Source organism: Salinarimonas soli, assembly GCF_008386575.1.
Taxonomy (GTDB): Bacteria; Pseudomonadota; Alphaproteobacteria; order Rhizobiales; family Beijerinckiaceae; genus Salinarimonas_A; species Salinarimonas_A soli.
The window spans coordinates 55,336-142,509 of sequence record NZ_VUOA01000033.1; the positions used below are offsets into that span (position 1 = coordinate 55,336).

Genomic DNA, 87,174 nt, shown 5'->3' on the forward strand with positions numbered 1-87,174 from the left:
CCGCCAGATCCCCCGCCTTGGCGATGACGGGCCCGGAGGTCGAGCGGAAGTTCACGCCGAGCTCGCGGGCGACGATCTGGGCGAGCGTGGTCTTGCCTAGCCCCGGGGGCCCGACGAAGAGCACATGGTCGAGGGCATCGCCGCGGGTCTTGGCCGCGTCGATGAACACCTGGAGATTGGCCCGCGCCGCGCGTTGGCCGGTAAACTCGGACAGCGCGAGGGGCCGGATCGACGATTCGAGATCGTCCATACGCTTCTCCGGGGTGACGAGGCGGTTGGCTTGGGTCATCGGGAATCCAGGTCGGTCGGGCCCGCGCGCAGCAGGCCCGAGGGCTGTACCACATATGGGGATTGGATGCGTGTTTCGCTTTTGTTCAGGGCGAAATATCGCATGAGCGCGGGGGCTTTGCGTTTATGATATTGTCTCGAAAGCCAATGCGAGGTTGCGCATGATCGCCGTCCGCCAGCCCGGCTTCGAGTATATGAGCCTGGACGATTTCGAGGAGGCGCTCGCCGACAAGCCGTCGGACGAGCGCTGGGAGCTGATCGGCGGGCGAGTCGTCAGGATGATGGTCGGCGCGCGCTGGGAGCACGCTCGCATCGTCAACAACCTGTCGCGTCACGTCGGCAACGCTCTCGACGCCGCTGGGTCGTCCTGCCAGGTGTTCACCGAGACGTTCTACCTGAAGAGCCGGCCTCTCGAGGCCGCGATGCTGCCCGACGTGATGGTGGTGTGCGGCAGCCTGGAGCCCGGAGCCACCTCGGCGAGCGATCCGGCCGTATTGGTCGAGGTCATGTCGGTGGGAAGCGAGGCGCGCGACCGTTACGAGAAGTGGCACGTCTACCGCCAGCTTCCCTCGCTGCGCCACTACGTCCTCGTCACCCGCGATAGGCCGCTCGTCGAGGTGTTCGACCGTGCCGGCGAGGTCTGGACGAACCGGGAGCTGGAGGGCCTCGACGCCGCTCTCGACCTACCAGCAATCGGCGTCTCCCTCCCCTTGCGTGACATCTACGCCCGGGTCTTCGGCTGAGAGGCTGAGCCGGGGTAAACGATCTGCCCCCTCATGCTAAGGCGCGAGCCGCTGGGGAGCCTCGGAGCACGCAGCATGGTCGTGAGCCGGAGGGGTCCCCCTGGAGCGCCCTCCGAGGCTCGCTCCGCTCGCGCCTCAGGACGAGGTGGGAGGGGCGAAGAGGCTCAGGACGAAGGTGGGGCTTGGGCTGCAAAGCTCAACCCGCAAGCCCCCGCCAGACCAGGACGGCGCCGCCGGCGAGGATGGCGATCTCCAGCATCGCGGTGTGGATCCGCACCGGCAGGCGGTGGAGCAGGGCCTTGGCCACGAAGGCGCCGGGCACCGTGGCGCAGCCGACGAGTAGCGCGAAGATCAGGAGCGGCGCCGGGAGCGCCTGGTTGAAGCCGAAGGTGGCGGCCTTGACCGTGCCGATGAGGATCGAGATCGCGGCGTCCGTCGCCACCACCGCAGGGCCTGCGAGCCCCGCCGCCATGAGGAACGACACCAGGATCACCCCGGCCCCCGAGGTGCCGCCCGTCACGAAGCCGTAGGCCGCCCCCGCCGGGACGAGCTGGCCCGCGGTGAGGGTGAAGCCCCGCTTCTGCAGGATGCGGCGCAGGGGCACGAGGGCGATCAGGGCCGAGCCGATTACGAGGGCGGCGCCCCGGGCGTCGAGCCCCGCGAAGAGCGTGGCGCCGAGCGCGGTGGGCAGGAGGGCCGCGGGCACGATCCGCGCCACGGCGCCCCAGGCCACGTACGTCCGCAGGGCGAGGAAGCGGCTCACATTGGTGAAGAGCGCGGTCACCGAGATCACCGGCACCACGTTTTCGGGGCCGATGATCGGAGCGAGCACCAGGGGCAGGAGGAGGCCCGTGCCGTAGCCCGCGAGCCCGCCGATGATGGAAGCGCCGAACGCGGTGGCGGCGACGAGCGCGATCTGCGCGAGGGTGAGGTCGGCGAGCGCGAAAGCCATCGCCGACCGCCTCCTACCGCGCCAGCTCGCGCAGCCCTAAGCGGATCAGGGTCTTCGCCTCCGCGTCCTCGCCCGCGCTCTTCATGGCGGCCGCCACCGCCGCGGAGGCCTGCACCTGCGGGTAGCCGAGATTGACCAAAGCCGAGACCGCGTCCGCCACGGGCCGGGGCGCGGAGCGGTCCTCCATGGCGTCGGTGAGGCGGATCAGCGCCGGGTCGACGCCCGCGAAGGCCGGCGCCTTGTCCTTCAGCTCGGCGCAGATGCGCGCCGCGAGCTTGGGCCCCACGCCGGGGCCGCGCGCGATGGAGCCCTTGTCGCCCGTCGCGATGGCGCTCGCGAGCTGCCCCGGCTCCAGCACGGAGAGGATGCCGAGCGCCACCTTGGAGCCCACGCCCTGCACGCCCTGGAGCAGGCGGAACCACTCGCGCTCGGCGTCCGTGCGAAAGCCGTAGAGGCGGATCATGTCCTCGCGCACATGGGTGTCGATGGACAGGACCGCCGCCTCGCCCACGGGGGGCAGCTTCTGGAGGGTCCGGGCCGAGCAGTGCACCACGTAGCCGACGCCGTGCACGTCGAGGATGACGTGGTCCTCCGAATAGGAGTCCACCACGCCCTTGAGCTTACCGATCATGGGATTGCATCACCTGAGGTCGGCCCTTCATGTAGGAATTCAAGCCCGCATCAGGGATGCGCCAAGAGAGCGCGCCTTGCGCTGATGGGCATGCGCGATGGCGATGGCGAGCGCGTCCGCCGCGTCCGCCGTCTTGGCGTCGGATTTCGGCAGCAGGATGCGCACCATGGCCTGGACCTGCGCCTTCTCGGCGTGGCCCACCCCCACCACGGTCTTCTTGACCTGGTTGGCGCCGTACTCGGCCACGGGCAGCCCCGCGAGCGCGGGCACGATGAGCGCCATGGCGCGGGCGTGGCCGAGCTTCAGGGTCGCCTGCGCGTCCTTGTTGACGAAGGTCTCCTCCACGGCGACCTCGTCGGGCTCCCATTCCTCGACCACCCGCCCGATGGCCTCGAAGAGCTGCTTCAAGCGCAGCGCGAGCTCCAGGTCGCCGTCCGACTGGACGACGCCGCAGCCCAGATAGCCGAGCCGCGTGCCCTCCAGCGTGATCATGCCCCAGCCGGTCTTGCGCAGGCCGGGGTCGAGTCCGAGGATGCGGATGCGATTCACGCGAGGGCGCCGGGGTTCGGGGTCGGGACAGGGCGAGTGGTCGCGCGGGGCGGGCGCGTTGTCAATCAGGGCTCCCACGAGCGGGGGCTGCGGGGCAGGTCGCCGAGGGGATCGAGGGCCGCGACCCGCGCACCGAGTGCCGTGTTCCAGCGCCAGAGGACGAGATTCGCGCCCGCCGCGCGCGTTGAGGGGACCCGTACCCCGATCGCGCCGGCCTCGATCAGGCGGCCCGCGAGATCCCAGGTCGGAGGGCGTCCCCGCTCGATCAGGGCGATCTGCTTCCAGGGTGCGGCGAGATCGGCGGGCGTCGTGCCAAGTGCCGCGAGCGTCGCCGGATCCGTCAGGTCGAGGATGCCGCCGGCCTCGACATCGTAGGCGCACAGCATACCGGGGCGGATCCCAAGATCCTGCTCGTATTCCGCCACGGCCATCGTGAACGCCTCCGACATGTAGAGGGCAGGCGTACCGGGCGCGTTGTAGCGCCCGCCATGGCGTGCCGCCCCCTCCCCGCTCAGGGGCTGATGCGACCAGCGTGGGGCGAGCATGCGCCAGAAGCGACCGGCGACGTGGATGGGCGCGGCGCCAGGGATCAACCGTAGACGCCGTCGCGCAGCATCGCGAGATGGGCGAGGACGGCTGCGCCATTGCCGGCTTCGACAAGCTCCGCGGCGGTGCGGCCGTCGAAGCCCGACAAGGGCTGATGCCGGAACCAGACCACGGCCCGGCCCGTGTCGCCGCCCAAGAGGTCGGCAGCCGTGGAGACGATTCGGGCGATCTCGCCCAAACCCTCCTGGACGACCGCAGAATCAGGCTTTTGCGCCAGGGTGTTGCGGTGCACCTTGGCGAGGCGCGCCACCTCCGCCTGGGTGACGCGCAGGCGATCGGCGATCCGCTGGGGCGAGATCATGCGCCGGCGGCTATCGGTCACCTCGGCCAGGAACTCGCTCAACATGGGCGCCTCTTGTGCGTGACATGCACAAGGTGAGCACTTCTCAAGCCCGGATCAAGCCCCGAGCTTCGCGGCGAGCGCGTCGGAGACCTCGAAATTGGCGTAGACGTTCTGGACGTCGTCGTGCTCCTCGAGATTTTCCATGAGGCGCACGAGCTTCTCGCCGGCCTCGTCGTCCACGTCGACGGTGGTCTGGGCCTTCCAGACGAGGGACGTCTTGCGCGGGTCGCCGAAGCGGGCCTCAAGCGCGCGGGCGACCTCGGCGAGGCTGTCGGCGGCGCAATAGACCTCGTGCCCGTCCTCGGTGGAGACCACGTCGTCGGCGCCCGCCTCGATGGCGGCCTCCAGCATGGTGTCGGCGTCGGCCTTGGCGGCGTCGAACGCCACGAGGCCGATGCGGTCGAACATGAAGGACACGGCGCCCGTCTCGGCGAGGTTGCCGCCGGACTTCGTGAAGAGCGAGCGGATGTCGGAGGCCGTGCGGTTGCGGTTGTCGGTCATCGCCTCGACGATGAGCGCCGCGCCCGCCGGGCCGTAGCCCTCGTAGCGGATCTCGTCGTAGCTCTCCGCATCGCCGCCCTGGCTCTTCTTGATCGCCCGCTCGATGTTGTCCTTGGGCATGTTCTCGGCGCGCGCGGCGAGGATCGCGGCGCGCAGGCGCGGGTTCATGTTGGGATCGGGCAAGCCCATCTTGGCTGAGACCGTGATCTCGCGGGCGAGCTTGGAGAACAGCTTGGAGCGCTGCGCGTCCACCCGCCCCTTGCGGTGCATGATGTTCTTGAACTGCGAATGTCCGGCCATGGCGTGTTCCGTCGGTCGTTGGGCATCGGGCCGTGCGCTCGCGGCGGCGAGGCAGGCGTCCGGGCTTAGCGGAAATGTCGCCCCGCTTATAAGGCCGGGCGCAGCGTTCGCAAAGGTTGAAGCCGGGCGCGCCGCCCTACTCCCACCAGTCCGGCCCCGCCTCCTGGAGATGCGGCCCGATCCGCACCGGCGCCGCCCGGACTGCAAGGCCCCGACCGTCCGTCTCCACCGCGATGCCGCACAGGGTCCCCTCACCCGTTGCCGCCTCGAGCCGGGCGCCGGGCGTCTTCTGGAGGAAGCGGCGCACGGGCTCGTCGCGGTGCATGCCGAGCACGGACTCGTAGTCGCCGCACATGCCGGCGTCGGAGAGATAGGCGGTGCCGCCGGGCAGGATGCGGGCGTCGGCGGTGGGGACGTGGGTGTGGGTGCCAACCACGAGGCTCGCGCGGCCGTCGAGGTGGTAGCCCATGGCCTGCTTCTCGCTCGTCGCCTCCGCGTGCACGTCAACGATCACGGCATCCGCCACCTGGCCTAAGGGGCAGGCGTCGAGCTCGCGGTCGGCGGCGGCGAAGGGGTCGTCGAGGGCATCCATGTAGAGGCGGCCCATGACGTTGACCACGAGGACGCGGGCGCCGCCGCGCGCCTCCACGAGCATGGCGCCCCGACCCGGCGTGCCCGGGGGATAGTTGGCGGGGCGGACGAGGCGGGTCTGGCGGGTGATGAAGACGAGGGCCTCGCGCTGGTCGAAGCTGTGGTTGCCGAGCGTCACGGCATCGGCGCCCGCCGCGAGGATCTCGTCGCAGATCGCCTCCGTGATGCCAAAACCGCCCGCCGCGTTCTCGCCGTTGACCACCACGCAATCGAGGAGCCAGCGCTCGCGCAGGGCCGGCAGGCGCTCCATGACGGCCTGGCGCCCCGGCCGTCCCACCACGTCGCCAAGAAAGAGAAGTCGCATCGGCCTAGATTCCCGTCCGGATGATCTCGCGCTCCGTGACCACCCAGTCCAGGCGGCGGTCGTGGGGTTCGAGCGGGATCTCCGCCATCTCCTGTACGCCGAAGGCAAGGCCGATGGCGAGCACGGGATGCACGTCGGAGAGGGCCGCGATGGAGCGGTCGAAATGGCCCTTGCCGTAGCCGAGGCGCCCGCCCCGCCGGTCGAAGGCGGCGAGCGGCACGAGGAGCGCGGCGGGCGAGCAGGCAGGAGCGTCGGGCAGGGGCTCGCCGACGCCGAAAGCCCCCTTGATGAGGGCGTCACCCGGGCGCCACAGGCGCCAGCTCAAATCGGGATGGTGGATGCGCGCGAGGGCGACCGGCGTCCCGTGTCCCGCCAGCGCCTCGATGAGGGGGCGGGTGTCGACCTCGGAGCGGACCGGCCAATAGGCGCCGACGGGCCCGGCCCCCAGGAGGTCGCGGCGGGAGAGCACGCGATCCGCGATTGCCCGCGAGGCGTCGGCGCGCACATCAGGGGCAAGCGCGTCGCGGCGGGCGAGGGCCTCGCGGCGAAGGGCGCTCTTGGCGGCGGCCGTGGAGGGATCGGTCATGGGAGGAGACGAGTGCGGAGCCGCGAAAGGCGTCGGAGTAGCGATCCCGGGAACCTACAACGTAGGTGGGCGCCGTGTGTCCTGGTCCACGGACCAGGTCAGGTACAGCTCCCGTTGGGATCGATAAGGCCCCGGGGAATATGAACTCCTAACGCACCCCACAGCCCCGCCCACCCAATGTAGGAGGCGCGGCGCGATTCCGGAAGAGGGCGCGCGGGCGAAATCCCGCTCCCGCAGAATCCCGCGAATAGGCCCGAATTTCGTGGATCGTTTAAACGTCAAATTGAGACGATCCCCCTATGGACAGGTTCATGGAGGCACGTTTCATGCTCATGTCCCGGTTCGCAGGCGCTCGCGACGGCAGCGTCGCGGTCATCTTCGCGCTCGCCATGCTCCCGCTCCTCGCGATGGTGGGATCGGCGGTGGACTACAGCCGCGCCTCCCGCGAGCGCGCCCTCATGCAATCCGCCCTCGACATGGCGCTCCTCGCCGGCGCGGGCTCCAGCGACCAGGTGGGGACCGCTACCAAGGCCTATGCGAGCGAGCGGAGCGGCGACAAGGCTCGCTTCTGGGTGGATGACGGTGGGGTGCTGCGGGGCACGGCCGACGCCACCGTCAAGACCGCGGTCATGCAGGCCGTCGGCATCGCGACGATGCCCGTCTCGGTCAGGGGCGGCGCGAGCGTCGGGGCGGGGCGCCTGGGCAATGTCTGCCTGCTCGTTCTCGTGCCCACCGGCACGGGCCTGACGATGAACTCGTCCTCCACGATCGACATGCCCAATTGCGAGGTCCACGTGCGGTCGACCGCGAGCCAGGGAGCCGTGATCGTGAACTCGAGCTCGTCCCTCGTCACGAGCCGCCTGTGCGTCGCCGGGCAGATCACCCTCAACAGCTCGCCCTCGCGCCAGAGCTACAAGCCGGGCTGCCAGCCCGTGAGCGATCCCTTCGCGGGCAAGCTGCCTGTTCTTCCCGCCGCGGCCACCTGCACCCACACGGACCTCGCCCTCAACGGGGGCTCGAACCCGACCATCCCCGCCAACAGCGTCATCTGCGGCAACCTGAACTTCAACGGCTCGGGCACCGTCACCTTCGCGCCGGGCCTCCACCGGATCCGCGGCACGGTGAACATCAACAGCAGCATCGACGTCGTGGCGAACGGCGTGACGTTCTACCTGGAGACGTCGAGCAGCCTGCTGCAGATGAACTCCTCGACCAAGATGGCGCTGACGCCGCCGACCTCGGGCACCTATGCCGGGATCGCGATGTTCGAGCCGCCGGGGATCGCCACGGCCTCGAACCTCAACCTGAACTCCGCCTCGGACATGCAGACGAACGGCCTCTACTACCTGCCGAGCCGCAACGTGACCCTGAACTCGTCGTCGAGCGTCCAGGCCCGCCGGCTCACCATGGTGGCGCGCACGGCCATCGTGAACTCCTCGTCCACCTGGAAGGTCGACCTCGCCGACGATCCCACCCGCCGCATCAGCGTGGGCGGCGCGATGGCCCTGGTGGAGTGATCGACGCCGGCCCGATCGCCATTGACGCGAGCGCGCGCCCCGCTAGCCTCGCGCCATGATCTCGAACCATGCCTTCGGCGAGCGCGTCATGCGCCTCGTCGACGATCTTGCCCGCCACACGGACGGCCCCGGCCTCACGCGGCTCTACCTCTCCCCCGCCCACCGGGCGACGGCGGAGGTCGTGCGGGGCCTGATGGAGGGCGCCGGCCTGCGGGCCCATATCGACGCGGTGGGCAACGTGGTGGGCCGCCATGGCCCGGAGACCGGGCCCGTCCTCCTCATCGGCTCGCATATCGACAGCGTCGTGGACGCGGGCCGCTTCGACGGGCCGCTCGGGGTTGTGGCGGGGCTCGTGGCCCTGGAGGCGCTGGCGCGCGAAGGCGCCGACCTGCCCTTCGCCGTGGAGCTCCTCGCCTTCGGCGACGAGGAGAACGTGCGCTTTCCCACCAATCTCTCCACCTCATACGCGGTGGCGGGCCGCTACGATCCCGCCTGGCTCGAGGGCCGCGACGCGGACGGCGTGTCGGTTCGCGATGCGCTCCAGGCGTTCGGGGCGGATCCCGCGGGCGTCGCGGGGCTCGGGCGCGATCCCCGGGACGTGGTGGGCTATCTCGAGGTGCATATCGAGCAGGGGCCGGTGCTGGAGGCAGAGAACCGCCCCGTGGGCGTGGTCTCCGGCATCGTGGGGATCACGCGCCTGCGCTGCCACGTGGTGGGCGAGGCGGGGCATGCCGGCACGGTGCCGATGGCCATGCGCCGCGACGCGCTCGCCGCCGCCGCCGAGATGATCGGCGCGGTGGAGCGCATCGGCGCCCGGCGCACCGACACGGTCGCCACTGTTGGCGTCGCCCGCCCCCAGCCCGGCGCCGTCAACGTCATCGCGGCCCGGGTCGACTTCACGGTGGACGCGCGCGCCCCCGACGACGCGGTGCGCGCCGCCATGATGACGGATCTCGAGGCCGAGTGCCGGGCCATCGCCGAGCGGCGCGGGGTCGGCTTCGGCATCGAGCCCACGATGGAATCGCCCGCGACCCCCATGGATCCGGGCCTCACGGCCGCCCTAGAATCCGCCATGGCGGCGAGCGGCCTGGCGCCCCGGCGCCTCGTCTCGGGCGCGGGTCACGACGCGGTCGCGATGGCGGCGCTCGGCCCCACGGCGATGCTGTTCGTGCGCTGCCTCGGCGGCGTCAGCCACAACCCGGCCGAGTCGATCACGGCGGAGGACGCCGACGTCGCGGTGCGGGTGCTCCTGGAGGCGATCAAGGCGATCGGACGGGCTCGTCAGCCGAGCTGAAGCCACCAGAAGCCCGCGCCGCCGATCACCACGAGGGCCGCTCCCACCCCGTTGACGAAGCGCAGCAGGCGCCGGAACGCGGCGGATTCTCCTGAGCGCGCCAGGCGCTCCTCGGCGGTGGCGGGATCGCGCAGGGACATGGCGTAGAGCCCCGGCGTGTGGCCCGAGCCCGACGGCCCGTCCTCCTCGATGCCCACCCGCAGGCTGATCACGAGCGTGAGGAGGCCAAGGAGCAGGATCCCGAAGAAGCCGAGCCAGGCGAAGGCGGACACGGCGGCGAGCGCCGCGCTCCCGGCCGAGAGGGCGATGAACAGGGTCTCGGAGCGGAGCAGGGCATAAATCCGGGAGCGCATGCGCGAGCGTACCACAGGAGACGCCGGATCGCCCGGCCCGGAGACCGCTCCATGCTCGACCGTCGCACGTTCCTCGCCGGGCCGGCCCTCGCCGCCTTCGGCAACATGGCCCGCGCCGCGGACGAGGCCTGGGCGGCGCTGGCCCGCGGCGGCCACGCGGCGCTCATGCGCCACGCCCAGACGGTGCCGGGCACGGGCGATCCGCCGGGCTTCCGCCTGGAGGATTGCAGCACGCAGCGCAACCTCAGCGAGGCGGGACGGGCGGCGGCGGCCCGCCTCGGCGGAGCCTATCGCGAGCGGGGCGTGCGGGTCGCCCGGGTTCTCTCCAGCCAATGGTGCCGCTGCCTCGACACGGGCACCGCCCTGGGGCTCGCGCGCGTCGAGGCCGCGCCCGAGGCGCTGAACTCGTTCTTCGACGCCCGGGGCGAGGCGCAGCGGTCGACGGCGGCGCTGCGCGCGCTCCTGAGCGCCCTGCCGGCCGAGGGCACGGTCGCCGTGCTCGTGACCCATCAGGTGAACATCACGGCGCTGACGGGGATCTTTCCCGCCATGGGCGAGACCCTGGTCCTACGCCTCGATGCGGCCCAGGGCTTTCCCGTCGCCGGGCGGATCGCGGGGGGTTGATGGGGCTTTCCTCTCCCCTAGGGAGTGGGATGCACGAAGCGCCAGGGGTGAGGGGGTACCACGCCAATCCAGACATTCCCCTCATCCTGAGGAGCCCGCAGAGCGGGCGTCTCAAAGCACGCAGGACGCTTCCACAGCCGTCCGGAGACCCTGGAGCGCCCTTCGAGGCCCCGCGTTGCGGGGCGCCCCAGGACGAGGGTGGAGGCGGGGCAATCGCCGTCTTTCGCGCCTGCCTGCCAGGACGAGGGTACAGGGCGAGCGGAGCCGCTATTCCGCCGCGAGGGCGACGTCGTCGAGAACCCAGTCGCCGTCCGCCTCGCGGAAATAGCGGTCGATCGCGCCCTCCAGCTCCGGCAGGAGCAGGCCGCGCTCGCTGGACAGGGTGGTGTCGCGGACGGGCCCCTCGCCCGTGACGCGGACGAGATCCGGATCGAACCCCGCCGCCACCGTGACATGGCGGGCAAGCTCGGCCCAGGACATCGAGCCCCGGTTGGCGAGATGCCAGACCCCTTGGCCGCCGTCGATGAGGAGATCGAGGGCGCCGTGGACGAGGTCGGGGACGTAGGTGGGCGAGACCACGTCCTGGCCCGCCTCGAAGGCGCGCCCCGCGTTCACCGCGTTGAGCACCGCCCAGACGAAGTTGTGCCGGTCCCACGGGCCGAAGAACGCGCTCGTGCGGGCGACGAGCGCTCCCGGATGGGCCTCCAGGACCCGCCGCTCGGCCTCGGCTTTCGTGGCGCCGTAGACGCCGGCGGGCGCCGCGGGGTCGCTCTCGACATAAGCCGCACCCTTCCGTCCGTCGAAGACGAGGTCGCTGGAGAAGGTGAGGTAGGGGATCCCGAGCCCCGCGCAGGCCTCGGCGAGGACCGCCGCTCCGTCCGCGTTCTCGCGCCGGCAGCGCTCGGGCTCGCGCTCCGCGTCCGCGACGCGCACGTAGCCCGCCGTGTTCACCACCGCCCAGGGACGGTGGCGCTCCAGGGCCGCGCGCACGCTCGCGCGGTCGGCGATGTCGAGCTCGGCTCGGCTCGTCACCACGTGGTCGAGGCCGCGATGGTCGCACACCCGCGCCATGGCCCGGCCCAGCGTCCCCGTGGCGCCCGTGACGAGCACGCGGCGGGGCACCGCGACGCGCACGCCCGACCCCGCGGCCCGGCCCTTGGGCCGGTAGAAGCGCTCGTCGCGCCACCACCAGCCCGCCCGGTCGAGGACGGGATGGTCGTAGGCGCCCGTCTTGGCGAGGGACTCGGCGGCGTGGGCGAGCGCCGTGCGCCGGGGCGCGGGCCCGCGCACGTCGAAGGGCCCCGCCTCGTAATGGCCGCGCCGCTGGGTGAGCAGGCTCGACCAGTCCATGGTGCCGAACAGGGTCCAGATCGTGACGCCGCGCATGTCGACGCCCTCGTCGCGCACCGTGTGGGCCGCGTTCCAGACCTCGACGAGCCAGCGCAATTGCTCGTCGCGCGAGCAGCCGTGATGCACCTCCGTGATGGCGATCGGGCGGCCGTAGCGCGCCCAGGTCTCGCGAAGGCGCGCCGCGAAGCCGATCTCGCTCTCGGGCAGATGGACCCGCACGGCCTCGGCGTCGGCGTAGCGGTGCCGGCCGTTCCCGCCCCGATGGTGCTCGGGATAGCGGTCGAGCCGCTGGTCGAGATAGCGGTCGCTCGTCAGGTAATGGTTGATGCCGAAGATGTCGGGCGCCCCGTCGCCGTCGCGCAGCAGGGCGAGGTCCGCCTCCGGCACGCCGGCGTCGAGGAAGGTCCGCCAGAAGCGGTGCCCGGGCCCGACCCGACCGCACAGGAGATCGAAGGTGAGCCAGCGGCGCTCGTTCTCGTACTCGGCCTGGTAGGCGAGCGTCGGCGTCGAGAAGATCTTGCCGAGGTCGTCGGTCTGGACGAGCTGGGCCGTCGGGTTGACCCGGCGGATCGCCCGCATGGCGAGAAGCGTGGCCTTGCACTCGACGACGAGCGCCCGCAGGAACGTGGCCTCGTCGTGCCCGTGCGGATACCAGTGCCCGTAGAGCCCCGAGAAGCGCGCCGTGGTGAGGGGCTCGTTCACGGGGGTCCACAGGTCGACCCAGGGGTAGCGTTCCGCGACGCGAGCCGCATAGGCCGCGAACAGGTCGGGGAAGGCGGGATCGACGAGGCTCGTGTAGCGCGGTCCCGAGCCGTGGTGGACCAGGCCCGCGATGGGCCTGATCCCGAGCGCGCGCAGCTGCGCGAACCGCTCGTCGTGCCAGCGGAAGTCGCACCGCTCGGGATGGTCGGGCGCCACGCTCTCCCATAGGACGGGATAGCGCAGCGTCCGGATGCCTAAGCCCGCCACCAGGTCCAGGTCGCCGGGCCGGTCGCGGTGACCGGTCTCGGCGAGCTGGTCGCGATAGTCGTCGCCGACGCGCGCGATGGTGCATTCGAGCCCGCCCCAGAGCTCGATCGGTTGTCGGTCCGCCATGCTTCTGTCAGCCTCCGTTGGTGCGCCCGCCTCCCCTCAGGAGGCGATCGCCGCGCTCGACGCCACCACTGAGACCTTGTCGGTCTCGGCGCCCGAGGGCAGGGCCTCCTGGATCCGCCGGAAGGTCGCGAGCGCCTGGCCCACGATCTGGTCCATGTTGTAGTAGCGGTAGGTGGCGAGGCGCCCGACGAACCACACGTCCGGCGTGGCGTTCGCGAGCTTCTCGTAGCGCTTGAACAGTTCCTGGTTCTCGGGCTTGGGCACCGGGTAGTAGGGGTCGCCTTCGGCCGCCGGATACTCGTAGGTGATCGTCGTGCGCGGGTGGTCCTGGCCCGTGAGGTGCTTGTATTCCGAGATGCGGGTGTAATCCTGCGTCATGGGATAGTTCACGGTGCCGACCGGCTGGAACCAGGCCTGGTCGAGCGTGACGTGCTTGAACTGCAGCGAGCGGTAGGGCAGCCGGCCGAAGCGGAAGTCGAAGAACTCGTCGATGGGCCCGCTATAGATCGTGCGCCGGTGCGGGATGAGGTGCTTCACGTCCTGGTAGTCGGTCTGGAGCATCACGTGGATGTTGGGATGCTGCAGCATCTTCTGGAACATGCGCGTATAGCCGTGCTTCGGCATGAACTGGAACTCGTCGGTGAAGTAGCGGTCGTCCCGGTTGGTTCGGGTCGGCACGCGGGCGGTCACCGACTTGTCGAGCTCGGAGGGGTCGAGGCCCCATTGCTTGCGGGTGTAGCCCCGGAAGAACTTCTCGTAGAGCTCGCGGCCCACCTTCGAGACCACCACGTCCTCGGAGGTCTTGATCTCGTCCACGGTCTCGGCGCGCTGCGCGAACCAGCCCTCGAGCTCCTCGGAGGTGAGCTTGAGGTTGTAGAGCTTGTTCACCGTGTCGAGGTTGATCGGGATCGGCACGTGCTGGCCGTCGATCTCGCCCAGCACCCGGTGCTCGTAGAAGCGCCAGTCCGTGAACTGGGAGAGGTGGTCGAAGATCTGCTTGGAGTTGGTGTGGAAGATGTGGGGGCCGTAGCGGTGCATGAGCACGCCGGCCTCGTCGTACATGTCGTAGGCGTTGCCCGCGATGTGATCGCGCCGGTCGATGACCAGAACCTTCTCGTTACGCTGCGTCGCGATGCGCTCGGCGAGCACGCTGCCGGCGAACCCGGCGCCGACGATCAACCAGTCATACATAGATTTCACTCCGCAGGGGTGGCAGCGTAGGCAGGCGCGACGGTGCCGGCGCGGGCGCGCTGGCGGGCCGGGGGCTCGTCGCCGAGCACCTTGGCGATCTCGCCGTCCATGGCGGCCCAGGTCTTGTCCCAGGAACCGGCCGCGAGGTGCCGGTCGACGCGGGCGAGCCAGGCCTCCCGCTCCTCGGGGCTCCTCGCCATGAGGCCCTCGACCTTGGGCACCACCTCCAGGGGGGTCATGGCGATCTCGACGAAGCCCCGCTCGCCGTAGGGGCGCACCACGTCGGTGATAGGGGTCGACACCACCGGCAGGCCCGCCGCGAGGAACTCGGGCGTCTTGGTGGGGGAGATGAACCGGGTCGCCTCGTTGATGGCGAAGGGCATGAAGCCCACGTCCCAGGCGCCGAGATAGCGGGGCAGGTCCTTGTAGTCCCGGCCGCCGAGCCAATGGATGTTGGGGCGCTGCGGCAGGCCGGCGGGATCGATCTTCACCACGGGGCCGATCATCACGAAGTGCCAGTCGGGGCGCAGGTCGGCGCACTGGCCGACGAGCTCCACGTCCATGCGCTCGTCGATGACGCCGAAGAAGCCCAGGCGCGGATGCGGGATGTCGCGCAGCTCCGCGGGCTCCTCCGTCTGGCCCCGCGCCTTGGCGAAGTGGGCGGCCTCGATGGACGAGGGCAGGCCGTGCACGTTGCGGTGGCGCGAGCGCTTGGCCTCGTAGAGGCTCATGCCGCCCGTGAACACCACGTCGACCCGCTGGAACAGGCTCTCCTCGAGGGCGAGGAGCTCAGGCGACGCGCCCTTGAAGGCGGCGAGCTCGTCCATGTTGTCGTAGACGCAGGCGTCGCAATCGAGCTCGCTCGTGAAGGCGAGCGCCATGGGGGTGTAGTACCAGAAGACCCGGGGCGAGCCGGTCTCGCCCTCCAGCAGGCGCCCGACGAGGTCGCGCTGGGCGAGGATCGTCTCCTCGTGGGACAGGCCGTGCGGCAGGATCGGCGCCGCGATCGTCACGCCGCCAGGGCGCTCCGAGACCTCCATGTGCGGGGTCGCCCCGTCCCGGAAATAGGGCTCCTCCACCACCAGGACGCGGTAGGTCTGGGCGGCCCGGCTCAGCAGGTGCTGCGGCCGCTGCCACACGAAGTCCCAGCGCAGATGGGAGAAGCAGACGAGGAGGGGTCGTTTGGAGTCGATGCGGAGGGAGTCGGAGGCAGTCGAGGCGGTAAAGCGCTTCGGCATCGCGAAGGGTCCCCTGTGAACGGGCACAGTCGATCGATCGGATCGAAAAAATCCGCGCGGGCGACGGGAGGCTTGATGGTGGATCAGCCTGGATGGTGGAGACCTCAGGCGAGATCACAGCGTTAACGCGACCTTTGCGATACGGTTCCCTTTCGGGCGGGTGACTTGCCTGCCCAGGCAGGGCGTTTCACGTCTCCTTACGGCAACTGACGCGGCTCTCGGGCGGAACCTGCGGCGATTGCGCTCGGTTGTCGGGTATGAGCGCCGCTCCCCTGGACATACCGCCGTCCCCTCTGGGGGGCCACGCCGATTTCGACCTGCCACCGGTTCTCGTGACCGAGGGGGGCGAGCGGCGCGCCGTGGGCATCGAGGTGGAGTTCGCGGGCCTGAGCGCCGAGGGCGCCGCGGCGGTGATCCAGAACGCGCTCGGCGGCGCCATCGAGCAGACGGACCCGAACGCCTTCCGGATCATCGGCACGTCGCTCGGCGACCTCGAGGTCGAGATCGACAGCCGGATCCTCCATCCGAGCAAGACCCGGCACAACGTCATCGCGGAAGTGGGCTCGCGGGTCGCCTCCTGGCTCGGCTCGGCGACGAGCCACGTCATCCCCTGCGAGCTCGTCACGGGGCCCCTGCCTATGGACCGGGTGCACGAGTTCGACCGGGCCGTGGACGCCCTGCGCACGGCCGGCGCCCGGGGCACCCAGGACGGCGCGCTCTACGCCTTCGGCCTCCATTTCAACCCGCAGGCGGCGGGTGCCTCCATCGACGCGATCCTCCCCGTCCTGCGCGCCTTCGTCCTCCTCAACACCTGGCTTCGCCGGCAGGTGGCCCCGGACGCCACCCGCTCGCTCCTCGGCTTCGCCGATCCGTTCCCGGCCGACTACGTGCGCCGCGTCGCAGATCCCGCCTACAGGCCGGACCTCGCGGCCTTCATCGACGATTACCTCGCCGCGAACCCCACCCGGAACCGCGACCTCGACCTCCTGCCCCTTCTCACCCATCTCGACGAGGCGCGGGTGCGGGCCGTGCTGCCCAACGAGAAGATCGGCAGCCGCCCCACCTTCCATTACCGCCTGCCCGACGCGCGGGTGAGCGATCCGGGCTGGAGCATCGCGCCCGAGTGGAACCGCTGGGTGGCCGTGGAGCGCGTCGCGGCCGACGCCGAGCGCCTGGATCGTCTCGGCACCGCCTATCTCGGCTTTCCCGGCGACGACAAGAGCTGGGCCGACCGCGCCGAGCGGCTCGCCTTCGCCTAGGGCGGCCGGCGCGCAATCCCGGGAGGGCCATCACCGATGAGCAATTCGAGCGCGGGGAGCCACCTTCGAGATCGTCGTGATCGCCTGAGGCGGGCCGTCCCGCCGGAGCGCATCCGGGGGAGGCCCGCATGACCCGCCCGCTCATCGGCGTCACCACGTCGCGCCGGGGCGGCTGGCGCGCCTATCTCATGCACCGGCTCGCGCTGGCGCGGGCAGGCGCCCGGGCCGTGCGGCTCGTGGCGGGGGAGGCTGCGCCCCGCGAGCCCCTCGACGGGCTGATCATCGGCGGGGGCGACGACATCGGGGCGGAGCTCTATGGCGGCAGCGTCCTCCCCGACGTGCGGGTCGATCCCGAGCGCGACGCGCTGGAGCTGCGGGTCCTGCGCGAGGCCCTGCCCCAGGGCGTGCCGGTGCTCGGCATCTGCCGCGGGGCGCAGATGATCAATGTGGCGCTCGGGGGCAACCTGCACACCGACATCTACGAGGTCTACGTCAAGGCGCCGCATATGCGCACGGTGCTCGCCAAGAAGGTCGTCGCGGTGGAGCCCGGCAGCCGTCTCGACCGTATCCTGCGCTGCAACCCCTGCCGGGTGAACGCCCTCCACCACCAATCCGTGGATCGCCTGGGCGAGGGCCTGCGGGTCGTGGCCCGGGACGAGGCGGGGGTGGTGCAGGCGATCGAGACCACGGCGGACCGCTTCATCATCGGCGTGCAATGGCACCCCGAGCTCCTCGTCCTGCGCCGCCCGCACCAGCGCCTCTTCGGCGCCCTGGTCGAGGCCGCCCGCGGCCCGCGCGCCACGCGCCTCGAGGAGGCGATGCCAGCGCCGCTCGCGGCGGGCTCGTGAGGGATCCCGAGAGGCCTAGCCCAAAACAGGCCCCCCCTCGTCCTGAGGCGCCCACCGCAGGTGGGCCTCGAAGGGCGCTCCAGAGTTCTCCTTCCGGCTGTGGAAGCGTGCTGCGTGCTTCGAGGCTCCGCTACGCTGCGCACCTCAGCATGAGGGGGATGGCGATGGTGGGACGGCCGTTGCGGGCCTGACCCTTCACGCCGCCGCGAAGTTGGAGCGCTGGGCCCAGCCCGTCATGCGCCGCTCCACGATCACCGTGATCGCGTACATGACGACGCCGAGGACGGCGAGCGCGATGAGGGCGGCGAAGAGGAGGGGGACGTTGAAGTCGGCGGAGGCGCGGGCCATGAGGTTGCCCACGCCCACATTCGAGGCGTTGTACTCGCCGATCACCGAGCCGACGTAAGCCAGCGTGATCGCCACCTTCAGCGAGCCGAAGAAGTAGGGCATCGAGCGCGGGATGCCGACCTTCACGATGATGTCGCGCTTGGAGGCGCCGAGCGCCCGCAGCACGTCCTCGGCCTCCGGCTCGATGGTGGCGAGCCCCGTCGCGACGTTCACGACGATGGGGAAGAACGAGATCATGAAGGCGGTGAGCACGGGCGCCTGCCAGCCCACCCCGAACCAGATCACGAGGATCGGCACCACCGCCACCTTCGGCACGGCGTTGAAGCCGACCAGCAGCGGATAGGTGCCCGCGTTGACGAAGCGCGAGGCGCCGAGCGCCATGCCGAGCAGCAGCCCGAACCCGACCGCGAGGCCGAAGCCCGCAAGCGTCATCCACAGCGTGTGGAAGGAGTGGTAGCCGATCTGCGTCCGGTACTGCCAAAGCGCCTCCAGGATCGCGGAGGGGGGCGGCAGGACGTAGGACGAGATCTTGAACGCCCGGCAGCCGATCTCCCAGAGGAGGAAGAAGCCGATGGTGAAGAGCCAGGGGGCGAGCGCGAGGCTGCGGTCGCGGCGGCGGCGGGACATGGGGGCTCCTGGGGTCAGGCCGCGACGCGGGCGTGGGCGATGTGGGCGCGCAATTCGTGCACGATGTCCATGAAAGGCTGGGTGTAGGTGACCTCAAGGTCCCGGGGCCGGGGGAGGTCCACCTCCCGCTCGGCGATGATGCGGCCGGGCCTGGAGCTCATGCAGAAGATCCGATCGGCGAGGAACACCGCCTCGCGCAGGTCGTGCGTCACGAGGACGACGGTGAATCTCTGCGCCGCGTGCAGGTCACGGATCACGCACCACAACTCCTCGCGGGTGAAGGCGTCGAGCGCGCCGAAGGGCTCGTCGAGCATCAGGAGCTTGGGCTCGTGGATCAGCGCCCGGCACAGGCTCGCGCGCTGCTGCATGCCCCCCGAGAGCTGCCACGGATATTTCGAGCCCTGGCCCTTGAGGCCCACCTGCTCCAGCAGCGCCTCGGCCTTGGCCACGTACTCGGCCCGGTTGGAGCGCAGGCGCGAGCGGTGCGGCTGCACCACCTCGAGGGGCAGGAGCAGGTTCTGGAGCGTGGTGCGCCAGGGCAGCATGGTGGGGTTCTGGAACGCCATGCCGGCGATCTTCACCGGCGCTCCCACCTCGCGCCCATCGACGATGACGGTGCCCTTGGCGGGAAATTGCAGCCCGGTGGCGAGCTTCATGAGGGTGGACTTGCCGCAACCCGACGGGCCGACGACGGCGGCGAACTCGCCCTCCATCACCTTGATGTTGAGGTCCTGCACGGCCGGCGCGCCGTCCTCGGCGCCCGCATAGACGTGGGTGACGTCGTGAATGTCGACGAAGGCGGGCACGGGTGGGCTCCGGTGTTTTGGTCACCTCTCCCCGCATGGCGGGGAGAGGGGGGCGTCACTGAACCTTCCGCTCCGCCGCGGGCGGCAGGAAGGCGTCGGTGAAGATGTCCTCGGTCTTCGGGCGGTTCTTGTAGGTGAAGGTGAGCCCGATCTGGTCGATCGCCCGCTCGAAGCGCGCCTTGTCGATGCCGCCGAAGCCGTTCTCCTTGACCCACGGGGTGACCACGTTCTGGTCGAGGGTCATCTTGAGGCGCTCCAGCTCCACGTCGCGCCGCGCCACGTCGTTGCGCTTGATCACGAGGTCGGTCGCGGCGGCCGGGTTCGCCACCACGTCGCGCACGCCCTTGACCAGCGCGCGCAGGAAGCCGCGCACCGCCTCGGGCTTCTCGGCCATGAACTTCGGGTTGACCATCACGACGTTGCCGTAGAGCTCGACGCCGTAGTCGCTCATGAGCATGACGACGATGTCGTTCTCGGGCACGTTGCGGGACTTCACGTTGATGTAGGACGAGTTGGCGAAGCCGAAGACCGCGTCCACCTCGCCCTGGGCCAGCATGGGCTCGCGAACGGGGAAGCCCACGTTCTCGAAGCGCATGTTCCATTCCTTCTCGTCGATCTTGTTGACCGCCTTGAAGATGGGCCACTGGGCATAGGCCGCGTCCGCCGCGGGGGCGCCGAACTTCTTGCCGCGCAGCGACGAGACCTCGCTCGAGATGCCGCGGCTCTTGCGCCCGACGATGGAAAAGGGCGGGCGGTCGTAGATCATCGCGATCGCCTTCACGTCGACGGTCGGGTTCTCGTCGCGGAAGCGCACCAGCGAGTTCACGTCGCCGAAGCCCATGTCGTAGGTGCCCGACGCCACGCGCGGGATCGCCTCGCGCGAGCCGTTGCCGGTGTCGATGGTGACGTCGAGGCCCTCCCCCTTGAAGTAGCCCTTCTCCAGCGCCATCAGGAACAGTGCCGAGGGGCCCTCGAAGCGCCAGTCGAGGGTGAAGCGGATCGGCGTCTGCGCGCTCGCGCCCACGGACCACAGCGACGCCGCCGCACCCGCGCCGAGCGCCAGCGCTCCCATCATCACGCGGCGGGTCAGACCCGCGCCACGCCCCTTCGCTCCCACCATCTCACCACTCCACCCTTATTTGGATTGTCGGTTCGCGCCCGAGCCGCCGGGCGCGCTGCCGGCGTCGTCTGGCAAGGTCCATGCCGTTCCAGGGAAAGCAAGCCGGAAGGGGGCGGCGCCGTCAAGCGGCGCGCTCGGTTTTTGGGCAAGTGGGCAAGCTTTCGGCATGTTCACCACCCGTCAACCTTGACGGACGACAGGCCTACCGCGCTCCCCTTGACGGCATCCGCAGAACTCCTACATCGAGCTCATCGGTTACCGGGCCCCTCTGGCGGAGCGCACAGCGCCCGTGATGTCGGAAACCGTCGCACCTTCGCGCAACCATCAGGTCCGGTATGATGATCGAACTGTTTGAAGCCGCTTGGCTCGGCAAGCCCCTGTGGATGTGGGCCGCTTTCCTCGGCCTCGTCGTCGTCCTCCTCGCCTTCGACCTCGGCGTCCTGCACCGGGACGACAAGGAGCTCGGCGTCTCCGAGAGCCTCTGGCTGTCAGCCTTCTACATCGCCATCGCGATGGCGTTCGGCGGCTATATCTGGTGGTCCTTCGAGACCGGGCGGCTCGTGACCGAGGACGGCATGCATGCCGGCATCGCGTTCTTCACGGGCTACTTCATCGAGAAGTCGCTCTCGATCGACAACGTCTTCGTGATCTCGCTGATCTTCACCTATTTCGCGATCCCGCGGAAATACCAGTACCGGGCCCTCGTCTGGGGCATCCTGGCGGTGATCGTGCTGCGCGGCCTCATGATCGCGGTGGGCGCGGCCCTCGTGCAGGAATATGCCTGGATCCTCTACTTCTTCGGCGCCTTCCTCATCGCGACGGGCATCAAGATGCTCATCGTGCCCGAGAGCGACCCGGACGTGTCGAAGAACCCTGTCGTGCGCTTCATGCGCCGGCACATGCGGGTGACGGACAAGCTCCACGACCAGCACTTCTTCGTGCGCGAGCCCGATCCGGCCACCGGCAAGCTCGTCCTGTGGGCGACCCCGCTCTTCCTCGCCCTCGTGATCATCAACATCGCCGACCTCATCTTCGCGGTCGACTCGGTGCCGGCGATCTTCGCCATCACGACAGACACCTTCGTGGTCTACACGGCGAACATCATGGCGATCCTCGGCCTGCGCGCGCTCTATTTCGCCCTCGCCGCCATGGTGCACCGGTTCCACTACCTGAAATACGCGCTCGCTATCGTGCTCATGTTCATCGGGGCGAAGATCTTCTGGAACCAGCTCGTCGGCAAGTTCCCGCCGGAGCTCTCGCTCGGGATCACGCTGGCCCTCATTGCCGGCGGCGTCGTCTACTCTCTGTGGAAGACCCGCCACGAGAACCACGCGGCCAAGCCCGCGGAGTGAGGCGCCGCCTCGCTCGCCAGCCATCCCCGAGCATCCAAGGCGCCCCCGAGACCCGGGGGCGCCTTTCGTCATGGGACATCAAGCCGTCAGCGCGCCGCGACGACCGCGATCTCGACCTTGTACTGGGGCGCGGCGAGCTTCGCCTCCACGGTGGCGCGGGCGGGGGCGCAGCCCGGGGCGACCCAGGCGTCCCACACGCCGTTCATCTCGGGGAAGGTGGAGATGTCGGTGAGCCAGATATTGGCCGAGATGAGCCGGGTCTTGTCCGTGCCGGCTTGCGCCAGCAGCCCGTCGATGAGCTCCAGGATCTCCCGCGTCTGCTCCCCGACGGACGCCCCCGCCGTGGCTCTCGCCACCTGCCCCGCCGTGAACACGAGAGGCCCATGCGCCACCGCCATGCTCATGCGGGGGCCGGGCTCGATGCGCTGGATGTCGGTGTCGCTCATTTTGATCCTCTGGAAGAGCCTCGCGGCTTTTTGCGGCAGTTCCAGCACGGCTGCAAGGGAGTTGACGCGGTCGAGTGGCACTTCCTTTTGGAAGCCGCGGGCAACCTGCGGATGGTGAGTCCTCTTCCCGCCTGGCTTGCAGTCGCAGGCGAGACCGTCGCATGACAGGAGGCGGGGCATTCGTGGGACCTCGAACGTCGTTGATGCCGTATCTGCATTTGGAAGGAACTGAACCCATGCTTGCTCGGTTAAGCTCAACGGCTGCTAGAGCGTACGAGGGAGTTCTATGGTGGGCGCGAGACGGGTACTTCTTATATTCATAATGTTTGTTGGCCCATCGATAGCTGCCAATAGCCAGGGAGGTGTAGGCATCGGCACAGTCGCCGCCATCGACAACGTTCCGAATCAAAAAGTCTCTACAAAAGAAGTTGTTGAAGGGTCGAGCGTACCTGCACACTGGCGCCTGTACGATAGCCCGGACTATGTAAACGCCGCATACCCCGCAGCCAAAAATTTTCGATTTGCAAAAGTAAACTCGCAGATCGCCGTAGTTGATCAGCGCGGTCAGATCATTGCGATACTGAGTCGCGGCAATTTTGTAGATTGGGCATCAACAAACATTCTAGGCAAGTGAATGCGGTGAGCAAAGAAATTTGCGGTGTCGATGATATCCATATCATTCTCGTACATGGAACCTTCTCTACATCGGCTGTGTGGGCTGCCGAAGAAAGTAAGTTTCGGAAGGTACTAAGCGCTACATTGAAAGAGTCTAAGTGTAATTACAAGTTCCATGTAGTTGATTGGGACGGCAATAACGTTGTCACTTCTCGTCGACTGGCCTCTTTGGCCATCCAAAGCGTCATCTCGTCTCTCCCGCCGTCAGCGAAATTCCTCCTCATAGGACACAGCCACGGCGGAAGTGCGATTTCGTATCTCCTCAAGACGAGAGCCGATCTCGGCGAGCGGCTCGCTGGCGTCGTCTATATGTCAACACCATTCATCGCGTTAAGGCTGCGGAGACGAGTTCCAGACACTTTGATTGCAACAAGTTTTCTCTGGGGACTCGGAGTATATGTAGCAATAGGCGTTTTCTTCGGCTGGTTGGAATGGCAGCTGTCTATTCCGGCCAATTTCCCATATCTCGTTCCGATTAACTTATTTGCATCGATACTGATCGGACTTTATATTATACAATTCTTACTAAAGAGGCGAAGACTAATTGTTCGAGCTGACAGCCTATATATGAAGCGATTGAACATGACAGCTCAAGAGCAAGATACATGCGATTTACCCTTCATGGAACAATCTATTTTCATAAGAACGACTGGCGATGAAGCATCAGCAGCACTGTCGTTTATTCAATTTCTGTCATTAATTGCACTTAAAATTGGCGATATCACAGATGGAGTTATCAGTTCATCCGTAAGATATCTAGAGAAATTTGTAGCATACTGGCCTACATTCTTCCTGTTGGTAGGCAGCCTTGCAACCATACAAATCTGGATAATTTACTATGCAAGAATATGCCTGAGCTACGGTGAATTTCTATCACCAGGCGATGCATTCAGCGGATATCACATAAATTTTATTTTTATCAATAACGCCTTCACTCAAGGCTCTTCAGATATTTTAGCATTTCCAGGAATAACAATTGGCGCTTTATTTATTCTTATTTCCATTCTGATGTTTTTCACAATTTTGATAAGAGGGTCTATATCTACGATTACATTGTTTGCATTTGGAGTAACTTATTTTCGTTACGCCTCGCTCTTGGACTTAGCCGTTGAGCCAGCCCCCTACGGCGCCAGCAACCTGCATCATGTGCAGTGGCCTACTCAGGGCGAGGAAGAAGCGCCTTTGAATCACAGCAACGTATATTCAAATCAGTCTGCGGTTGAATTAATCGGCCACTGGATTCTTGATCGGACGAGTAATTTGAGCTCCTGAAAAGGCCGCACCACGTAGGTCGCTAGAGTAGACCTCGCATAAAAAAGGCGCGGCTCCCGGGAGCCGCGCCTCGCAGTCGGGCGTCCGATGAGACGGACGCTTACTCGCCCGCCTCGCGGCGCGAGGGACGGCGGCCGCGGTCGCCACGGTCGCCGCCGCGATCACCGCGATCGCCCCGGTCCGGACGGGGGCCGCGGTCCTCGCGCTCCTCGGGCTCGCCACGCTCGGCGCGCTCGGCCTTGAGCTTCTCGGTGATGTCCTCGCCGGTCGCCTGGTCGACGACCTTCATGGAGAGCCGCACCTTGCCGCGGTCGTCCATGCCGAGGAACTTCACCTTCACCTTGTCGCCTTCCTTGACGACGTCGGTCACCTTGGCGACGCGCTGGGGCGCGAGCTCGGAGATGTGGACGAGGCCGTCCTTGGGGCCGAAGAAGTTGATGAAGGCGCCGAAGTCCATGGTCTTCACCACGGTGCCGTCATAGATCATGCCGGCCTCGGGCTCCGCCACGATGGAGCGGATCCAGTTATAGGCCGCCTTGATCGCCTTGCCGTCGGCGGACGCGATCTTGATCGTGCCGTCGTCCTGGATGTCGATCTTGGCGCCGGTCTTCTCCACGATCTCGCGGATGACCTTGCCGCCCGTCCCGATGACCTCGCGGATCTTGTCGGTGGGGATCTTCATCGTCTCGATGCGGGGCGCGTGCTCGCCCAGCTCGGCGCGCGGCGCGGTGAGCGCCTTGTTCATCTCGTCCAGGATGTGGGCGCGACCGCCCTTCGCCTGGTCGAGAGCGACCCGCATGATCTCCTCGGTGATGCCGGCGATCTTGATGTCCATCTGGAGGGAGGTGATGCCCTCCTCCGTGCCGGCCACCTTGAAGTCCATGTCGCCCAGGTGATCCTCGTCGCCGAGGATGTCGGAGAGCACGGCGAAGCGCTCACCCTCGAGGATGAGGCCCATGGCGATGCCGGCCACCGGACGGCGAAGCGGCACGCCCGCGTCCATCAGCGCGAGCGATCCGCCGCACACCGAGGCCATCGACGACGAGCCGTTCGACTCCGTGATCTCGGAGACGACGCGGATCGTGTAGGGGAACTCGTGGGCGGGCGGCAGCATCGGGTGGATGGCGCGCCAGGCGAGCTTGCCGTGGCCGATCTCGCGGCGGCCGGGCGAGCCCATGCGGCCCGTCTCGCCCACCGAATAGGGCGGGAAGTTGTAGTGCAGCAGGAAGGACTCCTTGCGGGTGCCCTCCAGCTGGTCGATGAACTGCTCGTCCTCGCCGGTGCCGAGCGTGGTCACGACCAGCGCCTGCGTCTCGCCGCGGGTGAACAGCGCCGAGCCGTGGGTGCGCGGCAGGATGCCGACCTCCGCCACGATGGGGCGCACGGTCTTGAGGTCGCGCCCGTCGATGCGCGAGCCCGTGTCGAGGATGTTCCAGCGGACCACCTTGGACTGGGCCTCCTTGAAGGCGGCCTTCACCTTCTCGGCGGGGAAGCGGGCCTCGCCCTCGGCGGGAACCAGCGCCTCCATGACGCGCGCCTTCACGGCGTCGACGGCGGCGTAGCGCTCCTGCTTCACGGTCTTCTTGTAGGCCTCGCGCAGGTCGCTCTCGCAGATCTCGAGCACGGCCTTCTCGACGTCCGACATGTCGGCGGCGGCGAAGTCGCGAGGCTCCTTGGCGGCCTTCTCGGCGAGGCGGATGATCGCCTCGATGATGGGCTGGAAGTGCTTGTGGCCGAACATCACGGCCCCGAGCATCACGTCCTCGGGCAGCTCCTTGGCCTCGGACTCCACCATCAGGACCGCGTCCTGGGTGCCGGCGACGACGAGGTCGAGGGACGAGCCCTCCATCTCGGCGAGCGGCGGGTTGAGCATGTACTGGCCGTTGACGTAGCCCACGCGCGCCGCGCCCACGGGGCCCATGAAGGGCACGCCCGAGAGGGTGAGCGCCGCGGAGGCCGCGACCATGGCGACGATGTCGGGATCGTTCTCGAGATCGTGGCTCAGCACGGTCACGACCACCTGGGTGTCGTTGCGCCAGCCGTCGATGAAGAGGGGGCGGATCGGACGGTCGATGAGGCGGGAGACGAGCGTCTCCTTCTCGGTCGGACGGCCCTCGCGCTTGAAGTAGCCGCCGGGGATGCGGCCGGCCGCGTAGGTGCGCTCCTGGTAGTTCACCGTGAGCGGCAGGAAGTCGATGCCGGGCTTGGGCTCCTTGGCGCCCACCACGGTGGCGAGCACCGTGGTCTCGCCGTAGGTCGCCACCACGGCGCCGTCGGCCTGGCGGGCCATCTTGCCCGTCTCGAGCACGAGCTTGCGGCCGGCCCAGATCAGCTCTTCGCGTTGCGTATCGAACATAGACGTCTCTCTCATGGGTTCAGGCGGGGCCCGATGCCATAGGCAAGACGGCAAGGGGCTCGGGCCGGGACCGTACGATCCCGTGCGCTCGAGCCCCTTGCGATCCTGCCATGGTCATCGCGCCGTCCGCCTGTGGTCGGGCCGGCCGGCGGATCCGGCAGGTCCCGGACCGCCGCGGATCCGTGATCCCCGGCGGCCGATGCGGACCCGTCGCGATCCGACGGGTCCGGTCGTGGGACGCGCCCCAGGGCGCGCCCGGCGAGATCAGCGGCGGATGCCCAGCCGCTCGATCAGGGTGCGGTAGCGCTGCTCGTCCTTGCCCTTGACGTAGTCGAGGAGCGAACGACGCTGCGAGACCATCTTCAGGAGGCCGCGGCGGGAATGGTTGTCCTTGGCGTGGCTCTTGAAGTGACCGGTCAGGTTGTTGATCCGCTCGGTGAGGATGGCCACCTGGACCTCCGGGGAGCCCGTATCGGAGCCGCCGCGAGCATATTCCTTGATGAGCGCGGTCTTGCGCTCGGCCGTGATCGACATCGAATCGTCCTTTCGCGTGAGATGGGAGAACGAGGATCCGCCGCCGGAGCGGCTGGGAGCCCGTCGTTCGTGACGCCGTCGGTACGGCCGGGCCGGGATGTCGTCCAGCACGGTCGAACACGAACGGCCGCGGTGCGCAAACGGCGCATCCGCGGGCCGGCGCACCATACATGAAAACCGCTCCCGCGCCAGTCCCGTGTGAGCGGCAGGCACGGGCCCCGCCCGGGCGCCGGAGCAGGAACCTGGGCGGCAAGCGGCCGTTGATCCGCGACAGAACCACACAGGAGCCCCCCATGGCCACCGGATCGGAGAGCACGCGAAGCCTCTACGCGGTCGCGCTGCGCAACACCCACGCCCTCGAGATGCAGGCGCTCCAGATCATGGAGCGGCAGGTCGAGCGCATCCAGAACTACCCCGAGATGGAGCAGATCCTGCGCCGCCACATCCAGGAGACGCACGCCCAGCGCGACCGGATCGAGGCGGCGATGAGCGATATCGGGGAAAGCCCCTCGGCCCTCAAGGAGGCGGTGCTCGGCTTCATCGGCAACATGGCGGCCATCGCGCACTCGCCCTTCGAGGACGAGATCCTGAAGAACTCCTATGCCAACCACGCCTTCGAGAACTTCGAGATCGCGGCCTATACCTCGCTTCTCGTGATCACCGAGGCCGCCGGCCAGTCCCGCCACCTCTCCGCCTTCCAGCAGTCGCTGCAGGAGGAGAAGACCACGGCACAGCTCATCCACGACGCCATCCAGCCCATCACCCGCAAGTACATCATGCTTGAGGAGCAGGGCGCGAAGGCCGACCGCTAGATCCCGCCCCCCCGGGGCGCCGCGTCCCATGCGACGCGGCGCCCCATCGCGCGCGTGCGCGAGAGCCCCATATCCTCGGTATGGGATGGGGGATCGAACGGCATGGATGAGGCGCTGGCCCGCAAGCTGCGCGTGCTCGCGGACGCGGCGAAATACGATGCGTCCTGCGCGTCCTCCGCCGCTCCTAAGCGCGTGTCGGGGCCCGACGGCCTGGGCTCGACCAAGGGCACGGGCATCTGCCACGCCTATACGCCGGACGGACGCTGCGTCTCGCTCCTGAAAATCCTGCTCACGAATTATTGCCTCTACGACTGCGTCTATTGCGTGAACCGCCGTTCCTCCAACGTGGAGCGGGCGCGGTTCAAGGTCGACGAGGTGGTGGCGCTCACCCTCAACTTCTACAAGCGCAACTATATCGAGGGCCTGTTCCTGTCGTCGGGCATCGTCAAGACGCCGGACTACACCATGGAGCAGCTCATCCTCGTGGCGAAGACCCTGCGGGAGAAGCACGGCTTTCGCGGCTACATCCACCTCAAGACTATCCCCGAGGCGAGCCCGTTCCTCATCGAGGAGGCGGGGCTCTATGCCGACCGGCTCTCGATCAACATCGAGCTGCCTCAGGCCGAGAGCCTGAAGCAGCTCGCCCCCGAGAAGGACGACGGCCAGATCCTCGGCGCCATGGGGCGCATGCAGGAGCGCATCCTCGAGGCCAAGGAGGAGAAGCGCGGGCCGCGCTTCTCGCCCGCGGGGCAGAGCACGCAGATGATCGTGGGCGCGGACGCCGCCGACGACACGGCGGTGCTGCGCACGAGCGACCGGCTCTACAAGGGCTATGGCCTGCGCCGGGTCTATTACTCGGCCTTCAGCCCCATCCCCGACGCAAGCCACGTCCTGCCCGCCAAGGCCCCGCCCCTCCAGCGCGAGAACCGGCTCTACCAGGCCGACTGGCTCCTGCGCTTCTACGGCTTCACCGTGGACGAGATCGCGGACGGCACCGAGGGCGGCATGCTCGACCTCGCCATCGACCCGAAGCTTGCCTGGGCGCTCAAGCACCGGGACCGCTTCCCCGTCGACGTTAACCTCGCCGAGCGCGAGATGCTGCTGCGCGTGCCGGGCCTCGGCGCCAAGGCGGTGGACAAGATCGTGGCCGCCCGCCGCCACACCCGCCTGACGCTCGCCGATGTCGGGCGCCTGTCGAGCGCGGTGCGCCGGGCCGAGCCCTTCCTGATCACGGCCGACCACCGGCCCGTGCGGCTCACCGACCGCGCCGACCTGCGCGAGCGCCTCGTGCCCCGCCGCGCCGAGCAGCTGAGCCTGTTCTAGCATGCGCACGGTCGCCCTCGGGGCGGGCGCGGACCTCGACGGCTTCCGCCGCGCGGCCCGCGCCCTCGTCGCGCAAGGGGTCGCGCCCGAGGGAGTGCTGTTCACGGAAGGGGTCGGCCTCTTCGCCGACGAGCCGCTGCCCGACGCTCCCGCCTTCGCGCTCCCTAAGAGCGTGCCGCCGATCGTGGCGGACGTGGTGCGCCACAGCGACCCCGAGCGCTACGGCCTCCTCTACCGCCTGATCTGGCGCGTGGTTCACGGCGAGCGCGCCCTGCCCGAGGTGGTGAGCGATCCCCTGATCCACCGCCTCCACCTCATGCGAAAGAGCCTGGCCCGCGACATCCACAAGATGCACGCCTTCGTGCGCTTCCGGCAGGTCGAGACCCCGGAGGGCGAGCGCTACGTCGCCTGGTTCGAGCCCGAGCACCACATCCTGGAGAGCGTCGGCCCCTTCTTCCGCGACCGCTTCGGCTCGCTCCACTGGTCGATCCTGACCCCGCGGGGCACGATCCACTGGGACCGCGAGCGCCTCGCCTACGGCCCGCCCGCGACCCGCGCCGACGCGCCGGACGGGGACGCCTTCGAGGCCGGCTGGCGGGCCTACTACGAGAGCATCTTCAATCCCGCCCGGGCCAATCCCGGCGCCATGCGGGCCGAGATGCCGAAAAAATACTGGAAGAACCTGCCCGAGACGCAGAGCATCCCGGCGATGCTCCAGGGCGCCTCCGCCCGCGTCGAGCGGATGGTGGAGCAGGCCGCCACCGTCTCGGCGAAGCGCGAGCCCACGGCCGCCCTCGCCGCCATGCACCGGCGCGAGCCGCCCGCCTCCCTGGAGGCCCTGAACCGGGCCATCGCGGCCTATGTGCCGCCCGTGGCCTTCGCGCCGAGGGCCGTGCTCGGCGAGGGGCCGGTGGGGGCCGGCATCGCCTTCGTGGGCGAGCAGCCGGGCGACCAGGAGGAGATCCAGGGGCGGCCCTTCGTGGGCCCCGCGGGCCAGCTTCTGATGCGGGCGCTCAACGAGGCCGGCATCGTCCGCGAGGAGGCCTATCTCACGAATGCCGTGAAGCACTTCAAGTTCGAGGCGCGGGGCAAGCGGCGCATCCACGTGACGCCCTCGGCGGGCGAGGTGCGCCATTACCGCTGGTGGCTCATGGACGAGCTCGACCTCGTGGCGCCGCGCCTCGTGGTGGCGCTCGGCGCCACGGCGGCGCTTGCGCTCACCGGCCGCCCGGTAGCGATCACCCGTTCGCGCGGGCCCTTGATGCTCGACCGGGGCCCGGGCTTCGTCACCGTTCACCCGTCCTACCTGCTGCGCCTGCCCGACGAGGCGGCGCGGGAGCGGGCCTATGCGGCGTTCGTGGGCGACCTCAAGGCGGCGCAGGCCCTCGCCGCCGGCGAGGCACCCGCGGCGGGGGCGTGACGGAAGCCGCCTATTTCAGCCCCAGCAGGCGCTCCCGCGAGCCGGCGATGCCCCGCTCGGACGCCTTCGCGTAGAGCTCGCGCGCCCGCTTCGCGTCGCCCCGGATGCCGAGCGCCCGCCAGGACGCGAGGATGCGCGGATCGTAAGTTTCGGCGAGGTGGAAGGCGGCGCGGGAGCTGCCCGCGTGAAGGGCATGCTCCAGGACGAGGCGCGCCCCGCTGATGTCGCCCTGCTCGATGAGCCCGCGCGCCCGGGAGAGCAGCCAGGCATCGTCCACGTCGTCGGCCTGATCGGGCGGCAGCGACGCCTCGACGGCCGGCATCGGCGGGGCCGGGGGCGTCGCGGGGGCAAGCGAGGGCGACCCGAGGGCGGCGGTACGGGTCCGGTGCGGATGGCCGCGCGCCGTGTTGCCCGTGGTCTCGGGCATGTCGAGAGCGGGCGCCTGCGCGACGGGGGCCGGCACCGCGACGGGCGCCGGGAGGGGAGCCGGGACCGGCGCGGACGGCTCGGGCACCGCCGGAGCGGCCTCGACCCGCGCCACGACGGCCGGCGGCGCCTCCGGGGCGGGCTCGGCGAGCGCGACCGCGAGCGTCGCGGGCGCCGTCGCGGAGGCCTCGGGCGCGACCTCGGGGGGAACGGGCGCGGCGGCCTCGGCCATGGCCTGCGCCGGGACGATCTCGGCGGGCGGGATCTCGACGGCGACGACGGGCTCGATGGCGACGGGCTCGAGGGCCGCGACGATCACGGGCTCCGCGGCGGCCGGCGTCTCGGCGGGGGGCGCGACCGTGAGCGCGACGTCGAGGGCGGGAGGCGGATCGATCTCCGGGACACGGACCTCCGCCAGGATGGCGGCCGGGGACTCCGCGGCCGGAGGTTCCGCGGCGGCCGGTGCCTCGGCCATGGCGACAGGCTCCCGGCGCGGCGTCTCGACGATGGCGACGATCGGAAGATCGCCGGAGCTCGCGACCGCCTCGATCGCGACCGGGGCCGCTTCCGCCGCAAGAGCGGTGTCAGGGGGCGCGGCGGCGGCCGTGGTGGTGGGCGGCGCCACCTCGGCTTCGGCTGTAGGCGGCGGAGCGTCCGCGACCTCGAACGGGCCTGCGATGCGCTCGGCATCCGGGCCGCGCGCGCTGGCCACGGGCGCGGGATCCTCGAAGAGGAGAGAGCGCACCGGGATGGCGATCAGCGCGGAGGCGAGCACGACGCCGCCCACGACGAGCGCCCGCCCCATGCGGGACGGCGGCGGCTCCGCGGCCGGGGCGGCGGGCTCCCCATAGGCCGGGTCGAAGCCCGGCGGATCGCCCATGGCGCGCAATTCCTCGAGGCGGCGGGCCATGGCCTCGGCGCTCGGCCCTGTCTGGGCGTGGGGGTTGGTGCTCATGGCGCTGCTCCCGCGCGCTGGGTGGTGCCCTTGCCCGTGCGGGAAAGCTGCCACCGCATGAAGTCCTGGTAGAGCGCCTCGCGCTCGGTCATCGAGATCGAGCCCACGAGGTTGCCCCGTCCGTCGAGGAAGGTCTGGAACGCCGCCTTCTGCTCCGGCGGGGCCGAGGCCACGCGCTCCTTGCGGTCGAGCCAGTCCTGGGCGGGCTTGAAGCGCTCCCAGCCCGGCACCGTCGCGCCGAGATTCACCTCGCGCCATTTAGGATGGCGTCCAGGCAGGGCGAACTCGTCGAAGCGCGAGAAGAACGCGTCCACGAAGCGCTCCACCCGGCGATAGCGGTCCGACCCCTGCGGCCAGTTGAACACCGCGAGCACGTTGCCCACCGCGATGGTCTCGACGGCGGCGCCCTCGTCGATGAGGCGGGGATAATCGGCCCGCTCGAAGCGCGCCGGCAGGTAGGTCTCGGCGACCGCGCGGTCGAAGGGAACGGGGAGGAGGTGGAAGCGGCCCTCGCCCTGGAACTCGGCGATGCCGCGCACGGGCCGGCCCGCCACGTAGAGCGCGGCCTGGATCTCCCCCGAGCGCAGCCGCTCGTAGGAGGTGGACTGGTCGTAATGGGTGAAGTCCGGCTTGATGCCGAGCTTGTCGAACAGGATCTTGGCCGTGAGGCTCGTGCCGCTGCCCACCTTGTCGATGTTCACCTTGCGGCCGTCGAGCTGGCGCAGGTCCGTGATCTCCCGCGAGGCGAGGATGTGGAGCTCCTCGTTGTAGAGGCGGGCGATGTAGCGCAGGCGCTGGTGGGCCGCGGTCTGCAGCCGGTCCTCGCCCAACCCCTGGCGGGCGTCCATCTGGACGATGCCGACGTCGACGCCGCGCAGATACATGATGTCGCGCAGGTTCTGCAGCGAGCCGCGCCCCACGATGGGCAGGACACGCAGCGATTCGGCGTCGAGCACGTTCGCGAGATCCGCCGCGATGCGGATATAGGTGCCGTCCGCGCCGCCCGAGATCACCCCGATCGTGCCCGCATTGGCCCGATCGGCTCCCGCGGCCGGCTGCCCGGCCCCCTGCGCGACGGCGCTGCCGCCCGTCAGGGCGAGCGCGAGCGAGACGAAGAGCCCGAAAGTCCGTCTCCGAAGCATAAAGCCACCTCTGAAATAGAAGGCAGCCCCCGAACGCGTTGTTATATTGTGACGCAACCGTGGCACCGGCCGAGCCTCGCCGCAACGGGAAACTTGGCCAGCCCACGGCCGAATTCCGCACGATGCCCAAACCCTGCGCAGGACGGTGCCAAAGCCCCATCCCCGGGCCCTTCGCCCCCCGAAATGCCCCTCAAACCGGCAGCGGCCCGTCGCTCTTCACCTCCTCCATCACGGCATAGGTGCGCGTCTCGCGCACGCCCGGCAGCGCGAGAAGTGATTCGCCGAGGAAGCGGCGGTAGGCCGCCATGTCGGCGACCCGCGTCTTGACGAGGTAGTCGAAGCCCCCCGCCACCATATGGCACTCGAGCACCTCCGGCGCGCGGCGCACCGCCGCCGCGAAGCGCTCGAAGACGTCGGGGGTGGTCTTGTCCAGCGAGACCTCGACGAAGACGAGCAGCTCCAGCCCCAGGCGGCGCGGGTCGAGCCGGGCGCGAAAGCCCTGGATCACGCCCTCCTTCTGCAGGCGGCGCAGGCGCTCCCCCGTGCTCGTGGGCGAGAGGCCGACACGCTCGGCGAGCTCCACGGCCGGCAGCCGCCCGTCCTCCTGGAGCAGGGCGAGGATGCGGCGGTCGATACGGTCGAGGTCCGTCATGTTCACGCTCTGGAGGTGCCTGAACCGACGATCGTAAGGTTCAACCCGGGTTTGCGCCAATCGAAATCCGGCGTGATCGGGGTTAATCTCGCCGCCGTCGATGTCCCCGAGGTGAGAGCCGTGAACGCCCCGTCCCCGCAGCCCTTCGGGGCTCCCTACGCCGAAGACGACACCGCCATCGCCGGGCGCCTCATGCGCGAGGCCTGGCTTCCCCGGGAGCGCGAGGCCCGCGTCGATGCCACCGCCCGCGAGCTGATCGGCGCCATCAGGGCCGAGCGGGGCGGGTTCGGCGGCGTCGAGGAGATGCTGCGGGAATATTCCCTCTCCACCAAGGAGGGCCTCGCCCTCATGGTGCTGGCGGAAGCGCTGCTGCGCGTGCCCGACGGCGCCACCGCCGACCGGCTGATCGAGGACAAGCTCGGCCAGGGCGACTTCGCCCGCCACGAATCCCGCTCCGAGGCCTTCCTGGTCAACGCCTCCGCCTGGGCGCTCGGGATGACCGCCCGGGTGATCCAGCCCGGCGAGACCCCCGAGGGCATCCTGCGCCAGGTCGCCAAGCGCCTGGGCGTGCCGGCGGTGCGCGCCGCGACGCGCCAGGCCATGCGGGTGATGGGCGGCCACTTCGTGCTGGGCCAGACGATCGAGGAGGCGTTGAAGCGCGCCGCCACGGGCGAGGGCCGGCTCTACCGCTATTCCTTCGACATGCTCGGCGAGGGCGCCCGCACTGCGAAGGATGCCGAGCGCTATTTCGAGTCCTATGCGGATGCCATCGAGGCAATTGGCCGCGCCGCCGGCAACCGGCCCCTGCCCGACCGCCCGGGGATCTCGGTGAAGCTCTCGGCCCTCCACCCGCGCTACGAGGCCCTGAGCCGCGAGCGGGTGCTGGCCGAGCTCACCCCGCGCGTGGTGGCGCTCGCCGCGAAGGCGAAGGCCTACGACCTCAACTTCACGATCGACGCCGAGGAGGCCGACCGGCTGGAGCTCTCCCTCGACGTGCTGGCCGCCGCCTTCGGGGATCCCTCGCTCGCGGGCTGGGACGGGTTCGGCCTCGCGATCCAGGCCTATCAGAAGCGTGCACTTGCGCTCATCGACTGGATCGCGGAGCTCGCGCGCCGGCACGACCGGCGCATGATGGTGCGCCTCGTGAAGGGCGCCTATTGGGACACGGAGGTGAAGCGCGCGCAGGAGCGCGGCCTCGACGACTATCCCGTCTTCACCCGCAAGGCGATGACGGACCTGTCCTACGTCGCCTGCGCCGAGCGCATGCTGGCGCTGCGCCCCCTGATCTATCCCCAATTCGCCACCCACAACGCGCTCACCGTTGCCTCGATCATCGAGCGGGCCGGGGGCGTCGAGGGCTACGAGTTCCAGCGCCTGCACGGCATGGGCGAGGCGCTCTACGGGCACCTCGTCGAGGAGCAGGGGGGCGCCGCCTGCCGTACCTACGCGCCCGTCGGCGGCCACCGCGATCTCCTGGCCTATCTCGTGCGCCGCCTCCTGGAGAACGGCGCCAACTCGTCGTTCGTGTCGGTCGCGGCCGATCCGGCCGTGCCCGTGGAGAGCCTCCTCAAGCGCCCTGCCGAAATCGTGGGCGCTCCCGAGCGGGCCCGCCACCCCCGCCTGCCCCTGCCCCGCGACCTGTTCGGCCCCGGGCGGCGCAACTCGCGGGGCGTCGAGCTCGGCCACCGGGCGTCGCTCGAGGCGCTGCTCGCCGAGATCGCGGGCGCCGGAGCGCCGGGGTCCGCCGCGCCCCTCGTCGACGGCCGGGCGCTCGGCGGCGAGCGCCGGCCCGTGCTCAACCCCGCCGACGGGCGCACCCCCGTGGGCGAGGTCGCCGAGGCCTCGCCCGAGAGCGCCGACGCCGCCATCGCCGCGGCGCGGGCGGGCTTCCCGGCCTGGAGCGCCATTCCGGCCGATCGCCGCGCCGCCGCCCTGGAGCGCGCGGGCGACCTGCTGGAGGCCCGGCGCGGCCGCTTCCTGCACCTCCTCCAGGCGGAGGCCGGCAAGACCCTCGACGACGCGCTCTCGGAGCTGCGCGAGGCGGTGGACTTCTGCCGCTACTACGCGGCCCAGGGGCGCGAGCTCATGGGCGAGCCGGAGACCATGCCGGGCCCGACCGGCGAGGCGAACCGGCTCGCTTTGCGCGGCCGGGGCGTGTTCGTCGCCATCTCGCCCTGGAACTTCCCCCTCGCCATCTTCCTCGGCCAGGTGGCGGCGGCCCTCATGGCCGGCAACGCCGTGGTGGCGAAGCCCGCCGAGCAAACGCCCCTCGTCGCGGCGGAAGCCGTGCGGCTCCTGCACGAGGCGGGGGTGCCGGCCTCGGCGCTCCACTTCGTGCCCGGCGACGGGCGGGTCGGCGCGCGGCTCGTCGAGAACCCGCATGCCGGCGGCGTGGTGTTCACGGGCTCCACGGAGGTGGCGCGCCTCATCAACCGGACGCTTGCGGCGAAGGACGGGCCCATCGTCCCCCTCATCGCCGAGACGGGCGGCATCAACGCCATGATCGTGGACGCCACGGCGCTCCCTGAGCAGGTGGCCGACGACGTCGCGACCTCCGCCTTCCGATCGGCGGGCCAGCGCTGCTCGGCCCTGCGCCTCCTCCTCGTCCAGGAGGACGTGGCCGACCGGATGATCGAGATGATCGTGGGCGCGGCCCGCGAGCTGAAGGTGGGCGATCCCCGCGACGTCAGCGTCGCGATCGGCCCCGTCATCGACATGGAGGCGAAGGAGCGCCTCGACGCCCACGTGGCCCGGATGAGCCGGGAGGCGAAGCGGGTGCATCTGGCGGGCGAGGCGCCCCGCTCGGGCACCTATGTCGCCCCGCACGTGTTCGAGCTCGACCGGCCCGGCGCCCTCGACCAGGAGGTCTTCGGCCCGATCCTCCACGTCGCCCGCTACCGCGCCGCCGATCTCGACCGGGTGCTCGAGGGCATCGAGGCCACGGGCTACGGCCTGACGCTCGGCGTGCACTCGCGCATCGACGCCACGATCGAGCGGGTGGTGCGGCGCCTGTCGGTGGGCAACGTCTACGTCAACCGTAACATGATCGGCGCGGTGGTGGGCGTGCAGCCCTTCGGCGGCCACGGCCTCTCGGGCACGGGCCCGAAGGCGGGCGGTCCCCACTACCTCCTGCGCTTTTCCACCGAGCAGACCGTGACGATCAACACCGCCGCCGCCGGCGGCAACGCGGCGCTGATCGCGATGGAGGAATAGGGGGACGTAGCCCCCCTCCCCCTTGCGGGGAGGGGCTGAGGGTGGGGGTCGCAAAGTCGGAGCTGGCGGGGAGCACGCAGGCCCGTACAGCCCTGTCCTGGACCGACGGCGGTTGGCGTCCCTTCCCCCACCCCTGACCCCTCCCCGCAAGGGGGAGGGGAACCCTACCCCACCGCTTCGGCGATCGCTGCCGGCCGGGCCGGCGCCCCCTCCACCTGCAGGAGCAGCACGCACTCGAGGCCCCCCGGCGCGAAGGTGGTCTCGACGGAGCCGCCCGGCTCCGCCGCCATGCTGCGCTCCAGGAGGCGCGTGCCGAACCCCGTGCGCTGCGGCGCCTCGACGGGCGGGCCGCCCCGCTCGGCCCAGCGCAGGCGGAGCATCGTCCGGCCCGTGGCGGGGTCGGGCAGGAGCGTCCAGGCGATCTCGACGGTGCCGGTGCGGTTGGACAGCGCGCCGTATTTCACGGCGTTGGTGGCAAGCTCGTGCAGGGCCATCGCCATGCCCAGCGCCACCCGAGGCTCGACGCGGACCTCCGGCCCGCCGACCACGAAGCGCTCGGCCTCGGCCCCGCCATGGAGCTCCGCCGCCTGGCGCACGATGTCGCCGAGGACGGCGCCCTCCCAGTTCTCCCGGGTCAGGAGATCGTGGGCGCGCGACAGGGCCATGATCCGGTCGGTGAGCGCGCGGGCCAGCACCCCGTTCGCGTCGTGCCCGCGCAGGCTCTGCGCCGCCATCGACTGCACGGTGGCGAGCGTGTTCTTCACCCGGTGGTTCAGCTCGTTGACGAGAAGGCGGCGCTGCTCCTCGGCCCGCTTGCGCTCCGTGATGTCGAGCGCCACCGCCACGGCGCCGACGATGCGGCCCGCCCCGTCGCGCAGGCCCCGGGCGTTGACGAGGAGGGTGACCTCCTCGCGGCCGGGCACGGCGAGCATGTATTCCTCGCCCTCGGGCGGGTCCCCGGCGAGCGCCCGCTCCAGGGGCCAGCGGCTGCGCTCGACCGGGCGCCCGCCCTGGGACAAGCCGACCCGGCTCACGGAATCGTCGCCGCTCAGGACGCCCAGCTGGGCACTGCCGGTGAGCCCCGCGGCGTAGCGGTTCTGCACCACGTCGCGCACCGCCGGATCGTAGCTGAACCAGACGGCGGCCGGGACCGCGTCGAGCACCGTCTCGAGCTCGCGCGTCCGGGTCTGGAGGGTGCGCTCGGCATGCTTTTGCGCCGTGATGTCGAGGAACGCGCCCGTGAGGCGCACGGGCCGGCCGCGGGCGTCGCGCGCCACGAGCCCGCGATGCCAGATCCAGACCCAGGCGCCCGAGGCATGCCGGATGCGGTACTGCTGGTCGATCCCCTCGGTGGCGCCCGCGAGCGCCGCGTCCACGGCGGCGAGGAACCCGGCGCGGTCCTCCGGATGGATGCGGTCCTGCCACCAGCCGCGGGTGGGGACGGCGTCGGCCTCGTCCACGCCGAGCATCTCGTAGGCCCGGGGGGCGCGATAGGCATGGCCGGTGCGCAGATCGGTCTCGAAGACGGCGCCCTGGAACGAGGCGACGGCGAGCCGGTAGCGCTCCTCGCTCTCCGCCAGCGCCTGCTCGGCCCGGCGGCGGGCCGTGGTGTCCAGGAGGAGCCCCGTCGCCCAGACGAACCTGCCGTCGTCATGCATGACCCGGCCCCGGGCCAGGACCCAGCGCTCCTCGGCCGTGTCGGCGCGGCGGATCCGGAACTCGGCCTCGTAGCGCCCGTCGCCCTCGGGGCGGTAGGCGGCGGCGTAGGCCTCGTTGACCCACGCGTCGTCGGGGTGGATGAGGGCCGAGAAGGTCGACGTGGCGGGCTCGACGGCGTCGGGCAGCCCGCAGATGGCCTTGAACTCCGGCGACCAGCGGTGCCGGCCCGTGGCCCCGTCCACTTCCCAGGTTCCAAGCCCGGTGGCCTCGACGGCGAGTCGCCAGCGTTCGTCCTGCATGCCGCGACTTTAGCCATCTTGGGAGGCCTGTCGACAGCCCCCGTTCCCCCCGGGCCGCGCGGCCCCCTCACCGGTCGCGGCGCGCGCCCTTGCGGGCCTTGGTCAGGCGGGTCGGCGCGTGGAAATCCGGGGGCTTGGTGCGCACCCATTCGAGAAAGCGCGCCATCTCGGGATCGTGGCGCAGGCTCTCCACGTCGGCGAGGCGGCGCGCGATCTCGGCCTCCGAGAACCGGGCATGGATGGCGCTGTGGCAGATCTGGTGCAGGCGCACGATGGCGCCGTTGGCGCCGCCCTTCAGCTTCGGCGTGAGATGATGCCGGCTCGACTTGGCGCCCGGCGGGATCGGCCGGTCGCACAGCGGGCAGTGGGGCTCGGGCGCTGGCGCGCTCTCGGCGAAGAGACGGTTTCGGCGGGGCACGACGGGGATATGGGTGCGGGCGGAGTGCCGTGGAGGTGGGTGCGGCAACTCCCCTCTCCCGTTAGGGAGAGGTGGGATCGTCCTCCAGCCGCCGCTCGGGCGGGCCGTTGTAGGTCCACAGCCATTCGCGCGGCAGGGGGCCCTTGTTGCGGGCGGGCTCGCCGGTCTGCTCCCAGGCATGGGCCAGCACGCCCACCGAGCGCGACAGGATGAACAGGCCGCGGCACAGCGCAGGCGGGAAGCCGAGCTCGCCGTAGACCACCGCCGTCGCCCCGTCGATGTTGAGGGGGATGCGCCGGCCCTTGCGGGCCTCGATCGCGGCCTCGACCGCCTCGGCGACGTCAGCGAAGCGTCCTGACACGGTGCCGGCCGCGGCGGCCTCGCGCACCAGGGCGAGGAGGCGCGGCGAGCGCGGGTCGACGGGGTGGAAGCGGTGGCCGAAGCCCGGCACGAACCCGCCCTCCTCCGCAAAGAACCGGTCGAGGCGCGCCGAGACCGCCGCGTCGAGCCCGGCGCCCCCGTCCATGGCGGCGGCGACGTCGCCGAACAGGGCGAGCGCCGCCTCCCCCGCCCCGCCATGCACGTCGCCGAGCACGTTGATGGCGGAGGCCATGGCGCCGTTGATCCCGATCCCGCAGGTCGCGGCCATGCGGGCGATGGCGATGGAGGGGGCCTGGGGCCCGTGATCGACGGCCGCCGCGAGCGCGTGGCCGAGCAGCGCCGCCTGGGGCTCCGAGGGCAGCTCGCCCCGCAGCATGAGCCAGATCATGGCGGGGAAGCTCACCCGCCCGATCAGGTCCTCGATGGGGTAGCCGCGCAGGCGGATGAGGCCTGGGCTCATCTCGATGATGGCGGTGGTCCACCAATCCTCGGCACGCCCGCGCTCGCTCATGGCTTGTCTCCGAGGATCTCGTCCTGATGCTCGCCGAGCGCGGGCGGCGGCCGGCCGGGCCGGGGCGCCTCGCCGTCGACGAGGAAGCCGCCGCGCACCACGGTGAGCGGACGCCCGACGCCCGGCACGGCCTCGAAGCGGGTCGTCATGGCGCGCTCCCTCACCTGCGGCTCGGCGAGCGCCTGCGGCACGCCGAGCACCCGGCCCGCCGGCACGCCGGCGCGGTTGAGGCGCTCCTCCCAGGCGGCCGCCGTGTCGGCGGCGAGCGCCGCCTCGATCTCGGCGTTGAGCGCCGCGCGGTTGCGCTTGCGGGTCTCGCGCTCGGAAAAGCGCGGATCGGCGGCGAGCTCCGGGCGGCCGATGAGGCGGCAGAGCGCCACGAACTGGTCGCCCTTGTTGGCCGCGATATTGAGAAGCCCCTCGCCTGTGCGGAAGGTGCCCGAGGGCGCCGCCGTCATGTTCTCGTTGCCCATCGGCATGGGCTCGACGTCGGCCGTGAGATAGTTCGAGACGGGCCAGCCCAGCGCGCTGAGCGTGCTCTCCAGCATGGACACGTCGAGCACCGCGCCCTCGCCCGTATTGGCGCGCCGCACGAGGGCCGCCGCGATGGCGAAAGCGCCGAACAGGCCGCCCAGCGTGTCGCAGACGGGATAGCCGACCCTGAGAGGCGCCGTCTCCGGCGTGCCGGTGATGCTCATCACCCCCGACAGGCCCTGGATGATCTGGTCGTAGGCCGGGTTGCCCTTGAGCGGCCCCGTCTGGCCGAACCCTGAGATGGCGCAATAGATCAGGTCCGGGCGGCGCGCCCGCAGGGTCTCGACGGAGAAGCCGAGGCGGTCCATGACGCCGGGGCGGAAGTTTTCCAGCACCACGTCGGCACTGGCGACGAGGTCGAGGAAGGCGGACCGGTCTGCCTCAGCTTTCAGGTCGAGCACCACGGAGCGCTTGCCGGCGTTCTGGGCGAGGAAGGACGCGCCCATGCGCGCCTCGTTGAGGGCGGGCGAGGCGCCGAGCTGGCGGGCCAGGTCCCCGTCCGGCGCCTCGACCTTGATCACGTCGGCGCCGAGCAGGGCGAGCTGGTAGCCGCAATAGGGGCCGGCCAGCACGTTGGTGAGGTCGAGGACGCGGATGCCCGCGAGGAGGGCGGTCACGGCATGCGCCCCCGCCCCATTGCTCCTAAGAGGCTCGGTCCCCCTTTGGGAAGGATCCACGTCACAGGTGCACGAGCGACCCCTGTCATCCCCGGCCGGAACTCGCGTGGCGAGTGGAGGGGAAGGGGATCCAGCGCAATCATTGCTGCCGCGCAGCGGCACGACTTGGCCCGCCAAGGGCCCTGGTCGGGCAAAAGGCGTCGCTTCGCGACCAGAGCTGTGCTGGATCCCCTTCCCCTCCGCCCTGACGGGCTCCGGCCGGGGATGACAGGCGAGATCGCGGCACTCGCCGATCCTTCCCCCTGCGTGGGAGAGGGGGGTCTACGCATCGCCCGGCACATGCTCGGGGCCCCTGTGCTGGCGGCGGGTGGCGAGGTCCCACAGGCGGGGGCCGAGCAGCGCCAGAACGGCGATGGCGAGGAGGGCGGCGGAGAGGGGCTGGGTGAAGAACACCGTCCAGTCGCCGTTGTTGATCGACATGGCGCGGCGGAACTCCGTCTCGGCGAGGGGCCCCAGGATCATGCCGATGATCACGGGGGCGGTGGGGAAGTCGTAGCGGCGCATGACGAAGCCGATGCCGCCGAGCACGTAGAGCAGGATCAGGTCCACGGGCGATTGCGAGATGCCGTAGGTGCCGATCGTCGCGAAGACGAGGATGCCCGCATAGAGGAGCGGCGCCGGGATCTTGAGGATGCGCACCCACAGCCCGATGAGGGGCAGGTTGAGGACGAGGAGCACCACGTTGGCGATGTAGAGCGAGGCGATGAGGCCCCAGACCAGGGCGGGCTGGGTCTGGAACAGGAGCGGCCCGGGATTGATGCCGTAGCTCTGGAAGGCCGAGAGCATGATGGCGGCGGTGGCCGAGGTGGGCAGCCCCAGCGTCAGCATCGGCACGAGGACGCCCGCGGCGGAGGCGTTGTTGGCCGCCTCCGGGCCCGCCACGCCCTCGATGGCGCCCACCGTGCCGAACTCCTCGGGCTTCCTCGAGAAGCGCTTCTCGACCCAATAGGACAGGAAGGTGGGAATCTCGGCACCGCCCGCCGGCATGGCGCCGATGGGAAAGCCGAGCGCCGTGCCCCGCAGCCACGGTTTCCACGAGCGCGACCATTCCTCGCGCGTCATGTAGAGCGAGCCGCGCAAGGGGATGATCTCGTCCTTGCCCGCATAGCGCCGCGAGGCGACGTAGAGGGTCTCGCCCACCGCGAAGAGGCCGACGGCCACGACGATGACGTTGACCCCGTCGAGGAGCTCCAGGATGCCGAAGGTGAAGCGCGGCTGGCCCGTCTGCCCGTCGATCCCGATCATGCCGAGATAGAAGCCCAGGAACAGGGCCGCGAGACCCCGCACGGCGGAGGCGCCGAGCACCGCCGAGACGGTCACGAAGGCGAGCACCATGAGGCTGAAATATTCGGCCGGGCCGAACTTCAGGGCGAACTCCACGACGACGGGGGCAAGGAACGTGATGCCCATCGTGCCCACCGTGCCGGCCACGAAGGAACCGATGGCGGAGGTGGCGAGCGCCGCGCCGGCGCGCCCTGAGCGCGCCATGCGGTTGCCCTCCATCGCGGTCACGATGGTGGCGCTCTCGCCGGGGGTGTTCAGCAGGATCGAGGTGGTCGAGCCGCCATACATGGCGCCGTAATAGATCCCGGCGAAGAGGATGAAGGCGGCGGTGGGGTCGACCTTGAAGGTGATGGGCAGGAGAAGCGCGATGGTGAGCGCCGGCCCAAGGCCCGGCAGCACGCCGATGGCGGTGCCGAGCGTCGTGCCCACGAGGCACCACATCAGGTTGTTGGGGGTCAGCGCGACGGCAAATCCGCCCGCGAGCGACGATAGGGATTCCACGCCGATCTCCTCAGCGCCGCCCCGGGCGGGGCGCGCTCAACCACACAGCCCGGATCCGCCGGGCGGCCTAGCCGCCCAGCAGGTTCTCCAGGAAGCCCGCCCCGATATTGACGCCGAGCGTCCGGGCGAAGCCGAAATAGGCCAGGAGCGCGAGCACGAGGCCGATGCCGGCGTTGCGCACCACGTGGCGGTCGCCGAAGGCATAGGCGACCAGCACGAAGAGGATGGTCGAGGCGAGGGAGAAGCCCAGCGGCCCGATCAGGGTCACGTTGGCGACGAGCGCCACCGTGAGCACCGCCACCGCGCGCCAGTCGGGGGCGACCTCCTTCTCCTCCTCGGGCTGCCAGCCGCCGCGAAGGCCCCGCCACAGGAGGAGCGCGCCCAGGAGCGCGATCCCTCCCGTCGTGATGTAGGGCAGGACCCGCGGGCCCACCTTGGCATAAAGCGGCGAGACGGGGATCTGCTCCGTCTGCCACAGCACGAGGCCGGCGAAGGCAAGCGTGCCCAGGCCGATGAAGGCCTCGGGCAGCGCGATCCGCATGCGGTCCATCCGGCGCTCCTGCCAGGGTGATCAGGCCGCGAGGCCGAGATCCTTGAGGATCGCCTCGATGCGCGCGTTCTCCTCGGCGACGAACTTCGCGTAGGCGTCGCCGGTGAGCAGGATGCCCGTCCAGTCGCGCTTCTTCAGCTCCTCCTGCCAGGCGGAGCTCGCCGCCATCTTCTCCACGAGGGAGACGAGGGTCTTCTTCTGCTCCTCGCTGGCGCCCGGAGGCGCGAAGACGCCGCGCCAGTTGAACAGCTCCACATCGACGCCGCTCTCCTTGAGGGTCGGGGCGTCGATGCCCTCCTGGCGCTTGTCGGCCGAGATGGCCAGCAGCCGCAGCTTGCCCGCCTTCACCTGCTCGGCGAACTCGCCATACCCTGAGATGCCCGCCGCCACCTGGTTGCCGAGGAGCGCCGCGAGCGCCTGGCCGCCGCCCGCATAGGGGATGTAGTTGAGCTTCGAGGGCGTCACGCCCGCCGCCTTGCCGATCATGCCGAGCAGGATGTGGTCCGATCCGCCCGCCGAGCCGCCCGCCACGGGCACCTTGGAGGCGTCGGCCTTCATGGCGTCCACCATGTCCTTGGCGGTCTTGAACGGCGACTGGGCCGGTACGACCACGGCGAGGAACTCGCCCGTGAGGCGGGCGATCGGGGTGGTCTGGGCGAGCTTCACGGGCGACTTGTTGGCGATGAGCGCGCCGACCATCACCATGCCGGCCACCATCATGGCGTTGGGGCGGTTGCGCCACTGGCCGACGAATTGCGGCAGGCCCACCGCGCCGCCGGCGCCGGGCACGTTGGTGATCTGGGCGGTGCCGATGAGCTTCTCGCCGCGCATCACGAGCTCGATGGCCCGCGCGGTCTGGTCCCAGCCGCCGCCCGGCGCCGCGGGCACGAAGAGCTGGAGCTGGTCGACGCTCTGGGCGTGGCCCGCGCCCGCGAAGCCGAGGACGGACGCGGCCGCGCCCGCGGCCAGGAATTGACGACGATCGATCACGTGAACGCTCCTCCCGTAACGGGCCCGTCATAGGTTGCGGGCCCTTGGACAGTTCAGGCGCGTACTTGACCGGAAAAGATGCCCTTGGGCAATAGGAGCGCGCGCCGGGCGGGGCAGCGATCGGGGTTGCGGGCCCCGTTTGCTGCCAGGCCCGCAACCCTGCGGTGTCGCGGCGTCAGGGCTTCAGCTCGGCCCCGGGCTTCGTGGCGCCGGTGAACTCCACCTTGACGCCCTTCTCGACCATGCCGGCCAGCTCCTCGGCATCCCAGTTCGTGAGCCGCACGCAGCCATGCGACGCGGTCTTGCCGACCTTCGCGGGGTCGGGCGTCCCATGGATGCCGTAGGTGTCCTTCGACAAATCGATCCAGACCGAGCCCACGGGGTTGTTCGGGCCCGCCTTGATGGTGAAGGCCTTCTTCGCCTCCACCCCCTTGAACTGGTACTTGTCCGGCCGGTAGGTGTAGGTGGGGTTCGGAGCCACCGCCGTCACCTCGTGGACGCCCTCGGGGGTCGGCTTGTCCTCGCTGCCGATCGTGGCCGGGTAATAGGCGACGAGGCTGCCGTCCTCGGCGAAGGCGCGCAGCGCCTTGGCGGAGCGGTCGACCTCGATGCGCCGGACCTTCGCCTCGGGCTTCGGGGTCTCGACGTCGGCCACCAGGATCCGGGTGCCGGCCTTGTCGAAGCTCTTGCCGGGATTGAGCGCCTCGAGCAGGTCCTCGTCCATGTGGAAGCGCTCGGCGAGCATCTCCTCGGGGCTCGTATAGCCGAGCCGGTCGAGCTCCGCCTTGTCCTCGAACCGCTCCGGGATCTCCTTCGTGAAGGGGCCTTTCAGGTCCGCGTCGGTGATCGTGTATTCCTTGAGGGCGGGCCGGGCATCGGCCTCGGCGAGCCGCGCCAGGACCTCCGGATCGATCTCCCCGTCCTCCTTCAGCCCGTGCTGGCGCTCGAACGCCCGGACGGCGAGCCCGACATTCTCGCCCCGGCGGCCGTCGATGACGCCCGGCGAGAAGCGCGCGCGGTCGAGCAGCACCTGCGCCCGGAGGATCGCGGGGCTCACCCCCTTCACGGCCTTGGCCGAGAGGTCGGCGCCGTTCACGGCGTCGAGGGACAGCCCTTGAGCCTGCAGCGCCGTGGAGGCGAGACAGAGGAAGCCGGCCGCGAGGCCGGCGGTGATGCGCTTTCGCTCCGCCACGGGGCGTTCTCCTGACCAGACGAGCGGGGCATGGGGCCCCGCGCGCTTGGGAGGAAAGGCCGCGACAGGGGCAAGAGTTCCGCGCCCGCGGGTGCGGCGTTCGAAGCGATAGGATCGCCGGCCTATCGCGTCCCGGGGCGCCCCTCAGTCGGGCCGGCGGCGGCCGAAATCGGGCTCCGGGGTCTCCTGCCCCTGCGTGATGATGGAGCGGCGGATGGCGCGGGTGCGGGTGAAGAGGTTGAACAGGGCGTCGCCGTCGTCCCAGCGGATGGCGCGGGCGAGCAGCGCGATGTCCTCGTTGAGCCGCCCCAGCATCTCCAGCACGGCGCCCTTGTTGTGCAGGAAGATGTCGCGCCACATGGTCGGGTCGGAGGCGGCGATGCGGGTGAAGTCGCGAAAGCCGCCGGCCGAGAACTTGATCACCTCGGACTGGGTCACGGTTTCCAGGTCCGCCGCGGTGCCCACGATGTTGTAGGCGATGAGGTGGGGCACGTGGCTCGTGATGGCGAGCACGAGGTCGTGGTGCTCGGGCGTCATGATCTCGACGTTCGAGCCCATGGCCGTCCAGAAGGCGCGCACTCGCTCCAGCGCCTCGGGGGGCGTGCCCTCGGGCGGCGTGAGGATGCACCAGCGGTTCAGGAACAGGGTGGGGAAGCCGGATTCGGGCCCCGAATGCTCCGTGCCCGCCACCGGGTGGGCCGGGACGAAGGCGACGCCCTCGGGCAGATGGGGCGCCACCTGCGCCACCACCGACGCCTTCACCGAGCCCACGTCCGAGACGACGGCGCCGGGCTTCAACCCGTCGCGGATCGCCGCCGCCACCGTGCCGCAGGCGCCCACCGGCACGCACAGGATCACGTGGTCGCAATCGCGCACGCCGGCGAGCGCGTCGCCCGTCGCCTCGTCGGCGATCCCGAGATCGCGCACGCGCCCGACCACGCCCTCGTCCCGGTCGATCGCCACGATGGTGCGGGCAAGTCCCATCTCCCGCGCGGCCCGCGCGATGGAGGAGCCGATGAGGCCCACGCCGATGAGGGCGAGGCGCTCGAAGATGGGCTCGGCCCGCGGGGCCCCGAGACGGTCCGTCACCCGCTCAAGCCCTCATGAAGAGGCCGAGCGCCTCGACCACGAGGCGGTTGGCTTCCGCGTCGCCGATGGTGAGGCGCAGCGCGTCGGGCAGCCCGTAGGCCTCGACCCGGCGCAGGACGAGGCCGCGCCCGGTCAGGAAGGCGTCCGCGTCGGCCGCCGTGCGCCCCGCCTCCTGGGGGAAGTGGATCAGCAGGAAGTTGCCCACGCTCGGGGTGACCTTCAGGCCCAGCGCCTCGATCTCGCGGGTGAGCGCGGGCAGCCATTCGTCGTTGTGGGCGAGCGCCGCCGAGAGGTGCGCGTCGTCATGAATCGCCGCGACGCCCGCCGCGATGGCGGGGGCGTTCACGTTGAAGGGCCCGCGGATGCGGTTCACGGCGTCGATCACGTGGGCGGGGCCGACCATCCAGCCAAGCCGCAGGGCCGCGAGCCCGTAGATCTTCGAGAAGGTGCGGGTCATCACCACGTTGTCGGAGGTGGCGACGAGCTCGAGCCCCGAGGCGTAGTCGTTGCGCCGGACATATTCGGCATAGGCCGCGTCGAGCACGAGGAGCACGTGCGGCGGCAGCCCCGCATGCAGGCGCTTCACCTCGTCGAAGGGGATGTAGGTGCCCGTGGGATTGTTGGGGTTGGCGAGGAAGACGATCTTGGTGCGCTCGGTGACGGCGGCGAGGATCGCGTCGACGTCGGCCGTGAGGTCGCGCTCGGGCGCCACCACGGGCGTGCCGCCCGCGGCGAGGATCGCGATGCGGTAGACCAGGAAGCCGTGCTGGCTGAACAGGCCCTCGTCGCCCGGGCCGATATAGGCGGAGGTGAGGAGCGCCAGCAGCTCGTCCGACCCTGCCCCGCACAGGATGCGCGCCGGATCGAGCCCGTATTTCGCCGCGATCGCCTCGCGCAGCGCGCCCGCCGTGCCGTCGGGATAGAGCGCCAGGGTCTCCGCGTTCGCCCGCACCGCCTCCATCGCCTTGGGCGAGGGGCCGAGCGGCGTCTCGTTGGAGGAGAGCTTATGCACCTTCACCCCCGCCGGCGCCTTGCTCTTGCCCGGCACATAGGCCTCGATCGCGAGGACGCCGGGGCGGGGAACGGGACGGGCGGACATGGCGGTACCTGCAAGCGGTCGGTCTTGGCCTGCTCCCTAGCAGGCGCCGCGGGGGAGTTCACGCGGAAAGTGGGGTGATCTCCCGGGGGGAGATCACCCCACCTGGAACCGCTCGGCATGCCCACCCACCTCGTGCAGCGCGCCGGGCCCGACGCCCGCCTCCGTCAGCACGGCCTCGACGCGCTCGCGGGGATGCGCGCCGCCCACCGCGAGGAGCGCCGAGAGGGTGCCCTGGACGCCGGCGCTGGCGACGATCTCGCCGTCGAGCGCGAGCAGCGCCTCGCGGGCGTCGTCGCGCCAGCGCTCGAAGCGGCCAGCATAGAGCACCACGTCGCGCACGGCGGCGTCGGCGAGCGGCTTGGAGATGCAGAAGACGGGGGTGCCCGCCGGATGGCCGGGGCGCTCGATGAAGGGCAGGCGGGCGATCACCTTCGGCCGCCCCTCACCAACGAGCCCCCGCCACCACGCTCCCGCGGACGCGCCCTGGTCGAGGCGGAACACCCCGAGATCGCCCCGCGACCCTGCCACCGCCTCAATCACCGCCTCGGCGCTCGGATGGGGCATGTAGGGCACCGTGTAGCCGAAATGGAAGCGCGCCGAATCCCGCATCGGCCCGTCCCCGCCCGAGACGTCGGCGTGGACCGAATAGGGCGCCTGGACATAGGTGAAGGTGGCGATGATTACCCGCCAGATCGACTCCACCGTGTCGAGGGGCAGGAGCCCGCCGTGGCGCGCCGCGAGCCGGCGCATGATGTCGATCTCGCGGCCCGGGCGGAAGGCGGAGCCCGATTCCTGCGTGCCCTTGGCCTTGATCAGCCGCTCGATGATCTCGCCCCGCTCCATGAGCAGGCGGTGCATCGCCTCATCCAGGCGGTCGATCTCCCGGCGCAGGTCGGCGAGGGCGAGGGGAGCGGGAGCGTCGGGCATGGAGCGGGCTCGCGTGAGGCGGGGCTCCACCTTGTAGCCGAAACCGGGTCGGTGCGAAGGGTCGGTCCGCCTCATATCAGCAAGCGCAACCTGTCATCCCCGGCCGGAACCGGCCGTAGGTCGGTGGAGGGGAAGGGGATCCAGCGAAACGATGTTGCCGCGCAGCGGCTCACCTTGGCCCGCAAAGGGCCCTGGACGGGCACAAGGTGCGCCTACGGCGCATCAAGTTACGCTGGATCCCCTTCCCCTCCGCCCTGACGGGCTCCGGCCGGGGATGACAGCGGAGAGGCGGCTGCGATCATTCCCCACAAGCGCCCCGCCGCGTTGACGCATCGCCCCGCCCGCAATACCCGAAGGGCATGTTTCTGCTAGAGTCGCGCACCGGACCGCACGAGTAGCCCCCCTCATGCTCTCAGCCCGCCGCATCACCGAGGAAGCCCGGATCCAGGCCGACGAGCCGGCGAGCCCCGTCATGCGCTTTGGCGCCGACGCGCCGCTGGCCATGGACGCGGGGGTGGCGCTGGCGCCCTGGCAGATCGCCTACCAGACCTATGGCAGCCTCAATGCGGAGCGCTCCAACGCGGTGCTCATCTGCCATGCCCTCACGGGCGACCAGCACGTGGCGAACGTCCACCCCGTGACGGGCAAACCTGGGTGGTGGGAGACCCTGATCGGGCCGGGCAAGCCCATCGACACGGACCGCTTCTTCGTGATCTGCGCCAACGTGCTCGGCGGCTGCATGGGGACCACGGGGCCGGCCTCCACCAATCCCGAGACGGGGCAGGCCTACGGCCTCGACTTTCCCCTCGTCACCATCGGCGACATGGTGCGGGCCCAGGCCATGCTGGTGGACCGGCTGGGGATCGAGAGCCTGTTTGCCGTGGTGGGCGGCTCCATGGGCGGGATGCAGGTGCTGCAATGGGCGGCGACCTATCCCGAGCGCGTCTTCGCGGCGCTTCCCATCGCCACGGGCGCGCGGCACTCGGCCCAGAACATCGCCTTCCACGAGGTCGGCCGCCAAGCCGTGATGGCCGATCCGGACTGGCGCGGCGGGCGCTATCTCGACCACGGGGTGCGCCCCCACAAAGGCCTCGCGGTGGCCCGCATGGGGGCGCACGTCACGTACCTGTCGGAGAGCGCGCTGCACCGCAAGTTCGGCCGGCGCCTCCAGGACCGGGCCGCGCCCACCTTCTCCTTCGACGCGGATTTCCAGATCGAGTCCTACCTGCGGCACCAGGGCATCAGCTTCGTCGAGCGCTTCGACGCCAATTCCTATCTCTACGTGACCCGGGCGATGGACTATTTCGACCTCGCGGCGGAGCATGGCGGGGCGCTGGCGGGCGCCTTCCGGGGCGCGCGCACGCGCTTTTGCGTGATCTCCTTCACCTCCGACTGGCTCTTCCCCACCTCCGATTCCCGCGCCATCGTGCATGCGCTGAACGCCGCCGCGGCCCCCGTGAGCTTCGTCGAGATCGAATCCGACAAGGGCCACGACGCCTTCCTCCTGGAGGAGCCGGGCCTGTTCGGCACCATCCGGGGCTTCGTCGAGGCGGCCGCGCGGGCAAGGGGGATCGCATGAGCGAGGAGACCGGCGCCCCGGGCGCGGGCGAGGCGGAGCGCGCGGCCGACGCGCCGGGCCCGGACGAGACCGAGAGCACCCGCCTGTCCGTCAAGGCGGCGGGGGCCTTTCCGGGCGCCACGGTGCTCGGCGGCCTCCTGCCCGGCGGCGACGTGCCGCGCGAGCGCCCGCGCCAGGCCCTCGACCGGGGCAGCCTCGACGATTTCTACGCCCGGGCCGACCACGTCCTCATCGCCGACATGGTGGAGAGCGGCGCCCGGGTGCTGGACGTGGGCTGCGGCGACGGCTCGCTCCTGGCGCTGCTCGCCCGCCGGCGCGGCGTCGACGGGCGCGGGATCGAGCTCTCGCGCCAGAACGTCGGCGAATGCCTCGCCAAGGGGCTCGCCGTGATCCAGGGCGACGCCGACACGGATCTCGCCGACTATCCCGACGACGCCTTCGACTACGTGATCCTGTCCCAGACCATCCAGGCGACGCGCCGCCCGCGCTGGGTCCTGGAGCACATGCTGCGCATCGGCCGGCGCGCCATCGTCACCTTCCCGAATTTCGGCCATTGGCGGGTGCGCATCGAGCTGGGGCTGAAAGGGCGCATGCCCGTGACCGACAACCTGCCCTACAGCTGGTACGACACGCCCAACATCCACTTCTGCACCATCCGCGACTTCGTCTCGCTCTGCCGCGAGGTGGGGGCCGGGATGGAGCGCGCCGTGGCCCTCGACGCCTCCGGCCAGCCGGTGCGCGTCAACCTGCCCTGGTGGGCCTGGAACCTGCTCGGCGACCAGGGCGTGTTCCTGCTGCGGCGCGGGGGCTGAGAGGCCCCTAGTGGTGCGCGTGGCCGGCGTCCCTGGCCCCGATGCCGCGCACCTGGAACGTCACCTCGACGGTGCCGGCGCGCTCGAACCGCAGGGTGCCGCGCACGGCCTGCCCCTCGCGCAGGGGCTCCTTGAGATCCACGAACATCACGTGCATGCCGCCCGGGCGCAGCTCCACGGTCTGGCCGGGCGCGATCTCCAGGCCGCGCTCCAGGGGGCGCATGCGGGCGACGCCGTCGGCCTCGCTGCTCTCGTGCATCTCGAACCCGCCCGCGACGGCGAGCGATCCGCCGACCAGCCGGTCGGGCTCGCGCCCGGTATTGGTGATGCGGATATAGCCCCCCGCCACCTTCGCCCCGCCCGGCGTCGCCCGCGACCAGGGCTGCTCGACGACGAGCGCCCCCGCCCGAACCGGCCCGAGGGACGCCGCCGGAGCGGGCGCCGCCGGCCCGTGGCTGTGCTGGGCCTGCGCCGCAGGGGCGAGGACGAGAAGGGCGAGAAGGGCGGCGGAGCGCAAGGGCATGGCGGAGTCCTGGGGTGACGCGCGGCATATAGGCCGTTTCCGGCGGCGCGGGGAGGGGCGACGTGGAACGCGGCCTCCCTTCTCCCCATGGGAGAGGGGAGGCGCGCCCCCTCCCGCGCTCAGCGACTGCGTGACAGGGGCGGGAAAGCAACTTAAGGGGGACCTTCGAGGAAAGGCGAGCCATGGCGTCCAGCCCCACGACCGCACCGATCGAGTCAGGCCAGGCCGCGGCGTTCGCGGCCCTGTGCGCGGGCGCCGTGGCCATGGGGATCTCGCCCGTCTTCGTGCGCTTCGCCGCCGCGGACGTGGGCCCCTTCGCGAGCGCGTTCTGGCGCGTGGCCCTGGCGCTCCCGGTGCTCTATGCCTGGATGCGCATCGAGGAGGCGGGGCCCGGGCCGGCGCGGCGCTCGTTCACCCCCGCCGCGCTCTTCGCCGGCCTCGCCTTCGCGGGCGACCTGTTCTTCTGGCATCTGTCCATCCTCAACACCACGGTGGCCAACGCCACGTTCTTCGCCACCACGGCGCCAATCTTCGTGGTGCTCGCGAGCTGGCTCGTCCTGAAGCGGCGCGCCTCGCGGGAGACCCTGGCGGGCCTGTCGCTGTGCGTGGCGGGCGGCGTCGCGCTCATCGGGCAGAGCTTCCAGGTCGATCCCGACCGGGTGGTGGGCGATCTCTACGGGGTCGCGACCGCCGTGTTCTTCGCCCTCTATTTTCTGGGCGTCGAGCGCGCCCGGGGCGAGGGCGGCGGCGCGGCGCGGGTGACCTTCGCCCTCACCCTCGTGACCGCGGCGGTGCTGCTCGCGGTGGCGCTCGTCGCGAACGTGACGGCGGGCCACGGCGTCATCCCCCATACGCCGAAAGCCATCGCGGCCCTCGTCGCCATGGCCTTCATCAGCCATGCGGGCGGCCAGGGCCTGCTCGCGGTGGCGCTCGGGCGGCTTCCCGCCACCTTCTCCTCGCTCGTCATCTTCCTGGAGGCGATCGCAGGCGCGGCCTTCGGCTGGATCATCCTGGGCGAGGCCCTCACGCCCGTCCAGATGCTCGGCGGCGCGCTCATCCTGTTCGGAATCTGGTGGGCCCGCCCCCGCCCGAAGCCCGCGCCGGCCCTGCCGTGAGCGCGGAGCAAGCCCTTGCCGGATATCGTCCTTCACGTTTCCTTACCGGCCCCGGCCCCATCATCCCGAATCGCACGCCCGCAAGACCATCGATGACCCCACACCTTCGCCCCTGCCTCGTCGCCCTCGCCCTCGCCGGCGGGCTCGTCGCCGCCTCCGACGCGCGGGCGGACCTGCGCCTGTGCAACATGACCGGCAGCCGGGTCGGGATCTCGCTCGGGTTCCGCGACGGGCAGGGCTGGCTGACCGAGGGCTGGTGGAACCTCGCGCCCCGCGCCTGCGAGACGCTCCTGCGCGGCGCCCTCTCGTCCCGCTACTTCTATCTCTACGCCGTCGACTATGACCGCGGCGGCGAGTGGAGCGGCCGCTCCTTCATGTGCACCCGCGACCGCGAGTTCACCATCCGCGGCGTCGAGGACTGCCTGGCGCGGGGCTACGACCGCAACGGCTTCTTCGAAATCGACACCGGCGACCAGCGCAGCTGGACCGTCCAGCTCACCGACCCCACACGACCCGGAGGCCCGACACGATGAAGCGGATGAGACGGACGAAGATCGTCGCGACCCTAGGCCCCGCCTCCGACACCCCGGAGATGGTGCGCCGCCTCCACGAGGCAGGGGCCGACACCTTCCGCATCAACATGAGCCACCTGCCGCGCGAGGGCTTGCGCGACAAGGTCGCCATGCTGCGCGCGGTCGAGGACCAGGTCCGCCGCCCCATCCCCATCCTCGTCGACCTCCAGGGGCCGAAGCTGCGCGTGGGCGCCTTCCAGGACGGCGGGGCCATGCTCGCCAACGGCGACGCCTTCACCCTCGATTCGAGCGACCTACCCGGCGACGGCGCGCGGGTCCAGATGCCCCACCCCGAGATCCTCGCGGCCCTGGAGCCCGGCCACACCCTCCTCATCGACGACGGCAAGATGCGCCTTCGCGTGAAGGACGTGTCCCGGGGCAAGGCCCTGACGGAGGTCGAGGTCGGCGGGCGCATCTCCAACCGCAAGGGCGTGAGCCTGCCCGACACGCTCCTGCCCATCACCGCCATGACCGAGAAGGACCGCTCGGACCTGGAGGCCGCGCTCGACGTGGGCGTCGAGTGGATCGCGCTCTCCTTCGTGCAGCGCGCCGACGACTTGGCGGATGTGCGCAAGGTGGCCCGCGGCCGGGCGCTGGTGCTCGCCAAGATCGAGAAGCCCCAGGCCATCGTCCATATCGACGACATCATGGAGGCGTCCGACGCCATCATGGTGGCGCGCGGCGACCTTGGCGTCGAGATGCCGCTGGAGCAGGTGCCCGGCCTGCAAAAGCGCCTCACGCGTCTCGCTCGCCGCCAGGGCAAGCCCGTGATCGTCGCGACCCAGATGCTGGAGAGCATGATCACGAGCCCCGTGCCCACCCGCGCCGAGGTCTCGGACGTCGCCACCGCCGTGTTCGAGGGCGCGGATGCCGTGATGCTCTCCGCCGAGAGCGCGTCGGGCCAGTTCCCCGTCGAGTCCGTCGCCACGATGAGCCGGATCGCCGAGGAGGTGGAGCGCGACGCGCTCTACCGCACGATCCTCACGGCCCAGCGCAACGAGCCCGAGGCCACGGGCTCGGACGCCATCGCGGCGGGCGCCCACCAGATCGCCGACACGCTGGGGCTGAAAGCCATCGCGGCCTGGACCTTCTCGGGCTCCACCGCCATGCGGCTGGCCCGCGAGCGCCCCAACGCCACGGTGCTGGCGCTCACCCCCAACCGCGAGACCGCGCGGCGCCTCGGCCTCGTCTGGGGCGTCCACCCCATCGCGACCCGCGACGCCTTCGACATCGACGACATGTCGGCCCGCGCCGCGAAGTTCGCGATCCGCGAGGGCCTCGCCAAGGTGCACGACCGGATCATCGTCGTGGCCGGCATGCCCTTCGGGACGCCCGGCGCCACCAACCTCGTGCGCATCGCCTTCGTGACCCAGGAGCACGCCGCCATGGCGTGAGGGCGCCTCAGCGCCGCCCCGCGTTAACCCTCCGCTAACCATGCACCCGGCAAGACTTGCCGGGCAGCTGTGCGACCGGGGGCGGGTGGAGGATGAGCGATGCGGCGGGTGCCGTCCGGACGGGCGCGGGGCTGGCGGCCCTAGGCCTGGGCAACCTGGCGGGCCGCAAGGACCTGTTCCTCGCCGGCGGCGTCATGGGCATCCTCGTGGTGCTCATCTTCCCGCTGCCGGCGGTCCTGCTCGACCTGCTCCTCGCCGTCTCGATCATCCTCTCCGTGCTGATCCTGATGACGAGCCTCTTCATCGAGGAGCCGCTGGAGTTCTCGTCCTTCCCCACCGTTCTCCTCATCGCCACCATGCTGCGGCTGGCGCTGAACCTCGCCTCGACCCGCCTCATCCTCTCCCAGGGCCATACGGGCTCCTCCGCCGCGGGCCACGTCATCGAGGCCTTCGGGGGCTTCGTGATGGGGGGCAACTTCGTCATCGGGATCATCGTGTTCGCGATCCTGGTGCTCGTGAACTTCGTGGTGATCACCAAGGGCTCGGGGCGCATCGCCGAGGTGGCGGCCCGCTTCACCCTCGACGCCATGCCCGGCAAGCAGATGGCGATCGACGCCGACCTCTCGGCGGGCCTCATCGACGACAAGGAGGCGCGCCGGCGCCGAACGGCGCTCGAGGACGAGGCCTCCTTCTTCGGCGCCATGGACGGCGCCTCCAAGTTCGTGCGCGGCGACGCCATCGCTGGCCTGCTCATCACCTTCATCAACGTGGTCGGCGGCATCGTCATCGGCGTGGCGCAGATGGGTCTCAGCTTCTCGGAGGCCGGCCACACCTACACCCTGCTCACCGTCGGCGACGGCCTCGTCTCGCAGATCCCCGCCCTCGTGGTCTCGACCGCCGCGGGCCTCCTCGTCTCGAAGGCTGGCGTGCGCGGGGCCGCCGACAAGGCTGTGGGGCGCCAGCTCTCGAACTACCCCAAAGCGCTCGGCATGTCGGCGGGCGTCATGGGGATTCTCGCGCTCCTGCCGGGCATCCCTTTCTTGCCCTTCATGGCGCTCGCGGGCGCCGCCGGCTGGCTCGCCTACACGGGCAAGGGGCTCGCCGGGCCCGCGGCCGCGGGGCTCGACGCGGAAGGCCGCCCCCTGGAGGCCGGCGCCGACGCCGCGCCGAAGGAGGAACCGATCGCCGACGTGCTGCGGATCGACGACCTCAAGATCGAGATCGGCTACGCCATCCTGCCCCTCGTCAACGCCGCCGACGGCTCGGACCGGCTCACCGAGCAGATCAAGGCGCTACGCCGCCAGCTCGCCTCCGAGATGGGCTTCGTGATGCCCTCCGTGCGCATCCTCGACAACGTCCAGCTCGAGGCCAACGCCTACGTGGTCCGGGTCAAGGAGATCGAGGCCGGCACGGGCATGGTGTTCCCGGGCCAGTTCATGGCCATGGACCCCATGGGCGGACAGGTCCAGCTGCCGGGCCACCACATGCTGGAGCCCACCTTCGGCCTGCCCGCCACCTGGATCGACGCGGCCCTGCGCGACGACGCCCAGCTGCGCGGCTACACCGTCGTCGACGCCTCCACCGTGATCTCGACGCACCTCACCGAGATCATCAAGGCCCACATGCCGGAGCTCCTCTCGCATATCGAGGTGCAGAAGCTCCTGAAGGAGCTGCCCAAGGAGCACGCCGAGCTCGTCAAGGAGATCGTGCCCTCCCAGATCACCACCACGGGGATCCAGCGGGTGCTGCAGATGCTGCTCGCCGAGCGGGTCTCGATCCGCGACCTCGGCACCATCCTGGAGGGCATCGCCGAGGTGGTGGGGGTGGTGAAAAGCCCCCGCGACGTGGTGGAGCACGTGCGCGGCCGCCTCGCCCGCCAGATCTGCGCCCAGTACACGGGCCCGCACGGCCAGCTGCCGATCATCACCCTCTCGGCGGGCTGGGAGCAGGCCTTCCTGGAATCGATCGTCGGCCAGGGCGAGGACCGCCACCTCGCCATGCAGCCCTCGCGCCTCACCGAGTTCGTCCACCAGGTTCGCGATCGCTTCGAGGACGCCGCCCGCATGGGCGAGATGCCCGTCCTCGTCACCTCCGTCCAGTCCCGCCCCTTCGTCCGCTCCATCATCGAGCGCTTCCGCCGCGAGACCGCCGTCATGAGCCAGGGCGAGATCCACCCGCGCGTGCGCCTGAAGACGGTGGGGAGCGTCTAGCTCCCCTCCCCCTTGTGGGGAGGGGCTGGGGGTGGGGGTCGAAAAGTCGGAGCGGCGGATCGGGAGGGGCGCATGCAGGGTCGTACAGCCCTATCCTGGAATGGTCCCTCTCGCGTCCCGACCCCCACCCCTAACCCTCCCCGCAAGGGGGAGGGGGATAGCCTTCAGCCCGGCCCCGGGGCCGGCGGCTGCGGCGCCCCCGTCCCCACATTCTCCCGCAGCGCCTTGGCGAGGCGGTTGCGCTCGAAGGAGAGGACCACGACGAGGCCGAAGGCGAGGGGGATGAGGAGGTAGAACAGGCGGAAGATGAGGAGCGCCGCCAGCACCTGCGCCTTGGGCGCGTCGGGCATGGCCGTGATGAAGATGAGCTCGAACACGCCCAGGCCCCCCGGCGCGTGCGAGATCAGGGCCGCCGAGAACGAGGCTAGGAACACGGCGAGCACCACCCAATAGCCCGGGTTTCCGGCCTCGGGCAGGGCGAAATAGATGATGCCGGCGGCTCCCAGGAGCTCCAGGGGCGCGGCGAAGAGCTGGCGAAGCGCGATGCCGGGCCGGGGATATTCGAGCCGGAAGGTGCGGATCACGAGGGGCTTGAAGCCGAGGATCGAGCCGATCGTGTAGAGCGCCACGAAGCCCAGGAGCCCGAGGCCGATGAGGCGGGCCGTGGTGGCGTTGGTGAGGAAGTCGGGCAGGAGCCCGTCGAGCCGCGCCATCACCTGCGGCTCGAGGGTGAGCACGAGCCCGCCGAGCAGGATCGTGCCCAGGCCGAAGGTGAAGGAGCAAAGCGCCACGAGCACCGCCACCTGTCCCGTGCTCAGGCCCTTCGAGGAATAGGCCCGATAGCGCACCATCGCGCCCGAGAACACCGAGGCGCCGATATTGTGCGAGAGCGCGTAGGTGGTGAACGAGCACATGGCCACGAACACCCACGAGATGTGCCGCACGCCCAGATGCAGGAGCGCGATGCGGTCGTACCAGGCCAGCGCCGCATAGGCCACGAGGGTCGAGAGGGCGGCGAGCAGGTACTGGGTCGGGGTGATGGCCTCCAGGCTCGCCACGATGTCGCGCGCCGAGATCGCCCTCATCTCCTTGAACAGAAGCCACCCCGAGAACACCACCGCGAGCAGGCCGATCACCGGCCAGACATATTCAAGCTTGCTCTTCATGGGGACGGCATCTCGGGGACGGGGCGCTTGGGCCGGAGGCTGCTCCTCTCATAGCGCGGGACGGTGCAAAAGGCGAATTCACAAGCCCCGCGCCTCCAGCCAGTCGAGAACCGCGCCGGCGGTCTCCTCGGCGTCGTCGTCGAGCATGAGGAAGTGCCCCATCCGAGGCACGATCCGCACCTGGCCGCCGTGGTAGAACGCCGTCCGCCGGGTCGAGACGGGCCAGACCAGGCGGTCGTCCGCGCCGCCGAGCACCAAGGCCGGCACGCCGATCGCGGCCGCCGGCAGGATGGGCCCCGGCAGATGCGCCTCCGCGAGCGCCCGGGCCGATTCCGGGGTCATGCGCGCCGCGTAGCGCGCCGCCCGGCGCACCGGCACGCCCTCGGAGAACAGGACCCGCAGGAGCGCGTCCGAGATCGGCGCGCGCTCGCGGGCGAGCGAGCCCATGAAGCTCTCCGACCAGATCAGCGGCTCGGTGAGCGCGAGCCTCGGCCCAACCACCGCAAGCCCTTCGGGCGGCAGGGAGCCGAGCAGCACCAGGCCGCGCAAGGGCAAGCGCCCGAGCGCGAGCTGCGCCAGGAGCCCGCCGAGGGAATGGCCGACCAGGATCGGCGGCTCGCGCAACGACGCCACGACCCGGCGCAGGTCGGCACCGAAATCCGCGAGGCTCGTGGTGTCGAGGGCCTCGTGCCCCTCGCTTCGCCCATGCCCCCTGAGGCTCACGGCCGCGACCGCGCGCCCGCGCCGCGCCAGGAACGGCATCATCCGCTCCGCCCAGATCCAGGCGCCGCCGAAGGCACCATGCACGAACAGGATCGGCGCGCCCCGCGACGGCCCGGGCGGGCCCGCGGCGACGATCTCCAGGGCCGGGCCGTCCCCGCCGCCGAGCATGCGCGTGGCGAGGGCGGGCGCCTCGTCCGGCGCGGCGCCGAACGCCACCGTCACCGCCTCCCCCCGCCGGTGGATGGGACGTGTGGTTCGCGCTTGCGCATCAGGGGGGCTCCTGCTCGTCTGAGGGTCCCCTTATAAAGCCCGTTTCCCCGGTTCGATCCCATGCTGAAAGACGGCTACACCGACATTGCACCCGGCAAGATCGCCGCGGTGGTGACCTATCTTGCCATGACGGCGCCGCCTGTGGATCTCGAGCGCCCCGCCCTCGACCTCGCCCCCCTGCGGGGCGACCCTGCGCGCTACCGGGCGCTGTTTCGCCGCGTGGGCGAGCCGTGGCTCTGGTTCGGCCGCGCTGGGCTCAGCGACGACGCCCTCGCCCGGATCATCGACGATCCCGCCGTCGAGGCCTACGCCCTGCGCCACGACGGCGCCGACGCCGGCCTCCTGGAGCTCGATTTCCGAAATCCCGGCGAGTGCGAGCTCGGCTATTTCGGCCTCGTCCCCGAGGCTACGGGCCGGGGCCTGGGCCGATCCCTCATGCGCGAAGCGATCGCCCGGGCCTTCGCCCGTCCGATCGGGCGCTTCTTTGTCCATACCTGCACCCTCGACGATCCCCGCGCCCTGCCCTTCTACATCCGCGCCGGCTTTCGTCCCTACAAGCGCGCCATCGAGGTCGCCGACGACCCGCGCCTCGCCGGAGCGCTGCCCATGGAGGCCGCGCCCCATTGCCCCGTGCTGCCACCGCAGGATTGACGGCGCGCCCCGGATCCTGTCGAACGCCCCTAAAGGTCCGCCTCACACGGTCGCGCTCCATGACCTCCCTGCCCGGCCCGGGCCTTCTCCTCGCCCTCGGCGCCGCCTTCTCCTACGGCTTCAACGTGGTCTTCGCCCGCATGGCCGCGGACGACGGCATCACGGGGGTGAGCCTCGTGATCTACCGGGCCCTCGTGATGCTCGCCCTCGTCGGCGTCGCGGCCCTGCTGTGGCGGCGCTCGCTGCGCGTGCCGCGGGAGGAGTGGCGGGCGATGGGCGTCCTGGGCCTGGCGAGCCTCGGGATCGGCACGGCCTATCTCTCCTCCGTGGCGTTCGTCCCCGTCTCGGTCGCCGTGGTGATCTTCTACACCTTCCCGATCCTCATCGTGCTCGCGAGCCCCTTCGTCGAGGGACGGCGGCTCGGGGCGCCGCTGCTCGGCGTCGCGGCGCTCGCCTTCGTGGGCGTGGTCTGCGTGGTGGGCCCCGGCTTCGAGCGGCTCGATCCCCGGGGCGTGGGGCTCGCCCTCGTGGCGAGCGTGTGCACGGCGGTCCAGTTCTTCGCCGCCGCGCGGGCGACGCGGACAGGCCTCGTCGCGAAGGTGTTCTGGATCAACCTCATCGTCATCCCGACCACCCTTCTCGTCGCCCTCGCCTTCGGAGCCCTCAACCCGCCCGCCGATTTGCTGCGGGCGCCCTGGGCCGTGACCCTCACCATCGCGGGCTTCGTGATCGGCTTCTTCCTCCAGATCGCGTCCCTGGTGCGGGCCGCGCCCGTGGTGATCGGGCTCGCCTTCTGCGCCGAGCCCGTGGTGGCGACCTTGAGCTCCGCCGCGATCCTCGGCGAGCGCCTAGGCCCCCTCCAGCTCCTCGGCGGCGCCCTCGTGCTGGCCGCCATCATGGCGAACGTGATCCTCGACAACCGCCCCACAGCCCGCGGGCGAAACCCCGTGAGCGAGACCCCATGAGCAAGCCCGCCATGACCCAGCGCCCCACGCCGATCCCGCTCACCGTGCTCACGGGCTTCCTCGGCGCGGGCAAGACCACCCTGCTCAACCGCCTCCTCCAGGACGAGGCGCTGCGGGACACGGTGGTGATCATCAACGAGTTCGGCGAGATCGGCCTCGACCATCTCCTCGTCGAGACGGTGGACGAGGGCCTCGTCCTGCTCGCGGCGGGCTGCCTGTGCTGCACGGTGCGCGGCGACCTCATCGCCACCCTGGAGGACCTGCTCCGGCAGCGCGACAACGACCGGATCACCCCCTTCCGGCGCGTGCTCATCGAGACCACGGGGCTCGCCGACCCGGCCCCCATCCTGCACGCGCTCCTCTACCACCCCTACCTGTCCCTGCGCTTCGCCGTGGAGGGCGTGGTGACGGTGGTGGACGCGGTGAACGGCGCCTCGACCCTCGACGCCCATGCCGAGGCCGTGCGCCAGGCCGCCGTCGCCGACCGCATCGTGCTCACCAAGACCGATCTCGCCGAGCCCGCCGCCACGGGGGCGCTGCTCGCGCGCCTGCACGCCCTCAACCCGGGCGCCCGCGTCCTCACCGCCGTGAACGGCGCCGTCCCGGCGGCCGAAATGATCGGCGGCGCCTTCGGCCCCGACGGCAAGATCGCCGACGTGCGCGCCTGGCTCACGGCGGAAGCGGTGGAGGAGGCGGAGCGCCAGGCCCATGCTCATGCTCATGCCCATCAGCACGGCCATGGCCACTATCACCACGGGCACGGCCATCACCACGACGTGAACCGCCACGACGCCAGCATCCGGGCCTTCGCGCTGACCACGGACAAGCCCGTGCCGCAGGCGAGCCTCGACATGTTCCTCGACCTCCTGCGCTCTGCGCACGGGCCGAAGCTCCTGCGGCTGAAGGGGATCGTGGGCCTCGCCGAGGATCCCGACCGCCCCGTGGTGATCCATGGCGTCCAGCACGTGATCCACGTGCCCGCGATCCTGCCCGCCTGGCCCGACGCGGACCGGCGCTCGCGCCTCGTCTTCATCGTGAGCGATCTCGACAAGCACTTCGTCGAGCGCCTGTGGCGCGCCTTCCTCGGCGAGCCCGGGATCGACCAGCCCGACGCCGCCGCCCTGAGCGACAACCCGCTCGCGATCCCCGGCGGCCGCAGCGCGTAAGAAGAGAGTTAATTTCGCCTCAAAAGGTATGGTTCTTGAAAGGTGAAGGGCTGTCGGCGTTCCGCCGGTGCGGATCGTCCCGAAACGGGACGGTTGCGGATCGAAAGAGGGTGCAGCCATGGACATCGGTCTCGTATCAACCCGTCCCGGGATCGCGCCGGCGCCATCCCGGGCGCTCGCCGTCGAGATCACGACCGGGGCCGCCCTGCGGGGGCAGGAGGCAGCTTGGCGGTCGCTCGCCGCCCGCGCCGCCGAGCCGACGCCCTTCGACGACCCCGAGACGATGCTCGGCGCCCTCCAGCACCTGGCGAACGGCCGCGACGTCCCCGTCGTGGTGGCGCGCCGGGGCCTCGAGCTCCAGGCCGTGATCCCCGTCCTGCCCGCGCGCCATGCGCTCGGCGGCGAGGCGCGCCTGTGGCGCCCCGACCTCCTCCCGCCCCTGCCGCCGCTGGTGACCCGCGAGCGGACGGCGGAGGTGATCGAGGCCGTCCTCGACACGCTCGGCGCCGGGGGCCGCCGCTTCGCCCGCCTGAGCCTCGCCGGGCTCGACGCCGACGGCCCCCTCGCCGCCGCCCTCGTCGCCACCGCGAGCGGCACCGGTCGCGGCCTCGTGCGCGAGGAGGGGCGCGGCATCCCCGTCCTGCCCCACGACGCGGCCGCCCTGCCGGCGCGCGACGCCCGCCGCGCGACCCTCGAGGAGCGGCTTGGCCCCCTCGGGCCGCTGCGCGTCGAGCGCGGCCGCACGCCCCGCCAGGTGCGCGACGGGATCGAGATCCTGCTCACCCTCGATGCCGGCACCGCCTCGCGCCGGCGGCCGGCGCTGATCGCCGATCCCGGCCGCTCGGCCTTCCTGCGCACCGCCACCCGGCGCCTCGCCGCCGCCAAGGCCTGCCGGGCCGACATCCTGTGGGCCGGCGACCGCCCGATAGCCGCCGCCCTCGTCGCCCTGCGGCCCGGGACGGCGTGGCTCTGCCGCCTCGCCGTCGATCCGGCGGCGGGGGGCGACGACGCGGCCGAGTGGCTTGCCCTCGACATCGCCCGCGGCTTCGGCCGCCTGCGCCTCGACCTCCTCGACATGCGCCCTGACGCCCAGACCATGCCCGGCGCCGCCCGCCGCCCCACCCTCGACCTCGTCGTCGAGACCCGCCCCGGGGGCCTGGCTCCCACGGGCTTCGGCGCCCTCGTCGGGCGGCGGCTGCGGGGCATGGGACGCGGGCAGAGCCTGGGACGCGCCTGAGGGGGCGGATCGGCGCCGTGTCCGCATGCGACGTCCCAACCCGCCCCGGCGGGGTTGGACCGGGCGCGGGCGGGCCATAGATCCCCGACAGAAACGCATCACGGGATCCGTGCCCCATGCTCGACACGCCAGCCCCCGCCGCCCTGCCGGACGCCGCCCTCGACCGCATCTTTCGCGAGGCGCGCACCTTCAGCCATTTCACGACCCGGCCCGTGGCGGACGCCACGCTGCGCGCCCTCGCCGACCTCATGAAGATGGGCCCGACCAGCGCCAACGCCTCCCCCGCCCGCATCGCGTTCGTGAAGAGCCCCGAGGCCAAGGAGCGCCTGCGACCGCATCTGAGCGAGGGCAATGCCGACAAGACCATGAAGGCGCCGGTCACCGCGATCGTGGGCTACGACACGGAGTTCTACGAACGGCTCGCCTTCCTCTATCCCCACGACCCTGGCGCCCGGGGCTGGTTTGCCGGCAAGCCCGCCGTGATCGAGGAGACGGGGTTTCGCAACTCCTCCCTCCAGGGCGCCTATCTCATCGTCGCCGCGCGGGCGCTGGGGCTCGATTGCGGGCCGATGTCGGGCTTCGACAAGGCGGGCGTCGAAGCGGCGTTCTTTCCGGACGGCAAAATCCGTGCGAATTTCCTCATCAATCTCGGCTATGGTGACAGGAGCCGGTTGCATCCGCGCTCGCCGCGCTTCGCTTTCGAGGATTTCTGCTCGATCGCGTGAGCCGGCCGCGGGACGGGGTAGGGGTGGAGCGTGCGTGTACTTGCCATCGATACGGCGCTCAACGCCTGCGCGGCCGGGGTGCTCGACGCGGGCGCCGGCCAGGTGCTCGCGGAGGAGAGCCTCACCCTGGAGCGCGGGCACGCCGAGGAGCTCCTGCCCCTGATCGAGCGCGTGATCTCGCGGATCGACGGCCGGTTCTCGGGCATCGACCGGGTCGCGGTGACGATCGGCCCCGGCAGCTATACGGGCCTGCGGGTGGGGATCGCCGCCGCGCGCGCCATCGGGCTCGCGGCAGGCGCGCCCGTGGTGGGCGTGTCGACCCTGTCGGGCCTGCTCGCGCCTCTCGTCGCCACGGGCGAGCGGCGGATTGCGGCGGCCGCCATCGACGCGCGCCACGGCGGCGTCTATCTCCAGGCGGTGGCGCCGGGCGGGCGCACGGTGGTCGCGGCCTCCCACCTCTCGCTGCGCGATGCCGTGCGCTTCCTCGGCTCCGGACCCGTGGTCATCACGGGATCGGGCGCCGCCGTGATCGCGGCGGAGGCGATCGAGGCGGGGGTGAGCGTCGATCTCAGCCTCGCCGAGGTGACACCGCACGTGGCCTGGATCGCGCGGCTCGGGGCCATCGCGGATCCTGCCCACGCGCTCCCGAAGCCCCTCTACCTCAAGGGGCCCGACGCCAAGCCCCAGGCGCATGCGCGGGTGGCGCGCCGCTGATGCTGTCGGGCTGGCTCCAGAAACCCCCGCCGCAGATCGGCCCCGTCGAGGTCCGCCATGCCGAGCGCCTTGCCGCGATTCATGCGGGCGCCTTCGCGCGCCCCTGGAGCGCCATCGACTTCGAGCGCCTTCTCGCCGAGCGCGCCGTGCTGGCCGACGGACTGTTCCCTGGGCGGGGCGACAATCCCGGCGGATTCGTGCTCTCCCGCCGCGTCCTCGACGAGGCGGAGATCCTCACGGTGGCCCTCGACCCGAGCCTGCGCGGACGCCGATGCGCCGCGCCCCTCCTGCGCCGGCACCTCGACGCGCTCAACGCCCGCGGCGTGCGCCGCGTCCATCTCGAGGTCGACGAGGACAACCAGCCCGCCCTCGCCCTCTACCGGCGTCTCGGGTTCATCGAGACGGGCCGCCGCGCGGGCTACTACGCCAAGCCCGACGGCAGCCGGGCGACGGCGCTGACGATGAGCGTCGAGCTGTAGGGGTGGAGCCGCTTCCGCGGCGGCTTCTTAGCCCCATTCCACACCCCGCCCCGGTTTGATACCAAGAGCCTCCCGAACCCGCCGGTCAGGCCCATGCTCCCCGATATCCGCGACTACGACCGCCTTGCCGCCGCCTTCCGGTGGCGGATCCCGGAGCGCTACAATATCGGCGTCGACGTGTGCGACCGCTGGGCTCTCGCCGATCCGGGACGGGCCGCGATCATCGAGGCGGGGGCCGGCGGCGAGGTGTCGATTCTGACCCACGGGGTGCTGCGGGAGGCCTCGAACCGGCTCGCCAATGCCCTCCGCACCCGCGGGATCGTCCGGGGCGACCGGGTGGCGGTGCTGCTGCCGCAAGGGGCCTCGGTGCCGATCGCCCACGGGGCGGTCTACAAGCTCGGCGCGGTGGCGCTGCCGCTCGCGGCCCTGTTCGGGGTCGACGCCATCGAGTACCGCCTGCGGGACTCGGGCGCCCGCGCCCTCATCACCAACGCGGCGGGCCTCGCCCGCATCGCGGAGATCCGCGCGGGCCTCGGCGACCTCGTGATCCTCTCCACCGACGGGCCGGACGGCTCCGCCGAGGGGATGATGGGAGCGATGGAGGCGGCCTCGCCCGACTTCACCGCCGTCGACACCGCGGCCGACGACCCGGCCATGATGATCTACACCTCGGGCACCACGGGGCACCCGAAGGGCGCGCTGCATGCCCACCGGGTGCTGCTGGGGCACCTGCCGGGGGTGCAGATGCACCACGAGTTCCTGCCGCAGGCGGGCGACCGGCTGTGGACCCCCGCCGACTGGGCCTGGGCCGGCGGGCTCCTCAACGTGCTCCTGCCGGGGCTGCATTTCGGCGTGCCCGTGGTGGCGCGCAAGTTCGAGAAGTTCGACCCCGAGGAGGCCTTCCGCCTCATCGCCGACCACGCCATCCGCAACGTGTTCATCCCGCCGACCGCTTTGCGCATGCTGCGCACGGTGGCGAACCCTTCGGGCCGGTTCGATCTCGGCCTGCGCACGGTCGGCTCAGGCGGCGAGGCGCTCGGCGCCGAGACCTTCGCCTGGGGGCGCGAGGCCCTGGGCCTCACGATCAACGAGTTCTACGGCCAGACGGAGTGCAACCTCGTCCTCTCCTCCTGCGCCGCCATCGGCGTCGCGAAGGCGGGCTTCATCGGCCGGCCCGTGCCGGGGCACGCGGTCGGCGTGATCCGGGAGGACGGATCGCTGTGCGAGCCCGAGGAGCTCGGCCAGATCGCCGTGCGCGCGCCCGATCCCGTGATGTTCCTGGAATACTGGAACAAGCCCGGCGCCACCCGCGCGAAGTATGTCGGCGACTGGATGACCACGGGCGACCAAGGCGCCTTCGACGCGGAGGGCTATGTGCGCTTCGTGGGGCGCGACGACGACATCATCACCTCGGCGGGCTACCGCATCGGCCCCGCCGAGATCGAGGACTGCCTCATCCGCCATCCGGCCGTGGCGCTTGCCGCCGTGGTGGGCAAGCCCGATCCCGTGCGCACGGAGATCGTGAAGGCCTTCGTGGTGCTGAAAGAGGGCGTCTCCGCCTCCGACGCGCTCGCCGCAGAGATCCAGGCCTTCGTGAGAAGCCGCCTCTCGGCCCACGAGTATCCCCGCGAGATCACCTTCCGCCCGACCCTCCCCCTCACCACCACCGGCAAGGTGATCCGCCGCCTGCTGCGCGGAGGCGAGTGAGGCGCGGACGGCTACCCGCCGAACGCGAGGCGGGTCGCGTGGGCCCTGACGTCCTCCGGCCAGCCGGCGGTCCGGGCCTCGAAGCGGTCACGGTCGCCCGCGAAGAGGGCACGGCTCGCCTCCTCGAAACCCGGCAGGTTGCCGGCGATCGCCGCCATGAAGCCGTAGGCGGCGTCGCGGCCGGAGCGGCCGCCCTCCCCGTCCCGGCGCCTCGCCTCGTCCACGAGACGGCGCAACGTCACGGATGCGCCGCCAGGGCGCGACGCGAGCCAGTCCCAATGCCGGGGCAGCAGCGTAACCTCCCGCGCCGTGACGCCGAGCCGGGGACGCCCCCGGCCGCGCGCCTCGACGGCGGCCTCCGGCGGGTCGGCCGCGGGCGTGTGGCGCGCCCTCACCTCGGCCTCGCTGCCCCGGAGGTCGAGGTCGATCTGCCGCCCCGTCGCGTCCTCGAAGATCAGGATGGATCCCTCCGCGTCGGCCTCCGCGGCGCGCTTCGCCGCAAGCGCCACGTCGCCGAGAGTGCCGCGGGCCAGCAGGGCGAAACCCTGGAAGGCGGTGTGGGTGGAGGGGTGAGCCATGGGATCCTCGGGCCACGGAGGCCGGCCGACGCGGCGGGCGCGCTTTTATTACCCGGGTATAATTGACACGAAGGCGACCGCCGGTCTAGAGACCCGTCCCATCGGGCGCGGCCGGCCGGGGTTCGGCCGGATCGGGAGACGAGCCATGGCAGGGATCGACAGGAAGGCCGCCATCGCGGCCTACAAGGAGCGCAAGACGGCGGCGGGCATCTTCGCCGTCCGCTCGCCCACGGGGCAGGTCTGGGTCGGCCGCAGCCAGCATGTCGACACCCACCGAAACGGTCTCTGGTTCGCGCTGCGGCTCGGCACCTACCCGAACCCGGGCCTCCAGGCCGCCTGGAACGAGGGCGACGGCGCGTTCACCTTCGAGGTGCTGGAACGCCTCGACGACGAGACCCAGCCCTACCTGCGCCAGGCGCTGCTCAAGGAGCGTCTCGCGGGCTGGCGGGACGATCTCGGCGCCGCGCTGGTCTGACCCGTCATGCACTCTTTGCACGCACATCGGGTCGCGATCGGCGACGAGTCCGTTCCGCTCGCGGATGTCGGGACGGGCGCGCCCGTCCTGCTCCTGCACGGCGCCGGCACGGACCTGCGGGTCTGGGGGCCGCACGCAAGCCAGTTGAGCGCCCACGTCCGGTGCCTCGCCCCGACGCAGCGCTATCATGGCACCCAAGGATGGCGGGGCGACGGGCCGGCCTACGGGGTCGGGACGCACGCGGCCGACCTCAACGCGCTCGTCGACGCCCTCGGGGTGGCGCCGGTCACCGTGGTCGCCTGGTCCTATGCCGGCCATGTCGCGCTCCATGCCGCGGGCCGCCGCCCGGACCAGTTCGCCCGCCTCGTCCTGTTCGAGCCGGGCGTCCGTACCCTCGCCCTCGACGAGGCCGAGGGGCTCCCGGTCGCCCGGGACTCGCAGGCGATGTTCGGGCCGATCGTGGAGGCCGTCCGGGGCGGCGATCCCGTGCAGGCCATGCGTGCCCTGATCGACGGCTCGGGGGGAGCGGGCTATTTCGACGCGCTCGGGCCGGAGCGCCGGTCCGTCTACCTCGACAACGCCCACACCCTGCCGCTCCTCCTTGCCCAGGAGGAGCCGCCTCCGGCGAGCCGCGAGGCCCTGTCCCGGCTCTCCATGCCGGTCCACGTGCTATGGGGCGGGATATCGCGGCCGTGCGCCGGGTTGCCGGCGAGGGCTCTCGCGCGCTGCTGGCCGGCGGGGGCCCACCGCGAGATCCCCGGCGCCGGCCACCTATGGCCGGAGGAGGCACCGGAGGCGTTCTGCGCCGCCATCCTGGAGGCGATGGGCTGACCGGCGGGCCGGCGCTCAGCGGCCGAGCAGCCCCATCTGGGCCTCGGCATAGCGCGTTCCTGCCGCGGCGCCGGGGGGCAGGGCCCGGTCGATGCGGGCCATGTCGTCGGCCGTGAGGCTCACCCCGAGCGCGCCCAGGTTCTCCTCGAGGTAGCTGCGCCGCTTCGTGCCGGGGATCGGGACGATGTCCGGTCCCTGCGCCAGCACCCAGGCGAGGGCGAGCTGGGCCGGCGTGCAGCCCTTCTCCCGGGCCATGGTCTCGACCACCTGCACGAGATCGAGGTTCTTCTGGAAGTTCTCGCCCTGGAAGCGGGGCCCGTTCCGGCGGAAATCGTCCGGCGCGAGATCCTCGATCGACTTGATCTGGCCCGTGAGGAAGCCGCGGCCCAGCGGCGAATAGGGCACGAAGCCGATGCCGAGCGCGCGCACCGTGTCGAGGATCCCGCCCTCCGGGTCGCGGCTCCAGAGGGAGTACTCCGTCTGCAGGGCCGTGATGGGATGCACGGCATGCGCCCGCCGGATCGTCTCCGGCCCGGCCTCCGAGAGGCCCAGATGCCGCACCTTGCCCTGCCGCACGAGCTCCGCCATCGCGCCGACGGTCTCCTCGATCGGCGTCTGCGGATCGACGCGATGCTGGTAGTAGAGGTCGATCACCTCGACGCCCAGCCGGCGCAGGCTCGCCTCGCAGGCCTGCCGGACGTAATCGGGCTTGCCCGAGATCCCCAGACGCTCGCCCCCCGGCCCGCGCACGTTGCCGAACTTCGTGGCGAGGATCACCTCGTGGCGCCGGCCGCGGATGGCCCGCCCGACCAGCTCCTCGTTGCGCCCGACCCCATACATGTCGGCCGTGTCGAGGAAGGCGACGCCGAGATCCAGGGCCCGCTGAATGGTCGCGATCGACTCGGCTTCGTCGCCGGGGCCGTAGAACTCCGACATGCCCATGCAGCCGAGCCCGAGGGCAGAGACGTCGAGCGATCCGAGGGTGCGCTGTTGCATGCTGCTCTCCGGTTTGGCCCGGGGCCGCGGTCACGGCCGGCGGGACGACGGGCCGGGCGGCGGGCCGGCCCGCGATCGAACGTCGGTGGGTGCGACGGCGGGACGCCCGGCCTCCGCCGGGACGGGGCCGCAGTGGGCTCAGATGGCGCGGACTTCCTGCACGTCGGGGAGGAAGTGGCGCAGGAGGTTCTGGATACCGTGCTTCAACGTTGCGGTGGAGGACGGGCAGCCGGAGCACGCGCCCTTCATGGCCAGGTAGACCACCCCGTCGCGATAGCCGCGGAAGGTGATGTCGCCCCCGTCGCCCGCCACCGCCGGGCGGATGCGGCTGTCGAGGAGCTCCTTGATCGTCGCGACCGTAGGCTCGTCCTCCGCCTCGTAGAACTCCCCCTCGCCCTCGACGGGCTCCGGCGCCGCCTCGTCCATGATCGGGCGGCCCGACATGAAGTGCTCCATGATGGCGCCGAGGATCGCGGGCTTGAGGTGCTGCCACTCGCCCTCGCCCTTCGTCACCGTGACGAAGTCGTAGCCGAAGAACACGCCGGCCACGCCGGGCACCTCGAACAGGCGCTGGGCGAGAGGCGAGCGCTCGGAGGAGGCCGCGTCGCGGGCGTCGAACGTGCCCATCGGCATCACGACCTTGCCGGGCAGGAACTTCAAGGTGGCGGGATTGGGGGTGGCTTCGGTCTGGATGAACATGGGATCAGCCTTTCGTCCACGCCGGTTCAAGGCCGGCCGGAGCGGGAGCGCGAGACCGCGCCCCACCTGTGTAGGGCGGAACGCGGCGAAGGGAAACCGTCTCCCTGATGTGGCGGCCCGAGCCGCGCCTGCCAAGACCCGTAGGAACTCGCGGCGCGGGAGAGAGCATCGGTTTTCTCAATGGTCGCCAGCAGCATTCAGCCATTGAGCCGATGCCCAGAGCCGGTCATAAGCGCACCAACAGATCCACGGAGACCCGCCATGAACCTCCACGTCGCCCAAGAGCTCCTCGGCCAGTCCGCTCCGCTCCACGCCGCCCCTGTCACCATCGCCCGCGGCGACGGCATCGGCCCGGAGATCATGGACGCGGCCCTGCGCGTGCTCGACGCCGCCGGCGCGCGGCTTGCCATCGAGGAGATCGCCATCGGCGAGCAGGTTTATCTCGGCGGCGTGTCGAGCGGCATCGCGCCCGAGTCCTGGGACTCGCTGCGGCGGACCAAGACCTTCTTCAAGGCCCCCGTCACCACGCCCCAGGGCGGCGGCTTCAAGAGCCTCAACGTGACGATCCGCAAGGGTCTCGGCCTCTTCGCCAATGTCCGGCCCTGCCGGGCCTACGCGCCCTTCGTCGCCACGAAGCACCCGGCCATGGACCTCGTGATCGTGCGCGAGAACGAGGAGGACCTCTATGCCGGCATCGAGCACCGGCAGACCGACGAGGTCTATCAGTGCCTCAAGCTCATCTCGCGGCCGGGCACCGAGCGCATCGTGCGCTACGCCTTCGAGTACGCCCGGGCGAGCGGCCGGGGCAAGGTGACGTGCCTCACCAAGGACAACATCATGAAGCTCACCGATGGCCTGTTCCATCGGGTCTTCGACGAGATCGGGGCCGAGTACCCCGAGATCACGCGGGAGCACATGATCATCGACATCGGCGCCGCGCGGCTCGCCGACCAGCCCCACCGCTTCGACGTGGTGGTGACCCCGAACCTCTACGGCGACATCGTCTCCGACATCGCGGCGGAAGTCGCAGGCTCGGTGGGCCTCGCGGGCTCGGCCAATATCGGGGCGCACGGCGCCATGTTCGAGGCGATCCACGGCTCGGCCCCTGATATTGCGGGCCAGGGCATCGCCAACCCCTCGGGGCTGATCCTGGCCGGCGTCCAGATGCTCCAGCACCTGGGCCAGGCGGACGCGGCCGAGCGGGTGCACAATGCCTGGCTCAAGGCGATCGAGGACGGCGTCCACACCGCCGACATCGCCGACGCCGCGGTCACGAAGGAGCGCGTCGGCACGGAAGGCTTCGCCGACGCCGTGATCGCCCGGCTCGGCGAGGAGCCCGCAAGCCTCAAGGCCGTGCGCTACGAGGCGGGCGCGGGCGGCATCCCGGTGCCTGCTTACGAGCGCAAGGCCCCCGCCGAGAAGACCCTGGTGGGCGTCGACGTGTTCGTCGACTGGCGGGGCGACGTCGACACCCTCGCCGCCGCCATGCAGGATGCGCAGAACGGCGCCTTCTCGCTGAAGCTCATCACCAACCGGGGCGTGAAGGTGTGGCCGCAGGGCCTGCCGGAGACCTTCTGCACCGATCACTGGCGCTGCCGCTACGAGGCGAAGCCCGGCAAGCAGCTCACCAAGTCCATGGTGGCCGAGCTCCTGGGCCGCCTCGCCCAGGCCGGGGTCGACTTCGTGAAGACCGAGCACCTCTTCACCTTCGACGGCAAGCCCGGCTATTCGCTCGCGCAAGGGGAGTGAGGTCTTGGGGAGGGAGAGGCCACCCTCCCCCTCGTCCTGAGGTGCCCGCCGCAGGCGGGCCTCGAAGGGCGTTCCAGGGATCTCCCTCCGGCTCACACCAGTGGTGCGTGCTTCGAGGCTCGCTCCGCTCGCGCCTCAGCATGAGGGGCTTGGAAGACCGCTGGATCAGCGTCGTACCCCCTCACCCCCGCCCCTCTCCCCATGGGAGAGGGGACATCCCGGATGCCAGCCTCGCGCCGACCGAGGCCTCAGGCCTCCTCCAGCCCCGCGATCGCCCGGGCGAAGTCCCGGGCCGCGAAGGGCTCCAGGTCGTCCACGCCCTCGCCCACGCCGATATAGTGCACCGGCAAGCGGAAGCGCTCGGCGAGCGCCACGAGGATGCCGCCCCGGGCCGTGCCGTCGAGCTTCGTCATCACGAGGCCCGTGACGCCCGCCGCGCCCCGGAACACCTCCACCTGGTTGACCGCGTTCTGGCCCACCGTGGCGTCGAGGACGAGGAGCGTGGCGTGGGGCGCGGTCTCGTCGACCTTGCGCATGACGCGCACCACCTTCTCCAATTCCGCCATGAGCCCGGCCTTGTTCTGGAGCCGCCCCGCCGTGTCGACGAAGAGCACGTCGCAGGCCCGCTCCCGCGCGGCGCGCAGGGCGTCGAAGGCGAGGCTCGCCGCGTCCGCGCCCTGCTCGCCGTAGATCACGGGCACCCCGGTGCGCTCGCCCCAGACCTTGAGCTGGTCGATGGCGGCCGCGCGGAAGGTGTCGCCCGCCGCGAGCATCGGCTTGAGGCCCGCAGCCTTCGCCTTGGCGGCGAGCTTGCCGATGGTGGTGGTCTTGCCCGCCCCGTTGACGCCGACCATCAGCACCACGAAGGGCTTGTGCGAGGGATCGATCACAAGGGGCTTCGCCACGGGCTCCAGCACCCGCTCCACCTCCGAGGCGAGGATTGCCTTCACGGCCTCCGGCGCCACCATCTTGTCGTAGCGGCCCTTGCCCACGGCGGACGTGATCCGGTTGGCCATCTCGATGCCGAGGTCGGCCTGGATCAGCACGTCCTCCAGGTCCTCCAGCGTGGTCGCGTCGAGCTTGCGCTTGGAGAACAGGCCCGTGACGCTGTCGCCGATGGAGGAGGAGGTGCGCGACAGGCCCTCCGTGAGGCGCCGCCACCAGCCGCGCTTCTCCTCCGCCGTGGCGCCCGCCGGCGGGCCGGCCGTGCTGAGCGAGGGCTCGGGGGCGATGGTGCCGGGGCCGGGCGCGTCGTCGGGGCGATCCTCGTCCTCGAGGGGCTGGAGATCGGCGCCCGCGAGCTCAGGGGGTAGATGGGGCGCGATGTCGGGCGAGTCGGTGGTGATCGTGGGCGACACGGGGGCGATGGCGCCGGCGGCGGCCGCGAAGTCGGGCTCGCCCTCCGAGCGCGACGCGGGTGACCCGGGGCCTGGGGTGTCCTCGGCGGTTCGGGGCGTCTCCGCGGGCTTGGGCGCCTCCGCGGGCTTGGGCGTCTCGGCCGGCTTGGGCGCCTCGGCGCCGCGGCCGAAGATCCTGGAGAGGAAACCGGGCTTCTGCTTGTCGTTCTCGCTCATCGTGCCTCGTTCCCGGTTGCCCCGTCGTGCGCTCCGACATAACCCAAAGGGCATGACCCACGAAGAGATAGTGGCGCGCCTGCTCTACCGCGATGCCCTCGTGCTCGTGATCGACAAGCCCGCGGGGCTTCCCGTCCATCCGGGCCCGAAGGGCGGCGAGACCCTCACCGACCATCTCGACGCGCTGCGCTTCGGCCTGCCGCGCCGCCCGCAGGTGGCGCACCGCCTCGACCGGGAGACCTCGGGCTGCCTCGCGCTCGGGCGCCATCCCAAGGCGCTGACGCGGTTGGGCGACCTGTTCAAGGGCGGCGGGGTCGACAAGGTCTATTGGGCGGTGGTGGAGGGCGGGCCCGCGGACGAGGCGGGGGAGATCGATCTGGCGCTCAGCCCACGCTCCCCTGAGCGTGGCTGGTGGATGCGCGTCGATCCCGCGGGCCAGCCCTCGCTCACCCGCTACCGGGTGGTCGGGCGCGCGCCGGGCCTCAGCCTCCTCGAGCTGAAGCCGGTGACGGGCCGCACGCATCAGCTGCGCGTGCACTGCCAGGCGAGCGGGTTTCCCATCGTGGGCGATCCGATCTACGGCTCCGGCCCGCGCTTCGGCGGCCCGGGCCTGCATCTGCACGCCCGCGCCCTGACCCTGCCGCTCTATCCGAGGAAGGAGCCCATCCACGTCGAGGCGCCCCTGCCCGCCCATATGGGGGAGCGGGTCGCGGCCTGCGGCGGCGCCTAAAGCGAGGCTGCCGCCCGGGCCGCCTGGTCGTAGCTTCCCGACAGGGTGCGCATGAGGGCGGCGAGGTCCGACAGATGGGCGGGATCGAGCCCCGCGGCGGCCAGCGGCTTAGTGAGCAGCGTCTCGCGGATCTCCCGGTAGCGCAGGCAGATGGCGCGGCCCTCGGGGGTGATCTCGACGGTCTTCTCCTTGCCGGCGCGACCCGAGGCGACGAGCCCCGCCGCCTCGAGCTTCTTCAGCGAGTAGGACACGAGATGCGTGTCCTCGATGTTGAGCACGAGGCAGATGTCGGCCAGCCGCTTGGCCTTGCTCCGGTGGTTCACGTTGTGGAGCACCAGCACGTCGAGGGCGGACGCGTCGGGCAGCCCGGCCGCCGCCATGCAGCGCACCATCCAGCGATGGAAGGCGTGGCTCACCAGGATCAGCCCGAACTCGAACTCCGACAGGGCGGGCAGCGCCCCGGAGGCGAGATGCCCCGACGAGACGATCGGTCCAAGGCCTTCCTTCGTCTCGTCGCTCATCTCGTCTCCCGGATCCCTGCCACCCTCGCGCGAGACCTTGAAGCCCGGCGCCCGCAACCGCAACCCCGCCTCGCCTACGAGGCCTCCAGCATCGTCCGCGGCAGCCACAGCGCCAGGTCCGGCACGAGGGTGATGAGGACGACGGCGAGGATCATCAGGAGGAACAGGGGCAGGGCGTAGAGGCCGAGCTGGAAGATGTTCCGTCCCGTGAGCGACTGGAGGACGTAGAGGTTGAAGCCCACCGGCGGGGTGATCTGCGCCATCTCGACCACGAGCACGATGTAGATGCCGAACCAGATCAGGTCGAACCCCGCCTTCTCGACGAGAGGCATGATGATGGAGGTGGTGAGCACCACCATCGAGATGCCGTCGAGGAAGCAGCCGAGCAGGATGAAGAAGATGGTGAGCACGACGAGCAGCATGCCCTGGCTCAGGTTGAAGCCCGAGATCCACTCGGCGAGCGCCCGGGGGATGCCCGTGAAGCCCATGGCCGTGGTGAGGAAGGCCGCGCCCGCCAGGATGAACGCGATCATGCAGCTCGTCTTGGTCGAGGAGAGCACCGCGCCGGAGAAGTTCTCCCAGGTGAGCGTTCCCGTGGTCCAGGAGAGGATCAGCGCGAGGAACACCCCCACCGCCGCGGCCTCGGTCGCGGAGGCGAAGCCCGCATAGATCGAGCCGATGACGCCCGCGATGAGCAGCATGACGGGGATGAGCCGGCGCGTCGCCTTGAGCCGGTTGGCGAAGGTCTGGGGCGGCTCGGGCGGGGGCATGCGGTCCTTGTTGAGCGTCGCCCAGACCATGACGTAGCCCATGAACAGGGCCGCGAGCAGCAGCCCCGGAACGATGCCCGCGATGAAGAGGCGGGCCACGGACTGGTCGGTCGCCGCCGCGTAGACGATCATGATGATCGAGGGCGGGATCATCAGGCCGATCGTGCCCGAGCCCGCGAGCGTGCCGAGCGACAGCGCGTCGTTGTAGCCGCGTTTCTTGAGCTCGCCGAGCGAGATGCGGCCGATCGTGGCGCAGGTGGCGGCCGAGGAGCCCGAGACCGCCGCGAAGATGGTGGACCCCACCACGTTCACGTGGAGCAGCCGGCCCGGCAGCTTCTGCAGCCAGGGCGCCAGGCCCTCGAACATGTCCTCGGCGAGCCGGGTGCGGAACAGGATGTCGCCCATGAGGATGAACATCGGCAGCGCCGTGAGGTCCCACGAGGCGGAGGCCTGCCAGATCGAGGTGGCGAGGATTCCGCCCGCGGGCGTCGAGACCTTCAGGGCGAGCGCCACGAAGCCCACCGCGCCGAGCCCGATGGCGATCCAGACGCCCGAGCCGAGGATCGCGAACAGGAGCACCATGAGGAGGACGGAAAGCGTGATGATGTCCATGGCTCAGCCCTCCTGGCCCAGGGTGATGGCGTCCTCGGTGGCGCGGAAGCTCGGGCGCCCGCGCCGCAGGGTGATGAGGCACTCGTCGAGGAAGGCCACGACGAGGAGCGCCGCGCCGAGCGCCATGGCGGCCTGCGGGTAGACGAGGGGCACGGGCACGAGGCCCGACGAGAGCTCGTTGAAACGCCAGCTGTCATAGGCGAGGCGGCCCAGGTACCAGGTGCCGTAGGCCGACACGACCACCGCGAAGGCGAGGCCCGCGACCTCGACCATCCGCCGCACGCTCTCCGGCAGCATGCCGAGGATCATCGTGACCCGGATGTGGACGCCGCCCTTCAGGGTGCCGGCCAGCGCCAGGAAGCTCGCGGCCGCGAGCAGGTAGCCCGCGAACTCGGAGAGGGACAGGATCACGAAGCCCGTCTCCCGGGCGCCGACGAGCTTGAGCAGCGCATCGAGGATGCGGCCGCCGACCTGGAGGCCGACCAGGACGGCGATGGCGAGGATGCAGAGGGCGGACAGCCAGAGGGATGCCGCGTAGAGGCGGTCGAGGACAGCGCGCATGGGGGCGGACTCGCAGGTTGGGGCGCAGGACCGGAGGGGTCGCGAGGGCGCGCGCCGTCGTCCGCCTGCGCGGTTCCCACGGACGTCGGCCCATCGAAAAATCCCTCCCTGGAGGCCAGGGAGGGATGAGGGTCAGGTCACTTGCGGTAGGCCTCGAGAACCGCCTTGCCGTCGGCTCCCGCCGACTTCTCCCATTCCTCGGCGATCTGCGCGCCGATCTTCTGGAAGCCGGCCTTCAGCTCCGGCGAGGGGACGACAACGTTCATCTTGTTGTCCTTGAGCTGCTGGGTGCGGGTGGCCGTCTCCTCCTGGGACATCTTCCAGCCGCGGTCCTCGGCGGCCTTGGCGGCTCCCTGGAGCGCCTTCTTCGAGGCGTCGGGCAGGGCGTCGTAGGCGGCCTTGTTCACGATCACCATGTTGCGCGGCAGCCAGGCCTGGGTGTCGTGGTAATAGTTCAGGAAGTCCCAGAACTTGGCGTCGACGCCCGTGGAGGGCGAGGTGATCGTGGCCTCGACGCGGCCCGTGGCGAAGGCGGTGGCGAGGTCGGCGACCTCCACCTGCACCGGCGTGGCGCCTGCGATGGCGGCGATGCGGCCCGTGCCGGGGTTGTAGGTGCGGAACTTCAGGCCCTTGAAGTCGTCCATCGACTTGATCTCGCGCTTGGCGAAGATGCCCTGCGGCGGCCAGGCGACGGAGTAGAGGAGCACCAGCCCCTCCTCGGCGAGGCGCTTCTCGAGGGCGGGGCGCTGGGCCTGGTAGAGCTTGCGCGCGTCCTCGTAGCTGGAGGCCAGGAACGGCACGGAATCGAGGCCGTAGACGGGGCTCTCGTTGGCGTGCAGCGAGATGAGGATCTCGCCGATGGGCGCGACGCCCGTGCGCAGCGAGCGCTTGATCTCGGGGTGCTTGATGAGCGAACCGCCGGAATGGACCGTGAGCTTGAGCTGGCCACTGGAGGCCTTCTCGACATCCGCCGCGAACTCGCGGATGTTCTTGGTGTGGAAATTGCCGTCCGGGTACGGGGTCGGCATGTCCCAGGTGGTCTGGGCGGTCGCAGCCGTCGTCAGGGCTACGGCCAGGCCGAAGCCCGCCGTCACGCGTGCCAGCATGTTCATCGATCACTCCCATGTCGCGGCGCGGGACCCTTGTTCTTCTCGCGCCTGGACCAATCGTGACGGCAACAAGACGTCAAGTCAATACCGACGTATCGACTTCGTGTCATCGATAAAACGTTGACGTTTTCTCGAACACGTGGTGTTCTGCCCCTAACACGCCCGCCACCTCCGGTGCGAACGGGCGGGGGAACCGCATCCATCGGAGGACAGCATGACCACCGGATCCGCCGCAGGCACCTGGGACTTCTGGATCGACCGCGGCGGCACGTTCACGGACGTGATCGCGCGCGATCCGGCGGGGGCGCTCCATGCCCGCAAGGTGCTGTCCGAGAATCCGGAAGCCTATCGCGACGCCGCCGTGCAGGGGATCCGCGAGCATCTGGGCCTGAAATCCGGCGAGCCGATCCCGGCGGGCCTCGTGGGCGACGTGCGCATGGGCACCACGGTCGCCACCAACGCGCTCCTGGAGCGAAAAGGCGAGCGCACGCTGCTCGTCACCACGCGGGGCTTTCGCGACGCCTTGCGCATCGGCTACCAGGCCCGCCCCGACATCTTCGCCAAGCGGATCGTGAAGCCCGAGCAGCTCTATTCGGCGGTGGTCGAGGTCGACGAGCGCGTGCTCGCCGACGGCACCGTCGAGCAGGCCCCCGATCTCGAGGCCGTGCGCCGGGATCTCGAGGCGGCGCGGGCCGAGGGCTACGGCGCGGTGGCGATCGTGTTCATGCACGCCTACCGCTATCCCGAGCACGAGCGCGCCGTCGCGGGGCTCGCCCGCGCCATGGGCTTCCCGCAGGTCTCGGTCTCCCACGAGGTGAGCCCGCTCATCAAGCTCGTAGGGCGCGGCGACACGGCGGTGGTCGACGCCTATCTCTCGCCGATCCTGCGCCGCTACGTGGCGCAAGTGTCGGAGGAGCTCGACATCGAGCGCACGGGCGCGCGGCTCATGTTCATGATGTCGTCCGGCGGCCTCACGGCCGCCGAGCTGTTCCAGGGCAAGGACGCGATCCTGTCGGGTCCCGCGGGCGGCGTCGTGGGCCTTGCCGAGACCGGCCGGGCCGCGGGCTTCGACCGGGTGATCGGCTTCGACATGGGCGGCACCTCCACGGACGTGGCGCACTTCGACGGCGAGTACGAGCGCGCCTTCGAGACGGAGGTGGCGGGGGTCCGGATGCGCGCCCCCATGATGCTCATCCACACCGTGGCGGCGGGCGGCGGCTCGATCCTGCACTATGACGGCGCGCGCTTCCGCGTCGGTCCGGATTCGGCGGGCGCCAATCCCGGCCCCGCCTGCTACCGCCGCGGCGGGCCGCTGGCGGTCACCGACGCCAACGTGATGGTGGGCAAGCTCATCCCCGACTTCTTCCCCGCGATCTTCGGGCCGGACCAGAGCGAGCGCCTGGACGCCGAGGCCGTGCGGGCGAAGTTCCAGGAGATGGCCGACCAGATCGGCGACGGGCGCTCGCCGGAGGAGGTCGCCGACGGCTTCCTCACCATCGCGGTCGCCAACATGGCGGAGGCGATCAAGAAGATCTCCGTCCAGCGCGGCTACGACGTGACGAGCTACGCGCTCAACTGCTTCGGCGGCGCGGGCGGGCAGCATGCCTGCCAGGTGGCGGACGCGCTCGGCATGAAGACGGTGCTGATCCACCCCTTCTCAGGGCTTCTCTCGGCCTACGGCATGGGGCTCGCGGATGTCCGCGCCACCCGCCAGGCCGCCATCGACGTGCCGCTGCCGGCCTCGCACGGCGCGATCCGCGAGGCCGGCGACCGGCTCGCCACCGCCTGCATCGACGAGCTCACGGGTCAGGGCGTGGCCCTCGACGGGATCCAGGTCGTGGTGCGGGCGCAGGTCCGCTACGCGGGCACGGACACCACCATCGAGGTGCCGGCCTACGAGATGCGCGGGCGCGCCGCGGGCGACAGCCACCTGGACGCCATGCGCGAGGCCTTCCAGGCCGCGCACCGCCGGCGCTTCGGCTTCATCGACGAGACGAAGGACCTCGTGGTCGAGGCGGTCTCCGTCGAGGCCATCGGCGGCGGCGCCCGCTTCACGGAAACGCCCAAGGGCACGGCGACGGGCGGCGAGGCGAAGGCCACCCGGAGCGTGCGCTTCTTCTCCGGCGGGCGCTGGCACGACGCCAAGGCTTATGCCCGGGCCGACATTCCCGTCGGCGCGCGCGTCCAGGGGCCTGCCATCATCGTGGAGCCGAACCAGACCATCGTGGTGGAGGACGGCTGGGCCGCCGCGCTCACCGACAAGGACCACCTCGTCCTCGACCGGGTCACGGCGGCCTCGCGGCGCGCGGCGGTGGGCACGCACGCCGACCCGGTGATGCTGGAGATCTTCAACAACCTGTTCATGTCGATCGCCGAGCAGATGGGCGTGACGCTCCAGAACACGGCGTACTCGGTGAACATCAAGGAGCGGCTCGACTTCTCCTGCGCGGTGTTCGACGCCGCCGGCAACCTCGTCGCCAACGCGCCGCACATGCCCGTGCATCTGGGCTCCATGGACAAGTCGGTCGAGACCGCGATCCAGATGAACCCGGTGATCCGGCCCGGCGACGTCTTCGCGCTCAACGCCCCCTATAACGGCGGCACCCACCTGCCCGACATCACGGTCTGCACCCCCGTCTTCGACGAGCGCAACGAGCGCATCCAGTTCTGGGTGGCCTCGCGCGGCCACCACGCGGATGTCGGCGGCGTGGCGCCGGGCTCGATGTCGCCGCTCGCCACCCATATCGAGGAGGAAGGGGTCTATATCGACAACTTCAAGCTCGTGGAGGAGGGCCGCTTCCGGGAGCGCGAGCTCGTCGCGCTGCTCACGGGCGCGCTCTACCCCGTGCGCAACGTGGTCCAGAACGTCAACGACCTGAAGGCGCAGATCGCGGCGAACGAGAAGGGCGTCGCGGAGCTCAAAAAGATGATCGCCCATTTCGGGCTCGACGTGGTCGAGGCCTATATGGGCCACGTCCAGGACAACGCCGCCGAGAGCGTGCGCCGGGTGCTGGAGCGCCTCAAGGACTCGTCCTTCGAGTACGAGCTCGACCAGGGCAGCTTCATCCGGGTGAAGATCACCGTCGACAAGGCGGCCCGCGAGGCGACCGTGGACTTCACGGGCACCTCGGGGCAGCGGCCCGACAACTTCAACGCCCCCGCCCCCGTGACCCGCGCCGCGGTGCTCTACGTCTTCCGCGTCATGGTGGACGACATGATCCCCATGAACGCCGGGTGCCTCAGGCCCATCCGCATCGTGGTGCCCGAGGGCTCCATGCTGTCGCCGCGTTATCCGGCCGCCGTGGTCGCGGGCAACGTCGAGGTGAGCCAGGCCGTGACCAACACGCTGTTCGGGGCGCTCGGCGCCATGGGGGCGTCGCAGGGCACGATGAACAACCTCACCTTCGGCAACGAGACCTACCAGTATTACGAGACGATCTGCTCCGGCTCGCCCGCGGGTCCCGGCTTCGACGGCACGGCGGGCGTGCACGTCCACATGACGAACTCGCGCCTGACCGATCCGGAGATCCTGGAGACCCGCTTCCCCGTGGTGCTCGAGGACTTCCACATCCGTGGGGGCTCGGGCGGGCGGGGGCGCTGGAGCGCGGGCGACGGCACGAGCCGCACCATCCGCTTCCGCGAGCGCATGGAATGCGCGATCCTCGCGAGCCACCGCCGGGTGCGCCCCTTCGGCGCCGCGGGCGGCGAGGCGGGCGAGCTCGGCAAGACCCTGGTGCGCCGGGCCGACGGGGGGGTCGAGGAGCTCAAGGGCTGCGACCAGACGGTTCTCGATCCCGGCGAGGCCGTGACCGTGATCACGCCGACCGGCGGCGGCTACGGCACGCCCGAGGACAATGCGAAGGCGGCCGAGCGCGCGCTGGAGGAGACGGCCTGACCGGGGATTGGGTGCTTGGCGGGGGCGGCCCAATCCGACTGCCCCCATGAAGCGCCCTTCGAGGCACCGCCAGATCAAATCCGGGCTGCACCCCTCTCCCATGGGGAGAGGGGCCGGGGGTGAGGGGGTACCACGCGGATCCAGAGATCTCCCCTCATGCTAATGAGCCCGCGCAGTGGGCGTCTCGAAGCACGCACCACGCCTATCATAGCCGTCCTGTGATCCCTGGAGCGCCCTTCGAGGCCCTGCTACGCAGGGCACCTCAGGACGAGGGAGAGGGTGGGACGAGCGGCCCACCCTCTCCCCCTCAACGCCCCTCGATCCCCGCGGCCGCGTTGGCGAATTGGCTGCGGGCCCGCCCGTCTGGCACCGTCCCGGCCTCCCGGCACCAAGCCAAAAACGTCTCGCGCTCGATCACGACCCGCACCACCTCGAACCCCACCCGGGTGAGCTCGCCCTCGACCTGGCCGGCGCTGGCAAGCCAGGTCCCGTGATCGGCGGGCAGCTTGTCGCGATCGGCCATGGCGGCGCGGGTGTCGGCGTAATCGGGCGCCGCGAACCACGGCATGGCAAGGCGGCCGCGGCTCACGGGCGCGTTCCCCGGCGGGACGGGAGGTGGGCTTGCATCGGGTTCGCCTGTCATGGCTGAGGGTGGGGCCTGCGTCTCTAACGCATTTACGCCCCAACCGCCTCGCTGGACCGGCATTCAGGCGGGCTCCAGTGCCGATCCCGCCAAAAAGGACGTCCCCGGCGCTCGGACGGGTCGCGCGGCGGGCGGGGCTCGTGCTAACGGGATGGCCCGTCGAGGCCGATCCGATGCGCGTCCGCTCCGCTCCTCCCCCTCTCGTCACCGCCCCTCTCGCGGCGGGATCCACCGGCCCGCGTACGCCCGCCTCGAACCGGCGGCCGGACGGAGGCCCGCGCCCGAAGGCGGAGCCGGAGGTGGCCGACATCCTGAACGCGGGCCTGCCCGGCACCGTCCCTCCCTTCACCCGCCGGAGCGGGGCGCGATGAAGGGGCATCGGGCGGCCTGGGCTGCCATCTCGCTGCTTCTCGCCCCCGCGGCGCGTGGCGAGCCCGCCGATTTCTTCGCGCAGCCCTCACTCACGGCGGGGCTGACCCGGATCTTCAACGAGAGCGACGCGGAGGGTCTCCACAGGCTTCTCGCCCCGGAGCTGCGCGACCTCCACCCGGTCCCGCGCCTCGCCCGCACCCTCGCGCTCTGCCGCGCCCTCACCCAGGACATCCTGCGGCTCGGCCCCGCGTCCTTTCCGTCCATGGGCGCCCGGAACGTGGGGTTCTTCACGGCCGAGGCCGAGACGGGCCTCTTCGAGCTCGTGATTGAGGTCGACGGGGACGGGTTCGTCACCCGTCTCCTTCTCTCCGACAACCTCGACGCGCCCGACCAGCAATGCCTCGTCGGCCCCCGGTGACCGAGGCTTACGCGTCCGCCTCCTCGCGCCCGGGACGGACCGCGAGCCAGGCCGCGGCCAGCATCGTCGCCATGCCGACCCCCTCGTGGACGGCGATCCGCTCGCCGAGCAGCACGACGCCGAGCCCGACGGCGATGGCCGGCGAGACGTAGCAATAGGCGCCCGCCCGCGACGGCCCCCAGTCGCGCACCAGGACGAGATAGATGGTGTAGGCGGCAAGCGACCCGCCGGCGACGAGGAAGAGCCAGGCGCCCCAGGCCATCGCCGGCCAGCGATGCGGCAGGGCCGCGAGCGCGCCGGGCTCCGCGGCGAGCGCCGCGAGGGTCGTCACCACCCCGCCCCAGAACAGGGTCACCCCCGCGACGACGAGGGGCGGATAGACCCGCAGGAGCGGCCGGGCGATCACGGATCCGCCCGCATAGACGAGCGCCGACAGGATGATCGCCCCCACGCCCCAGGCCTCAAGCGGCGACCCGGTCCCGGGCGTCGAGGCCTTGGGCCCGAACAGGACGGCGAGGCCCAGTGCCCCGAGCCCGATCGCCAGCCCCTTGCGCCGGCTGAAGCGCTCCTCCCCCGCCAGCACCGCGAAGCCGAGCAGCGCCACGGGCAGGAAGGACAGGTCGATCACGGCGGCAAGGCCCGACGAGACGTGGATCGTGCCCCAGAACAGGAGGGGATAGGTGAGCGCCACCATCAGCAGCATGGCGAGAGCGAGCCGCCCCCGGTGGGCCGGCGCCACCGCCGTGGATTCGCCCCGCATCCGGCACCAGAGCAGGATGATGCCGCCCGCCGCGAGGAAGCGCGTCCCGGAGAAGAGCACGGGCGGCACCGAGGCGAGCCCCACCTTCGCGGCCACCCAGGTCGCGCCCCAGATCAGGCACATGAGGGCAAACAGAAGCGTCCGCCGGTCGACATGGGAACGCATCCGGGCCTCCGAGCCGATTCCCCCGTGCCGATCCTGCGCAGGTCGGGCGCGCGGGCGCGAGTCCCAAATCCCGCAAGCGCGATCAACCGGACCCGGCCTAGTCTCCCGGGCGTGGACGGAGCACGGGATGAAGAAGGACGCGACACGCCTGGATTATGGACGGCGCATGCAGCGCGTCGCCGCCCATATCGCCCGCCACCTCGACGAGGACCTCACCCTCGAGCGGCTCGCCGGCATCGCCTGCTTCTCGCCCTACCATTTCCACCGCCTCTACCGGGCGATCACGGGGGAGACGACGGGCGAGACCGTGCGCAGGCTGCGGCTCCACCGGGCCGCGAACGAGCTGGCGCAGTCGACCCTGCCCATCGCGGGGATCGCGCGGCGCGCGGGCTACGGCTCCGTCGAGGCGTTCAACCGGGCCTTCGCGGCCGACCACCGCCAGCCCCCCGCGGCCTTCCGGGCCCGGCAGCTCCACGAGACGGCCCACCCCACCGAAGGAGACACGGATATGACCCAGGTCACGATCAAGGCGTTCGATGGCGCGGCCGTGGCGGCGCTGCCCCACCGGGGCGATTACCAGGCCATCGGCGGACGCTTCGAGGAGCTGACCGCTTGGGCCGGGGCGAACGGCCTGTTCCAGGTCCCGCGCCGCTGGTTCGCCATCTACTACGACGACGCGGCGGCGGTGCCCCAGGCGGACCTGCGCTCCGAGGCTTGCGTCGAGATCGAGCCCGGCCGGCCGCTCGGGCCTGGCATGGAGGAGCGCCGCATCCCGCCGGGCCGCGTCGCGACGATCGTCCACCGGGGCCCCTACGCGGAGCTGGAGCGGGTGTACCGCACGCTCTACGGCGAATGGCTGCCCCGCAGCGGCGAGGAGCCCGACGACCGGCCGAGCTTCGAGGAATATCTCAACAATCCCCGCGAGGTGCCGCCTGCCGAATGGCTCACGGAGGTATTCCTGCCGCTCAAGGGGCAGGTGCTCCCTGCGGGCGCATAGAAACCGGTGCGACGCGGGCCGAGCCGATGATAAGCGTGATCTATGCCCCAAAGAACCCGCGTCGCCGTTCTCTATGGTGGTCGATCCGGCGAGCACGAGGTCTCGCTGCAATCCGCCGCCTCCGTGATCCGCCATCTCGACCGGGAGCGGTTCGAGATCGTCCCCGTCAGCATCGACAAGGCCGGGCGCTGGCAGCTGCATGGTCTCCACCGGCTCGACGAGGCCGGCGGCGACGCCCTGCCGATCCCTCCCGACGCCCCAGAGGTGCGCCTCGCAGGCGGGACCGAAGGGCGCTGCGCGCTGATCCCGCTCGCCGGAGGGCAGGCGACGGTCGAGATCGACGTGGTGATCCCGGTGATGCACGGGCCGCTCTACGAGGACGGCGCCATCCAGGGCCTCCTCGACCTCGCCGAGGCCGCCTATGTGGGCTCAGGCGTCCTCGCCTCCGCGCTTGCCATGGACAAGGACGTCGCCAAGCGGCTTGCGGGCCAAGCCGGCATCCCGATCGCCCCCTACCGGGCCTTCACCCGCAAGAGTTTCGAGCGCGGCTCCGACGCCCTCCTGGCGGAGATCCGCGAGGCCTTGAGCCTGCCGGTCTTCGTGAAGCCCTGTAACATGGGCTCCAGCGTCGGCATCCATAAGGTCAAGGACTGGAGCGCGCTGCGGGCCGCCCTCGACGATGCCTTCCAATACGACGTGAAGGTGCTCGTCGAGCAGGGGATCGACGCGCGCGAGATCGAGGTGGCGGTGCTCGACGGCGACCCGCCCTTCGTGAGCCTCGCAAGCGAGCTCAACCCGCGCCCGCACCACGAGTTCTACTCCTACGCCGCCAAGTATCTCGACCCCGACGGCGCCACCGTCGACCTCCCGGCCCGCCTCGACCCGGCCGCGATGGAGCGCGTCCGGGGGCTCGCGGCGCAGGTCTTCGAGGCCCTCGGATGCAGCGGCCTCGCGCGGGTCGACTTCTTCCTCGACCGGGCGAGCGGCGCGTTCTACTTCAACGAGATCAACACCCTGCCCGGCTTCACCGCGATCAGCATGTATCCGAAGATGATGGAGGCCTCCGGCGTCTCCTATCCGGAGCTGCTCACGCGCCTCGTCGACCTCGCGGTCGAGCGCCACCGGACGCGCCACGGCCTGCGGCGGGATTTCAACGGCTGAGGGCCCGCGCTCGCGCCATCCGCGGCTTCCCGCCGACGCAGATGCAAGAAGGGCCGCCCCGAGGGGCGGCCCTTCGCAGTTTCAGGTGCTGGCGAGCGAGCCTTAGAAGTCCATGCCGCCCATGCCGCCCATGCCACCCATGCCGCCGCCGCCCGGCATCGCGGGGGCGTCCTTCTTGGGCGCCTCGGCGATCATCGCCTCGGTGGTGATGAGCAGGCCCGCGACCGAAGCCGCGTCCTGGAGCGCCGTGCGCACGACCTTCACGGGGTCGATGATGCCGGCCTGGACCATGTCGACATACTGCTCCGACTGGGCGTCGAAGCCGAAGGTCGCCGAGGTCTCGGCGTTGATGCGGCCGACCACGATCGAGCCCTCGACGCCGGCGTTCTCGGCGATCTGGCGGATCGGGGCCTCAAGGGCGCGCAGCACGATCTTGATGCCGGCCTTCACGTCCGAGTTGTCGGAGGTGAGCTTCTCGACCGCAGCCTTGGCGCGCAGGAGCGCCACGCCGCCGCCGGGAACGATGCCCTCTTCCACGGCCGCCTTGGTGGCGTGCATGGCATCGTCCACGCGGTCCTTCTTCTCCTTGACCTCGATCTCGGTCGCGCCGCCGACGCGGATCACCGCGACGCCGCCAGCCAACTTGGCCAGACGCTCCTGGAGCTTCTCGCGGTCGTAGTCCGAGGTGGTCTCCTCGATCTGCGCCTTGATCTGGGACACCCGCGCCTCGATGTCGG

Annotated in this window: 82 protein-coding genes and 1 other RNA gene (1 of these 83 only partly in view); 35 read left to right on the forward strand and 48 right to left on the reverse strand. The window is 70.8% G+C overall.

Annotation, left to right across the window (positions count from 1 at the left end; translation table 11 throughout):
- Window positions 1–289, reverse strand: partial view of a Holliday junction branch migration DNA helicase RuvB gene (gene ruvB / locus F0L46_RS18065; RefSeq protein ID WP_149820115.1) — the 5' portion only. The gene continues 761 nt to the left of window position 1, outside the view; 289 of the gene's 1,050 nt are visible here — the first part of the coding sequence; it begins with the start codon at window positions 287–289; its stop codon lies beyond the left edge, outside the window.
- Between the two features lie 160 nt (window positions 290–449).
- Between ruvB and F0L46_RS18070 the strand changes: the two genes are divergently transcribed.
- Window positions 450–1,031: a Uma2 family endonuclease gene (locus F0L46_RS18070; protein ID WP_240540052.1), complete on the forward strand. Its 582-nt coding sequence runs from the start codon at window positions 450–452 to the stop codon at window positions 1,029–1,031.
- Between the two features lie 196 nt (window positions 1,032–1,227).
- Here F0L46_RS18070 and F0L46_RS18075 read toward each other — a convergent pair whose 3' ends face one another.
- From F0L46_RS18075 to ssrS, 9 genes are all read right to left on the reverse strand, one after another.
- Window positions 1,228–1,983 carry a sulfite exporter TauE/SafE family protein gene (locus F0L46_RS18075; protein WP_149820117.1) on the reverse strand — a complete coding sequence of 252 codons (756 nt, stop codon included), beginning with the start codon at window positions 1,981–1,983 and terminating at the stop codon, window positions 1,228–1,230.
- 13 nt (window positions 1,984–1,996) lie between these two features.
- Window positions 1,997–2,614, reverse strand: coding sequence for a Holliday junction branch migration protein RuvA (gene ruvA, locus F0L46_RS18080; RefSeq protein ID WP_149820118.1), 618 nt, complete (start codon window positions 2,612–2,614; stop codon window positions 1,997–1,999).
- 39 nt (window positions 2,615–2,653) lie between these two features.
- Complete coding sequence (gene ruvC / locus F0L46_RS18085; RefSeq protein ID WP_149820120.1) at window positions 2,654–3,163, reverse strand: crossover junction endodeoxyribonuclease RuvC; 510 nt, start codon at window positions 3,161–3,163, stop codon at window positions 2,654–2,656.
- Window positions 3,164–3,228: 65 nt separating this feature from the next.
- Window positions 3,229–3,756: an RES family NAD+ phosphorylase gene (locus tag F0L46_RS18090; RefSeq protein ID WP_149820122.1), complete on the reverse strand. Its 528-nt coding sequence runs from the start codon at window positions 3,754–3,756 to the stop codon at window positions 3,229–3,231.
- Entirely contained in the window at window positions 3,753–4,115 is a 363-nt protein-coding gene (locus F0L46_RS18095; protein ID WP_149820124.1) for an antitoxin Xre/MbcA/ParS toxin-binding domain-containing protein, read from the reverse strand. The genes F0L46_RS18090 and F0L46_RS18095 overlap by 4 nt, the downstream gene beginning before the upstream one ends.
- A gap of 51 nt (window positions 4,116–4,166) precedes the next feature.
- The gene (locus F0L46_RS18100) at window positions 4,167–4,913 is read right to left on the reverse strand and encodes a YebC/PmpR family DNA-binding transcriptional regulator (RefSeq protein ID WP_149820126.1); all 747 of its coding nucleotides are present in this window, start codon (window positions 4,911–4,913) and stop codon (window positions 4,167–4,169) included.
- A 136-nt stretch (window positions 4,914–5,049) separates the two neighbouring features.
- On the reverse strand, window positions 5,050–5,868 hold the full coding sequence (locus tag F0L46_RS18105; RefSeq protein WP_149820128.1) for a TIGR00282 family metallophosphoesterase: 819 nt from the start codon (window positions 5,866–5,868) through the stop codon (window positions 5,050–5,052).
- Window positions 5,869–5,872: 4 nt separating this feature from the next.
- Entirely contained in the window at window positions 5,873–6,454 is a 582-nt protein-coding gene (locus F0L46_RS18110; protein ID WP_149820130.1) for a 5-formyltetrahydrofolate cyclo-ligase, read from the reverse strand.
- A 13-nt stretch (window positions 6,455–6,467) separates the two neighbouring features.
- A non-coding RNA gene (ssrS, locus tag F0L46_RS18115) (6S RNA) lies at window positions 6,468–6,624 on the reverse strand.
- A 141-nt stretch (window positions 6,625–6,765) separates the two neighbouring features.
- On the opposite strand from ssrS, the gene F0L46_RS18120 reads away from it, so the two are divergent.
- Both F0L46_RS18120 and F0L46_RS18125 read left to right on the forward strand, forming a co-directional pair.
- The gene (locus F0L46_RS18120) at window positions 6,766–7,971 is read left to right on the forward strand and encodes a TadE/TadG family type IV pilus assembly protein (RefSeq protein WP_188312034.1); all 1,206 of its coding nucleotides are present in this window, start codon (window positions 6,766–6,768) and stop codon (window positions 7,969–7,971) included.
- A 55-nt stretch (window positions 7,972–8,026) separates the two neighbouring features.
- Window positions 8,027–9,265 carry an allantoate amidohydrolase gene (locus F0L46_RS18125; protein ID WP_149820134.1) on the forward strand — a complete coding sequence of 413 codons (1,239 nt, stop codon included), beginning with the start codon at window positions 8,027–8,029 and terminating at the stop codon, window positions 9,263–9,265.
- Here the strand turns inward: F0L46_RS18125 and F0L46_RS18130 are convergent.
- Complete coding sequence (locus F0L46_RS18130) at window positions 9,253–9,618, reverse strand: hypothetical protein (RefSeq protein ID WP_149820136.1); 366 nt, start codon at window positions 9,616–9,618, stop codon at window positions 9,253–9,255. The two genes, F0L46_RS18125 and F0L46_RS18130, sit on opposite strands and share 13 nt — an antisense overlap.
- A 51-nt stretch (window positions 9,619–9,669) precedes the next feature.
- On the opposite strand from F0L46_RS18130, the gene F0L46_RS18135 reads away from it, so the two are divergent.
- A complete protein-coding gene (locus F0L46_RS18135) occupies window positions 9,670–10,242 on the forward strand; it encodes a histidine phosphatase family protein (RefSeq protein WP_188312035.1) in 573 nt (190 codons plus the stop codon).
- 267 nt (window positions 10,243–10,509) lie between these two features.
- Here F0L46_RS18135 and F0L46_RS18140 read toward each other — a convergent pair whose 3' ends face one another.
- Genes F0L46_RS18140 through F0L46_RS18150 form a run of 3 tightly spaced genes read right to left on the reverse strand, consistent with a single transcriptional unit; the run spans window position 10,510 to window position 15,116 of the window.
- Window positions 10,510–12,687, reverse strand: coding sequence for a family 1 glycosylhydrolase (locus F0L46_RS18140; RefSeq protein ID WP_149820137.1), 2,178 nt, complete (start codon window positions 12,685–12,687; stop codon window positions 10,510–10,512).
- A gap of 36 nt (window positions 12,688–12,723) precedes the next feature.
- Complete coding sequence (glf, locus tag F0L46_RS18145) at window positions 12,724–13,878, reverse strand: UDP-galactopyranose mutase (protein ID WP_149820139.1); 1,155 nt, start codon at window positions 13,876–13,878, stop codon at window positions 12,724–12,726.
- 5 nt (window positions 13,879–13,883) lie between these two features.
- Complete coding sequence (locus F0L46_RS18150; protein ID WP_149820141.1) at window positions 13,884–15,116, reverse strand: glycosyltransferase family 1 protein; 1,233 nt, start codon at window positions 15,114–15,116, stop codon at window positions 13,884–13,886.
- Between the two features lie 257 nt (window positions 15,117–15,373).
- On the opposite strand from F0L46_RS18150, the gene F0L46_RS18155 reads away from it, so the two are divergent.
- A complete protein-coding gene (locus F0L46_RS18155) occupies window positions 15,374–16,375 on the forward strand; it encodes an amidoligase family protein (protein WP_149820143.1) in 1,002 nt (333 codons plus the stop codon).
- Window positions 16,376–16,503: 128 nt separating this feature from the next.
- The gene (locus F0L46_RS18160) at window positions 16,504–17,223 is read left to right on the forward strand and encodes a gamma-glutamyl-gamma-aminobutyrate hydrolase family protein (protein WP_149820145.1); all 720 of its coding nucleotides are present in this window, start codon (window positions 16,504–16,506) and stop codon (window positions 17,221–17,223) included.
- A 195-nt stretch (window positions 17,224–17,418) separates the two neighbouring features.
- Here the strand turns inward: F0L46_RS18160 and F0L46_RS18165 are convergent, their stop codons facing one another.
- The 3 genes from F0L46_RS18165 to F0L46_RS18175 are packed head-to-tail and all read right to left on the reverse strand — an operon-like array spanning window position 17,419 to window position 20,124.
- Window positions 17,419–18,198, reverse strand: coding sequence for an ABC transporter permease (locus tag F0L46_RS18165; RefSeq protein WP_149820148.1), 780 nt, complete (start codon window positions 18,196–18,198; stop codon window positions 17,419–17,421).
- Between the two features lie 14 nt (window positions 18,199–18,212).
- On the reverse strand, window positions 18,213–19,004 hold the full coding sequence (locus F0L46_RS18170) for an ABC transporter ATP-binding protein (RefSeq protein WP_149820149.1): 792 nt from the start codon (window positions 19,002–19,004) through the stop codon (window positions 18,213–18,215).
- A 55-nt stretch (window positions 19,005–19,059) separates the two neighbouring features.
- Window positions 19,060–20,124: an ABC transporter substrate-binding protein gene (locus tag F0L46_RS18175; RefSeq protein ID WP_240540053.1), complete on the reverse strand. Its 1,065-nt coding sequence runs from the start codon at window positions 20,122–20,124 to the stop codon at window positions 19,060–19,062.
- A 335-nt stretch (window positions 20,125–20,459) separates the two neighbouring features.
- Here F0L46_RS18175 and F0L46_RS18180 point away from each other — a divergent pair, with 335 nt between their 5' ends.
- Window positions 20,460–21,476 carry a TerC family protein gene (locus F0L46_RS18180; protein ID WP_149820151.1) on the forward strand — a complete coding sequence of 339 codons (1,017 nt, stop codon included), beginning with the start codon at window positions 20,460–20,462 and terminating at the stop codon, window positions 21,474–21,476.
- Window positions 21,477–21,562: 86 nt separating this feature from the next.
- Here F0L46_RS18180 and F0L46_RS18185 read toward each other — a convergent pair whose 3' ends face one another.
- Entirely contained in the window at window positions 21,563–21,922 is a 360-nt protein-coding gene (locus tag F0L46_RS18185) for a RidA family protein (protein ID WP_149820153.1), read from the reverse strand.
- A 286-nt stretch (window positions 21,923–22,208) separates the two neighbouring features.
- Between F0L46_RS18185 and F0L46_RS18190 the strand changes: the two genes are divergently transcribed.
- Together F0L46_RS18190 and F0L46_RS18195 are read left to right on the forward strand one after the other, a co-directional pair.
- Complete coding sequence (locus tag F0L46_RS18190; RefSeq protein WP_149820155.1) at window positions 22,209–22,556, forward strand: hypothetical protein; 348 nt, start codon at window positions 22,209–22,211, stop codon at window positions 22,554–22,556.
- 5 nt (window positions 22,557–22,561) lie between these two features.
- Window positions 22,562–23,869: an esterase/lipase family protein gene (locus F0L46_RS18195; protein WP_149820156.1), complete on the forward strand. Its 1,308-nt coding sequence runs from the start codon at window positions 22,562–22,564 to the stop codon at window positions 23,867–23,869.
- Between the two features lie 100 nt (window positions 23,870–23,969).
- On the opposite strand, the gene pnp is transcribed toward F0L46_RS18195, so the two are convergent.
- Both pnp and rpsO read right to left on the reverse strand, forming a co-directional pair.
- Window positions 23,970–26,225, reverse strand: coding sequence for a polyribonucleotide nucleotidyltransferase (gene pnp / locus F0L46_RS18200; protein WP_149820158.1), 2,256 nt, complete (start codon window positions 26,223–26,225; stop codon window positions 23,970–23,972).
- A 264-nt stretch (window positions 26,226–26,489) separates the two neighbouring features.
- Window positions 26,490–26,759, reverse strand: coding sequence for a 30S ribosomal protein S15 (gene rpsO, locus F0L46_RS18205; protein WP_149820160.1), 270 nt, complete (start codon window positions 26,757–26,759; stop codon window positions 26,490–26,492).
- A gap of 293 nt (window positions 26,760–27,052) precedes the next feature.
- Between rpsO and F0L46_RS18210 the strand changes: the two genes are divergently transcribed.
- From F0L46_RS18210 to F0L46_RS18220, 3 genes are all read left to right on the forward strand, one after another.
- Window positions 27,053–27,571 carry a ferritin-like domain-containing protein gene (locus F0L46_RS18210; protein ID WP_149820162.1) on the forward strand — a complete coding sequence of 173 codons (519 nt, stop codon included), beginning with the start codon at window positions 27,053–27,055 and terminating at the stop codon, window positions 27,569–27,571.
- A 102-nt stretch (window positions 27,572–27,673) separates the two neighbouring features.
- Window positions 27,674–28,894 (forward strand): putative DNA modification/repair radical SAM protein, encoded by a 1,221-nt coding sequence (locus F0L46_RS18215; RefSeq protein WP_149820164.1) that lies wholly within the window; start codon window positions 27,674–27,676, stop codon window positions 28,892–28,894.
- 1 nt (window position 28,895) lies between these two features.
- The gene (locus tag F0L46_RS18220) at window positions 28,896–30,314 is read left to right on the forward strand and encodes a UdgX family uracil-DNA binding protein (RefSeq protein ID WP_149820166.1); all 1,419 of its coding nucleotides are present in this window, start codon (window positions 28,896–28,898) and stop codon (window positions 30,312–30,314) included.
- 10 nt (window positions 30,315–30,324) lie between these two features.
- Here the strand turns inward: F0L46_RS18220 and F0L46_RS18225 are convergent, their stop codons facing one another.
- The 3 genes from F0L46_RS18225 to F0L46_RS18235 all read right to left on the reverse strand — a co-directional run bounded on the left by F0L46_RS18225 (window position 30,325) and on the right by F0L46_RS18235 (window position 33,489).
- Window positions 30,325–31,695, reverse strand: a complete 1,371-nt coding sequence (locus F0L46_RS18225; protein ID WP_149820168.1) for a hypothetical protein — start codon at window positions 31,693–31,695, stop codon at window positions 30,325–30,327.
- Window positions 31,692–32,837 (reverse strand): TAXI family TRAP transporter solute-binding subunit, encoded by a 1,146-nt coding sequence (locus tag F0L46_RS18230; RefSeq protein ID WP_149820170.1) that lies wholly within the window; start codon window positions 32,835–32,837, stop codon window positions 31,692–31,694. Before F0L46_RS18230 ends, F0L46_RS18225 begins: the two co-directional genes overlap by 4 nt.
- A gap of 190 nt (window positions 32,838–33,027) precedes the next feature.
- Window positions 33,028–33,489, reverse strand: coding sequence for an Lrp/AsnC ligand binding domain-containing protein (locus tag F0L46_RS18235; protein ID WP_149820172.1), 462 nt, complete (start codon window positions 33,487–33,489; stop codon window positions 33,028–33,030).
- 120 nt (window positions 33,490–33,609) lie between these two features.
- Between F0L46_RS18235 and putA the strand changes: the two genes are divergently transcribed.
- On the forward strand, window positions 33,610–36,702 hold the full coding sequence (putA, locus tag F0L46_RS18240) for a bifunctional proline dehydrogenase/L-glutamate gamma-semialdehyde dehydrogenase PutA (RefSeq protein WP_149820174.1): 3,093 nt from the start codon (window positions 33,610–33,612) through the stop codon (window positions 36,700–36,702).
- A 164-nt stretch (window positions 36,703–36,866) separates the two neighbouring features.
- Here putA and F0L46_RS18245 read toward each other — a convergent pair whose 3' ends face one another.
- The 11 genes from F0L46_RS18245 to F0L46_RS18295 all read right to left on the reverse strand — a co-directional run bounded on the left by F0L46_RS18245 (window position 36,867) and on the right by F0L46_RS18295 (window position 48,813).
- Entirely contained in the window at window positions 36,867–38,660 is a 1,794-nt protein-coding gene (locus F0L46_RS18245) for a PAS domain-containing protein (RefSeq protein WP_149820176.1), read from the reverse strand.
- Between the two features lie 67 nt (window positions 38,661–38,727).
- Complete coding sequence (locus F0L46_RS18250) at window positions 38,728–39,078, reverse strand: HNH endonuclease family protein (protein WP_149820278.1); 351 nt, start codon at window positions 39,076–39,078, stop codon at window positions 38,728–38,730.
- A gap of 61 nt (window positions 39,079–39,139) precedes the next feature.
- Window positions 39,140–39,970 carry a citryl-CoA lyase gene (locus F0L46_RS18255; RefSeq protein ID WP_149820178.1) on the reverse strand — a complete coding sequence of 277 codons (831 nt, stop codon included), beginning with the start codon at window positions 39,968–39,970 and terminating at the stop codon, window positions 39,140–39,142.
- Complete coding sequence (locus tag F0L46_RS18260; RefSeq protein WP_149820180.1) at window positions 39,967–41,121, reverse strand: CaiB/BaiF CoA transferase family protein; 1,155 nt, start codon at window positions 41,119–41,121, stop codon at window positions 39,967–39,969. The genes F0L46_RS18255 and F0L46_RS18260 overlap by 4 nt, the downstream gene beginning before the upstream one ends.
- 321 nt (window positions 41,122–41,442) lie before the next feature.
- A complete protein-coding gene (locus F0L46_RS18265; RefSeq protein WP_149820182.1) occupies window positions 41,443–42,966 on the reverse strand; it encodes a tripartite tricarboxylate transporter permease in 1,524 nt (507 codons plus the stop codon).
- 67 nt (window positions 42,967–43,033) lie between these two features.
- A complete protein-coding gene (locus F0L46_RS18270; protein ID WP_149820184.1) occupies window positions 43,034–43,516 on the reverse strand; it encodes a tripartite tricarboxylate transporter TctB family protein in 483 nt (160 codons plus the stop codon).
- Between the two features lie 21 nt (window positions 43,517–43,537).
- A complete protein-coding gene (locus F0L46_RS18275; RefSeq protein WP_149820186.1) occupies window positions 43,538–44,506 on the reverse strand; it encodes a Bug family tripartite tricarboxylate transporter substrate binding protein in 969 nt (322 codons plus the stop codon).
- A gap of 175 nt (window positions 44,507–44,681) precedes the next feature.
- Entirely contained in the window at window positions 44,682–45,698 is a 1,017-nt protein-coding gene (locus F0L46_RS18280; RefSeq protein WP_149820188.1) for a L,D-transpeptidase family protein, read from the reverse strand.
- Between the two features lie 144 nt (window positions 45,699–45,842).
- Window positions 45,843–46,787 carry a prephenate/arogenate dehydrogenase family protein gene (locus F0L46_RS18285; protein ID WP_149820190.1) on the reverse strand — a complete coding sequence of 315 codons (945 nt, stop codon included), beginning with the start codon at window positions 46,785–46,787 and terminating at the stop codon, window positions 45,843–45,845.
- Window positions 46,788–46,791: 4 nt separating this feature from the next.
- Window positions 46,792–47,886, reverse strand: a complete 1,095-nt coding sequence (hisC, locus tag F0L46_RS18290; RefSeq protein WP_149820193.1) for a histidinol-phosphate transaminase — start codon at window positions 47,884–47,886, stop codon at window positions 46,792–46,794.
- A 93-nt stretch (window positions 47,887–47,979) separates the two neighbouring features.
- Window positions 47,980–48,813 (reverse strand): chorismate mutase, encoded by an 834-nt coding sequence (locus F0L46_RS18295; RefSeq protein WP_149820195.1) that lies wholly within the window; start codon window positions 48,811–48,813, stop codon window positions 47,980–47,982.
- 406 nt (window positions 48,814–49,219) lie between these two features.
- Between F0L46_RS18295 and metX the strand changes: the two genes are divergently transcribed.
- Both metX and metW read left to right on the forward strand, forming a co-directional pair.
- Window positions 49,220–50,392: a homoserine O-acetyltransferase MetX gene (gene metX, locus F0L46_RS18300; RefSeq protein ID WP_149820196.1), complete on the forward strand. Its 1,173-nt coding sequence runs from the start codon at window positions 49,220–49,222 to the stop codon at window positions 50,390–50,392.
- Between the two features lie 152 nt (window positions 50,393–50,544).
- Complete coding sequence (gene metW / locus F0L46_RS18305; RefSeq protein ID WP_276315606.1) at window positions 50,545–51,204, forward strand: methionine biosynthesis protein MetW; 660 nt, start codon at window positions 50,545–50,547, stop codon at window positions 51,202–51,204.
- Between the two features lie 7 nt (window positions 51,205–51,211).
- On the opposite strand, the gene F0L46_RS18310 is transcribed toward metW, so the two are convergent.
- A complete protein-coding gene (locus F0L46_RS18310) occupies window positions 51,212–51,727 on the reverse strand; it encodes a copper chaperone PCu(A)C (protein ID WP_149820200.1) in 516 nt (171 codons plus the stop codon).
- A 182-nt stretch (window positions 51,728–51,909) separates the two neighbouring features.
- Here F0L46_RS18310 and F0L46_RS18315 point away from each other — a divergent pair, with 182 nt between their 5' ends.
- The 4 genes from F0L46_RS18315 to flhA all read left to right on the forward strand — a co-directional run bounded on the left by F0L46_RS18315 (window position 51,910) and on the right by flhA (window position 57,018).
- Window positions 51,910–52,842, forward strand: coding sequence for a DMT family transporter (locus tag F0L46_RS18315; RefSeq protein WP_149820202.1), 933 nt, complete (start codon window positions 51,910–51,912; stop codon window positions 52,840–52,842).
- 92 nt (window positions 52,843–52,934) lie between these two features.
- Window positions 52,935–53,375 carry a DUF1036 domain-containing protein gene (locus tag F0L46_RS18320; protein WP_149820204.1) on the forward strand — a complete coding sequence of 147 codons (441 nt, stop codon included), beginning with the start codon at window positions 52,935–52,937 and terminating at the stop codon, window positions 53,373–53,375.
- Window positions 53,372–54,808 carry a pyruvate kinase gene (pyk, locus tag F0L46_RS18325; RefSeq protein ID WP_149820206.1) on the forward strand — a complete coding sequence of 479 codons (1,437 nt, stop codon included), beginning with the start codon at window positions 53,372–53,374 and terminating at the stop codon, window positions 54,806–54,808. Before F0L46_RS18320 ends, pyk begins: the two co-directional genes overlap by 4 nt.
- 92 nt (window positions 54,809–54,900) lie before the next feature.
- On the forward strand, window positions 54,901–57,018 hold the full coding sequence (gene flhA / locus F0L46_RS18330) for a flagellar biosynthesis protein FlhA (RefSeq protein ID WP_149820208.1): 2,118 nt from the start codon (window positions 54,901–54,903) through the stop codon (window positions 57,016–57,018).
- Window positions 57,019–57,182: 164 nt separating this feature from the next.
- Here flhA and F0L46_RS18335 read toward each other — a convergent pair whose 3' ends face one another.
- Window positions 57,183–58,184: a lysylphosphatidylglycerol synthase domain-containing protein gene (locus F0L46_RS18335; RefSeq protein WP_149820210.1), complete on the reverse strand. Its 1,002-nt coding sequence runs from the start codon at window positions 58,182–58,184 to the stop codon at window positions 57,183–57,185.
- 78 nt (window positions 58,185–58,262) lie between these two features.
- On the reverse strand, window positions 58,263–59,123 hold the full coding sequence (locus F0L46_RS18340) for an alpha/beta hydrolase (protein WP_240540054.1): 861 nt from the start codon (window positions 59,121–59,123) through the stop codon (window positions 58,263–58,265).
- Window positions 59,124–59,237: 114 nt separating this feature from the next.
- On the opposite strand from F0L46_RS18340, the gene F0L46_RS18345 reads away from it, so the two are divergent.
- The 8 genes from F0L46_RS18345 to F0L46_RS18380 all read left to right on the forward strand — a co-directional run bounded on the left by F0L46_RS18345 (window position 59,238) and on the right by F0L46_RS18380 (window position 66,821).
- Entirely contained in the window at window positions 59,238–59,828 is a 591-nt protein-coding gene (locus tag F0L46_RS18345) for a GNAT family N-acetyltransferase (protein ID WP_149820212.1), read from the forward strand.
- Window positions 59,829–59,887: 59 nt separating this feature from the next.
- Entirely contained in the window at window positions 59,888–60,793 is a 906-nt protein-coding gene (locus tag F0L46_RS18350; RefSeq protein ID WP_149820214.1) for an EamA family transporter, read from the forward strand.
- The gene (locus F0L46_RS18355) at window positions 60,790–61,959 is read left to right on the forward strand and encodes a CobW family GTP-binding protein (RefSeq protein ID WP_149820216.1); all 1,170 of its coding nucleotides are present in this window, start codon (window positions 60,790–60,792) and stop codon (window positions 61,957–61,959) included. The genes F0L46_RS18350 and F0L46_RS18355 overlap by 4 nt, the downstream gene beginning before the upstream one ends.
- A 118-nt stretch (window positions 61,960–62,077) precedes the next feature.
- Window positions 62,078–63,196 carry a GNAT family N-acetyltransferase gene (locus F0L46_RS18360; protein ID WP_149820218.1) on the forward strand — a complete coding sequence of 373 codons (1,119 nt, stop codon included), beginning with the start codon at window positions 62,078–62,080 and terminating at the stop codon, window positions 63,194–63,196.
- A gap of 116 nt (window positions 63,197–63,312) precedes the next feature.
- Window positions 63,313–63,921, forward strand: coding sequence for a malonic semialdehyde reductase (locus F0L46_RS18365; RefSeq protein WP_149820220.1), 609 nt, complete (start codon window positions 63,313–63,315; stop codon window positions 63,919–63,921).
- A 30-nt stretch (window positions 63,922–63,951) separates the two neighbouring features.
- Window positions 63,952–64,635: a tRNA (adenosine(37)-N6)-threonylcarbamoyltransferase complex dimerization subunit type 1 TsaB gene (gene tsaB / locus F0L46_RS18370; RefSeq protein WP_149820222.1), complete on the forward strand. Its 684-nt coding sequence runs from the start codon at window positions 63,952–63,954 to the stop codon at window positions 64,633–64,635.
- Window positions 64,635–65,114 carry a GNAT family N-acetyltransferase gene (locus tag F0L46_RS18375; protein ID WP_149820224.1) on the forward strand — a complete coding sequence of 160 codons (480 nt, stop codon included), beginning with the start codon at window positions 64,635–64,637 and terminating at the stop codon, window positions 65,112–65,114. Before tsaB ends, F0L46_RS18375 begins: the two co-directional genes overlap by 1 nt.
- A gap of 93 nt (window positions 65,115–65,207) precedes the next feature.
- Window positions 65,208–66,821 carry an AMP-binding protein gene (locus tag F0L46_RS18380; RefSeq protein WP_149820226.1) on the forward strand — a complete coding sequence of 538 codons (1,614 nt, stop codon included), beginning with the start codon at window positions 65,208–65,210 and terminating at the stop codon, window positions 66,819–66,821.
- 11 nt (window positions 66,822–66,832) lie between these two features.
- On the opposite strand, the gene F0L46_RS18385 is transcribed toward F0L46_RS18380, so the two are convergent.
- Window positions 66,833–67,399: a DUF2239 family protein gene (locus tag F0L46_RS18385; protein WP_149820228.1), complete on the reverse strand. Its 567-nt coding sequence runs from the start codon at window positions 67,397–67,399 to the stop codon at window positions 66,833–66,835.
- 145 nt (window positions 67,400–67,544) lie between these two features.
- On the opposite strand from F0L46_RS18385, the gene F0L46_RS18390 reads away from it, so the two are divergent.
- Together F0L46_RS18390 and F0L46_RS18395 are read left to right on the forward strand one after the other, a co-directional pair.
- Entirely contained in the window at window positions 67,545–67,874 is a 330-nt protein-coding gene (locus F0L46_RS18390) for a GIY-YIG nuclease family protein (RefSeq protein WP_149820230.1), read from the forward strand.
- A gap of 6 nt (window positions 67,875–67,880) precedes the next feature.
- Window positions 67,881–68,705: an alpha/beta fold hydrolase gene (locus F0L46_RS18395; RefSeq protein ID WP_149820232.1), complete on the forward strand. Its 825-nt coding sequence runs from the start codon at window positions 67,881–67,883 to the stop codon at window positions 68,703–68,705.
- Between the two features lie 15 nt (window positions 68,706–68,720).
- On the opposite strand, the gene F0L46_RS18400 is transcribed toward F0L46_RS18395, so the two are convergent.
- Both F0L46_RS18400 and F0L46_RS18405 read right to left on the reverse strand, forming a co-directional pair.
- Window positions 68,721–69,701 carry an aldo/keto reductase gene (locus F0L46_RS18400; RefSeq protein ID WP_149820234.1) on the reverse strand — a complete coding sequence of 327 codons (981 nt, stop codon included), beginning with the start codon at window positions 69,699–69,701 and terminating at the stop codon, window positions 68,721–68,723.
- Between the two features lie 138 nt (window positions 69,702–69,839).
- Window positions 69,840–70,400: a NifU family protein gene (locus tag F0L46_RS18405; RefSeq protein ID WP_149820236.1), complete on the reverse strand. Its 561-nt coding sequence runs from the start codon at window positions 70,398–70,400 to the stop codon at window positions 69,840–69,842.
- 261 nt (window positions 70,401–70,661) lie between these two features.
- Here F0L46_RS18405 and F0L46_RS18410 point away from each other — a divergent pair, with 261 nt between their 5' ends.
- On the forward strand, window positions 70,662–72,149 hold the full coding sequence (locus tag F0L46_RS18410; protein ID WP_149820238.1) for an NADP-dependent isocitrate dehydrogenase: 1,488 nt from the start codon (window positions 70,662–70,664) through the stop codon (window positions 72,147–72,149).
- Between the two features lie 248 nt (window positions 72,150–72,397).
- Here F0L46_RS18410 and ftsY read toward each other — a convergent pair whose 3' ends face one another.
- A complete protein-coding gene (gene ftsY / locus F0L46_RS18415) occupies window positions 72,398–73,723 on the reverse strand; it encodes a signal recognition particle-docking protein FtsY (protein WP_149820240.1) in 1,326 nt (441 codons plus the stop codon).
- A 52-nt stretch (window positions 73,724–73,775) separates the two neighbouring features.
- Here ftsY and F0L46_RS18420 point away from each other — a divergent pair, with 52 nt between their 5' ends.
- Complete coding sequence (locus tag F0L46_RS18420) at window positions 73,776–74,453, forward strand: RluA family pseudouridine synthase (RefSeq protein ID WP_149820242.1); 678 nt, start codon at window positions 73,776–73,778, stop codon at window positions 74,451–74,453.
- On the opposite strand, the gene F0L46_RS18425 is transcribed toward F0L46_RS18420, so the two are convergent.
- The 4 genes from F0L46_RS18425 to F0L46_RS18440 all read right to left on the reverse strand — a co-directional run bounded on the left by F0L46_RS18425 (window position 74,450) and on the right by F0L46_RS18440 (window position 78,029).
- Window positions 74,450–74,974 carry a winged helix DNA-binding protein gene (locus F0L46_RS18425; protein ID WP_149820244.1) on the reverse strand — a complete coding sequence of 175 codons (525 nt, stop codon included), beginning with the start codon at window positions 74,972–74,974 and terminating at the stop codon, window positions 74,450–74,452. The genes F0L46_RS18420 and F0L46_RS18425 overlap by 4 nt on opposite strands.
- A 74-nt stretch (window positions 74,975–75,048) precedes the next feature.
- A complete protein-coding gene (locus F0L46_RS18430) occupies window positions 75,049–76,356 on the reverse strand; it encodes a TRAP transporter large permease (RefSeq protein WP_149820246.1) in 1,308 nt (435 codons plus the stop codon).
- A gap of 3 nt (window positions 76,357–76,359) precedes the next feature.
- A complete protein-coding gene (locus F0L46_RS18435; protein WP_149820249.1) occupies window positions 76,360–76,917 on the reverse strand; it encodes a TRAP transporter small permease in 558 nt (185 codons plus the stop codon).
- Between the two features lie 137 nt (window positions 76,918–77,054).
- Window positions 77,055–78,029 (reverse strand): TRAP transporter substrate-binding protein, encoded by a 975-nt coding sequence (locus F0L46_RS18440; RefSeq protein WP_149820250.1) that lies wholly within the window; start codon window positions 78,027–78,029, stop codon window positions 77,055–77,057.
- A gap of 211 nt (window positions 78,030–78,240) precedes the next feature.
- On the opposite strand from F0L46_RS18440, the gene F0L46_RS18445 reads away from it, so the two are divergent.
- Window positions 78,241–81,921 (forward strand): hydantoinase B/oxoprolinase family protein, encoded by a 3,681-nt coding sequence (locus tag F0L46_RS18445; RefSeq protein ID WP_149820252.1) that lies wholly within the window; start codon window positions 78,241–78,243, stop codon window positions 81,919–81,921.
- A 307-nt stretch (window positions 81,922–82,228) separates the two neighbouring features.
- Here the strand turns inward: F0L46_RS18445 and F0L46_RS18450 are convergent, their stop codons facing one another.
- Window positions 82,229–82,510 carry a hypothetical protein gene (locus tag F0L46_RS18450; RefSeq protein WP_240540055.1) on the reverse strand — a complete coding sequence of 94 codons (282 nt, stop codon included), beginning with the start codon at window positions 82,508–82,510 and terminating at the stop codon, window positions 82,229–82,231.
- 421 nt (window positions 82,511–82,931) lie between these two features.
- Between F0L46_RS18450 and F0L46_RS18455 the strand changes: the two genes are divergently transcribed.
- Window positions 82,932–83,354, forward strand: coding sequence for a hypothetical protein (locus F0L46_RS18455; RefSeq protein WP_149820254.1), 423 nt, complete (start codon window positions 82,932–82,934; stop codon window positions 83,352–83,354).
- Window positions 83,355–83,361: 7 nt separating this feature from the next.
- Here the strand turns inward: F0L46_RS18455 and F0L46_RS18460 are convergent, their stop codons facing one another.
- Window positions 83,362–84,279 (reverse strand): DMT family transporter, encoded by a 918-nt coding sequence (locus F0L46_RS18460; protein ID WP_149820256.1) that lies wholly within the window; start codon window positions 84,277–84,279, stop codon window positions 83,362–83,364.
- 127 nt (window positions 84,280–84,406) lie between these two features.
- Here F0L46_RS18460 and F0L46_RS18465 point away from each other — a divergent pair, with 127 nt between their 5' ends.
- Both F0L46_RS18465 and F0L46_RS18470 read left to right on the forward strand, forming a co-directional pair.
- Entirely contained in the window at window positions 84,407–85,276 is an 870-nt protein-coding gene (locus F0L46_RS18465) for an AraC family transcriptional regulator (RefSeq protein WP_149820258.1), read from the forward strand.
- A 42-nt stretch (window positions 85,277–85,318) separates the two neighbouring features.
- Complete coding sequence (locus F0L46_RS18470; RefSeq protein WP_149820260.1) at window positions 85,319–86,437, forward strand: D-alanine--D-alanine ligase family protein; 1,119 nt, start codon at window positions 85,319–85,321, stop codon at window positions 86,435–86,437.
- 102 nt (window positions 86,438–86,539) lie between these two features.
- Here F0L46_RS18470 and F0L46_RS18475 read toward each other — a convergent pair.
- The coding region (locus F0L46_RS18475; RefSeq protein WP_276315605.1) for a TCP-1/cpn60 chaperonin family protein at window positions 86,540–87,174 on the reverse strand (635 nt) is incomplete at its 5' end.

Bases quoted from the DNA above. Each gene is read 5' to 3' on its own strand.
- F0L46_RS18155 (WP_149820143.1), top strand. From the start codon at position 15,374: ATGAGCGCCGCTCCCCTGGACATACCGCCGTCCCCTCTGGGGGGCCAC.
- F0L46_RS18130 (WP_149820136.1), bottom strand. From the start codon at position 9,618: ATGCGCTCCCGGATTTATGCCCTGCTCCGCTCCGAGACCCTGTTCATC.
- F0L46_RS18185 (WP_149820153.1), bottom strand. From the start codon at position 21,922: ATGAGCGACACCGACATCCAGCGCATCGAGCCCGGCCCCCGCATGAGC.
- F0L46_RS18105 (WP_149820128.1), bottom strand. From the start codon at position 5,868: ATGCGACTTCTCTTTCTTGGCGACGTGGTGGGACGGCCGGGGCGCCAG.
- F0L46_RS18420 (WP_149820242.1), top strand. From the start codon at position 73,776: ATGACCCACGAAGAGATAGTGGCGCGCCTGCTCTACCGCGATGCCCTC.
- F0L46_RS18400 (WP_149820234.1), bottom strand. From the start codon at position 69,701: ATGCAACAGCGCACCCTCGGATCGCTCGACGTCTCTGCCCTCGGGCTC.
- F0L46_RS18405 (WP_149820236.1), bottom strand. From the start codon at position 70,400: ATGTTCATCCAGACCGAAGCCACCCCCAATCCCGCCACCTTGAAGTTC.
- F0L46_RS18310 (WP_149820200.1), bottom strand. From the start codon at position 51,727: ATGCCCTTGCGCTCCGCCGCCCTTCTCGCCCTTCTCGTCCTCGCCCCT.
- F0L46_RS18375 (WP_149820224.1), top strand. From the start codon at position 64,635: ATGCTGTCGGGCTGGCTCCAGAAACCCCCGCCGCAGATCGGCCCCGTC.
- F0L46_RS18360 (WP_149820218.1), top strand. From the start codon at position 62,078: ATGGACATCGGTCTCGTATCAACCCGTCCCGGGATCGCGCCGGCGCCA.
- F0L46_RS18455 (WP_149820254.1), top strand. From the start codon at position 82,932: ATGAAGGGGCATCGGGCGGCCTGGGCTGCCATCTCGCTGCTTCTCGCC.
- F0L46_RS18440 (WP_149820250.1), bottom strand. From the start codon at position 78,029: ATGAACATGCTGGCACGCGTGACGGCGGGCTTCGGCCTGGCCGTAGCC.
- F0L46_RS18165 (WP_149820148.1), bottom strand. From the start codon at position 18,198: ATGTCCCGCCGCCGCCGCGACCGCAGCCTCGCGCTCGCCCCCTGGCTC.
- F0L46_RS18470 (WP_149820260.1), top strand. From the start codon at position 85,319: ATGCCCCAAAGAACCCGCGTCGCCGTTCTCTATGGTGGTCGATCCGGC.
- flhA (WP_149820208.1), top strand. From the start codon at position 54,901: ATGAGCGATGCGGCGGGTGCCGTCCGGACGGGCGCGGGGCTGGCGGCC.
- ftsY (WP_149820240.1), bottom strand. From the start codon at position 73,723: ATGAGCGAGAACGACAAGCAGAAGCCCGGTTTCCTCTCCAGGATCTTC.
- F0L46_RS18095 (WP_149820124.1), bottom strand. From the start codon at position 4,115: ATGTTGAGCGAGTTCCTGGCCGAGGTGACCGATAGCCGCCGGCGCATG.
- F0L46_RS18220 (WP_149820166.1), top strand. From the start codon at position 28,896: ATGCGCACGGTCGCCCTCGGGGCGGGCGCGGACCTCGACGGCTTCCGC.
- F0L46_RS18100 (WP_149820126.1), bottom strand. From the start codon at position 4,913: ATGGCCGGACATTCGCAGTTCAAGAACATCATGCACCGCAAGGGGCGG.
- F0L46_RS18070 (WP_240540052.1), top strand. From the start codon at position 450: ATGATCGCCGTCCGCCAGCCCGGCTTCGAGTATATGAGCCTGGACGAT.
- F0L46_RS18410 (WP_149820238.1), top strand. From the start codon at position 70,662: ATGAACCTCCACGTCGCCCAAGAGCTCCTCGGCCAGTCCGCTCCGCTC.
- F0L46_RS18110 (WP_149820130.1), bottom strand. From the start codon at position 6,454: ATGACCGATCCCTCCACGGCCGCCGCCAAGAGCGCCCTTCGCCGCGAG.
- F0L46_RS18140 (WP_149820137.1), bottom strand. From the start codon at position 12,687: ATGGCGGACCGACAACCGATCGAGCTCTGGGGCGGGCTCGAATGCACC.
- F0L46_RS18345 (WP_149820212.1), top strand. From the start codon at position 59,238: ATGCTGAAAGACGGCTACACCGACATTGCACCCGGCAAGATCGCCGCG.
- pyk (WP_149820206.1), top strand. From the start codon at position 53,372: ATGAAGCGGATGAGACGGACGAAGATCGTCGCGACCCTAGGCCCCGCC.
- F0L46_RS18255 (WP_149820178.1), bottom strand. From the start codon at position 39,970: ATGAGCGAGCGCGGGCGTGCCGAGGATTGGTGGACCACCGCCATCATC.
- hisC (WP_149820193.1), bottom strand. From the start codon at position 47,886: ATGTCCGCCCGTCCCGTTCCCCGCCCCGGCGTCCTCGCGATCGAGGCC.
- F0L46_RS18425 (WP_149820244.1), bottom strand. From the start codon at position 74,974: ATGAGCGACGAGACGAAGGAAGGCCTTGGACCGATCGTCTCGTCGGGG.
- F0L46_RS18320 (WP_149820204.1), top strand. From the start codon at position 52,935: ATGACCCCACACCTTCGCCCCTGCCTCGTCGCCCTCGCCCTCGCCGGC.
- F0L46_RS18465 (WP_149820258.1), top strand. From the start codon at position 84,407: ATGAAGAAGGACGCGACACGCCTGGATTATGGACGGCGCATGCAGCGC.
- F0L46_RS18225 (WP_149820168.1), bottom strand. From the start codon at position 31,695: ATGAGCACCAACCCCCACGCCCAGACAGGGCCGAGCGCCGAGGCCATG.
- ruvA (WP_149820118.1), bottom strand. From the start codon at position 2,614: ATGATCGGTAAGCTCAAGGGCGTGGTGGACTCCTATTCGGAGGACCAC.
- pnp (WP_149820158.1), bottom strand. From the start codon at position 26,225: ATGTTCGATACGCAACGCGAAGAGCTGATCTGGGCCGGCCGCAAGCTC.
- rpsO (WP_149820160.1), bottom strand. From the start codon at position 26,759: ATGTCGATCACGGCCGAGCGCAAGACCGCGCTCATCAAGGAATATGCT.
- F0L46_RS18270 (WP_149820184.1), bottom strand. From the start codon at position 43,516: ATGGACCGCATGCGGATCGCGCTGCCCGAGGCCTTCATCGGCCTGGGC.
- F0L46_RS18365 (WP_149820220.1), top strand. From the start codon at position 63,313: ATGCTCGACACGCCAGCCCCCGCCGCCCTGCCGGACGCCGCCCTCGAC.
- F0L46_RS18435 (WP_149820249.1), bottom strand. From the start codon at position 76,917: ATGCGCGCTGTCCTCGACCGCCTCTACGCGGCATCCCTCTGGCTGTCC.
- F0L46_RS18295 (WP_149820195.1), bottom strand. From the start codon at position 48,813: ATGCCCGACGCTCCCGCTCCCCTCGCCCTCGCCGACCTGCGCCGGGAG.
- F0L46_RS18245 (WP_149820176.1), bottom strand. From the start codon at position 38,660: ATGCAGGACGAACGCTGGCGACTCGCCGTCGAGGCCACCGGGCTTGGA.
- metX (WP_149820196.1), top strand. From the start codon at position 49,220: ATGCTCTCAGCCCGCCGCATCACCGAGGAAGCCCGGATCCAGGCCGAC.
- F0L46_RS18235 (WP_149820172.1), bottom strand. From the start codon at position 33,489: ATGACGGACCTCGACCGTATCGACCGCCGCATCCTCGCCCTGCTCCAG.
- F0L46_RS18150 (WP_149820141.1), bottom strand. From the start codon at position 15,116: ATGCCGAAGCGCTTTACCGCCTCGACTGCCTCCGACTCCCTCCGCATC.
- F0L46_RS18120 (WP_188312034.1), top strand. From the start codon at position 6,766: ATGGAGGCACGTTTCATGCTCATGTCCCGGTTCGCAGGCGCTCGCGAC.
- F0L46_RS18135 (WP_188312035.1), top strand. From the start codon at position 9,670: ATGCTCGACCGTCGCACGTTCCTCGCCGGGCCGGCCCTCGCCGCCTTC.
- F0L46_RS18075 (WP_149820117.1), bottom strand. From the start codon at position 1,983: ATGGCTTTCGCGCTCGCCGACCTCACCCTCGCGCAGATCGCGCTCGTC.
- F0L46_RS18190 (WP_149820155.1), top strand. From the start codon at position 22,209: ATGGTGGGCGCGAGACGGGTACTTCTTATATTCATAATGTTTGTTGGC.
- F0L46_RS18160 (WP_149820145.1), top strand. From the start codon at position 16,504: ATGACCCGCCCGCTCATCGGCGTCACCACGTCGCGCCGGGGCGGCTGG.
- F0L46_RS18125 (WP_149820134.1), top strand. From the start codon at position 8,027: ATGATCTCGAACCATGCCTTCGGCGAGCGCGTCATGCGCCTCGTCGAC.
- F0L46_RS18460 (WP_149820256.1), bottom strand. From the start codon at position 84,279: ATGCGTTCCCATGTCGACCGGCGGACGCTTCTGTTTGCCCTCATGTGC.
- F0L46_RS18385 (WP_149820228.1), bottom strand. From the start codon at position 67,399: ATGGCTCACCCCTCCACCCACACCGCCTTCCAGGGTTTCGCCCTGCTG.
- F0L46_RS18180 (WP_149820151.1), top strand. From the start codon at position 20,460: ATGATGATCGAACTGTTTGAAGCCGCTTGGCTCGGCAAGCCCCTGTGG.
- F0L46_RS18395 (WP_149820232.1), top strand. From the start codon at position 67,881: ATGCACTCTTTGCACGCACATCGGGTCGCGATCGGCGACGAGTCCGTT.
- F0L46_RS18335 (WP_149820210.1), bottom strand. From the start codon at position 58,184: ATGAAGAGCAAGCTTGAATATGTCTGGCCGGTGATCGGCCTGCTCGCG.
- F0L46_RS18355 (WP_149820216.1), top strand. From the start codon at position 60,790: ATGAGCAAGCCCGCCATGACCCAGCGCCCCACGCCGATCCCGCTCACC.
- F0L46_RS18175 (WP_240540053.1), bottom strand. From the start codon at position 20,124: ATGGTGGGAGCGAAGGGGCGTGGCGCGGGTCTGACCCGCCGCGTGATG.
- F0L46_RS18390 (WP_149820230.1), top strand. From the start codon at position 67,545: ATGGCAGGGATCGACAGGAAGGCCGCCATCGCGGCCTACAAGGAGCGC.
- glf (WP_149820139.1), bottom strand. From the start codon at position 13,878: ATGTATGACTGGTTGATCGTCGGCGCCGGGTTCGCCGGCAGCGTGCTC.
- F0L46_RS18430 (WP_149820246.1), bottom strand. From the start codon at position 76,356: ATGGACATCATCACGCTTTCCGTCCTCCTCATGGTGCTCCTGTTCGCG.
- F0L46_RS18315 (WP_149820202.1), top strand. From the start codon at position 51,910: ATGGCGTCCAGCCCCACGACCGCACCGATCGAGTCAGGCCAGGCCGCG.
- F0L46_RS18230 (WP_149820170.1), bottom strand. From the start codon at position 32,837: ATGCTTCGGAGACGGACTTTCGGGCTCTTCGTCTCGCTCGCGCTCGCC.
- F0L46_RS18380 (WP_149820226.1), top strand. From the start codon at position 65,208: ATGCTCCCCGATATCCGCGACTACGACCGCCTTGCCGCCGCCTTCCGG.
- F0L46_RS18210 (WP_149820162.1), top strand. From the start codon at position 27,053: ATGGCCACCGGATCGGAGAGCACGCGAAGCCTCTACGCGGTCGCGCTG.
- F0L46_RS18350 (WP_149820214.1), top strand. From the start codon at position 59,888: ATGACCTCCCTGCCCGGCCCGGGCCTTCTCCTCGCCCTCGGCGCCGCC.
- F0L46_RS18215 (WP_149820164.1), top strand. From the start codon at position 27,674: ATGGATGAGGCGCTGGCCCGCAAGCTGCGCGTGCTCGCGGACGCGGCG.
- F0L46_RS18445 (WP_149820252.1), top strand. From the start codon at position 78,241: ATGACCACCGGATCCGCCGCAGGCACCTGGGACTTCTGGATCGACCGC.